Annotated in this window: 98 protein-coding genes, 2 tRNA genes, 1 pseudogene and 1 riboswitch (1 of these 102 only partly in view); of the genes and pseudogenes, 54 read left to right on the top strand and 47 right to left on the bottom strand. The window is 69.2% G+C overall.

Annotation, left to right across the window (positions count from 1 at the left end):
- Positions 1–19 precede the first annotated feature (19 nt).
- Complete coding sequence (locus CFW40_RS18145; protein WP_176956465.1) at positions 20–904, top strand: hypothetical protein; 885 nt, start codon at positions 20–22, stop codon at positions 902–904.
- A gap of 170 nt (positions 905–1074) precedes the next feature.
- Here CFW40_RS18145 and thiC read toward each other — a convergent pair whose 3' ends face one another.
- A complete protein-coding gene (thiC, locus tag CFW40_RS18140) occupies positions 1075–2859 on the bottom strand; it encodes a phosphomethylpyrimidine synthase ThiC (RefSeq protein ID WP_088798886.1) in 1785 nt (594 codons plus the stop codon).
- Positions 2853–3009: riboswitch (TPP riboswitch) on the bottom strand. It overlaps the preceding gene by 7 nt.
- A gap of 21 nt (positions 3010–3030) precedes the next feature.
- Between thiC and CFW40_RS18135 the strand changes: the two genes are divergently transcribed.
- Entirely contained in the window at positions 3031–4479 is a 1449-nt protein-coding gene (locus CFW40_RS18135; protein WP_088798885.1) for a YibE/F family protein, read from the top strand.
- A 202-nt stretch (positions 4480–4681) separates the two neighbouring features.
- On the opposite strand, the gene CFW40_RS18130 is transcribed toward CFW40_RS18135, so the two are convergent.
- From CFW40_RS18130 to CFW40_RS18120, 3 genes are all read right to left on the bottom strand, one after another.
- Positions 4682–5104: an SsgA family sporulation/cell division regulator gene (locus CFW40_RS18130; protein ID WP_088798884.1), complete on the bottom strand. Its 423-nt coding sequence runs from the start codon at positions 5102–5104 to the stop codon at positions 4682–4684.
- A gap of 742 nt (positions 5105–5846) precedes the next feature.
- Positions 5847–6071: a DUF5326 family protein gene (locus tag CFW40_RS18125; protein ID WP_088798883.1), complete on the bottom strand. Its 225-nt coding sequence runs from the start codon at positions 6069–6071 to the stop codon at positions 5847–5849.
- 235 nt (positions 6072–6306) lie between these two features.
- Positions 6307–6624: a cupin domain-containing protein gene (locus CFW40_RS18120; protein ID WP_088798882.1), complete on the bottom strand. Its 318-nt coding sequence runs from the start codon at positions 6622–6624 to the stop codon at positions 6307–6309.
- A gap of 48 nt (positions 6625–6672) precedes the next feature.
- Between CFW40_RS18120 and CFW40_RS18115 the strand changes: the two genes are divergently transcribed.
- The 5 genes from CFW40_RS18115 to CFW40_RS18095 all read left to right on the top strand — a co-directional run bounded on the left by CFW40_RS18115 (position 6673) and on the right by CFW40_RS18095 (position 10558).
- Positions 6673–7050 carry a phage holin family protein gene (locus CFW40_RS18115; protein ID WP_086719046.1) on the top strand — a complete coding sequence of 126 codons (378 nt, stop codon included), beginning with the start codon at positions 6673–6675 and terminating at the stop codon, positions 7048–7050.
- Positions 7051–7053: 3 nt separating this feature from the next.
- Positions 7054–7701, top strand: a complete 648-nt coding sequence (locus CFW40_RS18110; protein WP_088798881.1) for a low molecular weight protein-tyrosine-phosphatase — start codon at positions 7054–7056, stop codon at positions 7699–7701.
- Positions 7698–8825 (top strand): cystathionine gamma-lyase, encoded by a 1128-nt coding sequence (locus tag CFW40_RS18105; protein WP_088798880.1) that lies wholly within the window; start codon positions 7698–7700, stop codon positions 8823–8825. Before CFW40_RS18110 ends, CFW40_RS18105 begins: the two co-directional genes overlap by 4 nt.
- A gap of 308 nt (positions 8826–9133) precedes the next feature.
- Positions 9134–10030 carry a LysR family transcriptional regulator gene (locus tag CFW40_RS18100; RefSeq protein WP_088798879.1) on the top strand — a complete coding sequence of 299 codons (897 nt, stop codon included), beginning with the start codon at positions 9134–9136 and terminating at the stop codon, positions 10028–10030.
- 48 nt (positions 10031–10078) lie between these two features.
- Entirely contained in the window at positions 10079–10558 is a 480-nt protein-coding gene (locus tag CFW40_RS18095; RefSeq protein ID WP_088798878.1) for an NUDIX domain-containing protein, read from the top strand.
- A 37-nt stretch (positions 10559–10595) separates the two neighbouring features.
- Here CFW40_RS18095 and CFW40_RS18090 read toward each other — a convergent pair whose 3' ends face one another.
- The 3 genes from CFW40_RS18090 to CFW40_RS18080 form a co-directional block, all read right to left on the bottom strand.
- Positions 10596–11552 carry a pyridoxamine 5'-phosphate oxidase family protein gene (locus tag CFW40_RS18090; protein WP_088798877.1) on the bottom strand — a complete coding sequence of 319 codons (957 nt, stop codon included), beginning with the start codon at positions 11550–11552 and terminating at the stop codon, positions 10596–10598.
- A 49-nt stretch (positions 11553–11601) separates the two neighbouring features.
- Positions 11602–13572 (bottom strand): globin domain-containing protein, encoded by a 1971-nt coding sequence (locus tag CFW40_RS18085; RefSeq protein WP_088798876.1) that lies wholly within the window; start codon positions 13570–13572, stop codon positions 11602–11604.
- A 451-nt stretch (positions 13573–14023) separates the two neighbouring features.
- Positions 14024–14659 carry an HAD family phosphatase gene (locus CFW40_RS18080; RefSeq protein ID WP_088798875.1) on the bottom strand — a complete coding sequence of 212 codons (636 nt, stop codon included), beginning with the start codon at positions 14657–14659 and terminating at the stop codon, positions 14024–14026.
- Positions 14660–14899: 240 nt separating this feature from the next.
- Between CFW40_RS18080 and CFW40_RS18075 the strand changes: the two genes are divergently transcribed.
- Positions 14900–15244, top strand: coding sequence for a hypothetical protein (locus CFW40_RS18075; RefSeq protein WP_088798874.1), 345 nt, complete (start codon positions 14900–14902; stop codon positions 15242–15244).
- A 52-nt stretch (positions 15245–15296) separates the two neighbouring features.
- On the opposite strand, the gene CFW40_RS18070 is transcribed toward CFW40_RS18075, so the two are convergent.
- Together CFW40_RS18070 and CFW40_RS18065 are read right to left on the bottom strand one after the other, a co-directional pair.
- Positions 15297–15743 carry a heme-binding protein gene (locus tag CFW40_RS18070; RefSeq protein ID WP_088798873.1) on the bottom strand — a complete coding sequence of 149 codons (447 nt, stop codon included), beginning with the start codon at positions 15741–15743 and terminating at the stop codon, positions 15297–15299.
- A 129-nt stretch (positions 15744–15872) separates the two neighbouring features.
- Positions 15873–17093, bottom strand: a complete 1221-nt coding sequence (locus tag CFW40_RS18065; RefSeq protein WP_088798872.1) for an MFS transporter — start codon at positions 17091–17093, stop codon at positions 15873–15875.
- 146 nt (positions 17094–17239) lie between these two features.
- On the opposite strand from CFW40_RS18065, the gene CFW40_RS18060 reads away from it, so the two are divergent.
- The gene (locus tag CFW40_RS18060; protein WP_088798871.1) at positions 17240–17770 is read left to right on the top strand and encodes a MarR family winged helix-turn-helix transcriptional regulator; all 531 of its coding nucleotides are present in this window, start codon (positions 17240–17242) and stop codon (positions 17768–17770) included.
- A 131-nt stretch (positions 17771–17901) separates the two neighbouring features.
- Complete coding sequence (locus CFW40_RS18055) at positions 17902–18354, top strand: GNAT family N-acetyltransferase (RefSeq protein ID WP_088798870.1); 453 nt, start codon at positions 17902–17904, stop codon at positions 18352–18354.
- Between the two features lie 33 nt (positions 18355–18387).
- On the opposite strand, the gene CFW40_RS18050 is transcribed toward CFW40_RS18055, so the two are convergent.
- The 4 genes from CFW40_RS18050 to CFW40_RS18035 form a co-directional block, all read right to left on the bottom strand.
- A complete protein-coding gene (locus CFW40_RS18050; protein WP_088798869.1) occupies positions 18388–19143 on the bottom strand; it encodes a TetR/AcrR family transcriptional regulator in 756 nt (251 codons plus the stop codon).
- A gap of 499 nt (positions 19144–19642) precedes the next feature.
- Positions 19643–20779, bottom strand: coding sequence for an alanine--glyoxylate aminotransferase family protein (locus CFW40_RS18045; protein ID WP_371127194.1), 1137 nt, complete (start codon positions 20777–20779; stop codon positions 19643–19645).
- A gap of 101 nt (positions 20780–20880) precedes the next feature.
- Entirely contained in the window at positions 20881–22329 is a 1449-nt protein-coding gene (locus tag CFW40_RS18040; protein ID WP_088798867.1) for a serine hydrolase, read from the bottom strand.
- A 236-nt stretch (positions 22330–22565) separates the two neighbouring features.
- Positions 22566–23540 carry a GlxA family transcriptional regulator gene (locus tag CFW40_RS18035; protein WP_088798866.1) on the bottom strand — a complete coding sequence of 325 codons (975 nt, stop codon included), beginning with the start codon at positions 23538–23540 and terminating at the stop codon, positions 22566–22568.
- Positions 23541–23685: 145 nt separating this feature from the next.
- Between CFW40_RS18035 and CFW40_RS18030 the strand changes: the two genes are divergently transcribed.
- Positions 23686–24651 (top strand): NADP-dependent oxidoreductase, encoded by a 966-nt coding sequence (locus tag CFW40_RS18030; RefSeq protein WP_088798865.1) that lies wholly within the window; start codon positions 23686–23688, stop codon positions 24649–24651.
- Positions 24652–24849: 198 nt separating this feature from the next.
- Here the strand turns inward: CFW40_RS18030 and CFW40_RS18025 are convergent, their stop codons facing one another.
- The 7 genes from CFW40_RS18025 to dnaB form a co-directional block, all read right to left on the bottom strand.
- Complete coding sequence (locus CFW40_RS18025; protein WP_256331416.1) at positions 24850–25389, bottom strand: GNAT family N-acetyltransferase; 540 nt, start codon at positions 25387–25389, stop codon at positions 24850–24852.
- Between the two features lie 33 nt (positions 25390–25422).
- Positions 25423–28071, bottom strand: a complete 2649-nt coding sequence (locus CFW40_RS18020) for a TniQ family protein (protein WP_088798864.1) — start codon at positions 28069–28071, stop codon at positions 25423–25425.
- A complete protein-coding gene (locus CFW40_RS18015; RefSeq protein ID WP_256331417.1) occupies positions 28068–28958 on the bottom strand; it encodes an AAA family ATPase in 891 nt (296 codons plus the stop codon). The genes CFW40_RS18020 and CFW40_RS18015 overlap by 4 nt, the downstream gene beginning before the upstream one ends.
- A 66-nt stretch (positions 28959–29024) precedes the next feature.
- Positions 29025–29186 (bottom strand): hypothetical protein, encoded by a 162-nt coding sequence (locus CFW40_RS38120; protein WP_256331418.1) that lies wholly within the window; start codon positions 29184–29186, stop codon positions 29025–29027.
- Positions 29183–31312 carry a helix-turn-helix domain-containing protein gene (locus CFW40_RS18010; protein WP_088798863.1) on the bottom strand — a complete coding sequence of 710 codons (2130 nt, stop codon included), beginning with the start codon at positions 31310–31312 and terminating at the stop codon, positions 29183–29185. Before CFW40_RS18010 ends, CFW40_RS38120 begins: the two co-directional genes overlap by 4 nt.
- Positions 31309–31977 carry a TnsA-like heteromeric transposase endonuclease subunit gene (locus CFW40_RS18005; RefSeq protein WP_256331419.1) on the bottom strand — a complete coding sequence of 223 codons (669 nt, stop codon included), beginning with the start codon at positions 31975–31977 and terminating at the stop codon, positions 31309–31311. The genes CFW40_RS18010 and CFW40_RS18005 overlap by 4 nt, the downstream gene beginning before the upstream one ends.
- Positions 31978–32228: 251 nt before the next feature.
- On the bottom strand, positions 32229–33686 hold the full coding sequence (gene dnaB, locus CFW40_RS18000; RefSeq protein WP_176956678.1) for a replicative DNA helicase: 1458 nt from the start codon (positions 33684–33686) through the stop codon (positions 32229–32231).
- Between the two features lie 476 nt (positions 33687–34162).
- On the opposite strand from dnaB, the gene CFW40_RS17995 reads away from it, so the two are divergent.
- Both CFW40_RS17995 and CFW40_RS17990 read left to right on the top strand, forming a co-directional pair.
- Positions 34163–35500: an MATE family efflux transporter gene (locus CFW40_RS17995; RefSeq protein WP_088798861.1), complete on the top strand. Its 1338-nt coding sequence runs from the start codon at positions 34163–34165 to the stop codon at positions 35498–35500.
- 89 nt (positions 35501–35589) lie between these two features.
- Positions 35590–36414, top strand: coding sequence for a serine protease (locus tag CFW40_RS17990; protein ID WP_256331420.1), 825 nt, complete (start codon positions 35590–35592; stop codon positions 36412–36414).
- A gap of 83 nt (positions 36415–36497) precedes the next feature.
- Here CFW40_RS17990 and rplI read toward each other — a convergent pair whose 3' ends face one another.
- From rplI to rpsF, 4 genes are all read right to left on the bottom strand, one after another.
- Positions 36498–36944 carry a 50S ribosomal protein L9 gene (gene rplI / locus CFW40_RS17985; protein WP_088798860.1) on the bottom strand — a complete coding sequence of 149 codons (447 nt, stop codon included), beginning with the start codon at positions 36942–36944 and terminating at the stop codon, positions 36498–36500.
- A gap of 18 nt (positions 36945–36962) precedes the next feature.
- Positions 36963–37199: a 30S ribosomal protein S18 gene (rpsR, locus tag CFW40_RS17980; RefSeq protein ID WP_003978893.1), complete on the bottom strand. Its 237-nt coding sequence runs from the start codon at positions 37197–37199 to the stop codon at positions 36963–36965.
- A 111-nt stretch (positions 37200–37310) separates the two neighbouring features.
- Positions 37311–37901: a single-stranded DNA-binding protein gene (locus CFW40_RS17975; protein WP_088798859.1), complete on the bottom strand. Its 591-nt coding sequence runs from the start codon at positions 37899–37901 to the stop codon at positions 37311–37313.
- 82 nt (positions 37902–37983) lie between these two features.
- The gene (gene rpsF, locus CFW40_RS17970) at positions 37984–38274 is read right to left on the bottom strand and encodes a 30S ribosomal protein S6 (protein ID WP_006604399.1); all 291 of its coding nucleotides are present in this window, start codon (positions 38272–38274) and stop codon (positions 37984–37986) included.
- Between the two features lie 227 nt (positions 38275–38501).
- Here rpsF and CFW40_RS17965 point away from each other — a divergent pair, with 227 nt between their 5' ends.
- From CFW40_RS17965 to CFW40_RS17955, 3 genes are all read left to right on the top strand, one after another.
- Positions 38502–38819 carry a hypothetical protein gene (locus tag CFW40_RS17965; protein WP_088798858.1) on the top strand — a complete coding sequence of 106 codons (318 nt, stop codon included), beginning with the start codon at positions 38502–38504 and terminating at the stop codon, positions 38817–38819.
- Positions 38820–38941: 122 nt separating this feature from the next.
- A complete protein-coding gene (locus CFW40_RS17960) occupies positions 38942–40060 on the top strand; it encodes a peptidoglycan bridge formation glycyltransferase FemA/FemB family protein (protein ID WP_088798857.1) in 1119 nt (372 codons plus the stop codon).
- 64 nt (positions 40061–40124) lie between these two features.
- Entirely contained in the window at positions 40125–41156 is a 1032-nt protein-coding gene (locus CFW40_RS17955; RefSeq protein ID WP_088798856.1) for an alanine racemase, read from the top strand.
- A 101-nt stretch (positions 41157–41257) separates the two neighbouring features.
- On the opposite strand, the gene CFW40_RS17950 is transcribed toward CFW40_RS17955, so the two are convergent.
- Together CFW40_RS17950 and CFW40_RS17945 are read right to left on the bottom strand one after the other, a co-directional pair.
- Positions 41258–42739: a glycosyltransferase family 87 protein gene (locus CFW40_RS17950; RefSeq protein ID WP_088798855.1), complete on the bottom strand. Its 1482-nt coding sequence runs from the start codon at positions 42737–42739 to the stop codon at positions 41258–41260.
- Positions 42740–42860: 121 nt separating this feature from the next.
- The gene (locus CFW40_RS17945) at positions 42861–45521 is read right to left on the bottom strand and encodes a transglycosylase domain-containing protein (RefSeq protein WP_256331421.1); all 2661 of its coding nucleotides are present in this window, start codon (positions 45519–45521) and stop codon (positions 42861–42863) included.
- A gap of 361 nt (positions 45522–45882) precedes the next feature.
- On the opposite strand from CFW40_RS17945, the gene CFW40_RS17940 reads away from it, so the two are divergent.
- The 4 genes from CFW40_RS17940 to CFW40_RS37135 all read left to right on the top strand — a co-directional run bounded on the left by CFW40_RS17940 (position 45883) and on the right by CFW40_RS37135 (position 49725).
- Positions 45883–46563, top strand: a complete 681-nt coding sequence (locus CFW40_RS17940; RefSeq protein WP_088798854.1) for a PadR family transcriptional regulator — start codon at positions 45883–45885, stop codon at positions 46561–46563.
- A 46-nt stretch (positions 46564–46609) separates the two neighbouring features.
- Entirely contained in the window at positions 46610–47692 is a 1083-nt protein-coding gene (locus CFW40_RS17935) for an inositol-3-phosphate synthase (RefSeq protein WP_088798853.1), read from the top strand.
- A gap of 78 nt (positions 47693–47770) precedes the next feature.
- Complete coding sequence (locus CFW40_RS17930; RefSeq protein ID WP_088798852.1) at positions 47771–49030, top strand: MFS transporter; 1260 nt, start codon at positions 47771–47773, stop codon at positions 49028–49030.
- Between the two features lie 110 nt (positions 49031–49140).
- Positions 49141–49725, top strand: coding sequence for a hypothetical protein (locus CFW40_RS37135; protein ID WP_176960232.1), 585 nt, complete (start codon positions 49141–49143; stop codon positions 49723–49725).
- Between the two features lie 106 nt (positions 49726–49831).
- On the opposite strand, the gene CFW40_RS17920 is transcribed toward CFW40_RS37135, so the two are convergent.
- Positions 49832–51307, bottom strand: coding sequence for a CCA tRNA nucleotidyltransferase (locus tag CFW40_RS17920; RefSeq protein ID WP_088798851.1), 1476 nt, complete (start codon positions 51305–51307; stop codon positions 49832–49834).
- 291 nt (positions 51308–51598) lie between these two features.
- Between CFW40_RS17920 and CFW40_RS17915 the strand changes: the two genes are divergently transcribed.
- The 7 genes from CFW40_RS17915 (at position 51599) to trxA (ending at position 61254) form a co-directional block, all read left to right on the top strand.
- Positions 51599–53836 (top strand): DUF6049 family protein, encoded by a 2238-nt coding sequence (locus tag CFW40_RS17915; protein WP_256331770.1) that lies wholly within the window; start codon positions 51599–51601, stop codon positions 53834–53836.
- 46 nt (positions 53837–53882) lie between these two features.
- Positions 53883–56102, top strand: coding sequence for a murein biosynthesis integral membrane protein MurJ (gene murJ / locus CFW40_RS17910; protein ID WP_088798849.1), 2220 nt, complete (start codon positions 53883–53885; stop codon positions 56100–56102).
- Positions 56103–56209: 107 nt separating this feature from the next.
- Complete coding sequence (locus CFW40_RS17905) at positions 56210–57934, top strand: protein kinase family protein (RefSeq protein WP_088798848.1); 1725 nt, start codon at positions 56210–56212, stop codon at positions 57932–57934.
- A 224-nt stretch (positions 57935–58158) separates the two neighbouring features.
- The gene (gene sigM / locus CFW40_RS17900; RefSeq protein WP_088798847.1) at positions 58159–58854 is read left to right on the top strand and encodes an RNA polymerase sigma factor SigM; all 696 of its coding nucleotides are present in this window, start codon (positions 58159–58161) and stop codon (positions 58852–58854) included.
- A 5-nt stretch (positions 58855–58859) separates the two neighbouring features.
- Positions 58860–59795 carry an anti-sigma factor gene (locus CFW40_RS17895; protein WP_088802190.1) on the top strand — a complete coding sequence of 312 codons (936 nt, stop codon included), beginning with the start codon at positions 58860–58862 and terminating at the stop codon, positions 59793–59795.
- Between the two features lie 114 nt (positions 59796–59909).
- The gene (trxB, locus tag CFW40_RS17890) at positions 59910–60881 is read left to right on the top strand and encodes a thioredoxin-disulfide reductase (protein WP_088798846.1); all 972 of its coding nucleotides are present in this window, start codon (positions 59910–59912) and stop codon (positions 60879–60881) included.
- Between the two features lie 46 nt (positions 60882–60927).
- Complete coding sequence (trxA, locus tag CFW40_RS17885; protein WP_030615259.1) at positions 60928–61254, top strand: thioredoxin; 327 nt, start codon at positions 60928–60930, stop codon at positions 61252–61254.
- An 83-nt stretch (positions 61255–61337) separates the two neighbouring features.
- Here the strand turns inward: trxA and CFW40_RS17880 are convergent, their stop codons facing one another.
- From CFW40_RS17880 to rpmH, 9 genes and pseudogenes are all read right to left on the bottom strand, one after another.
- Positions 61338–61955, bottom strand: a complete 618-nt coding sequence (locus CFW40_RS17880; protein ID WP_088798845.1) for a GNAT family N-acetyltransferase — start codon at positions 61953–61955, stop codon at positions 61338–61340.
- Between the two features lie 308 nt (positions 61956–62263).
- Positions 62264–63361, bottom strand: a complete 1098-nt coding sequence (locus CFW40_RS17875) for a ParB/RepB/Spo0J family partition protein (RefSeq protein WP_088798844.1) — start codon at positions 63359–63361, stop codon at positions 62264–62266.
- The gene (locus CFW40_RS17870) at positions 63358–64428 is read right to left on the bottom strand and encodes an AAA family ATPase (RefSeq protein ID WP_088798843.1); all 1071 of its coding nucleotides are present in this window, start codon (positions 64426–64428) and stop codon (positions 63358–63360) included. The genes CFW40_RS17875 and CFW40_RS17870 overlap by 4 nt, the downstream gene beginning before the upstream one ends.
- A gap of 305 nt (positions 64429–64733) precedes the next feature.
- Positions 64734–65459, bottom strand: coding sequence for a 16S rRNA (guanine(527)-N(7))-methyltransferase RsmG (rsmG, locus tag CFW40_RS17865; protein ID WP_088798842.1), 726 nt, complete (start codon positions 65457–65459; stop codon positions 64734–64736).
- 135 nt (positions 65460–65594) lie between these two features.
- The gene (locus tag CFW40_RS17860; protein WP_088798841.1) at positions 65595–66101 is read right to left on the bottom strand and encodes a R3H domain-containing nucleic acid-binding protein; all 507 of its coding nucleotides are present in this window, start codon (positions 66099–66101) and stop codon (positions 65595–65597) included.
- A 14-nt stretch (positions 66102–66115) separates the two neighbouring features.
- On the bottom strand, positions 66116–67258 hold the full coding sequence (yidC, locus tag CFW40_RS17855) for a membrane protein insertase YidC (RefSeq protein WP_088798840.1): 1143 nt from the start codon (positions 67256–67258) through the stop codon (positions 66116–66118).
- 3 nt (positions 67259–67261) lie between these two features.
- Positions 67262–67579, bottom strand: coding sequence for a membrane protein insertion efficiency factor YidD (gene yidD / locus CFW40_RS17850; RefSeq protein WP_006604423.1), 318 nt, complete (start codon positions 67577–67579; stop codon positions 67262–67264).
- 95 nt (positions 67580–67674) lie between these two features.
- Positions 67675–68034, bottom strand: a pseudogene (rnpA, locus tag CFW40_RS17845) (ribonuclease P protein component); the annotation flags it as partial.
- Between the two features lie 24 nt (positions 68035–68058).
- Positions 68059–68196 (bottom strand): 50S ribosomal protein L34, encoded by a 138-nt coding sequence (rpmH, locus tag CFW40_RS17840; protein WP_003949374.1) that lies wholly within the window; start codon positions 68194–68196, stop codon positions 68059–68061.
- Between the two features lie 378 nt (positions 68197–68574).
- Between rpmH and dnaA the strand changes: the two genes are divergently transcribed.
- From dnaA to CFW40_RS17780, 11 genes are all read left to right on the top strand, one after another.
- Positions 68575–70524 (top strand): chromosomal replication initiator protein DnaA, encoded by a 1950-nt coding sequence (dnaA, locus tag CFW40_RS17835; RefSeq protein ID WP_088798838.1) that lies wholly within the window; start codon positions 68575–68577, stop codon positions 70522–70524.
- A 992-nt stretch (positions 70525–71516) separates the two neighbouring features.
- Positions 71517–72647, top strand: a complete 1131-nt coding sequence (gene dnaN / locus CFW40_RS17825; protein WP_088798837.1) for a DNA polymerase III subunit beta — start codon at positions 71517–71519, stop codon at positions 72645–72647.
- Between the two features lie 183 nt (positions 72648–72830).
- Positions 72831–73709: a phosphogluconate dehydrogenase (NAD(+)-dependent, decarboxylating) gene (gene gnd / locus CFW40_RS17820; protein WP_088798836.1), complete on the top strand. Its 879-nt coding sequence runs from the start codon at positions 72831–72833 to the stop codon at positions 73707–73709.
- A gap of 71 nt (positions 73710–73780) precedes the next feature.
- Positions 73781–74971 carry a DNA replication/repair protein RecF gene (gene recF, locus CFW40_RS17815; RefSeq protein ID WP_088798835.1) on the top strand — a complete coding sequence of 397 codons (1191 nt, stop codon included), beginning with the start codon at positions 73781–73783 and terminating at the stop codon, positions 74969–74971.
- Positions 74968–75504 carry a DUF721 domain-containing protein gene (locus CFW40_RS17810; RefSeq protein ID WP_088798834.1) on the top strand — a complete coding sequence of 179 codons (537 nt, stop codon included), beginning with the start codon at positions 74968–74970 and terminating at the stop codon, positions 75502–75504. Before recF ends, CFW40_RS17810 begins: the two co-directional genes overlap by 4 nt.
- Before the next feature lie 322 nt (positions 75505–75826).
- On the top strand, positions 75827–77857 hold the full coding sequence (gyrB, locus tag CFW40_RS17805; protein ID WP_371127288.1) for a DNA topoisomerase (ATP-hydrolyzing) subunit B: 2031 nt from the start codon (positions 75827–75829) through the stop codon (positions 77855–77857).
- Positions 77858–77907: 50 nt separating this feature from the next.
- Positions 77908–80532, top strand: coding sequence for a DNA gyrase subunit A (gene gyrA / locus CFW40_RS17800; protein WP_088798832.1), 2625 nt, complete (start codon positions 77908–77910; stop codon positions 80530–80532).
- Positions 80533–80547: 15 nt separating this feature from the next.
- On the top strand, positions 80548–81231 hold the full coding sequence (locus tag CFW40_RS17795) for a DUF3566 domain-containing protein (RefSeq protein WP_088798831.1): 684 nt from the start codon (positions 80548–80550) through the stop codon (positions 81229–81231).
- Positions 81232–81319: 88 nt separating this feature from the next.
- Positions 81320–81393 (top strand) — tRNA-Ile (locus tag CFW40_RS17790).
- A 190-nt stretch (positions 81394–81583) separates the two neighbouring features.
- Positions 81584–81718: a DLW-39 family protein gene (locus CFW40_RS37555; protein WP_003958712.1), complete on the top strand. Its 135-nt coding sequence runs from the start codon at positions 81584–81586 to the stop codon at positions 81716–81718.
- A 561-nt stretch (positions 81719–82279) separates the two neighbouring features.
- Positions 82280–83770, top strand: a complete 1491-nt coding sequence (locus CFW40_RS17780; RefSeq protein ID WP_088798830.1) for a hypothetical protein — start codon at positions 82280–82282, stop codon at positions 83768–83770.
- 53 nt (positions 83771–83823) lie between these two features.
- Here the strand turns inward: CFW40_RS17780 and CFW40_RS17775 are convergent, their stop codons facing one another.
- Both CFW40_RS17775 and CFW40_RS17770 read right to left on the bottom strand, forming a co-directional pair.
- Entirely contained in the window at positions 83824–85410 is a 1587-nt protein-coding gene (locus tag CFW40_RS17775) for a serine/threonine-protein kinase (RefSeq protein ID WP_088798829.1), read from the bottom strand.
- A 47-nt stretch (positions 85411–85457) separates the two neighbouring features.
- Positions 85458–86006: a DNA-binding protein gene (locus CFW40_RS17770; protein ID WP_086718572.1), complete on the bottom strand. Its 549-nt coding sequence runs from the start codon at positions 86004–86006 to the stop codon at positions 85458–85460.
- A gap of 127 nt (positions 86007–86133) precedes the next feature.
- Between CFW40_RS17770 and CFW40_RS17765 the strand changes: the two genes are divergently transcribed.
- Positions 86134–86206 (top strand) — tRNA-Ala (locus tag CFW40_RS17765).
- Positions 86207–86750: 544 nt separating this feature from the next.
- Here the strand turns inward: CFW40_RS17765 and CFW40_RS17760 are convergent.
- Positions 86751–87407: a response regulator transcription factor gene (locus CFW40_RS17760; RefSeq protein ID WP_176956470.1), complete on the bottom strand. Its 657-nt coding sequence runs from the start codon at positions 87405–87407 to the stop codon at positions 86751–86753.
- A gap of 308 nt (positions 87408–87715) precedes the next feature.
- Here CFW40_RS17760 and CFW40_RS17755 point away from each other — a divergent pair, with 308 nt between their 5' ends.
- The 10 genes from CFW40_RS17755 (at position 87716) to CFW40_RS17715 (ending at position 101280) form a co-directional block, all read left to right on the top strand.
- Positions 87716–88168, top strand: a complete 453-nt coding sequence (locus CFW40_RS17755; RefSeq protein ID WP_088798827.1) for a helix-turn-helix domain-containing protein — start codon at positions 87716–87718, stop codon at positions 88166–88168.
- A gap of 226 nt (positions 88169–88394) precedes the next feature.
- Complete coding sequence (locus tag CFW40_RS17750; RefSeq protein ID WP_093649371.1) at positions 88395–88955, top strand: ImmA/IrrE family metallo-endopeptidase; 561 nt, start codon at positions 88395–88397, stop codon at positions 88953–88955.
- The gene (locus CFW40_RS17745; protein WP_088798825.1) at positions 88952–90151 is read left to right on the top strand and encodes an MAB_1171c family putative transporter; all 1200 of its coding nucleotides are present in this window, start codon (positions 88952–88954) and stop codon (positions 90149–90151) included. Before CFW40_RS17750 ends, CFW40_RS17745 begins: the two co-directional genes overlap by 4 nt.
- 185 nt (positions 90152–90336) lie before the next feature.
- Positions 90337–91554: a S8 family serine peptidase gene (locus tag CFW40_RS17740; RefSeq protein WP_088798824.1), complete on the top strand. Its 1218-nt coding sequence runs from the start codon at positions 90337–90339 to the stop codon at positions 91552–91554.
- A gap of 238 nt (positions 91555–91792) precedes the next feature.
- Positions 91793–92512 (top strand): ABC transporter ATP-binding protein, encoded by a 720-nt coding sequence (locus tag CFW40_RS17735; protein ID WP_256331773.1) that lies wholly within the window; start codon positions 91793–91795, stop codon positions 92510–92512.
- Positions 92513–92515: 3 nt separating this feature from the next.
- A complete protein-coding gene (locus CFW40_RS17730) occupies positions 92516–94438 on the top strand; it encodes an ABC transporter permease (RefSeq protein WP_088798822.1) in 1923 nt (640 codons plus the stop codon).
- A gap of 233 nt (positions 94439–94671) precedes the next feature.
- Positions 94672–97362 (top strand): class III lanthionine synthetase LanKC, encoded by a 2691-nt coding sequence (gene lanKC, locus CFW40_RS17725; RefSeq protein ID WP_088798821.1) that lies wholly within the window; start codon positions 94672–94674, stop codon positions 97360–97362.
- Positions 97363–97507: 145 nt separating this feature from the next.
- Positions 97508–97615, top strand: a complete 108-nt coding sequence (locus CFW40_RS38940; RefSeq protein WP_107440483.1) for a SapB/AmfS family lanthipeptide — start codon at positions 97508–97510, stop codon at positions 97613–97615.
- A 156-nt stretch (positions 97616–97771) separates the two neighbouring features.
- Positions 97772–99511, top strand: a complete 1740-nt coding sequence (locus tag CFW40_RS17720; protein WP_088798820.1) for an ABC transporter ATP-binding protein — start codon at positions 97772–97774, stop codon at positions 99509–99511.
- On the top strand, positions 99508–101280 hold the full coding sequence (locus tag CFW40_RS17715; RefSeq protein WP_088798819.1) for an ABC transporter ATP-binding protein: 1773 nt from the start codon (positions 99508–99510) through the stop codon (positions 101278–101280). The genes CFW40_RS17720 and CFW40_RS17715 overlap by 4 nt, the downstream gene beginning before the upstream one ends.
- A 106-nt stretch (positions 101281–101386) precedes the next feature.
- On the opposite strand, the gene CFW40_RS17710 is transcribed toward CFW40_RS17715, so the two are convergent.
- From CFW40_RS17710 to CFW40_RS17675, 8 genes are all read right to left on the bottom strand, one after another.
- On the bottom strand, positions 101387–102916 hold the full coding sequence (locus CFW40_RS17710) for an MFS transporter (protein ID WP_256331422.1): 1530 nt from the start codon (positions 102914–102916) through the stop codon (positions 101387–101389).
- Complete coding sequence (locus CFW40_RS17705; protein ID WP_088798818.1) at positions 102913–104220, bottom strand: acetyl-CoA carboxylase biotin carboxylase subunit family protein; 1308 nt, start codon at positions 104218–104220, stop codon at positions 102913–102915. The genes CFW40_RS17710 and CFW40_RS17705 overlap by 4 nt, the downstream gene beginning before the upstream one ends.
- Before the next feature lie 41 nt (positions 104221–104261).
- Positions 104262–105023 (bottom strand): PIG-L deacetylase family protein, encoded by a 762-nt coding sequence (locus CFW40_RS17700; RefSeq protein WP_088798817.1) that lies wholly within the window; start codon positions 105021–105023, stop codon positions 104262–104264.
- On the bottom strand, positions 105020–106129 hold the full coding sequence (locus CFW40_RS17695) for a pyridoxal phosphate-dependent aminotransferase (RefSeq protein ID WP_088798816.1): 1110 nt from the start codon (positions 106127–106129) through the stop codon (positions 105020–105022). The genes CFW40_RS17700 and CFW40_RS17695 overlap by 4 nt, the downstream gene beginning before the upstream one ends.
- Positions 106126–107079, bottom strand: a complete 954-nt coding sequence (gene dapF, locus CFW40_RS17690; protein ID WP_218136795.1) for a diaminopimelate epimerase — start codon at positions 107077–107079, stop codon at positions 106126–106128. The genes CFW40_RS17695 and dapF overlap by 4 nt, the downstream gene beginning before the upstream one ends.
- Before the next feature lie 10 nt (positions 107080–107089).
- A complete protein-coding gene (locus CFW40_RS17685; RefSeq protein WP_093492236.1) occupies positions 107090–108160 on the bottom strand; it encodes an iron-containing redox enzyme family protein in 1071 nt (356 codons plus the stop codon).
- 53 nt (positions 108161–108213) lie between these two features.
- The gene (locus tag CFW40_RS17680; protein ID WP_088798814.1) at positions 108214–108906 is read right to left on the bottom strand and encodes a 2OG-Fe dioxygenase family protein; all 693 of its coding nucleotides are present in this window, start codon (positions 108904–108906) and stop codon (positions 108214–108216) included.
- A 167-nt stretch (positions 108907–109073) separates the two neighbouring features.
- Positions 109074–109784, bottom strand: a complete 711-nt coding sequence (locus tag CFW40_RS17675) for an HAD family phosphatase (protein WP_256331423.1) — start codon at positions 109782–109784, stop codon at positions 109074–109076.
- An 804-nt stretch (positions 109785–110588) separates the two neighbouring features.
- Here CFW40_RS17675 and asnB point away from each other — a divergent pair.
- The 5 genes from asnB to CFW40_RS17650 form a co-directional block, all read left to right on the top strand.
- Positions 110589–112787 carry an asparagine synthase (glutamine-hydrolyzing) gene (gene asnB / locus CFW40_RS17670; protein ID WP_088798813.1) on the top strand — a complete coding sequence of 733 codons (2199 nt, stop codon included), beginning with the start codon at positions 110589–110591 and terminating at the stop codon, positions 112785–112787.
- The gene (locus CFW40_RS17665; RefSeq protein WP_218136797.1) at positions 112784–113581 is read left to right on the top strand and encodes a type II CAAX prenyl endopeptidase Rce1 family protein; all 798 of its coding nucleotides are present in this window, start codon (positions 112784–112786) and stop codon (positions 113579–113581) included. Before asnB ends, CFW40_RS17665 begins: the two co-directional genes overlap by 4 nt.
- Positions 113578–114360 carry a hypothetical protein gene (locus tag CFW40_RS17660; protein WP_088798812.1) on the top strand — a complete coding sequence of 261 codons (783 nt, stop codon included), beginning with the start codon at positions 113578–113580 and terminating at the stop codon, positions 114358–114360. Before CFW40_RS17665 ends, CFW40_RS17660 begins: the two co-directional genes overlap by 4 nt.
- On the top strand, positions 114360–114650 hold the full coding sequence (locus CFW40_RS17655; protein WP_088798811.1) for a PqqD family protein: 291 nt from the start codon (positions 114360–114362) through the stop codon (positions 114648–114650). The genes CFW40_RS17660 and CFW40_RS17655 overlap by 1 nt, the downstream gene beginning before the upstream one ends.
- Before the next feature lie 121 nt (positions 114651–114771).
- A protein-coding gene (locus CFW40_RS17650) for a diiron oxygenase (RefSeq protein WP_088798810.1) crosses the window boundary here: on the top strand, positions 114772–115343 show its 5' portion. The gene runs 466 nt beyond the window's last position; 572 of the gene's 1038 nt are visible here — the first part of the coding sequence; its start codon is at positions 114772–114774; the stop codon falls past the right edge of the window.

The raw sequence follows: 115343 nt of genomic DNA, 5'->3' as shown, positions 1-115343 counted from the left end.
GGAGCATCGGGGGATCCACATGAACAGCGCTCCGCACCTGCTGAACGAGGACCGCGCGGAATTTGCGCGGATCCTTGATGAGGCGCTGCGTACCGCCGCATACCGCCCGGACGACTTCACCGCCGCCGCGGGAAATCACCTCAACAACGAGCAGTTGCGCACGATGGCGCTCAGCGCGACCACCGCCATCGCCGCGTGCGCCACGGCCGAATACCAACGCTATGTACAGCTCCGCGCCGAGTGGCGCGCGCCGACGCCCGCGTCGTCCCCCGTCCCGGCGGACGACGGAGAGCAGAGCCTGGCGGCCGACGGGAGACCGGGACCGGCCACCGCCATGGCCCCGGGCGAGGCCGAAACCGCCGGCGCCGGGCTCACCGCCATGGTCGCCGTCCTCGCGCCCGTCCTCGCCGGGATCGCCGCGGTGCTCTTCCTCCTCATCGGTTATGTGCTGCGCGCCATCAGCCCCGACAAGTCCTTGGCGCAGCCACTGATCAACGTCGGCTGGATCTTCGCGGCACTGACCGCCGCGGGGACCCTTGTCGCGATGGCCGGACTCCTCATCACCGCGGTGCGCAACGGCTCGTCCCCCCAGGTCGCCAGAGCCGACGAACTGGGCGAGGCGCTGGACGACGCCCGTGAGGTGTGGCGCCGCGCCCTCCTGGAGCGCGGTGTGCTGCCCTTTCTCCGTGAGGCCCTGGCCGACCCCACGGCCACTCCGGACGACGACCCGGTCCGCTATGTCCCGCGTCGCACCCCACCACCCGAGAGGCGGATCCCCACCCTCGGCTACACCCGCCCCGAGTTCACCAGCCCCGACAGCGGCTCCTCGGGTTCCCGCCCGCGCTACTCCAGCCCGGACTTCACCAGCCCGGATTACGGGGGACCGGACCACCGGACGGATTAGGGGGTGGCGGGCCGGCGCCCTGAGGGGCACCGGAGGGCGCGCATCGCCGCACCGTGGGCAGGCGGAAGGCCCCCGCCTTGCGGTGGGGGCCTTCTTCCAGAGGCGGCCGAAGGAGCGACGTCCGGGGGGCCGAAGGAGCGAGGACCGAGGGAACGCCGTCCGAAGGCGGGCTACTCCGCGAGTGGCAGATATACGCGGTTGCCCGCGGCCGCGAACTCCTTCGACTTCTCGGCCATTCCGGCCTCGGGGTCGATCGCCAGATCACCCCCGTGTTCACGGCGGATGTCCTGGCTGATCTTCATCGAGCAGAACTTCGGGCCGCACATCGAGCAGAAGTGGGCCGTCTTCGCCGGCTCGGCGGGCAGCGTTTCGTCGTGGAAGGCGCGGGCCGTGTCCGGGTCGAGGGCCAGGTTGAACTGGTCCTCCCAGCGGAACTCGAAGCGGGCATCGGAGAGCGCGTCATCCCATTCCTGGGCGCCCGGGTGCCCCTTGGCCAGGTCTGCCGCATGAGCCGCGATCTTGTACGTGATGACGCCGGTCTTGACGTCGTCGCGGTCCGGGAGGCCCAGATGCTCCTTGGGCGTGACGTAGCAGAGCATGGCGGTGCCCCACCACGCGATCATCGCCGCTCCGATACCGGAGGTGATGTGGTCGTAGGCGGGGGCGATATCGGTGGTCAGCGGGCCGAGCGTGTAGAACGGGGCCTCCTCGCAAATCTCCTGCTGGAGGTCGATGTTCTCCTTGATCTTGTGCATCGGGACGTGTCCCGGGCCCTCGATCATCGTCTGCACGCCATGCCGCTTGGCGATGGTGTTCAGCTCACCGAGCGTCCGCAGCTCCGCGAACTGCGCCTCGTCGTTGGCGTCCGCGATGGACCCGGGGCGCAGGCCGTCACCGAGCGAGTAGGTGACGTCGTACGAGGCAAGGATTTCGCAGAGCTCCTCGAAGTGCGTGTAGAGGAACGACTCCTTGTGGTGTGCCAGGCACCAGGCCGCCATGATCGAGCCGCCGCGCGAGACGATGCCGGTCTTACGGCGGGCCGTCAGGGGCACGTAACGGAGCAGCACACCGGCGTGCACCGTCATGTAGTCGACGCCCTGTTCGGCCTGCTCGATGACGGTGTCCTTGTAGATCTCCCAGGTCAGCTCCTCGGCCTTGCCGTCGACCTTCTCCAGCGCCTGGTAGAGGGGCACGGTGCCGATGGGGACGGGGGAGTTGCGCAGCACCCACTCGCGGGTGGTGTGGATATTGCGCCCGGTGGAGAGGTCCATGACCGTGTCGGCGCCCCAGCGAGTCGCCCAGGTCATCTTCTCCACCTCCTCCTCGATGGAGGAAGTGACCGCCGAATTACCGATGTTGGCATTCACCTTCACCAGGAAGTTCTTGCCGATGATCATCGGCTCGATCTCCGGGTGGTTGATGTTCGACGGCAGCACCGCGCGTCCGGCCGCGATCTCGTCGCGGACGAATTCGGGGGTGACGTTCTCACGGAGGGCGACATACTCCATCTCTGCGGTGATCTCGCCGCGCTGCGCATAGGCGAGCTGGGTGACCGCGGCGCCGTCACGGCCGCGACGCGGCTGGCGGGGGCGGCCTGGGAAGACCGCGTCGAGGTTCTTGAGCCCGCCGCGCGGCGAGGTGTGTTTGAGGCCGTCGTCCTCGGGCCGCGGGGGGCGCCCCGCGTACTCCTCGGTGTCGCCGCGGGCGATGATCCAGTTCTCCCGCAGCGGCGCCAGACCACGACGGACGTCGGTATCGATCTGCGGATCGGTGTACGGCCCTGACGTGTCGTAGAGCGTCACGTCCTTGCCGTTGGTGAGGTGCACCCGCCGGACCGGGACCCGAACATCCGGGCGCGATCCGGAGACATAGCCCTTGTGCCAGCCGATCTGCGGCTCACTGCTGCCGCCGGCACCGTTTCCGTTTTCGGGCGTGCGTGCATCCTGCAGAGTCATGAGACCCAACTCCCTACGCCGGCATTACCCGGTAACAGGTTCAGCGGTCGACGCAGCGGATTTCGTCCATGGGCGTTTCACGTGAAACGCCGCCGGGACGAAGGTCAGCGCCCTCTCAGCCCGGTGCTCCGAGCTCCCGCGATTGCAAAGGTGGCACCACGGTAGCGGCCGATGCGCCGGAGTGAACAGGGGGCCCCGAGTTCTTGCAATGATCGGGCGGTGAGCACTCACGAGTCCCGCCACCCTGCCGCCGTGCACTCACACGCGCACGGCCATGGCCCTGCCGCGCCCGTCTCCCGGCATCTGCGCCAGGTCATCGCGGCCGTACTGATCCCCTTTGCCGCCGCGGTGGCGGTCGGTCTGGTCGTGCTCTGGCCAGGCGGCGCGCCTCCCCACAAGCCGTCCGGTGTCGGCTTCGACCAGCCCACGGAGCAGGCCCGAGTCGTCAAAGTGGCGGAGGTGAACTGCGCGGACGTCCATGCCGAGCAGCAGCCCCCCTCTCCGACAGGACAGCCACCGGCCGGGGGAGAGACCAAGGGCAAGCCCTGTCAGCAGGCGACGATCAAGGTCACCACGGGAGAGAACGCCGGACGCACCTTCCAGGCGGTGGTGACGCCGGACGCCCTGCGGCACTACACCACCGGCCAGGAGGTGGTGGTGGCGTACTCCCCCAAGGCGCCGAAGGATTTGCAGTATGCGGTCAGCGATGTCGACCGGACCGTCCCGATGTGGGTACTGGCCGCCCTCTTCGCGTGCGCGGTGGTGATCGTCGGCCGACTGCGTGGAGTACTGGCACTGGTGGCGCTGGCGGCCAGCTTTGTGGTCCTGACGCTGTTCATCCTCCCGGCGATCCTGCAGGGTTCCAACCCGCTGGTGGTGGCAGTGGTCGGGGGAAGCGCGATCATGCTGATCGCGCTGTATCTGTGCCATGGCCTGACGGCCCGTACGTCGGTGGCCGTACTCGGCACGCTCGCCTCGCTGCTGCTGATCGGGCTGCTCGGGTCGGTGTTCATCAACTGGGCGCTGCTGACCGGCAATACGGACGATACGACGGGGCTGGTGCACGGCCTGTACCCCGACATCGAGATCCGCGGCCTGCTGCTCGCCGGGATCATCATCGGGTCGCTGGGTGTGCTCGACGATGTGACGGTGACGCAGACCGCCGCGGTCTGGGAACTCAAGGAGGCCGACCCGTCGGCCGGCTGGCGCAAGCTCTACGGCGCCGCGATGCGGATCGGCCGGGACCACATCGCGTCCGTCGTCAACACCCTTGTGCTGGCCTACGCGGGCGCCGCACTGCCCTTGCTTTTGCTGTTCTCGATCGCACAGAGCAGTGTCGGCACGGTTGCCACGAGCGAAGTGGTCGCGGAGGAGGTCATCCGCACCCTCGTGGGCAGCATCGGGCTGGTTGCCGCAGTGCCGCTGACGACGTTGCTGGCGGCACTGGTGGTCTCGGCGGACCGGAAGGGGCCGGGCACGCCGGGCGGCGACGGCGGGCCCGGAGCCGTCCGGCAATCCGGGGCGGATTCCGGGGCCGTGGTGGGCGCCGGCAAGCCGACGGGCGCCACGGAGAGCCGCACGAGCCGTCGCGGGGGACGCGGCAGGCGCCGTAAGCGGTGACGGGACGCAGGGACGGCTTCCGCCCCCTCCTCGGGCCGGTGCCGCGAGAGGTGCGGATGCGGACGGACTGACGGGCCGGCGGCTGGAGCACGGTGACAGGCAGGCGGCACGGACGGGCGGTACGGACAGGGGGAGGCACCGGGTATGCGGGTGGACCGGCGTACCCGTGGGGCGTCGGCGTGGACGGCGCGACCGGGGCGGGTCAGCCGGCCGGTGCCTCCGTGAGGATCCGGTCCAGTACGGCCTCCAGGGTGTCGCAGACCTCTTCCTTGCCCAGAGGTACGAGCCGGTCCGTACGGTCGAGGAAGGCGACCAGCGGAGCCGCGCTGACCCGGAACAGCGCGCGTTCGGCGCCGACTTGAAGGCTGATGAAGACATCACTGAGGTGCGCGGGGGAGGCCGGCTCGATACGCACATCCCCCTCACCGGACGGCCGGCTCAGCCCGTCCAGCAGTAGCTCTCGACCGAACGCCCAGGTCACGGGCGCGTCGCCGGGCAGATCGAAGGTGAGGCGGACGGCGTACGGATCGGCGCTGGCGAAGTCCAGCTCCACCGGAATCCGGAACGCGAGCTCCTCCGAAACGACGAAGCTCATGATCACTTCTGCCTGAACTGTGTCGGTCATCAACCACTGCCCCGCACTTGATCGGAGATGGCCGGGAAACATCCCCGTGGCCCTATTGGCGCCATCGTCTGCCACGCGCAAGCAGATCACAAGGAGTGAGTTTTCAGATACTGACAGAGAAGGCGAGTGTCGTTAGTGTCGCCTCCGCCATTTTTCGTAGTCGGTCTGTAACGGACCGCAATCGATGCAGTTCGTCCGCAGGCGGGGATCCTCCGACACTGGGGCGACCACCTCGACCTGGGCGGGGAAGGGCACTCGCGCCGTGCCCAGGGCATATTTCCGATGCGCGAAAGCCCGATGATTACCACGCACCGTATCCGCAGGGTGCAGCAATTCGTCCGCAGATCGCACGGAAAGGGCGATATCTACTGGACAGCATGGCGTGCCGACCGCTCTCCGCTTGATACCTCGTCAAACCGTGCGAGCAGATATTGCCCGATCGCGTGTCCGGGTGTGGTGGCACGGAAGCCCGCTTACGACTTCACCTGTGGCCGCAGCCGCGGTGAGCGGCCGCCGGCGTCCCGACATCACCCTCCCGGTGGGACGGCGAAGTAGACGGCGGGGCCGGCCCGGGCGCGCCACGGCCCGCCTTCGCAGACCTGGCGAGCTTCCTGCGGGCGCCCGGCTCCGGGCCGGACGCCCGCAAGGGCAGCAGGCGGATTCGCTGTTCACGATGGCAATACCGCACGCCCGAGTCCGCTCACAGCGGGGCGCGGGCGCCGGCCGACGGGCAGCCTGCCGCTTACCAGTCACTCTTCGACGTGGACGAGGAAGAGCCACTGGCCCTGCGGACGAGGTAGATGACTCCGGCGATCAGGGCTGCCGCTATGAGGACCTTGAACAGCACGCCGATCAGGAAGCCGAGCGCGGTGGTGATCAGTCCGCCGAAGACGACGATCAGAACGACGGGCACCACGACCCAGGTGACCCACCACGGAAGTCCTGCGAATATCCCCTTACCAGCCACTGCTCTGCCCTGCTTTCTGTCTGTCGCGCTGTCGCTGTCCGTACCGCGCCATCCGTCGGCTGTGCCGTTTGCCGCAGTGGTGATGCCGTCCGCGTGCGGCCTGTCTGTTGCCTTGTTGCCTCACACCTTCGGGTTCCCCTGCACCAACGATGCTAGGACGCGTACCGCGGCCGTGGGGGCTTCGCAGCCCTGGCCCTTCCCTGACCCTTCCCCTACGGGTTCCGGGGCCAGGCCCTTAGCTCTCAGGAGGAGAGAAGACCACCATCACCCGGAGATCCTCGCTGATGTGATGGAACTTATGGGGCACCCCGGCCGGCACGTAGACCACACTGCCCCGGGCCACCGACTGGGTCTCTGTCCCGACGGTGATCGCCGCCCGGCCGCTGACCACGAGATACACCTCGTCCTGGGCGTGCGGCTGCTGCGGATCGATGCTGCCGGCGTCCAGTGCGTACAGCCCGACCGACATGTTGCGTTCCCGGAGGAACTGCAGATACGCGCCGTCGTTCGCGGCCCGTTCCGCTTCCAGCTCATCCAGTCTGAAAGCCTTCATGCCGATCGTCCCCTCTGATGATTCAGACTCGTCTGCGACGATCTCACCATGAAGCATTTTCTGGTCAAGACGATCGCCAATGCCGCGGCGCTTGCCGTGGCCATCTGGCTGCTCAAGGACATCACGCTCACCGGTGAGAACACCGGCCGCAAGATACTCACTCTGATCCTGGTCGCGCTGATCTTCGGGCTGGTCAATTTCCTGGTCAAGCCCGTGGTGAAGCTGCTGTCCTTCCCGCTGTTCATCCTCACGCTCGGCCTGATCACACTGGTCGTGAATGCGCTGATGCTGCTGCTGACCTCCTGGCTCGCCGGCAAGGCCGACCTCGCCTTCCATGTGGACGGCTTCTGGACGGCCCTGCTCGGCGGCGTGATCATCTCCATCGTCGCCTGGGCGATGCATGTGATCCTTCCCGACGAGGACTGATCCTTGACCGCCCCCTTCCGTATCTGCTTCGCCTGCACCGGCAACATCTGCCGGTCGCCGATGGCGGAGGCCGTCTTCCGCGCCCGACTCGCGGAAGACGGCCTCGACGGCCTGGTCGAGGTCGACAGCGCGGGGACCGGCGGCTGGCACGAGGGCGAGGGAGCCGATCCGCGCACGGACGCCGTGCTGCGCGCGGGCGGCTATGAACACGTCCACGCTGCCCGGCAATTCCACACCTCCTGGTTCGACCACCTCGACCTGGTCATTGCGCTCGACTCCGGCCACCTGCGCGAGCTGCGCGCCCTGGCCCCGACCGCGCAGGACGCCGCAAAGATCCACCTGCTGCGCTCGTACGGGCCGGGCACGGCGGCGGACACCGTCACGGGACCGCCGCCCGGCCTCGGCACCAGCAACGACCTCGCCACCGCCGACGGCCTCGACGTGCCCGATCCGTACTACGGCGGTATCGCCGGTTTCGAGGAGTGCCTGGAGATGATCGAGGCGGCGAGCGACGGCCTGCTGGTGGCGGTACGGGCCGCGATCATGTCCCGTACGGCGGTCACCGCTCCGGCTCGCGGGTATGCCCCCGGCCGACCCCGGACGCAGGGGCCTCACCAGCAGCATCCGCCGCAGCGAAAGGAGAGCGCATGACCGGCGACGGCACCCGCGCCGTGCGCGCCGGGCTTCCCGAGCCCGAGGCCCATGAGCCCACCCTCCCGGGGCCGGTGTTCGCGGCGCACTATCACCTCCCCGGCGATGCCGTCGGCCCGTACACGTACGGCCGCGACGCCAACCCGACCTGGACCCGTCTGGAACAGGCCATCGGCGAGCTCGAGTCACCGGACGAAAGCACCCATACCGTTGCCTTCGCCTCCGGGATGGCCGCGATCACCGCGGTCCTCTTCTCCCATCTGAGCTCCGGCGACGCCGTGGTGCTCCCCAGCGACGGATACCAACTGCTGCCCGCCGTCCGCACGCGCCTGGAGAGCTACGGAATCGAGGTCCGTACCGCTCCGACCGCACACGACGCACAACTCGACGCGCTGGACGGCGCCCGGCTGCTGTGGATTGAAACGCCCTCCAACCCCGGCCTCGATGTCTGCGACATCCGGCGGCTGGCCGACGAAGCACACCGGCGCGGTGCGCTGGTGGCCGTCGACAACACCCTCGCCACCCCGCTCGGCCAGCGGCCGCTCGACCTCGGCGCGGACTTCTCGGTCGCGAGCGGCACCAAGGCACTGACCGGTCACGGCGACGTCCTGCTGGGGTACGCCAGCACCCGCGATGCCACGCTGGCCGATTCCGTACGACTGTGGCGCAAGACGGTGGGCGCGATCCCCGGCCCGATGGAGAGCTGGCTCGCACATCGTTCGCTGGCCACCCTCGCGCTGCGCGTCCGCCAGCAGTCGGAGGGTGCCCTGGCACTGGCCACGGCGCTGACCGACCGCCCCGAGGTCACCGGCCTGCGCCACCCCGGCCTCCCCTCCGATCCGTCCCACGAGCTCGCCGCCCGGCAGATGCGCCCGGGCCGTTTTGGCTCCGTGGTGTCCTTCGTCCTGCCCGACAAGGCCCACGCGGAGCGGTTCCTGGCCGCACTGGCCCTGGTGGACGATGCGACAAGTTTTGGAGGCGTACGGTCCAGCGCCGAGCGACGGGCCCGCTGGGGCGGCGATGCCGTGCCGGAGGGCTTTATCCGCTTCTCGGTCGGCATCGAGGAGCCGGAGGATCTGGTCGCGGACGTCATCCGGGCGCTGAGCGCGGCCGCACAGAACTGACCGGACGGCCGGTGTGACCCAAAGCCGCGGGACGAGTCGAACAGACAGGGCGCGCCCCGGCCCGAGGTGCGGAAGCGGCATGAAGTAGGCCGGCAGGGCATCCCCCCTCGTCACCCTGCCGGCCTGCGGTTCCCCATGGCCCCGAGTCCACGCGTTTCACGTGAAACCAAATGTTCCACGTGAAACGAACCGCTCGAACAAGGCTAGTTGACTGAGCGTCATTGTCCAATCACGCTAGCGACACAGCCCTATCGACAAATTTATAGTTGGCCCGCGACCAGGCTTCCGAGAGGCGCAGGAGGTACGCGATGGATCTGGCTCTGCTGCGCACCTTCGTCACCGTGCACCGAGCCGGCTCCTTCACTCGCGCCGCGGCATTACTCGGCCTCTCCCAGCCCGCGGTGACCAGCCAGATCCGGGCCCTGGAACGCCAGTTGGGCCGCCCTCTCTTCCTCCGCTGCGCCCGTGGCGTCACCCCCACCACCATCGGCGAGGAACTCGCCCACAAAGTGGCACCGCACCTGGATGCGCTCACCGAGATCACAGAGGCCGGCCTGGACCGTGACTCCGTCACCCGCACTCTCCATCTGGCGGGGCCCCCGGAGTTCCTTTCCGAGCGCGCGCTCCCGGCACTCACCCCGCTGATCGCCCAGGGCCTGTCCATACGGACCGCCTTCGGCCCCGCGGAGGAGCTGCTGACCGGACTGGCGGCCGGCCACCACGATCTGGCCGTCACCACCACCCGACCGCGCGGCGGGCTGCTCACCGCCACCCCGCTCTGCGACGAGGAGCATGTGCTGATCGCGACGCCGCAGTGGGCGGCCGAGCTGGGCGGGAGCGCCGCGCTGCAGGCCGGGGGAGTCCGCGTGCTGGATCCCGTGCCGCTCGTCGAGGTCCACGAAAGCCTGCCGCTGATCGCCCGTTACTGGTCTGCGGTCTTCGACGCCAAGCCCGCCGCCTCCGCCGCCGTGATCGCCGCGGACCTCCGGGCGGTGCTGTCCTGCGTGACGGCCGGTGTGGGGCTCGGGGTGCTGCCGCGCTACCTGTGCGCCGACGCACTGGACAGCGGCGAGGTCGTGGCCCTGCTCGACCCGCCGGTACCCCCGCTGCGGACGTACTTCTTGACCATACGGACCGGGACGCTCGGCCTTCCGCACATAGCCCGAGCACATGAGTGGCTGCTGCGCACCGCTGTCGACTGGTGACCGAGGGGCGTGGGTTTCACCGGGCCGTGACTGCGGCATCTGTCCCCTATGAACGTACGGCCAGTCGTCAAACGCACCGCCCGCGCGATTCTGCTCGACGGCGCGGACCTGGTTCTGATCAAGCGCACCAAGCCGGGCCGAGCCCCGTACTGGATCACTCCGGGCGGTGGCGTGGAGCCCGAGGACGCCACCGTCATCGACGCCCTCCACCGCGAACTGGACGAAGAGCTGGGCGCAAAGATCAAGGACGTGGTGCCGGTCTTCGTCGACACCGTCGAGCACTTCAGCGACGGCGGGGTGGACGGCGTGAAGGTCCAGCACTTCTTCGTCTGCCGGCTCGACTCGATGGACGTCTCCCGCCGGCACGGCCCCGAGGTCGAGGAACCCTGCGGGGAGTACGAGATCGTGCGGGTGCCCTTCACCCGTGTCGGCATCGCCTCCGTCGAGGTCGTGCCGCTGTCACTGCGGCACTACCTCGACGGCAACATCGAGGGCGTGCGGGCGATGCACGCCCCGGATCTGGGCTGAGCGGCATCCCGCACCCCCGCCCGTGCGGCGGGCTGTCTCAGCCGTCGCGCCGGTCGAACCACCCGCGGAACTCCGGATCGTCCTCCGCGGACCGACGGGGCTGGGCGCGGGCGAGCACCCGCTCGACCCGGTCGAGGAACTCCGCGTTCAGCTCCTCCACGAAGTCGTCCCGGCCCGGATCACGGGGCGCGCCCGGGTACGCAGGACCGCCCCGTGCGGCAGCAGGCGCGCCGTCCCCGGGCACCGGATCGCTTCCGTACACCGGTCCGCTTCCGTACACCGGGGCCGCCGCCTGGTACACCGCGTCATCGGTGTCCTCGTGCAGTCCGCCCCGAAGGTGCTCGTGCCCGCGCTCGGCGCGCCGGAAGGGCGGCCGCTGATCTGCCTCCGCCGCCGCGCCGAAGAAGTCGCCGCCCTTGCGCTTGGCGTCATCGGTGCCCCAGGCTCGCGCTCCGCGCTGCTGCGCCGGGACCTTCTGCAGATGCGGAATGTGCTTGGCGCAGTGGATATACGCCTCTTCGACCTCGACGGTCACCCACAGTTGGGCACGCCGGCCGGGGACCGGGTCGACCGGCAGACCCGGGTGCTGCAGCCGCATGTCCTCGTCCATGACGACGCGTGCCCGGCCGTTGACGTGCAAACCGATGCGGTCACGGGTGAAGTCGACCATCAAGATTCCCAGGCGCGGGTTCTCCGAGATGTTGCCGACGGACGCCATGACACCGTTGCCACGGTATTCCGGGTATGCCAGCGTCCGGGCATCGAGCACCTGGATGAACCCCGGCGGCCCGGCCCGGAACGTGGCATCGCACTCGCCGTGCCGGTCAGCCGTGGACAGGAAGAACATCTCCTGCCGGGCCACGAACTCCTGCATACGGACATTGAGATGGTCCAGGACCTGTTCACCGTAGAAACGGTCGGCCCGCTTGGTCGTACCGAGCCGCTGCTGCACCAGATGCTCGCCGTCGCTCCCGGGGCGCTCTTGCCGTGGCATGCCCCACCCCTCCCCTGTCGGACCGAATTCGACCTGTGCTGCCACAACCTCAATCTCCCGCCGGGACCAGCTCTTCCACGGAGTCGTGCCGGATGCGCTCGGTCGGGATGCCGACCCCCACCAAAGCGTCCACACCGCTGCGAATCAACCCTGGCGGCCCGGAAAGATAGGCGTCGTATTCCCGGAAAGGACCGTATTGCCGGACCGCATCGGGCAATTGACCCCTCTCGCTGCTCGTTCCGCCGCGGGCCGCCGGTCCGCTGGCGACGACCGGGCGCACGGAGAGCCACGGATGGGTCTGCTCCAGCTGCAGCATGGTGTCGAGATCGTAGAGGTCGTGATCGCTGCGGGCGCCGTAGAAGACCTCGACGGGGCGCCGGACGCCGTGTTCCGCGACATCCTCGACCAGCGCCTTGATGGGGGCGATACCGGTGCCGCCGCCGACGCACAGCAGACCGCTGCGCTTGCTGTGGTCGACGGTCATCGTGCCGCCGGGAGCGCCGAGCCGGATGACATCGCCGGGGCGGGCGCGGTGGACCATGGCGTTGGAGACCCAGCCGGCCGGGACCGCCTTGACGTGGAAGGAGAGCAGGCCGTCGGAGCGCGGCGCACAAGCGAAGGAGTAGTGCCGCCAGACCCGTGGCCACCAGGGGGTTTCCACACTCGCGTACTGCCCCGCGAGGAACGGGTAGGGCTGGTCCGGACGGACCAGTACCACCGCGATATCAGGCGTCCGCAGCTCGTGCGAGACGACCTCGGCCTGCCACCAGGCGGGCGCCACGGCCTCGTCCTCGGCCGCTGCATCGATCATGATCTGCGAGATCGCGGTGTAGGCCCGTACCCACGCGGCCTGCGTCTCGGGCCCCCAACTGGACGTCGCATAGCGTGCGAGCGCGTTGAGCAGGCATTCGCCGACGGCCGGGTAGTGGTCGGGCTGGGTGCCGTATTTGCGGTGACCGCGCCCGAGGTTCGCCAGGTAGGCCGTGAGCACCTCGGCGTCGTCGACATGCTGGGCGGCGGTGAGCAGCGCCTTGAAGAGCCGGTCGCGCTGGGTGTCCATCGACGCGGGGAACAGCGCCCGCAGATCGGGGTACTGGACGAAGAGCAGCGCGTAGAAGTACGAGGTGACCTTGTCGGCCACGGGCTCGATTTCCGCCATGGTGCGACGGATGAGCAGCGCGTCGGGGGAGGCGGGCGTGGCGGACGAGGCCGAGGCCTGCAGGGCGTCGAGAGAGGGCGCCGGGGCAGGGGCCGCGGGTCGCGTCGTGGGGGTGAAGGCAGGGGGAGCGGCGGGGGCCTGGTGCTGGGCGGCCGGTGCCGCGGCGGGCACGCCACCGGTGGGGGCTCCCGCGGGCGCTCCCGTGGCGCGCGCCGTTTCGTGTACGGGCTCGGGTTCCCGGCCCCGGGCGGGTTCGCGCTCCCGGACCGACTGGCGGTCCATGGGTGGCTCACCGCGCCAGGCGGGCTCGGCCTCGCGGCGTGGCGGGGCGGGAGCCGGCGCGGTGTTTCCTGAAACTGAGCCGCTTCCTGGAACCGCAGTGTTTCCCGGAGCTGTGGTGGTCCCTGGGGCTGCGGTGGACTGCTCGGGATAGGCGGCCGGGAACGGCTGCTCCAGGTAGCCGGCCGGGAAGGGCTGCTCGGGGTAGCCGGCTGCCGCGGACGGCCGGTCCGCTTCGTGTCGCGGCGAGGGTGCCTGCGACGGCTCCGTCTCCCGCTCGCGCGCGGCGGCAGTGCCTACCGGCCGGATCGGATTGACCGGCCGACTGGGTATCTGTTCCCGGTCGTTCCGTTCATCTCTCTCGTTCCACTCATGGCGGTCTCTGCGGTCGCCGTGGTCGGGGTGTTCACTCCGGTCGCCCGGTTCTGCCGGTGCGTCCTGGTTCTGCTGCCGGTCCTGGCTGTTTTGCCGTTCCTGCTGTTCTCCGGAGGACTTCTTCGCCGGTGGAGTGAACCAACCCCAATCGCCACTGCTCCCGCCGGAAGAGCCACTATCGGCCGACGTGGTGGTCGGAGCGTCCATGGTCTGCCTCGCCTCGAACGTCTTTCGGTTGTCTTCGCACTTCCGTGGAACGGAACTGCGCGGAATTCCCCCGTCCTGCCCCGGAATTCTTCATCGACTCAAGCGACTCCGGCAACACCCTCCAAAGCGGACATATCTCACTCCCTTGCGACAATGCGGAGCAGATGCCGCGTCAGCAGCATGCCATCCCCGCTCACCACATCGGACAAATAGCCGGAAGTCCGGGCGTCGAGGGCCGCTTCGCCGCTAGGCTGACGAGCTTTGAGCTCGCCCTTCGCGCACCGCTGGAATCCATGCCTCCGCCAAGTCGGACTCGACCATACCGGCAGCAGTTGAAACCACAAGCCCTGATCTTGGAACACTCCACGCGGCCCTTCCGATAACAGTGATCCTCCCCACAGACGGCGTTTTCCGCGTACACAGTGGACGAAGCCGTCGGAGGGGCTCGGAATTACCGGCCAGTACGCACCAGTTCGTATGCCTCCCGCAGATCACCGCCTGCGTACGCATATGAAGCCAGCCCACTGACATGGTGATCCGCATTCACGGCCACGGACTGCGGAACTGCGGCGAACAGTTCGGCGTCCGACATGGAGTCGCCGTATGCCACGCAGTCGGCCCGGGTCAGCCCGTACTGCACGCAGAGTTCATCGGCAATCCGTACCTTCGCCGCCGGCGAGAGGATGCCGGCCGGCTCCACCGCCGCGCGGATCGGCAACGCGGGCCAGCGGGAACCGTGTGCCGTATCGGCGCCCCAGGCCAGCAGCCGTTCGACGAAGAAGCCCGGCGAGAGAGAAATCACCGCGCACCGTTCGCCGCGCCTTCGGATATCCGCCCAGACTTCCCGGATTCCGGTCAGCCAGGGTGAGCCGTCAAAAGCCGCGGCCACCGTGAGTTCGGTCAACTCGGCGGCCCAGAGGTCACATGCCCGCTGCGCGAACTGCAAGGGAGTCAGTTCACCCGCGACAAATCCGCGTTCCAGCTCGGCGATCTCCCGGTCCAGCCCGAGCTGCCGGGAAATCTCCACGGCGGCCGCGGACCCATGCAGCAGAGTCCCGTCCATGTCGAACAGATGCAGCTTGCTCATGCCCCGGAGCCTAGGAGGCGCGAGGGCGGCTGACGAGAGCGAGAGTCTGGGGGAAGGGCGTTGCGGCCGGGGCCGGCCGCAGGGCCGACGAGCCCGGGAAATTACCGGAACCGTACGATCGGGGCCCCGGAGCGAGTTGTGTCCGGCGCCGTACGTCGCGGGGCGTACTCAAGCCCGCATACGTGCGGATACTCCCGGCGGCAGAGGTACCGCGGGGCGAGCGGCGCCACCGTGGAAGCCATGCAGCAGCTCAGCCGACCCGCCCGCCGGGCCCTCCTCGTCCTTCACATCGCCGTTTCCGTCAGCTGGCTCGGTCTGACCCTCGGATTGCTCGCGCTCGACGTCACCGGTTACACGACCGACTCCCCCGACATGGCCGGCGTCGCCTGCCGGGCCATGAAGCTCTTCGGTGACTGGCTGGTCCTCCCCGTTGCGCTGGTTTCGCTGGTCAGCGGGCTGGTGCTGTCGGTGGGCACCGCCTGGGGGCGCGGCAGCCGACGGCGCGAAGCACAGTCGGCCGTGGCGCGCGCCGGCCGGGCACGAAAGAGCGGCATCACAGGCGCGGGCGTCCGTCAGGTCCTTTGACCACAGGCCCACGGAGACCGAAAGACGCGCCCCGGCCACAGGAGGAGCCTCGTCAGGCGAGGTCGGCCTCCGCTATCGCCTCGGTGACGATCCGGTGGTCCTGCTCGGGGGCACCGCCGCCGAAGCCGAGCGCGCCGATCAGCCGGCCGTCCCGGTGGAGCGGCACACCGCCCGCGAGGAAGAGCAGCGGCCGGTCCAGCGCCGTGGGCAGGGTGTGGAAGAGCCCGTCGGGCCGTACGAGCTCGACCAGGTCAGCGGTCGGGGCGTCCAACTGCAGTGCCGTGTACGCCTTGCGGGTGCTGGTCTCCCCCGAGATCAGCACGGCCGCGTCGTCCCGCCGGAAGCCGAGCAGATGACCGCCCGCATCCAGGACGCTGACGCTGCCCCGCACCCCGATGCCTTCGGCGGCACGAACGGCAGCGTCGATGATGCCCTCGGCATCGCGTGTGGTGAGCGGACGGACGGTGGGGGTGGGCGTAACAGAGGTGGTGGTGCTCATGAGGACTCTTCCTTGGGTGCGTGGTGGTGCTGGGGATGTGTGCTGCGCTGAGGGTGTGTGGCGCTGGGGGTTCGTTGGTCCGGTGATGGCCGTGCGCCGTTGATGCGAAGGTGCGATACGGCGGGATTGTCAGCCGTGCGCCGCTGCTACGGGCTCGTCGGCGGTCGCGTCGGCTCCGCCGGCGGCCACCACGCAGCCACGGCCTGTCTGACGCCGCTCCAGCGCGGTGGCACATATCGCCACGCCCAGCGCCGCGACGGTCATCAGCGCACCGACCCCGTTGGGCGCGGTGTAGCCGAGGCCGGCGGAGATGACGATCCCGCCGAGCCAGGCGGCCAGCGCGTTGCCGAAGTTGAAGGCCGCGATATTGCCGGCCGAGGCGAGGGTGGGCGCCGCGGCCGCCTGGTCCATCACCCGCTTCTGCAGCGGCGGAACGGTGGCGAAGCCGAAGATGCCGATCAGCGCGATGGTGACGATGGCGGCGGTCTTGTCGTGCGCGGTGAAGTGGAAAGCGGCCAGCGACAGTGCCAGACCGGTCATGGACACGAACAGCATCGGCATCATGGCGCGGTCGGTGAAGCGACCGGAGACCAGGTTCCCGCCGACCATGCCGAGGCCGAAGACGGCCGTCAGCCAGACCACGGAGGACGGCGCGAAGCCGGTGACCTCGGTCATCATCGAGGCGAGGTAGGTGACGGCCGCGAAGACACCGCCGAAGCCCAGGATCGTCATCAGCATCGCGAGACCGACCTGCGGGTTGCGGAACACCGCGATTTCGCTGCCCAGCGGAGAGGCCGCCTTCGCCTCCTGCGCCGGGACCAGCTTGGCGATGCCCAGCAGGCCGAGCACACCGAGCGCGGTGATGGCGTAGAAGGTGGTGCGCCAGTCGGACTGCTGGCTGAGCATGGTGCCGGCCGGTACGCCCACGACGTTGGCGATGGTCAGGCCGCTGAACATCAGCGATATGGCGGTGGCCCGCTTCTCGGGCGCGACGAGGTCGGCGGCGACGAGCGCGCCGATGCCGAAGAACGCTCCGTGCGTGAACGCGGCCACGACCCGCCCGGCGAGCATGATCCCGAAGTTGGGCGCGGTGGCCGTGAGCAGGTTGCCCACGATGAACAGGCCCATCAGCAGCATCAGCATTTGCTTACGGGTGAAGCGCGTGCCGACGGCGGTCATCAGGGGCGCTCCGATGACCACGCCGAGCGCATAGACCGTGGTCGCGTATCCGGCGAGGGGAATGGAGACACCAAAACCTGCCGCCATGTCGGGCAGCAGGCCCATGACCGCGAACTCGGTCGTTCCGATCCCAAAGGCACCGATGGCGAGAGCCAGGAGTGCGAGAGGCATGACGGATCCCTTCAAATGATTGCGTCCATCCCTTACAAGCGTAGACAATAATTGCAGACGCGGGTTAATTGCAAGCGCCGCATATTTCGCCAGTGCCCTACCCTGGGGTGGTGCGCCCATGAGGCGCGCCCTTGAGGAGGTCGTCGATGACGCAGCAGACGCGGGAGATACAGGAGCAGCAGGAGGCGGTGGAGAGACCGCAGTCGGCAGCACCGGCCGATCCCGGCTGCCCGCCGGCCCCGGCCCCTGGACTGGCGCAGGGCTGGTGCGCGCTTTCCGCGCTGCACAGCCGCATCGAGTCCCACATCGAGCGCGCCCTGCAGACGCACGGCCTCAGCGTCCGTGAGTTCTCGGTCCTCAATGTGCTCAGCGAGCAGCACGACGGCCCCGGCGGCCATCTGCGGATGCACCAGGTCGCGGACTCCGTCGTCCTCAGCCAGAGCGCCACGACCCGCCTGGTCACGCGACTCGAGGAGCGGGGACTGCTCTCGCGCTACCTGTGCCCGGACGACCGGCGCGGCATCTACACCAATGTGACGCCCGACGGCCTCGCGCTCCTGGTGGAGGCCCGGCCCACCCATGACGGCGCACTTCGTGAAGCCCTCCAGGACGCCGCACAGCGACCCGAGTTGGCACCGCTGGTCACCGCCGTCGAAACGCTCGCACCACAGGAGTGACGCCGAAAGCCCGCTGGAGTGACGCCCAGAGCCCGGAGGGCCGAGGCTGACGGGGCTGACGGGCCGACGGCTGGAGGGGGCGCGGCTGCCTGCCTCCCGCCCCCTCGACCGCACGGCATAAGGTCACGCCCATGAGCGATATCGAGATACGCCGCGCGACCGAGGCCGACCTGCCCGCCATCATCGCGATGCTCGCCGACGACCCCCTGGGCGCCGCCCGCGAATCGCCGGACGACCTGGCTCCCTACCGCGCCGCGTTCGAGGCACTGGCTGCCGACCCGGGGCAGCACCAGATCGTCGCGGTCCGCGAGGGGCGAACGGTCGGCACGCTTCAGCTCACGGTCATCCCCGGCCTGTCCCGGCGCGGCGCCACCCGCGCGATCATCGAGGGGGTACGGGTCCACAGCGACGAGCGCGGCAGCGGCCTCGGCACCCAGCTCATCGAGTGGGCAGTCGCGGAATCCCGCACACTCGGCTGTCAGATGGTCCAGCTCACCTCGGACGCGACCCGCGTCGACGCCCACCGCTTCTATGAGCGCCTCGGCTTCGAGGCCTCCCACCTGGGCTTCAAGCTCCAGCTCTGAGCAGTGCGGCTGCCGATGCGCGGCCTCATCTGATCACGCCTGCTGGGTGCGTCCCCGTGTCCGGTGTGCCTTCTGCCGACAGGCACCACCGCAGTAGCGCGGGGGCCGACCCGTGCGCGCCGCCGCGATCGCCGCGCCGCACACCCCACACCGCGCTTCGTTACGTTTCATGCGCTCCCCCGGAGGTTTCGTTACGGCTGTTACGGTGTGCGGCGGCCGCAGTGCATCGCACATCAGCGCCGTCATCCGGCCCTGTTCCCCCGGCTCAGCGCCGGTTGCCGCCCGGGCCCGCTCCATGGAAAGACAGCCCACCAGCAGGGCCCTGAGATCCGCTATGCCGACGTCCCGCCGTACGGCGCCTGCCTCTTGGGCTCTCCCGAGCAGGACCTCCAGCGCATCGTCGAAGCCCTGGCCGACCCCTGGCGACGGTTCGAAACGGCCCGCGCCGGCGGCTTCCAGTGCGTCACACAACGCCTTGTTCCGTGAAGCGAGCCGCACCACGGAGGAAAGGAAGCGAAAGAACACCGCACCAGGGTCCGGCGCCTCGGCCAAGTCCCTTGCGGTGTCGGTGAAAAGCTCGATCCGCTCCACGATCGTCGCCCTGAAGAGGGCTTCTTTGGAAGGGAAATGGCGGTAGACGGTGCCCGCGCCGACGCCCGCACGGCGCGCGATCTCCCCGAGTGGTACGCCCAACCCCTGTTCCTCGAAAGCGAATCGAGCCGCCTGGAGTACGAGTGCCCTGTTGCGCCGCGCATCCGCACGGGGGCGCGTGACACCACTCTGGATCACCGCCGGACCTCCTGAGAAACGTCGACACCCGGTGCGCTCGTCCCGCCTTTTCAAACGGGTCGCTCGTTCCGATTCTATGAGAGGGTTCCAGCAAGATCGTTCAGGGCCTCAGCGGCGCGGCGGCCGGAGAAACGGAACCGCAGTCGACGTCTGAGCGGACAGGGGCCCTGCCGGCGTCTCGTGTGCCCAGCCGACCCCCGGAGCCTTGGGCACGCCACCGGGCCGCTCCTGACAGGCGTCAGGGCGGATAACCGCCGGCCACGATGCCGCCGGTGCCGGATCCAGGAGAACAACGCCCCTCGACTTCCCCCGCCGTAAACGCTCAACTTCCCTATGAGTAAAGGAGGTTGGGGAACACTGAACCCTCGGGGCGTGCCCCCACGGGCCTGGGTGTTTCACGTGAAACGACGTCGCTTCCGGATACACGTGTGGGGTCGTGTTTCACGTGAAACACGACCCCACCACGACCACGTGCCCTACGGCTGGGCGCAGACTCGCCTCAGTGTGCAGCCACTGCGTCCCACGCGGCGGCCGCCGCCTGCGCCGCGCCCTCGGCAACCACGGACGCACCCAGCGCCCGCAGCCCGCCCGCCAGTGCCGCCAGCGAATCCATGACCGCCGCCCGGTCGGCCGCGCGGCCATAGTGGTTCACCCGGATCATCTCCTTGGCCAGCGCACCCGCCGCTGCCTGCACCGGTACCGCTGCATCCACCGCAAGCGCGGCGGTCACGATCTCCCGGGCGTCCACGCCCTCAGGCGCACGCAGCGTCGTGGCGGCCGGCGCCGCGTCCTCGTCACGGACGACGTAGGGAGCGAGACCGTCCAGCGCCCGCACACCGGCCCTGGTCGCCGCGGCCGCCGCCCGGTGCCGCGTGATGACGGAGTCCAGGCCCTCGGCGTGCAGACGGTCCGTGGCCTGCTCCAGCGCGAGCATCTCCAGTTGCGCCGGGGCGTGCGGCAGTGCCGTGCGTCCACCGTCGATCCAGCGCTCCTTCCAGTCCAGCAGCGAGAGATACGAGCGCCGTGGAGCCTGCTCATTGGCGGCGATCCGCTCCCACGCACGGGCACTGACCGAGACCGCCGACACCCCGGCAGGGCCTGCCATCGCCTTCTGCCCACCGATCACACACAGGTCCACGCCCCATTCATCGGTGAGCAGAGGCTCGGCGCCCACCGACGCCACCGCGTCCAGCATCAGCAGCGCGCCGTGCTCCCGCACCACCCGGCCGAGCTCCGCGACAGGGTTGGTGTTGCCGGTAGCCGCCTCCGCGTGCACCAGGCTCACGAAGTCGATCTCGGGGTGCTCCCGCAACGCTTCCGCCACCTGCCGCGGGTCGACCGCACCCGTGAACGGCGCGGTGACGGTGACCACCTCGGCTCCGCAGGAGCGCAGCCAGCCGCCGAACGTCTCGCCATAGGGTCCGGTGATGATGTTGAGCGCGGTGCTGCCGGGCCGCACCGCCGAGCGGATACAGGCCTCCAGGGGCAGCAGCGCCTCGCCCTGCATCGCCACCACATCGCAGCGGGTGTGCATCAGGGCGGCGACCTTGTCCTCGATCCGCGCGAAGTGAGCAGCGGTAAGCGGGGGCAGGTCGAGCAGATCCGGGGCGGCGGAGTTCGCGGTCGGGTCAGACACGGCAGTCACAGGGCCTTCCAGCGGTAGCGAGCCGACTCGGCGCGGCTCCTGACATCTGGTTCGACTGTACGTCCGCTTCCCGGCCCCCTGCCGTACAGGCCTCACACCCTCCAGCCCTGCGGATCCACCCCACCGGGCACCGTGTCCGACGGCTCGTACGGTCCGCGGGTGAACACGAAGGTCGCGAGATCCAGATGGCTCACCGAGCCGTCCCGCTCCCGCACCACGCGGAGCGTCTCGCCCGCGTAATAGCCGTCCAGCCCCGTCCATGTGCCGTCCCCCTCGGCCCGGAACCGTGAGAGCCGCCCTGTCCCGGACAGCGGCGTGAGCTCCAGCCCGCCCCCGTCCCGCAGCCGCAGGAGGTGCGGGTTCGCGCCCCAGTACCAAGGCCCGGTCAGCGCCAGCAGGTGCGGATCCAGCGGCCCGGGCATCGGGCGCCAGGGCTCGGGGATCCGGGGCTCCAGCTCGCTCACCGCCCCGGCGAGATCGGCGGCGAGGGCCGCGACCGCCGGGCCCGAGGTGCAGTTGGCGAGCACGACCGCGGCAACGTCCTCCTCGGGATCGGTCCACAACGCCGCCAGAAAGCCGGGCATCGAACCGACATGCCCGGCCAGCAGCCGTCCTTCGCGCCGTACGAGCTGAAGGCCCAGTCCATACCCCGCGTCCCATGCGTTCCCCTCCGGCGGTACGGCCGGCCTCCGCATCTCGTCCAGGCTCGCCGCACCGAGCACCCGCTCGTCGCCCCGCAGCAGAAACGCCGCCCACCGGCACAGGTCCTCGGCAGTGGACCACAACTGCCCCGCGGGGCCCATCAAACCGGTGTCCTCGGCCGGCTCCGGCAGCACGGCGTCGGCCCACGGGTGGACCGCCCAGCCGCTCGCGTGCGGGCGCTCCGGCCCCAGCGTCGTGCGTCCCATGTTCAGCGGCTCCAGCACCTCGTTCCGCAGCACCTCGCCCCACGGGGTTCCGCCTCGCAGCCGTTCGACCAGTGCGCCGAGCAGTGCGTAGCCGGGGTTGGAGTAATGGTGGCGCCGTCCGGCGGGGAGCCGGTGCGGCCGCTCACCGAAGAGGTCGGCCGGCTCGGGCCGCAGGGCTCCCGTGGTCCGTTCCCACCATGGCCCCCGCGCCTCGGCCGCCAGTCCCGCACTGTGCGCGAGCAGTTGAGCGATCGTCGCGTCCGGCACCGGAGTCCCGTCCAGATGCCTGCCGACCGGGTCCTCCAGGCACAGCAGCCCCTCGTCCCGCAGCCGCATGACCAGCACGGCGACAAAGGTCTTGGTCAGCGAACCGATCCGGTACTGCACCTCTCCGTGCGGCGCCTCTCCCTCCACCGAGCCCCGGCCGGCCGTCCACACCGTCCGCCCGCCGCGGACGACCGCACCCGTCATGGAGGGTGCGCGCCCCTCGGTCTGCCCGACCGCCAGCCGGTGCAGCAATGCCCGCCGCGTCTGGGGCAACAACTCCGCGAACTCCTCGGGAGCAGCGGCCACCCGCGACAGAGGGCCCGCCGCCCCCGGCGCGTGGAACTGCGTGGACTCTCCGATGGTCATGGCGCTCCTCAACAGCGGATCCGGTTCGGCCGGGCCCCATCCTCGCCGCATCACCGCAGCGCTGCCGCCCCGGTCAGCGCGCCCAGTTCGCTCTGCTCCTCCTCGGGGAGCCACCGCGCGGTACGCGGCCCGCCCCAAACCGGCCCCACCCCTCGACCGGTCCCGTCGGCCGACCGGCCTCACCCGTCGGCCGGGCTCACACGTCAACCACCGTCACCCGGCACGTCCTCAGGCCGTCAGGCAGTCAGCTCCGCCGCGCTCCGGAAGGTCCTCCGGTACGCCTGCGGTGACACCCCCACCGCACCGTGCAGATGCTGACGCAGGGAAGTGCCGGTGCCGAAGCCCGCGTGATGGGCGACGAGGTCGATGGACCAGTCCGTGGTCTCCAGCAGATGCCGGGCGCGTTCGACACGCTGCACGGCGAGCCACTGACCTGGGCTCATACCGACCTCGTCACGGAACCGCCGGGTGAGGGTGCGCACGCTGACCCGGGCGTGCGAGGCGAGGGCGTTCAGCGTGAGCGGCTCGCCAAGACGCTCCAGAGCCCATGCGCGGGTGGCCGCGGTACCGCCCGCCGAGGGGCCGGGGACGGGCAGCCGGATGAACTGGGCCTGACCACCGTCCCGCCAGGGCGGCACCACACACAAACGGGCCACTTCGTTGGCGACGGCGCTGCCGTGGTCACGGCGCACGAGATGCACACACAGGTCCACCCCGGCGGCGGCACCGGCAGAAGTGAGGACATCACCGTCATCGACGAAGAGCACATTGGGGTCGACACGGACCGTCGTGAACAGGCGTTGCAGCTGTTCGGCCTCCCGCCAGTGCGTCGTGGCCGGCCGGTGATCGAGCAACCCGGCAGCGGCCAGCACGAACGCACCGGTACAGATCGCCACCATCCGGGTGCCGGGCCGTACGTGCTCCAGCACCTTGCGCAGTTCGTCGGGCAGCCGGCCGTCCTCGACGATCGAGCCCAGCGCGTGGGACGGCGGGATGACGACGGTGTCCACGCTCGCGAGCACGGAGGCGTCCTCGGCGACCGCGATGTCGTAGTCGGCCTGCGCGCTGACCGGGCGTCCGTCCGGACTGCAGGTGACCACGGAGTAGAGGGGCTTGCCGTCGGGGCTGTGCGCGGCGCCGAAGATCCGCGCGGGGATCCCGAGTTCGAAGGGGACGACACCGTCCAGGGCGAGCACACCGACGCGATGCATGACCCGATTCTTTCAAACGTTGGCCATCTGGACACCGCCGGGGCCCCGCCCGCCACGGAAAGCTGGCAGCACCCCGGGAAACGCGGCCGCCCAGCGGCGCGGAACGCCCGTCATCGCCGTAGGCACCAGTACCAAGGAGACCCCCATGTCCGAGACCCGGACCCCGCAGATGCGTGCCGTCAGCCAGGACACCGCCGGTGGCCCCGACGTCCTCAAGATGATCACCACCGACCGTCCGGTACCCGGCCCGACGGAGGTCCTGGTCCGGGTGCACGCCGCGGGCGTCAACCCGACCGACTGGAAGAGCCGCGCCCAGGGCGAATTCCTCAGCGGCGCCAAGACCCCCTTCACCCTGGGCTTCGATGTCTCCGGCCTGGTCGAGGCGGTCGGGCTCGGCGTGACCGTGTTCGCGCCGGGCGACAAGGTCTTCGGCATGCCCCGCTTCCCGCACCCCGCCGGGGCCTACGCGGAGTACGTCACCGCCCCGGCGCGCCACTTCGCCCCCCTCCCGGCGAGCCTGGATCACCTCCAGGGCGCCGCCCTGCCGCTGGCGTCGCTGACTGCCTGGCAGGCCCTGGTCGACACCGCGCACGTCCAGCCCGGCGCGCGGGTGCTGGTCCACGCCGCGGCGGGCGGAGTTGGCCACCTGGCCGTGCAGATCGCCAAGTCCCGCGGCGCATACGTCATCGGCACCGCCCGGCAGGCCAAGCACGACTTCCTACGCGGCCTGGGCGCCGATGAACTCGTCGACTACACCCAGCAGGACTTCGCGGAGACGGTGCGCGACATCGACATCGTGCTCGACACCATCGGCGGCGACTACGGCGCCCGCTCGCTGCGCACCCTGCGCCCCGGCGGCACGCTGGTGTCGATCCTGCCGCTGGACGGCTCCTTCCCGGCCGCGCAGGCACGCGAGGCAGGCATCCGCGCGGGGTTCCTGCTCGTCGAGCCCGACCAGGCCGGACTGCGCGCCGTCGCCGACCTGGTGAACAGCGGAAAGCTGCAGGTCAACGTCGACACCGTGCTGCCTCTCGAGGAGGCCGCACAGGCGCACACCCTCGGTGAGACCGGCCGCACCACCGGAAAGATCGTCCTGTCCGTCGCGCCCTGACGGCGGTCAACCGTTGGCGTCCGTCATGTGCCGTGCGGCGCCGCGCACGCTGTAGAATCTCGCGGCTCATGGCATAGCACGATGCTGTGACCTGCGATGTCTCCCGGTGTCTCACGCCGTTGGCCAGGGCTTCCGTCTCACGGTCGTGTCATTTCCTCGGGTGTCGACCGCAGCTGGGCGGGCAGCGCCCCGCATCGCTCACTGAACGATGCGGAGGCCCTGGCGATCAACTGAATACATCGCTTGGGGTGCATCAAACTCCACGAAGCTGTCGATATGGCGCATGCCGATGGCTTCAAGGAGGCGGCACGAACGGACGTTGGCCTCTTGAGTGACCGCGATGACCGATGGGTTGTCCGAGGGGACGTTCCCCAAGGCCCACTCAACGACACCGGCCACGGCTTCACGGGCGTATCCCCGGCCCCAGTGTTCGGGCAGGAGCCCATAGGACACCTCCCTCCGGTCGTCGAATCGAGATGCTTGATCGATCAGCACGGAGCCAACGACGGTCATGTCCTGTCGGGTGGTCACGGCGAACGCGTTGGGGAGGTTCGCGAAATGCTGCTGGTAGGCGGGAAGCTTGTCTTCTGCAACGGGCCCACCAAGGAAGCGCCGGACCTCGGAGTCAGTCCAGAGCCGGGTGAATTCCTTCACGTCGGTGGATTCGGCGGGACGCAGTAGGAGCCTGGCCGTGCTGATGGTGGTGGGCCAAGGGTTCGTGGCAGGCATCGACGACATGACCTGAGCATCGCAGTACGACCCAACGTCCGCTCACCGTTGTCTCATTTCCTCAGCCGGCACCTTCTGGGCGGCTGAGGTGACGCGTTTCCCGAATCGGGTCAGTTTCATGGCCGTGCCTCGTTCGGCTCGTTCGAAGAGGGGCTGTCCGAGGTCCGCTTCGAGGCGGTTGATCTGGACTACCAGGGTGGATTGGTGGATGCCGAGGGCTCGGGCTGCTTCGGTGAGGGTGGGGTAGGGCCGGGCTGCCAGGAAGCGGGAGAGCCGCTTCCGCGCGTATGGGCCGGTGAGGGCTTTGCGGAGGATGACGGGGAGAGCCTCGGCTTCGTCGGCGGTGCGGAGGGCGGTGTGGTGGCTGGCTCCGCCGCGTGGCCGGAGGGGGATGTTGTAGGTGTGGGCCCAGCGGGCCATGTTCGCGGTGCTCATGCCGGTTTCGCGGGCGAGGTCCGGCAGAGTTCGGCGGCGGTGGACGTACTGCTCGATGAGCCAGGCCCGTTCGATGGTGCCGCGACGCTTGTAGTCCTGAGGACCCTCGCGGAGTGGGATGCCGTACTCCTTGGCGAGGTCGGTCAAGACTCTGCGGGAGAAGCCGGTGAGGGAGGCGATCTGCTGGAGGGATCGGTGTTCGTCGAGGTAGAGCTGGGTGAAGCGCTCTTCCGGGATGGCTTGCCGAGCTTGCTGTCGGATGCGGCCGGTGGCTCTGGCGGTGTTCTTCGTCAGCGGGGGTGGGGGTGCTGGGTGCTCGTCAAGGACGTGCCGAACGGCCTCGACGGTCGTGCCCAGGACCTGGGCTGCGTGCTGAATGGGGTGCTTGCGCTGTCGGACGAGCTGGTGCAGGCGGGGTAGGTCGACGTGCGCCGGGTCGGGTCCGGGAAGGGTGAGTCCGGCTAGCAGGGCGGTGGGAGGTTGCCAAGTCACGGGCTCGTCGTGGATGTGGTGTGAGGCCAGGAATTCGAGGGCTTCCTGCTGGAGGGCGAGCGCGAGTTCGGGGGTCTGAAGCGCGGTGAACCGCAAGGACGTTGCCCGGAACTCTGCGCTGTCGAGCCCGCCCAGGTCGTCGGGGACGGACTCGGCAGGCAGGCCGCTGAGGCGTCGGAAGAGCTGGCTGCGGGCGATGCGTTCGCGCCGTCCGGTCCCCGGCGGCGTTCCGGTGCGGCGGCAGATCTCCAGCCAACGGTCATGGGGAAGCAGGGCGGTGTAGTCCAGTCGTCGGCGCCGGCCGTAGTCGATGGGGGTGTCGTCGGTGTCGAGGTGGCCGGCGAGCCGGTCCAGGGCGGAGACAATGTCCGGCCACTGCGGAAGGTCGTCGAGTTCCTGGAGGAGGCGTGAGGTCTCGATGCCGTCCACGACGTCGCCGGCCAGTCCGGCGGCCTGGTCCAGGGAGGTGCGGCTGTCGGGGATCAGCAGCAGGGCAGCGAGGACGGGTGCCAGGGCCCGTGCATGGATTCCTTCGGGCGGTGTGAGCCGGACCGTCCAGGATGGCCAGAACATCGTGGGGATCTTGCTGGCTCGCTCCTCAATGTCCCGCGTGGTCCTTGTCGGCCGGCGGGGAGTCTCGGTCGTGATGCGGTAGCGCAGGTGCTCGCTGGGGCGGAAGGAAGGAGCAAGGGCAGCCAGGTGCACCGACTGCAGCACTGGGCTGATGCCCCGGCCCCAGTCGTCGATGCTGGTCGCCGAGATTTGCGTGAGTTCCTCGCGTACTGCTTCCAGCAGACCCCGCAGGGCCTCGCCGGCCGGGTGGATTCCTGGCTGTTCCAGGATGCCCAGGGCCATGGTGACCGCGACGGCGGCATCCACGGCTCGCGGCGGGGCCATGAACCCCGGGCGGTCCGCCGCCTGTTCGGTGTGCGGGGAGACCTGATCGGTGGCGAGGTGCGCTTCTGCGATGTCGGCCGGTATCTGTTCGGCGGGCAGGTCGCTCAGGACGCGGATGCCGAGGGCCCGGATGTCGGCCAGCACCGCCGGTGCCGACTGGGGAACAGCCCGGTAGGGGCCGAAGGCCACCGTTGCCCTGTCGATGATCTCCATCACCCGGTCCTGCGCCATGAGAACCGGATGGCCAGGAGGCAGGCGAAGCGTCGACGCGCGGGTCAGATCGGCGCCGCAGCCAGCCGTAACCGGACCGCCGGGGCGGATCGGCGGATTGCCGCAGAGTTCAGGCCGGGGAACGGACCGCCCGGAGCAGGGCCGCTGCCGTGGGACCCGTCCGCAGTACGGGCAGCGGTCCGCCAGCAGGCGGCGGTGCTGGGTGCAGGCGAAGGAGAAGCCGAGCCTCCAGGACAGCTGCCAGCGTCCGCCGCTGGAGTGGAGGCAGTCCGGGCAGAACCGGGATCCCCGCCCGCGTCCCCATAGGACATGCCGTGTCACAGCCCGGCCTTCGGAACTCAGCTGCAGGGCCCGTCCGTCATAGTGCGCCAGGGTCATGGCAGTGACCGCCTCCGGGACCGTGCCGGTGGCGTGCGCGACGGCGGCGGTCAACCGCTCGTCGAGGTAGATCGTCCAGTCCGCTGGGATGCCACGGAACTGGTTTCCGGCCCGCTGCCGGACCGGGAATCCGAAGTGCAGTAGAACATCACCGAGCGTAGTGTCCATCCGTCTGGCCGTCGCCTCCAGCCAGGAGTCCAGGGCCTCGCCGGGCAGTGGCGGCAGCCGGATCGGCAGGGTGCGGGCCGGCGCTCTCATGCGGCTCGTCGGCCCCGGGACCTCGGACGGCTGGTCAGCCGCTTCTTCTCCAGCGCGGCTTGAAGTTCGAGGCGGGCTGCCTCGGACGCCTCGTCGTTCTTCACCCGGTCCATCAGCTCCTGGTCCAGCCGTTCGGCGCCGGTGCGGACCGCCCGCTGGCAGCCGCGGTTGATCAGCGTCATCAGCGAACCGATGTGTCCGGTGCTGCGGGCGAAGAGGTAGTCCGACAGGTCGTCCGCGAGCATGCCGGGGTGCTTGTCGGTGAGCACGACGCGCTGTTCGAGGGCCAGCAGCATCTGCCGCCATTCCCGTCGCCCGACCTCCGCGTCGATGGTGAACGGACGCAGTCCCAGGCGGGTGGTGCGACGGCCGGTCTGGGCCAGAGCGGTGTCGCGCCCGTTCGTTCCCTCGCCGAACAGGCCCTTCTCCGCGAGCTCGACCCCCACCATCAGCAACGTCACCGGGAACTCGTTGGCGATCCACTTCAGGTGATTGCTCACCTCGATGCCGCTCTTCTGTCCCCATTTCAAAAAGTGCAGATCGTCCAGAACCACCAGTCGGACATCGCAGGACAACACGCAGTCCAGCACCCGCCGTCCGAACTGGGCGGTGGTGCCCCGCCCCTGTCCGGGGTGGCCGAAGAACTCCAGCATGGCTCGGTTGAGGTCCTTCATCCCGGTGTTCCCGGTCAGCCCGACCCGGCAGACGGGAATCCGCTCGTGCCCCTGGCTCGTGAACGGGCCCGACTCCTCGATCTCACGCTGGTGGAAGTCGCGGGCGAAGGCAAGCACCGAGGTCGTCTTGCCCAGCCCCGGGAACGCGTCGACGGCCACCGCCCCCTTGGCCTTGTCACCGTCCTGCTCGTTGCTGTCGACGATGTCCCACAAGTCCTCGTGGAGCTCTGCCAGTTGTGGTGTCTTGACCGGTCCGATGTTCGCGTGCCACTTCCGGCGCTACCGGTCGTAGTCCGCCCTCGCCTGCGTGGCCAGGGACTTCAGCTGCTTGCGGGTCAGCAGATCGGGCCGGCTGCGGCGGGGGCTCTCAGCGAACGCCTTGAAGTCCTCCTTCCGCGACAGGGCGAGATCTTCCGGCTCCGGAACGCTGCTGTCATTCACACGTCCTCCAGAGCATCGGCGTAGAAGTCGTTCTCTTCGGCGAGGTCCTCCAGATCGGCCTCGTCGTCGTCCCCCGTCTCCGTCACCACGTCGGGCTCCCGCGGTTCTGCGGTCTCCTCGTCCTGGCCAAGGGCCTTGCGTACGGACGGAAGCGAGACGACCGACTCCGCCTCACTCTCCGGAAGTTCGATGGCGGCCTGCTCGCGCGAGAGCCGCAGGGCCATGCGCCGCTCGGCAATCGTGGTGCCCAGCCCGAGGTTCCACCGCTGAAGCAAGTCGGCGACGGCCAGCCGGTCGTCGGGAAAGCGATACTTCGAGGCGGCCAGCTGCCGGGCGAATGTCAACGCGTCCTCGCTCAGCGGCATCTCAACCGACGGCGCGTGCTCCCAGGTCAGGGTGTGCCATTCGCGAGTTGTGGGGTTGCGAAAGTAGATCTTGGTGATGTCGTCGGGGTCCACTTGGAACGGCCAGCCGTTCTTGACTGGACTGTCGTAGGGGCTACGGATGCCCGGCTCGGGCAAGCCGGGGCCGCTGTAGCGGCGGCGGCCGATCTCGACCCCGTAGTGCTGGACCGTGCGCCACTTCGTCTGCAGGAACTCAAAGGCCAGGTCCCGGTCGCGGGGTGCTTCGATATAACCCGCCCGCGCCATGCCGTGCTCGAACATCTTCGCCGGGGACATCCGCAGACCCGGCAGGCCCGGATCGACCAGGCTGGAGTGAGGCCTGCAGTGATAGACCGACGCAGTCCACTCCCGGATGATCGCCTCAAGCTCGTCGAGGAAGAAGAACGCGTCGTCCTCCGGGTTCTCGCCCCGCGAGTGGATGTCGGGCCCCTTGTAGCCGGGCAGCACCTGAAGCAGCCCTTCCCGCAGGGTCCGGAAATAGCGCTCCACCGGGCCCTTGTCGCGGCCCGTTCGTAGCCTCGCTGGCTGAATCGAGATGCCCATCCGGCGGCAGACGCTGGTCAGATGCTCCGAGACGTAGACCTTGCCGTGGTCGACGACCAGCGTCTCGGGGACCAGGGGCGGCGAGGCCAGGCCCGGTCCGGTGGTGCCCTCGACGTCGACCAGGACGGTGCGGGGGATGCCGTGCTCGGGCCAGACCGCGTGCCGCGGCCAATCCCGCCCCGCCGGCCTCGGCCGAAACGACTGGAAAAGCACCGCGCTGACGTCCACCGCCTTCGTCGAGACCGGCGTGAGCCGGATCCCCGTGATGCACCGGGTGTACCAATCCATCCCGACACTCAATTCGGCCTGCACCCACTTCAGCGTCAGCGGGTCGAACGCGAAGACGTCCAGCCGGGTGGAGTCCATCAGCAGGTACTCGCCCGGCCGCGTCGGCCGCAGCTTGCCGTACTGACCCTCCGGCCGACCGACGATATCCCGGTTGCGCTTCGTACTCAGCCGGAACAGCGGATGTCGTCGCTCCAGCTCCTCCAGCAGCCGAAACGCCGTTGCCCGACTCGGCTGCGGCACCACCCCCTCACCGAACCGCGCAATCACCCGAGCCCGGGTCCGCTCGATCACCATCGTCCGCGACGGCCGCGACTGGTCGGTGTGCTCGACCATCACCTCCATCGCGGTCTCCACCCATCGGTCATCGACCGCGATCCGCGAATTCCGCGTCGGCCCCTTCCTGGGAGCGAGTCCAGCCTCCCCATGCTCCCGGAACTCGGCGATCCATCGTTTCAAGGTCCGTAGACCCACGCCGAGTTCAGCGATCTTCGCCGCGTATCTGGCCTCCAAGGGCTTCTCCGGCGAGTACTCGGAGCGAGGTTCCTCGTCGCGTGCGAGTTCGAGGCTGCCGGACCGATAACCCGTCAGCACTTCGCGGACGTGCTCAGCTCGTTCCAGGACCTTCCGCTTCTCCGCCACGTCGAGCTGCCCGAGAACCACTGAGGCGATCTCACCCTCGTCGTCCGCCGACGGTCCCGGGCCGTCAGGACTGATCGCAGCACGGTCGGAGAACAGCAGTTCCTTGAGTGACAACCGCAGAAGCCGCCCATGACCATCCTTCAAAACCACCTCGTTGCCCGCCGTGGTCGCTGCCATCTCCACCACCTCGACGGACTCCCCGTCGTAGCGGAAGCGCGTACCAACTCCAACCCGAGCCCCCGCCCTGCTCACGCTGCCCTCCTCAGAATGCGTGAAGGGCCGAGTGGCCGGTTGAGATCGGTGACAAGAGCCTGCGTCCAGAGCAAATGATGGACGGCGGCGCGCACTTGCGGCTCCGGATGATTCGGCAGGCACCCCGCGACTTGCTCCAGAAGAAGCCCGTCGAGATCCACGTCTCGGAGCTCTTCCAGAACCTGGGCTCTGAACAGCCAGTCTCTGCGGTAACCCGCCAGGAACCGAATGTTCTCCAGCTCCACGGCCGGAGGCTCGCTCCAGACCTCGTACTTCCACCCCCGCGATTCCACCGCCCGCCGGGTCCAGCCGAAGGTGAATGCCACCTCAGGCTTGGACAACCGGTGCAACGGCTTGACGTCAACGACCACCGGCACCTTCCCGGTGAGCAGGAGATAGTCCGGGATATGCCGACGCGCCTTCCCCTCAAGCACCGTCTTCAGAAGGAAAGGCTGGGCCACGATGCCGCGTACGGACGGATCGAAGTCGGCGAAGAGCAAGCGCGACAGTTCCAATCGCGACTCGTAGATCACGTGGTCGCGCATCGTCGCCGACCAGTAGGTACCCGAGTAATGCTTCTGGCCCCTGTGCCAGCGGAACGTCCGCCACGGATGAGCCGACTGCAGAAGCTCGACAGGCGCCGTACCCCAGTCTCGGTCCTCCACCAGAGGACCACGCCTCCGCCGGAGACTCACCGTCGCAGCGACACTGTCCATCGCGCACCCCCAGCCCACGGGCGCTGGCCCGCGCAGCCAAGGGTGTCAGCCGAACTTCAACGCGCGGTACGAGCCGGAACCCACTCACCCGAAAGGGTGAACGCCCCGACCGGCGAGTCTCACAACGGCGGCATAAGTGCCATCGATGTGCCATCGGAGATGAGATTGTGCCGCGAAATCTGAGACCCTACACGCGCCACTCACGTCTGCGCCATGTCCACGAAGCGCGAGTAGTGACCCTGGAACGCGACCGTGATCGTCGCCGTGGGGCCGTTACGGTGCTTCGCCACGATCAGGTCGGCCTCGCCGGCCCGCGGGGACTCCTTCTCGTAGGCGTCCTCGCGGTGCAGCAGGATGACCATGTCGGCGTCCTGCTCGATCGAACCGGATTCACGCAGGTCGGAGACCATCGGCTTCTTGTCCGTGCGCTGCTCGGGACCACGGTTCAGCTGCGAGAGCGCGATCACCGGGAGCTCCAGCTCCTTCGCCAGCAGCTTGAGGTTCCGGGACATGTCCGAGACCTCCTGCTGGCGGCTCTCGGCGCGCTTCGAGCCGCCGGACTGCATCAGCTGGAGGTAGTCGATGACCACCAGCTTCAGTTCGTTGCGCTGCTTGAGCCGGCGGCACTTGGCACGGATCTCCATCATCGACAGGTTCGGCGAATCGTCGATGTACAGCGGCGCGGCGGAGACATCCGGCATCCGGCGCGCCAGCCGTGTCCAGTCCTCGTCCGTCATGCTGCCGGAGCGCATGTGGTGCAGCGCGACCCGCGCCTCGGCGGACAGCAGACGCATCGCGATCTCGTTGCGTCCCATTTCCAGCGAGAAGATCACGCTCGGCAGGTTGCTCTTGATCGAGCAGGCCCGCGCGAAGTCCAGCGCCAGGGTCGACTTACCCATGGCGGGACGGGCCGCGATCACGATCATCTGGCCGGGGTGCAGGCCGTTCGTCAGGGCATCCAGGTCGGTGAAGCCCGTCGGCACGCCCGTCATCTGGCCCTGGCGCGAACCGATCGCCTCGATCTCGTCGAGGGCGCCCTCCATGATGTCGCCGAGCGGAAGGTAGTCCTCACTGGTCCGCTGCTCGGTGACGGCGTAGATCTCCGCCTGGGCGCTGTTGACGATCTCGTCGACGTCGCCGTCCGCGGCGTATCCCATCTGCGTGATGCGGGTGCCGGCCTCGACCAGCCGGCGCAGCACCGCACGCTCATGGACGATCTCGGCGTAGTACTCGGCGTTCGCGGCGGTCGGTACGGACTGGACGAGCGTGTGCAGATACGAGGCACCGCCGACCCGCGCAATCTCGCCGCGCTTGGTCAGCTCCGCGGCGATGGTGATCGGGTCGGCAGGCTCGCCCTTGGCATACAGGTCGAGGATCGCCTGGTAGACCAGCTCATGGGCGGGTCGGTAGAAGTCCTCGCCCTTGAGGACCTCGACGACATCCGCGATCGCGTCCTTGGACAGCAGCATGCCGCCGAGCACGGACTGCTCGGCATCCAGGTCCTGTGGGGGGACACGCTCGAAACCGCCTGCCCAGGAGCCGCCGTCGTCGTCGCGTTCCTGGCGGTCGCCGCGGCCGCGTCCCTTGCCCTCGCCCCGCCGGGAGCGGGCGGCCGGCAGCAGGTCGCTGGGACCGGAGTCCGCCCAGGGGTCTTCCATGGGCTCGGGAATGCTCACCCCGGCACCTCCTCCCGTCCGCGGCGCGGACCTTGCTGTGCTGTTCTTTCTTACGGCACAGCTCTGACAATCGAGACGCCCGACTCCGGTTACGGCGCGTCGAGTTCGGACGATTTCTCAAGCCGGAACAGGCGGCGGGTGCCGGACCACGGTAGGCCCGTGGGCACCGTCCGCCAATCTGGTTATCCACAGGCCATGTGGATGACTGGCCTACAGCTGTGGAGAAGTCCCCGGATCCTGTGCACGGCACGGGGGAAACTTCTGTGGACAAGCACACAATCACCCTGCCCACACCCTCCTGACCTGCAGATTTCTCATCCATAGGCTGTGGGGAAGAAAAACTTCCCCATGCGGCTCAAGATCACGACAAACGGCACAGGGGAGGCAACTCCCCACAGCGGAAAGTAAGGACTGCAATAGGTTTGCATCTCTTACCTGTGGACGATTACCTTGGGCGCATGACCCAGGCTCCCGCGACACCGCGGCGCACCGACCGTCGCCATGACCGCGAGATCATCGCCCTCGCCCTGCCCGCCTTCGGCTCACTGGTCGCGGAACCTCTCTTCGTCATGGTCGACAGCGCCGTCATCGGCCACCTCGGCACTCCCCAGCTCGCCGGCCTGGGCGTCGCCGCCGCCCTGCTCACCACCGCCGTCTCCGTCTTCGTCTTCCTCGCCTACGCGACCACCGCGGCGGTCGCCCGCAGGGTCGGCGCCGGCGATCTTCCCGCCGCCATCCGCCAGGGCATGGACGGCATCTGGCTCGCCCTGCTGCTCGGCGCCGCCGTCATCGTGGCCGTCCTGCCCACGGCCCCCTGGCTCGTGGAGGCCTTCGGGGCCTCCGCCACCGCTGCCCCGTACGCGACGGCGTACCTGCGCATCAGCGCCCTCGGCATCCCCGCGATGCTCGTCGTGCTGGCCGCCACCGGCGTGCTCCGCGGGCTCCAGGACACCCGGACCCCGCTCTACGTCGCCATCGGCGGCTTCTCCGTCAACGCCGCGCTCAACGTCTGCCTGGTCTACGGCGCCGGGCTCGGCATCGCGGGCTCCGCCTGGGGCACGGTCATCGCCCAGTGCGGCATGGCCGCGGTCTACCTCACCGTGGTCATCCGCGGTGCCCGACGACACTGCGCCTCGCTGCGCCCCGACGCCGTGGGCATCCGCGCCTCGGCCCAGGCAGGGGTCCCGCTGCTGGTCCGTACGCTTTCGCTGCGCGCTGTGCTGATGATCGCCACCGCCGTTGCCGCCCGGCTCGGCGATGCCGAGGTCGCCGCGCATCAGATCGTGCTCACGCTGTGGTCCCTGCTGGCCTTCGCGCTGGACGCCATCGCCATCGCCGGGCAGGCCATCATAGGCCGCTACCTCGGCGCGGGGGACCGCGACGGCGCCCGCGCCGCCTGCCGCCGGATGGTCCAGTGGGGCATCGCGGCCGGACTGGTACTCGGTGTGCTGGTCGCGCTCGCCCGCCCCGCGTTCATCCCCCTGTTCACCTCGGACCCCGCCGTGCAGGGCCCCTTGCTGAGCACGCTCCTGGTCGTGGCCGTGACACAACCGGTGTCCGGCATCGTCTTCATCCTCGACGGCGTCCTGATGGGCGCGGGGGACGGCCCGTATCTCGCCTGGGCCATGGTGGTGACGCTGGCGCTGTTCGCTCCGGCCGCGCTGGCCGTGCCCGCTCTGGGCGGCGGACTGGTGGCGCTGTGGTGGGCCATGGCGCTGATGATGACCGTCCGCATGCTGACTCTGTGGCTGCGTACCCGCTCGGGCCGGTGGATTGTGACAGGAGCCTCGCGCTGAACCATCTCCCGCAGCACGTAGTGCATGTCAATAATGACCGTGTGCGCTCGCTTGCCGGTAGGTCCGTGGTGCCCCTGACGCTCGTCGTCATGGTGGCTGCTGTTGTGGTGGGCTACGCCTCGGAAGGGGAGGGCGACAGGAGCAGCAGCCGTGTCAGCGGTCACAGCAGCTTCGGCAAGTCCGGCGAGGCCGACCGAGATCCCCAGGATCAGGATCCCGCCGCCACGGCCCCGGCCGAGGACGGCAATGCCTACACTCCACGCCGCACCGAGCAGAACGCCCGGGTCGGCGTGGTCTTCGAGAAGGACGACTCCGGAGACCACTTCTGTACGGCGAGCGTGGTGCAGAGCCCGGGCCGGAACATGCTCATCACCGCGGCACACTGCGCCTTTGACGCGGACGCCGGGACCACGGTGAACGATCTCGTCTTCGCCCCCGACTACCGCGACCGCGATGAGCCCACCGGCCTCTGGAAGGTCAAGAAGGTGATCGTCGACGACCGCTGGGTCAAGTCGCAGGACGAGGATCTGGATGTTGCCTTCCTCGTGCTCGACAAGAAGAACGGCAAGCAGATCCAGGACGTCCTGGGCGGCAACACCCTCGGCATCGACCGTGGCTTCGACAACGAGGTCAAGATCACCGGCTATCCGACCAGCCGGGACACCCCGATCTCCTGCCAGAACCGCACCACGAAGTACAGCGACACCCAGATGCGCATCCAGTGCACCGACTTCGAGGGCGGGACGAGCGGCAGTCCCTGGCTGGCCGACTACGACCCCAAGAGCCATACCGGCACGGTCATCGGTGTTCTCGGCGGCCACGAAGGCGGTGGCGACGAAGACGATGTCTCCTACGCCGCGTACTTCGACGACGATGTCGCCGAGCTCTACCGGCGCGCTCAGAACGAGGACTGACCTCCGGCTGCCGGCGCCCCGGACACGGCGAAGGGCCGCACCCCGTTGGTGACGGGATGCGGCCCTTCGGCGTGGTGCGGAAACTACGCGGCGACGACCTCGACGCCGAGCTTCGCCACGACCTCGGCGTGCAGACGCACGGAGATCTGGTGGGCGCCCAGGGTCTTGATCGGCGAGCCGAGCTCGACACGACGCTTGTCGACGTCCGGACCACCGGCAGCCTTGATCGCCGAGGCGACATCGGCCGGGGTGACGGAGCCGAACAGGCGGCCCGCGTCGCCGGCGCGAACGGCCAGCTTCACGTTGACGCCCTCGAGCCGGCCCTTGATCTCGTTGGCCTGCTCGATCGTGGCGATCTCGCGGATCTTGCGACCGCGGCGGATCTGCTCGACGTCCTTCTCGCCACCCTTGGTCCAGCGGATCGCGAAACCACGCGGGACCAGGTAGTTACGGGCGTACCCGTCGCGGACGTCAACGACGTCGCCGGCGGTGCCGAGGCCGGAGACCTCGTGGGTGAGGATGATCTTCATGATTCGGTCACCCTTCCCTTATCGCGCGGTGGACGTGTAGGGCAGCAGCGCCATCTCACGGCTGTTCTTCACGGCCGTGGCGACGTCACGCTGGTGCTGAGTGCAGTTGCCGGTGACCCGGCGGGCACGGATCTTGCCGCGGTCGGAGATGAACTTCCGCAGCAGGTTCGTGTCCTTGTAGTCGACGTAGGAGATCTTCTCCTTGCAGAACACGCAAACCTTCTTCTTAGGCTTGCGAGCAGGCGGCTTCGCCATTGTCTCTCTCCAATGAGTTCAAGAAGTTTGTGCTGACGCCCTCAAGGTCCCTGGCCGCCTCACGGCGCTGTTTCACGTGAAACAGCGCGGAGTCGGACCGGCTGTACGGACCTAGAAGGGCGGCTCGTCCGAGTAGCCACCGCCGGAGCTGCCGCCCCAGCCACCGCCGCCACCCTGCTGACCGCCGCCGGCCGGGCCGTTGGTCGCCCACGGGTCGTCGGCGGGAGCACCGCCGCCACCCTGCTGGCCGCCGCCGGGGCCGCCGCCCCAGCCGCCGCCACCCTGGCCACCGCCCTGCTGGCCGCCGCCGAAGCCGCCGCCGCCCTGGCCACCGCGACCACTGGTCTTGGTGATCTTGGCCGTGGCGTTCTTCAGGCTCGCGCCGACTTCCTCGACGTCGAGCTCGTAGACCGTGCGCTTCACGCCCTCGCGGTCCTCGTACGACCGCTGCTTGAGGCGGCCCTGGACGACCACGCGGGTACCCCGCGTCAGGGACTCGGCGACGTTCTCCGCCGCCTGACGCCACACCGAGCAGGTCAGGAACAGGCTCTCGCCGTCCTTCCACTCATTGGTCTGACGGTCGAACGTGCGGGGAGTGGACGCGACGCGGAACTTCGCGACCGCCGCACCGGACGGGGTGAAGCGCAGCTCGGGGTCGTCGACAAGATTGCCGACGACCGTGATGACGGTCTCGCCTGCCATTAGGGGAACCTCTCGGCGGGTGTGCTGCTGGCTGCTGGTGTTGCTGCTACTCGGACCCGGTTACCGCTGGACGCTTGCGCGCTCAGTGGGTCTCGGGACGAAGGACCTTGGTCCGGAGGACCGACTCGTTCAGGTTCATCTGACGGTCGAGCTCCTTGACGACCGCAGGCTCGGCCTGCAGGTCGATGACCGAGTAGATGCCCTCGGGCTTCTTCTTGATCTCGTAAGAGAGACGACGACGGCCCCAGGTGTCGACCTTCTCGACCTTTCCGTTGCCCTCACGGACGACGGAGAGGAAGTTCTCGATCAGCGGGGAGACAGCGCGCTCCTCGAGATCGGGGTCGAGGATGACCATCACCTCGTAGTGACGCATGTAGAACCCACCTCCTTTGGACTCAGCGGCCACGGTCGTTCCGTGGCAGGAGGGTCGTATGCGTTCCGCACCGAGCCCGTCCGGTCATCCGGACAGACATAGGCGCAGACCGTACAGAGTACCTGCCTGAAGCCTTCCGGTTGAAATCCGCCCGCTCCACCCCTCAATCTGGAACACAAGGGTGTGAGCGGCGTTACAGTGCGCCGCCCTGTCATCGGAGGTGCCGCATGGCACAGGCAGCACGGACCCAGCGCAGTCTGCTCTCGCTTCTCAACAGCGACGGCAAAGAGCATCCCGTCGAGAACACCATCGCCATTGTGACCGTGGTCCTCGGCGCGATCGCCATCTTCACCACGCTCTCTCCCAGCCTGCACCTGGTCAGCTCCTGGGTCGGCCTGATCGGAATCGGCACCGGCCTGTGGGGACAGTTCATCTCGTCGACGACGGGCGAACGCTTCCTGTTGATCATCGGCCTCGGGGCGGCGGCCGTCGGCTTCTACCTCGGGCTGGCGCACGGCGGCCTCTTCGGCGGCGTGATCGGCTAGCCGATACGGCATACGGGGCTCCGCCCCGTATGGCCCAGACGGGGCGCTCCGCGGTCACAGTAGGCTTCGGCGCGAGAGCCGGAGCCCCACCAAGGGGACACACCTGCCGAGGAGCGCCCCGCATGAGCCTGACCCTGAGGACCATCAGCCGAGAGCAGCATCTGGCATATATCCAGAGTCTGCCCGCGGCCAGCCACATGCAGGTTCCTGCCTGGGCGGACGTCAAGGCCGAATGGCGTTCGGAGAGTCTGGGCTGGTTCGACGCGAGCGGCGCGCTGGTCGGCGCGGGTCTGGTGCTCTACCGCCAGCTGCCCAAGATCAAGCGCTACCTCGCCTATCTCCCCGAGGGCCCGGTCATCAACTGGTTCTCACCGAACCTCGAGGACTGGCTGCAGCCGATGCTCAGCCACCTCAAGCAGAAGGGCGCCTTCTCCGTGAAGATGGGCCCGCCGGTGATCATCCGCCGCTGGGACTCCGCCGCGATCAAGTCCGGTATCCAGAACCCGGACGTCAAGCGGCTGCGGGACGTCGAGGCCACCCACATCGAGCCCCGCGCCTTCGAGGTCGCCGACCGGCTGCGGCGCATGGGCTGGCAGCAGGGCGAGGACGGCGGCGCCGGCTTCGGCGACGTGCAGCCGCGTTATGTCTTCCAGGTGCCGCTGGCCAACCGCTCGCTGGAGGACATCCACAAGGGCTTCAACCAGCTGTGGCGCCGCAACATCAAGAAGGCCGAAAAGGCCGGCGTCGAGGTCGTCCAGGGCAGCTACGAGGAGCTGGCCGAATGGCAGCGGCTCTACGAGATCACCGCGGAGCGTGACCACTTCCGCCCGCGGCCGCTGGGCTACTTCCAGCGCATGTGGACGGCCCTCAACTCCGAGGACCCCAACCGCATGCGGCTCTACTTCGCCCGCCACGAGGGCGAGAATGTCGCAGCGGCCACGATGCTGATCGTCGGAGGCCACGTCTGGTACTCCTACGGCGCCTCCGCCAACCACAAGCGCGAGGTCCGGCCCTCGAACGCGATGCAGTGGAAGATGCTCCAGGACTCCTACGCGCTCGGCGCTTCGGTCTACGACCTCCGCGGCATCAGCGACTCGCTGGACGAGAACGACCATCTCTTCGGTCTGATCCAGTTCAAGGTCGGCACGGGTGGGCAGGCAGCGGAGTACCTCGGCGAGTGGGACTTCCCGCTCAACAAGCTGCTGCACAAGGCGCTCGACATGTATATGTCGCGCCGCTGACGCTTCACCGCACCGTCCGTACTCCTGACACACCCCAGCCACGAGAAAGGTTCCGGGCCCGGCCATGGCGCTCACCCTCTACGTCGACACCGCGCGCTGGCGGGCGCATCAGCAGAGCGTTCTCCAGCAGTTCCCCGGGCTGGTCCCGGTCTGCAAAGGCAACGGTTACGGCTTCGGCCATGAACGTCTCGCCGACGAGGCGACCCGCCTGGGCGCCGACATCCTCGCGGTCGGCACGACCTACGAAGCGGCCCGTATCAAGGACTTCTTCAGCGGCGACCTGCTCGTCCTGACCCCGTTCCGCCACGGTGAGGAGCCGGTGCCGCTGCCCGACCGGGCGATCCGGTCGGTCTCCTCGGTCGAGGGCGTGGGTGGCCTGGTCGGCGCCCGGGTCGTCATCGAGGTCATGAGCAGCATGAAGCGCCATGGCGTCAAGCCGGAGGATCTGCCGAAGCTTGCCGCGGCCATCGAGGACATCCGGCTCGAGGGCTTCGCGTTGCACCTCCCGCTGGACCGTGCCGACGGTTCCGACGCGGTCGAGGAGGTCATCGGCTGGATGGACCGGCTCCGCAATGCCCGCCTCCCGCTGCACACCATGTTCGTCAGCCACCTCAAGGCCGATGAACTCGCCCGTCTCCAGCAGCAGTTCCCCCAGACACGGTTCCGCGCGCGGATCGGAACGCGGCTGTGGCTCGGCGACCACGAGGCCACCGAGTACCGCGGCTCGGTGCTCGATGTCACCAAGGTCGCCAAGGGCGAGCGCTTTGGCTACCGCCAGCAGAAGGCGGCCTCCGACGGCTACCTGGTCGTGGTGGCCGGCGGCACCTCGCACGGCGTCGGCCTGGAGTCGCCCAAGGCGCTGCACGGCGTGATGCCGCGTGCCAAGGGCGTGGCCCGGGCCGGCTTGGCCACCGTCAACCGCAATCTCGCGCCGTATGTGTGGGCCGGGAAGCAGCGCTGGTTCGCGGAGCCGCCGCACATGCAGGTGTCGATCCTGTTCGTGCCGGGCGACGCACCGCAGCCGCAGGTCGGAGAGGAACTGGTGGCTCATCTGCGGCACACCACCACGCAGTTCGACCGCCTTGTGGACCGCTGATCCGGTAGCGCCCGGCTCGGACCGCAACACACGCCAAGGGCCCGGTGCCGCAGACCTTCTCTGCGGCACCGGGCCCGGTGCATGGACGGCCCGGTGCGGCCTTACTCCCGTACGGCGCCCCAGCTCACCTGTGGAGCTCCCTCGAACTGCACCGCGTGCCGGGGACGGTGGTGGGCCCGGCCGAGCACGAACACATCGGGGCTGCGGTCCAGGACGCCGCCCGACGGATCGTCGTCCCCGTCCCTGCGGACCACATCGCGCTCCGGCAGCAGAATGTCCCGGACGACCACGGCACACAGGTAGAGGGTTCCCAGGAGGTGCAGCACGATGGCCAGCTGGTAGCCCTCGAGCGGCAGGCCTTGGTGCTTGTCTTCGTTGCCTGTGTAGGCGAGGTACGTCCAGATCCCCAGGAAGTACATGACCTCGCAGGCCTGCCAGATCAGGAAGTCCCGCCAGCGCGGCCGGGCCAGCACGGCGAGCGGGGTCAGCCACAGGACGTACTGCGGCGAGTAGACCTTGTTGGTGAGGATGAACAGCGCGACGACAAGGAACGCCAGCTGTGCGAAGCGTGGCCGGCGCGGCGCATACAGGGTCAGCAGGCCGATGGCGCCACAGCCCAGGATCATCAGCAGCGTGGCATAGGTATTGGCGTTCTCCAGGGGGTTACCGGTCCGCTGCGAGATCAGGAGCCAGAGCGAACCGAAGTCGATGGGCCGCTGCTGGCTGAACGTGTAGAACTTTGCCCAGCCCTCCCGGATATGGAATCCCGCACCATCATGCGTGATCATCACCGGCAGGTTCACCACCAGCCAGGATGCGACGGCGCCGGCCACCGCCCGCCCGTACGCACGCCAGGCTCCCGCACGCCAGCACAGCGCCAGCAGCGGACCGAGCAACAGCACGGGATACAGCTTCGCCGCGGTGGCCAGCCCAATGAGGACACCGGCCGCGAGCGGGCGGCTGCGTGACCACATCAGCATCCCTGCGGCGGTCAGGGCGATCGCCAGCAGATCCCAGTTGATGGTCGCGGTGAGGGCAGCAGCCGGCGCCAGGGCGACCAGGAGGCCGTCCCAGGGGCGTTGCCGGTGGGTGCGGGTCACGCACACCGCGACGACAGCGGCGCAAACCATCAACATGCCGGCATTGACCAGCCAGTAGAGCTGTTCGCGGTACTGGATACCCCCGCTGTGCGGGGTCATCCAGGAGGCGATCTCCATGAAGGCGCCGGTGAGCACGGGGTACTCGAGGTACTCCATGTCGCCGGGCAACCGGTCGAAATACGGGAGCAGCCCGTCCGCGAAGCCCCGCCCCGCATAGAGATGGGGAATATCGGAGTAGCAGGCGTGGACGTACTGGCTGGTGGCGCCGAAGAACCAGCCCCCGTTGTAGCAGGGCAGCTTCTGCACCATGCCCAGCGCGAACATGCCGATGGCGACGAGCGCGATGACTCGTACCGGCGTCAGCCGGCTGGTCCCGAGCAGTGCGCGCCGGCCGATCGGTCCGCCGATCAGCTCGCTGCCGGCCGCCGCCACCTCATCCCGCCTCGTCGGCCGTACCGGCTCGTCCCGTCGCACGCTCGTCATGGCCCCATCCTGCCGTACGACCCTGTGCAGAAGACGGCGAAGCCCCCGCCCGGCGTGAGCCGTGCGGGGGCTTTATGGCTCCACGTTTCACGTGAAACAGCGTTTCACGTGAAACGGTCGGTCAGCCGCTGGGACCGCCGAAGAGGCCTCCACCACCGTTCGCGTCCGTCGGGTCGGGTGTCGGACTCGTGCCTCCGGTGTCACCGCCCGGTCCACCAGGTCCGCCCGGTCCTCCGCCGTTGGCCCCGCCGTTACCGGCTCCGCCGCTGTTCTTGCAGTTGATGTCCCACGGAGAACAGGTATCCGTCGGGCTCGGACTGGGACTGTCCGACGGCGAAGCGGAGTCACTGGGAGTCCCCGACGGAGTCTGCGAGGGCGTGTCCGACGGCGTGGGCGTCGGCGTCGGAGTGGGCATCCCGGCCTCGTCCACCCGTCGCCCGATGGGCGTGGCGGCCGGGAACGGCTCGCCTGTGACGCCCTTCATCGCCTGCAACATGTACTCGGTCCACACCTCGGTGGGCAGGGCACCACCGTGGATCGAGTCGAAGCCACCGACGCCGTTCATGGACAGCTGACGCGGATTCTGCGCGTCCTCACGGAACATGGAGACGGCCGTCGAAAGCTGCTTGGTGTAGCCGACGAACCAGGCCGACTTGTTCTCGTCGGTGGTGCCGGTCTTGCCCGCCGCCGGCATGTTCAGCCGCTTGGCCAGCTTTCCCGTGCCGTTCTGGATGACGTTCTCCAGCACCTTGGTCACGTTGTTGGCGATGTTGGAACTCATCGCCGTCTCCTGCTTGGGCTTGTCGAAGCCCGGCAGGTCTTCACCCTCGAACGTCACCTTGGTCACCGAATACGGCTCCACCTTCTGCCCCGACTGGGCGAAGGTCGCGTAGGCATCGGCCATACGAATCGCGCTCGGAGTGGAGGTGCCCAGCGCAAAGGACGGGTTCAGATTCTTGTCGAAGCTGGCCGGTGCGATGCCCGCAGCCTGGGCCATGTCCCGGACCCTCTTCATCCCGACGTCCATGCCGAGCTGTACGAAGGGAGTGTTGACGGACTGCTCCATCGCCTTGGTCAAGGGGATGTAACCCCAGGGATGGTTGCTCTCGTTCTCCTGATAGAAGGGCGAGTTGTCCCGCTTCGTCACGAAGCTGCCGTCGGCGTTTTTCACCTTCAGGTGGTCATCGCCGTTGTAACGGCTGTCCGGTGAGATCGGACCATTACTCCTGGCCGTTCCGTACTTCATCCCCGCGGCGAGCACGAACGGCTTCCAGGTCGAGCCGACCGGCACGCCGAAGGTGTCGGCGTTGTTGCTGAAGTGCCCCTTGTCGTAGCCCTCACCGCCATACAGGGCGACGATCTTGCCGTCTCCCGGCACCACGGAGGCCCCGCCGAACTGGACATATTTGTCCTTGGCGCGCTTCTTGGGATCGATATAGCGCTTGTTGACCTTCTTGACCGCACTCTCGAGCGCATTGGTCTTCTTCGCGTCGAAGGTCGTCCGGATCGTGTAGCCACCCTTGTCGAACTGGGCCTCGCTGAGACCCGCGTGCTTCAGCACGTACTTCTTCGCGGTGTCCATCATGTAGCCGATCTGGCCGCTCTTGCTGGCCACCGGCTTCGGCAGGTGTGGCGTGGGGAAATGACCGCGGTACTTGTCCCGCTGCGTCTTCGACAGGAGGTGGTTCTCGACCTCGCGGTCGAGGATCCAGGACCACCGGGCCTTGGCACGCGCGGTGTTTGCTGCCCGCGTGGCTCCCGGGCTGGTGCCGCCCGCGGGGTCATACAGGTCCGCACCCTTGAGCACGGTGGCCAGGAAGGCGCTCTGGTTCGCGTTGAGCTTGGCGGCGTCCACTCCGTAGTACGCCTGAGCCGCTGCCTGGATTCCGTAGGCCCCGCGACCGTAGTAGCTGGTGTTCAGGTACCCCTGAAGGATCTCGTTCTTGTTCTTCGACCAGCCGACCTTGATCGCAATGAACAGTTCCTTGAACTTGCGGTCAAGCGTCTGCTGCTGACTCAGCATCGCGTTCTTCACGTACTGCTGGGTAATGGTCGAGCCGCCCTGGGTCTCGCCACCCTTGGCCATGTTGAACACCGCACGCGCGATGCCCATCGGGTCGACGCCCGAGTCCGTCCGGAACGAGGCGTTCTCCGCGGCGATCGCCGCATTCTGCATCGACGACGGGATCTCGGTGATGTTGACGTTCTGCCGGTTCGTCTCACCGTCGCGCGCCATGACCTTGCCATTGGCCCAGAGGTAGACATTGTTCTGCGACTTCGCTGCCAGGCTCTCGTCAGGAACCTGCACCAGAGCCAGCGCGACGCCGGAGGCACCCACGATCAGCCCTATGAAACCGACGCACAGGGTGGCGACCTGTTTCCAGGAGGGAACGAAGCGCCGCCACCCGACACGGTTGGCACGCGGGTAGTCGATCAGACGCTTCTTCGCAGGCTTCCCACTACCGCGTCCGCGGCCTCCATCGGGGCCATCTCCCCCGCCACCGCGCCGGCCTCCGCCGCCGCGGCCCGCGGCGCCGCCACCGGCGGCCGCCACGGAGGTATCAGTCGCCCGCCGGCGGCCGCCGCGCTGGGCAGCTCTGCGGGCTTCGGCGCGCCCTCCTTGCCCCGGCTCATGACCGGTCGGCGCGGAGTGGGAGGCAGGATCGGCAGCGGAGCCACGCGGAGAGGCGGCACGGCGCCCCGGTGGCTGCTGTGCGGCGCGTCGGGCCGCGGCACGTCCGCCACTCTGCGGCTGTGGCGGTTTGCGACGGTGCTCGCTCATGGAACGAATACTCCTCGGGCAGGCGCGCTATCTCGTCGCCTGAAGGCGGCAATTGTCTTCAGGTCCCCCCGATGCACAGCTCGCTCCTGAGGCGCGAGCCGCACTACACCGAGGATGGGGACGCCAGATATCGGCCCACGGTTCCCGGCAGTCTGCATGCCGCACAGACTACGCACGGCCAAAACCTGCCCAGTGTTGAAATTCACTCCAAATCAGTCAGGTTGATGAGAACGATTCGGTGATGTGATGCCGTTCACCGTCCCCCCGCTTGTTCAGCCCGGGGGACCGCTCTATCGTCTGGATGTATCGGGTCGATACATCAGCACGACATAAAGAACGCACAGGACCTGGGAGGCGGAGGATGAGCAGACGTTCCGGCATCCTTGAGTTCGCCGTCCTCGGCCTGCTCCGCGAGTCCCCGATGCACGGCTATGAGCTGCGGAAACGGCTCAACACCTCGCTCGGGGTCTTCCGCGCGTTCAGCTACGGCACCCTCTACCCCTGCCTCAAGGCGCTGGTCGCGAGCGGCTGGCTCATCGAGGAGACGGAGGGCGCTGCGGAGGGCGTTCCGGCCGCGGCGTTGACAGGGCGCCGGGCCAAGATCGTCTACCGATTGACCCCAGCGGGCAAAGAACACTTCGAGGAGCTGCTCGCCCACTCCGGACCAGACGCATGGGAGGACGAGCACTTCGGCGTCCGCTTCGCATTCTTCGGCCAGACATCTCGGGACGTAAGGATGCGGGTGCTGGAAGGCCGCCGTAGCCGGCTGGAGGAGCGCCTCGAGAAGATGCGCACCTCCCTGGCCAGGTCTCGCGAGCGGCTGGACGACTACACCCTCGAGTTGCAGCGGCACGGCATGGAATCCGTGGAGCGCGAAGTCCGCTGGCTGAACGAGCTCATCGAGAGTGAGCGCGCCGGACGTGACCAGCGCGCACCAGGTCCCGCAGCACAGGACCGGAAGAACCAGTCAGGCGATACGGGCGGCCTGCCCCGGCACCGGGGTGCTTCCCGGCCGGATCCGTCCGATGACACCACCACATGAGGCTCTGCTGTGCAGGTCCTCATCGAGAACACAGGGAGCAACCGGAATGGGTTCGGTTCGCGTAGCCATCGTCGGCGTGGGCAACTGCGCCGCCTCGCTGGTACAGGGCGTCGAGTACTACAAGGACGCCGACCCGAAGAGCCGCGTGCCCGGCCTCATGCACGTGCAGTTCGGCGACTACCACGTGCGTGACATCGAGTTCGTGGCGGCCTTTGACGTCGATGCCAAGAAGGTCGGGCTCGACCTCGCGGATGCCATCGGCGCCAGCGAGAACAACACCATCAAGATCTGCGACGTGCCCAACGCGGACGTGACGGTCCAGCGCGGCCACACCCACGACGGCCTGGGCAAGTACTACCGCCAGACCATCGAGGAGTCCACCGAGGCCCCGGTCGACGTCGTCCAGGTCCTCAAGGACAAGCAGGTCGACGTACTGGTCTGCTACCTCCCGGTTGGCTCCGAGGACGCCGCGAAGTACTACGCCCAGTGCGCCCTCGACGCCAAGGTCGCGTTCGTCAACGCCCTCCCGGTCTTCATCGCCGGCACCAAGGAGTGGGCGGACAAGTTCACCGAGGCCGGTGTCCCGATCGTCGGTGACGACATCAAGTCGCAGGTGGGCGCCACGATCACGCACCGCGTGATGGCCAAGCTCTTCGAGGACCGGGGCGTCATCCTGGACCGCACGATGCAGCTGAACGTCGGCGGCAACATGGACTTCAAGAACATGCTCGAGCGCGAGCGCCTGGAGTCCAAGAAGATCTCCAAGACCCAGGCCGTCACCTCCCAGATCCGGGACCGTGAACTGGGCGAGGACAACGTCCACATCGGCCCCTCGGACTACGTGGCCTGGCTGGACGACCGCAAGTGGGCCTACGTCCGCCTCGAGGGCCGCGCCTTCGGTGATGTCCCGCTGAACCTGGAGTACAAGCTCGAGGTCTGGGACTCCCCGAACTCCGCGGGTGTCATCATCGACGCCCTGCGCGCCGCCAAGATCGCCAAGGACCGGGGCGTCGGCGGCCCGATCCTCTCCGCTTCCTCGTACTTCATGAAGTCCCCGCCGGTGCAGTACTTCGACGACGAGGCGCGGGAGAACGTCGAGAAGTTCATCAACGGCGAAGTCGAGCGCTGAGACGCCCGAGGCACCTCGCCTGTGCAGGCCCCCGGGTATTCCACCCGGGGGCCTGCGGGCTGTGTGAGGCTGTGCCTCATGCATGCTGTGCGCGACCTCCGCGTATTACTCCGGCTACGCGACTTCCGTTCGCTCCTTGCCGCACGGCTCCTTTCCCAGGCGGCCGACGGGGTGTTCCAGGTCGCGCTCGCCGCCTTCGTCGTCTTCTCGCCCGAGAAACAGACCTCCCCCGCCGCCATCGCCTCCGCCATGGCGATCCTGCTGCTCCCCTACTCCCTCCTCGGGCCGTTCACCGGGGTACTGCTCGACCGCTGGCGGCGGCGTCAGGTCCTGCTGTACGGCAATCTGCTGCGCACGGTGCTGGCGATGGCAACGGCGGCGCTGATCGCGTCACAAGCCCCCGACTGGCTCTTCTACGCCTCGGCCCTGTTCGTGACCGCCGTCAACCGCTTCGTCCTGGCGGGGCTCTCGGCCGCGCTCCCGCGAGTGGTCGACGGTGAAGAGCAGCTGCTCATGGCCAACTCCCTGGCCCCCACGGCCGGAACGCTCGCCGCCACCGCCGGCGGCGGGCTCGCGTTCGCCCTCCGGCTGGCCGGCTCGGATGTGGACGCGTATGTCGTGCTGCTCGCCGCCTCCCTCTACCTCTGCTCGGCTCTCACCGCCCTGCGCATGGCACCGCAATTGCTCGGCCCCGATGCCGCACGCCTCCAGCCTCACCTGCGCGAGGCCCTGTTGAGCACCCTGCGGGGACTTGCGGACGGGCTGCGCCATCTCGCCGAGCGGCGCGCTCCGGCACGGGCGCTGACCGCGATGACCCTGATCCGCTTCTGTTACGGAGCCCTGACGGTCACGGTGCTGATGCTGTGCCGGTACTCCTGGTCCCGCACCGAAGCGGAGGGCTTGGCCCTGCTCGGGATCACGGTCGGGGTGTCAGGGGCAGGCTTCTTCGCGGCCGCTGTGATCACGCCCTGGGCCGTCGCGCGGCTCACCGCGTTCGGCTGGATCGCCTGCTGTGCCGCCATGGGCGCCGTGCTGCTGCCGTCTCTCGGGCTGTTCTTCCTGCCGGGTCCGATGCTGGCCGCCGCGTTCCTGCTCGGCCTCGGCACCCAAGGGACCAAGATCGCCACCGACACCATCGTCCAGTCGACGGTCGACGACGGCTTCCGCGGCCGGATCTTCGCCATTTACGACGTTCTCTTCAATGCCGCCTTCGTCGGCGCCGCCGCGGTCGCCGCCCTCATGCTGCCGCCGGACGGACGCTCCATCGCACTGCTCGGCGTGGTGACCGTCCTCTACGCGGTGGTCACCGCGGCGTTGGCCCGCTTCGTGCGCAGCTGAGCACACATCCGTCACCCCGAGATGATCAGGGCTCTGCGGCGAGACCTCCGGACCGGATACCTTACGGACGTCCTACAGCAGCCTGTACACATCAATATCGGGGGAGATCCATGACGACGCCGCCTCAGAGCCAGCAGCCATACGGCCAGGCACCGTACGCACAGCCGTACGGGCAACAGCCCTACGGACAGAACCCGTATCCGCAGGCACCGTCGGCACCCCAGGCCCCCTACGGCCAGCCCCAGGGCGGATACGCCTACCCCCAGCAGCCACAGGCTCCGTACGGACAGCCTCAGCCTGGATACCCCGCGCCGCCCCAGCAACCCTTCATGCAAGGCGGTGCACCCGTACCACCGCCGCAACCCGCCAAGCGCCGTTCCCCCAAGTCGATCCTGAGGGGCATCGGAGCCGTCCTCGGTCTGGTCTTCCTCGCAGTCGCCTGGATCAGCAGCATGGACGACGCGAGCAGCGCCGAGGTCGGCGACTGCGTGAAGAAGTCCAGCAGTTCGCTCGACGATGGCCTTTCGGTGGTGGATTGCGGCACCTCGGAGGCCCAGTACAAGGTGACCGCGGTTCACGATGACACCTCGGACCCGTCCGTGTGCCCGGCAAATCAGTCCGCTTACACCAAGAACGTGCACCGACGCAGGGGATCCGACACTCACATGGTGCTCTGCCTGACCTCGGCGAAGTAGCGCACGGCAAGCACCTGGGATGCGTCATGGGGCGGTGTTTCACGTGAAACACCGCCCCATGTTTCACGTGAAACATAAGGTTCGCGGCCCCGTTTCACGTGAAACGTCAGCCCTGGGTGGCCCACCACTCCTTCAGAGCGGCGATCGCCTCGTCCCGCTCCATCGGCCCGCGCTCCAGCCGGAGCTCCAGCATCTGCTTGTAGGCCTTGCCGACCTCGGGCCCCGGACGGATGCCCAGAATCTGCATGATGTCGTTGCCGTCCAGGTCCGGGCGGATCGCCTCCAGCTCTTCCTGCTCCTGCAGCCGGGCAATGCGCTCCTCAAGCCCGTCGTAGGCGCGCGACAGGGCACCGGCCTTGCGCTTGTTGCGAGTGGTGCAGTCCGACCGGGTCAGCTTGTGGAGCCGCTTCAGCTGCGGACCGGCGTCGCGTACATACCGCCGGACGGCGGAGTCCGTCCACTCGCCCGTCCCGTAACCGTGGAACCGCAGATGCAGCTCCACCAGACGCGAGACGTCCTTGACCATGTCGTTGGAGTACTTCAGGGCGGTCATCCGCTTCTTGGTCATCTTCGCGCCCACCACCTCGTGGTGGTGGAAGGAGACCCGACCGTCCTTTTCGAAGCGCCGTGTCCTGGGCTTGCCGATGTCGTGCAGGAGGGCCGCCAGCCGCAGCACAAGATCGGGGCCGTCCTCCTCGAGGTCGATCGCCTGCTCCAGGACCGTCAGCGAGTGCTCGTAGACGTCCTTGTGACGGTGATGCTCGTCACTTTCCAGCCGCAGCGCGGGCAGCTCGGGCAAGACCTGGTCGGCCAGGCCCGTCTCGACGAGCAGTCGCAAGCCCTCGCGGGGGTGTGCCGACAGGATCAGCTTGTTCAGCTCGTCCCGTACGCGCTCCGCGGAGACGATCTCGATGCGGTCCGACATCGCCTTCATCGCGGCGACGACCTCCGGGGCCACCGCGAAGTCCAGCTGAGCGGCGAAGCGGGCCGCGCGCATCATCCGCAGCGGGTCATCGGAGAAGGACTCCTCGGGCGTCCCCGGCGTGCGCAGCACACGCGCGGCCAGGTCCTCCAGACCGTCGTGCGGATCGACGAACTCCTTCTGCGGCAGCAGCACCGCCATGGCGTTCACCGTGAAGTCCCGACGCACCAGGTCTTGCTCGATGGAGTCGCCGTACGACACCTCGGGCTTGCGGGAGGTGCGGTCGTACGCCTCGGACCGGTAGGTGGTGACCTCGATGTCGAACGATTCCTTCTTGCAGCCGACCGTCCCGAAGGCGATGCCGACCTCCCAGACCGCGTCCGCCCACGGCCGGACGATCTTCAGAACGTCCTCAGGGCGGGCATCGGTGGTGAAGTCGAGGTCATTGCCGAGCCGGCCCAGCAGCGCATCCCGGACCGAGCCGCCGACCAGGGCAAGTGTGAACCCGGCCTCCTGGAAGCGGCGGGCCAGATCATCCGCGACGGGGGACACCCTCAGCAGCTCGCTCACAGCGCGCCGCTGCACATGGTTCAGCGCGTTCGTCGACAGCGGGGTCCGCTCGGCGGTCGGGGCGGGGAGGTCATTGTTGGCGTTCGGCACAACAAAACAGGGTACGTGGCCGCGCAGTGCAAAGCGTCACGTAATAAAGGGGACAGGCTGGGCCCCGATCAAGGGAACCGGCTGGGCACACGGCCTCTGCATCGAGATCATGTGGAGCAGTCCCTGGCACGCCGTCGCTGCGCGCCTCGTTACCATTCGTGGACGCACATTCCGAACGACCACTGACGACGACGAGGGACGGGCGAGCGCGTGGCCGAGGCGGCAGGGTTCCAGCGGACTGAACGGCCGCGTGGTCGATGGCTGCGAAGGACCGTGACACTGCTCACTGGGATGCTCCTTCTCGTGGGGCTGCTCCAGATTCCGCACGCTTCCTCCGCCCAGGCGGCCCCGACCGGCTCCCGCACGGTCGACGTCACCATCGACTCGATGTCCCCGTCCGCTCCCTCCAAGAGCGACACGGTCACCGTCTCCGGCACGCTGACCAATGACGGCCGCAGCACGATCACGGATGCGCATGTCGGAATGCACCGTGGATCCGCGCTCGGCGGCCGTAGCTCCATCGAGAGCGCTTCCCGCCGAACCGGCTATCTGCCGGGCACGGACGGTGAGGAGATCAAGGGGCACACCGAGAAGATCGGCAAGCTGGAACCCGGCGCCAGCCGTTCCTTCAGCCTCAGCGTGCCGGCCAAGGACCTCAACCTCGGCGATAACGGTGTGTACCAGCTCGGCATCTCTCTGTCAGGGCGCTCCCCGTCCGCACCCTCAGGGCAGGTCCTCGGCTTCGACCGGACGTTCCTGCCCTGGCAGACAGGCGGAATCGGGAAGAAGACGCAGCTCACCTACATGTGGCCGCTGATCTCCCGCACCCACCTCACCGCCGAGACCGACGCCGATGCCCAGCAGACGCCGGTCTTCCGCAACGACGACCTCGCTGCCGAGCTCGCACCCGGGGGCCGGCTGCAGCAGATGGTCGCGCTCGGCAAGAACCTCCCGGTGACCTTCGTCATCGATCCCGACCTCCTCGCGACCGTCGACGCCATGACCAAGTCGTACCGGGTGAACGGCCCGGACGGCCCCATGGGCAAGAACCAGGCGGTCGCCAAGCAGTGGCTGCACGACCTCGAAGAAGCGGTCAAGTCGCACCAGGTCGTCGCGCTGCCCTTTGCCGATCCCGATCTGGCCTCGCTCGCTCACCACGGCAAGAGCGTGCCCAGCGCGCTCAGTCACCTCGGCCCGGCCACCGACCTTGCCGACAAGACCGTGGACACGATCCTCGGCGTCAAGCCGCGCACGGACTTCGCCTGGCCCGTCGACGGCGCGATCGACTCGTCCATCGTGGATGTCGCGACCTCGGCCGGCGCGCACAACGTGATCACTCGCAGCGACAGCCTGCGGGACGCCGACAGGCTGTCCTACACCCCGACGGCGGCCCGCCCCATCGGCGGCGGCAATACCGCCGTCGTGGCGGACGCGCAGCTCTCACGGGCCTTCGAGGGCGACATGTCGAAGGCCGGAAACTCCGCCCACGCGGTCCAGGACTTCCTCGCACAGACCCAGATGATCAGCCTTGAGGACCCGGGCCGGCAGCGCAGCATCGTCGTCGCGCCGCAGCGCATGCCGTCGGTCAGCCAGGCCCACGCCATGGCCGGCGCACTGCGGAGCCTGGACGAGTCCGGCAGCTGGACCCAGTCGCTGAACCTCGGCGGCGCGGCCAAGGCCAAGCCGGACCGCGCGGCAACCCGCCATGTGCCGAGTGGCGCCGCCTACCCGTCCTCGCTGCGTCGGCAGGAGCTCCCCGTCAACGCCTTCCGGCAGGTCCAGGGCACCCAGTCCGCCCTGGACGAGTTCCAGGTGATCCTGGCGCAGCCGGAGCGCGTGGTGACCCCGTTCGGCAACGCGATGATGCGGGAGATGTCGACGGAGTGGCGGGGCGATGCCACCGGCGCCACCACGTACCGGCACTCCGTACGCAGCTACCTCGACGGTCTGACCAAGAAGGTCCACCTGATCCAGAAGTCGGGGGCCACGCTCTCCGGGCGCAGCGCCACGATTCCGGTGACGGTGCAGAACAACCTGGTCCAAGGCGTCAAGGACATGACGCTGAAGCTGTCCTCGTCCCAGCCCAACCGTCTGGACGCGGGGAAGTCGCAGCAGATCACGGTGGACGGCGGGCACAGCCAGTCGTTCAAGTTCGACACCACGGCGAACGCCAATGGCCGGGCATGGGTGACCGCCCAGCTCTACACGGCGGACGGGAAGCCCTACGGTGAGCCGATGATGTTCCAGGTGAACGTCACGGAGATCACCGCAACGGTGATGCTCGTCATCGCGGGCGGCGTGCTGCTGCTCGTCCTCGCCGGTGTGCGGATCTACCTCCAGCGCAAGCGGGCGGCCGCCCGGCGGACCGAGGACGGGTCCGACGGTGACGAGCCCGATGACGGCGCCGGCACGGACGACGACAACGGCGGCACCGATGGCGACGAGCCGGAGCAGCCGAGTGACCCCACGCCGGACACCGGATCGGAAAGCTCCGACCCGTCCGGCTCAGGTGAGAAGGTGGACCGTTGATAGATGGCGGGGCCGGATGGCCGGCGACGGATGAGGTGGGGCAGCGATGAATGCGCCGTACGACGGTGACCGGGGCCGGGGCGCCAACGGCGACTCCACGGGACCGGTGCCTCCGACGCCCCCGCCGCCCGCGGAGCAGGACCCGTACGCCCAGGACCCCTATGTCCAGGACGCCTACCGCAACGACCCGCACCGCGCCCAGGACCCGACGGCCCAGGATCCGGTGACCGAGGCGCTTTACGACCGCGCCGCACACCCCCCGCCGCCGCCCGGGCAGCCCACGCATCCGCTCTACCAGCAGCCTGCCGCGGGCAGCCACCCGCCCGACCCGCAGCTGTGGGCCACGCCCCCGGCACCCGAGCCGCAGGGCCCGACCCGGAATCTGCCGTACGGCGATGCCGCGGCGACGACGCAGTTCGTGGGTGTGGACGACCTGATCACCCAGGCCGCCGACGGGCGTCCGGAGCCCGACGCCTTCGCCCATCTCTTCCGGGACCAGCAGTCCTACGAGCCCCAGCACTCCGCTCCCGCGACGGCCGGCCCCTCGGCGCCCGCGGCGCCCGGACCGGAAGCCGTGCCGCAGCAGACCGCACCGGAGCCGGCACCCGTGGCGGCGGCCGGCAAGCCCTCCGGCGGCCGTGCCTCCGGCCTGTTCAAGTCCAGCGCGGTGATGGCCGCCGGCACGATGGTGTCGCGTCTCACCGGCTTCGTCCGCTCGGCACTGATCGTCGCGGCCCTCGGCGGTGCGGTGCTCGGTGACTCCTGGCAGGTCGCCTACCAGCTCCCGACGATGATCTTCATCCTGACCATCGGCGGCGGTCTCAACTCCGTCTTCGTCCCGCAGCTGGTGCGCGCGATGAAGGAGGACGAGGACGGCGGCGAGGCCTACGCGAACCGGTTGCTGACGCTGGTCATCGTGGTACTCGGCGTGCTCACGGTCCTGGCGGTCGTGGCGGCGCCGCTGCTGGTGAAACTGGTTTCCTTCGACATCTCCCGTGACCCGGCGGCCAACGAAGTCGCCGTCGCGTTCACCCGCTACTGCGTACCCACGATCTTCTTCATGGGTCTGCACGTCGTCATGGGACAGATCCTCAACGCCCGCGGCCGCTTCGGCGCGATGATGTGGACCCCCGTCCTCAACAACATCGTCATGATCGCGACCTTCGGCCTGTTCATCTGGGTCTACGGCACGGCGAAGACCTCGCACATCGGCGTCACCACCATCCCCGACGAGGGCATCCGGCTCCTGGGGATCGGCACCCTCCTCGGGCTCGTCGTCCAGGCCCTGGCGATGATCCCTTACCTGCGCGACGCCGAATTCAAGCTCCGGCTGCGCTTCGACTGGCGCGGCCACGGCCTGGGCAAGGCCGCCAAGCTCGCCAAGTGGACCGTGCTGTTCGTGCTCGCCAACCAGGCGGGCGTCCTCGTCGTCACCCAGCTCTCCACCTGGGCCGGCAACACCGCCAACGACCAGGGGCACCCGGGCACCGGCTTCATCTCGTACGCCAGCGCACAGCTGATCTGGAACATGCCGCAGGCGATCATCACCGTCTCCGTCATGGCGGCGCTGCTGCCGCGGCTGGCACGGTCCGCACACGACGGTGACACCGGCGCCGTCCGGGACGACATGTCGCAGGGCCTGCGCACCTCCGCCGTCGCGATCGTGCCGATCTCGTTCGGCTTCCTCTCCCTCGGCATTCCGCTGTGCACGCTGGTCTACGGCTCGTCCGGCGCCGGCGTCCCGATGGGCTACATGCTGATGGCCTTCGGTGTGGGGCTGATCCCGTTCTCGGTGCAGTACGTCGTCCTGCGCGCCTTCTATGCGTACGAGGACACCCGCACGCCCTTCTACAACACGGTGATCGTCGCGGCCGTCAACGCCGCGGCCTCCGGCCTGTGCTTCCTGGTCCTGCCCGCCCGCTGGGCCGTGGTCGGCATGGCGGCCTCCTACGGCCTGGCGTACATCATCGGCGTGGGTGTGGCCTGGCGCCGGCTGAGCAAGCGTATGGACGGTGATCTCGACACCGCTCATGTCGTGCGGACCTATGCACGGCTGGCGGGCGCCAGCATCCCGGCCACGATTATCTCGGGCGCCGCGGTGTACGGGATCATGCAGGCGCTGGGCACCGGTGTCCTCGGGTCGCTGGCCGCTCTGATCGTCGGTGCCGCCGCACTTCTGGCCGTGTTCTACGTGGCTGCACGCAAAATGCGCATCGAGGAACTGAACGCCCTGGTCGGCATGGTCCGGTCGAAGCTTGGGCGTTGATTGAGCACAACCATCGACTGCCACCGTGTGTCGTGCATAGTGGCGGACTGTGGGCACAATTGTCTTGGCTCATTGAGCCTGCAACGGATGGGGAGGCAGGAACGACGGTGGCGGAACGGAGCACGGCTGCCGTCGACGTGGCTGACACGAGCGGTGAAGAACCGCTGACCGCCAAGGCGGGTAAGGCCACGGACGACGGTGCTAAGGCCGAGAAGGTATCCGGCAGGGAAAAGGACGCCGAGGGCACCGACGAGGAGCGTGCCGCGGCGATCGAAGCCCAGCCACCGGAACTGCACAGCGGCCACAAGCTTGCCAGACGCTACCGCCTCGAGGAGTGCGTCACCCGTCTGGACGGATTCAGCAGCTGGCGTGCGGTGGACGAGAAGCTGCGCCGCGCCGTCGGCGTGCACATCCTGCCGGCCGACCACCCCCGGGCCCGGCCGGTGCTGTCCGCCGCCCGTTCCTCGGCGCTGCTGGGTGACCCCCGGTTCGTCCAGGTCCTGGACGCCGTCGAGGAGAACGACCTCGTCTACGTGGTCCATGAGTGGCTGCCGGACGCCACCGAGCTCACCACGGTGCTCGCGAACGGACCGCTGGAGCCGCACGACGCCTACCAGCTCGTCAGCCAGGTCTCCCAGGCCATGGCCGCCGCGCACCGCGAGGGCCTGTCCCATCTGCGGATCACCCCCGGCTCGGTGCTGCGCACGGAGTCCGGGCAGTACCGCATCCGTGGGCTGGCCGTCATGGCGGCGCTGCGCGGTATCACCTGCGAGCACCCGCAGCGCACGGACACCGAGGCGATCGGGGCGCTGCTCTACTCCGCGCTGACCCAGCGCTGGCCGTACGAGAACGACGCCCACGGCCTCACCGGCCTGCCCAAGGGCGTCGGGCTGATCGCCCCCGACCAGGTGCGCGCCGGTGTGCACCGCGGGCTGTCAGAGCTCGCCATGCGCGCGTTGATCAACGATGGAGCCACGGCTTCCCGCCAGGAGCAGCCGTGCACCACCCCTGAGGAGCTGGCCAAGGCTGTAGCGGCCATGCCGCGTATCCGGCCTCCGGAGACCGCCTTCGCCACGCCTCCGCCGTATCAGCGCACGGGATACCAGCAGGGCAACTACCGGCAGCCGTCGGCTCGCCCTGCTCAGGCGAGCCATGCGACCCAGCCGGTCGCTTCTCCGCCGCCTCCGCTGCAGAGCCGCACCGGCCGGGCGCTGAAGTGGTCCGTCTCCGCGCTGCTGATCGCGGCGCTGGGGCTGGGCAGCTGGCAGCTGGCGGACACTCTGTTGAAGCGCGAGAAGGACCGGGACGATCCGGCCAACTCGCAGCCGAGCAGTGGCGGCGCTGCCAAGAAACCCCAGGGCAAGCCGATCAAGATCGTGGAGGCGGGGGAGTACTACCCCGACGGCCAGCCGCAGCACGCCAATCAGGCGCAGGACACGATCGACGGGAACCCCAGCACCTACTGGGGCAGCAAGGGCTACCGCGAAGGCCCTGACCTGAACCCGGCCTTCAAGAAGGGCGTCGGTCTCGTCTACGACCTCGGCTCGAAACAGCAGATAAGCGGCGCATCGATCGGCCTTCACTACACCGGCAATCACACGACCGTGACGCTCTATGCCGCCGATTCACTCTCCTCTTCGCAGCCGCTCAGCTCCATGCGCCGGCTCGGAACGAGCCAGACGTCGGGCTCGTCCGCCAAGGTCAAGCTCAAGCACCCGGCAAAGGCCCGCTACGTCGTGGTGTGGATCACCGCGATGCCGTACGCGCCGGGTGACGGGTACAGCAGCGCCGGGTACCGGCAAGGTGTGACAGAGGTGTCCTTCACCAGCTGAGCGGAGTGAAGGACGGCACGACTGTCCAGGACACTGCGAGGGGCTCCGGTCCGGTTTTCCGGCCGGAGCCCCACACTCTTGGGCGCTGCTCGTGCGGACCGTCCATGTCAGGGCGGAGCAAATCGGCCACCCGCCTGCACACCACCGCCTTTCGACAGCATTTACATTCCTGACCTGGCGGGCTTCAATTGGACCGAGATCAGGCAGCTACGGCCGGGGGGCCCGTGTCCACCGAGAGCGACAAGGCTTCGATACCAAGCGACGCCGATCTCCTTGCCCTGCACGTGAAGGGCGACCCCGATGCCTTCGGGGAGATAGTCCGCCGCCATCGCGACCGGCTCTGGGCGGTGGCACTGCGCACCCTCGGTGATCGCGAAGAGGCTGCGGACGCCGTGCAGGACGCCCTGGTCTCCGCTTATCGCGCGGCCCACACCTTCCGCGGGCAGTCCGCCGTGACGACCTGGCTGCACCGCATCACGGTCAACGCCTGCCTGGACCGGGCGCGTAAGGCCGCTTCGCGGCGTACCTCGCCCGTTGCCGAGACCGAGCGGCTGGAGCAGCTTCTCGAACCCCAGGAATCCGCCGCGGCACCCGCTGAGCGCCAGGACCTGCACCGTGAGTTGCTCAGTGCTCTGCGCACGCTCCCCGAGGAACAGCGCGCAGCGCTCGTCCTCGTCGACATGCAGGGCTACCCCGTCGCGGAAGCCGCGGCGATCCTCGACATCCCTACCGGCACGGTGAAAAGCCGCTGTGCACGAGGCCGCGCTCGGCTCCTCCCCTTGGTCACCCATCTGCGCGCCGACAACGGGGATAGCAAACCCACGAGTGGGGGAAGGAACCGGGCGCAGGGGACATCCGTCCCACCGACGGCAGGACCGAACGACACAGGTGCCGTGAAGGGCGGAGGTGGGCGAGCGTGACGTCGATGACCGGCACGGATGAGCACCCCACAGGTGAGCACCCGGAAGTCTCCGAGCTCTCTGACCTCACGGACGGGCTGCTGTCCCCCTCTCGCAGCGCAGATGTGCGCCATCATCTCGCCGGCTGCCCGTTGTGTGATGACGTCTATGCGTCGTTGGAAGAGATCCGGGCACTGCTCGGCACCCTTCCCGGCCCGACCCGTATGCCGGCCGACGTGGCCGGCCGTATCGATGCCGCCCTTGCCGCCGAGGCACTGCTGGACGCCAGCACGCCTGCCGCCGCGGCTCATGTTTCACGTGAAACAGCCACCACCCCCGTCATGGTTTCACGTGAAACCGACAATGAGCCTCCCCACCGTGTCGGGGCGTCCACCCGGCCTGCCGGGCGTCCCAAGGGAGCCTCCGGGCCAGGTCGACAGTCGCCCGGCGGCCGTTCGCCTCGTTCGCGGCGCTGGCCCCGGATTCTGCTCAGCACCGCAGCAGCCGCGGCGGTCTTCAGCTTCGGTGGCCTGCTCATCCAGAACGCCGCTGTCGACGGCTCCCAGGCTGGCCACCATGGCCGGGCCACCGCCGCCCCCGAGAAAACCACAGAGGCAGCAGGCCTGACCGCCGCCACTCTTGGTTCGCATGTACACGACCTGCTGGCGTCAAAGGGCTCGCACAAGTCCCCGGACATCGGCACGCGCACCGCTCCCGAGTCGACGCTGCGCGGCGGCGCCGACACCGTTCCGTCGTGTGTCCGTCTGGGCACCGGGCGGACGGAGGTACCGATTGCGTCCAGCCACACCCGGTACCAGGGCAAGGACGCCTACCTCGTGGTGCTGCCCGATCCGACCGACGCACAGCGCGTCTCCGCCTTTGTCGTCAGTTCCTCCTGCGTCTCTGCCGCGCCACCGGCTCCCGGAAAGATTCTGCTGTCTCACTCATACCAGCGAGACTGAACGGCGAGCAGTGCGCTGTGACACTCCGGGAATGCTCGCCCCGTAGGATCCGTTGGGTGGGGTGAGAGTTCCGAGAGCCCCAGCAAGCAGTCGGCAGAGACAAGGAAGACACCCGTGAGCGACGTCCGCAACGTGATCATCATTGGCTCCGGGCCCGCGGGCTACACCGCAGCGCTCTACACCGCCCGCGCGTCCCTGAAGCCGCTGGTCTTCGAAGGTGCCGTCACCGCCGGAGGCGCGCTGATGAACACCACTGACGTGGAGAACTTCCCCGGTTTCCGCGACGGCATCATGGGGCCGGACCTGATGGACAACATGCGCGCCCAGGCGGAGCGCTTCGGCGCCGAGCTGGTGCCGGACGACATCGTCTCGGTCGACCTCTCCGAGGAGATCAAGACCGTCACGGACACCGCCGGCAACGTGCACCGGGCGAAGACCGTGATCGTCAGCACCGGCTCCCAGCACCGCAAGCTCGGCCTTCCCCGTGAGGACGAGCTGTCCGGCCGTGGCGTCTCCTGGTGCGCCACCTGCGACGGGTTCTTCTTCAAGGACCAGGACATCGCCGTCATCGGTGGCGGCGACACCGCGATGGAGGAGGCCACCTTCCTCTCCCGCTTCGCCAAGTCGGTCACGGTCGTCCACCGCCGCGACACCCTGCGGGCCAGCAAGGCGATGCAGGAGCGTGCCTTCGCGGACCCGAAGATCAAGTTCGTATGGGACAGCGACGTCGCCGAGATCCACGGTGAGAGCAAGCTCTCGGGTCTGACACTGCGCAACCGTAAGACCGGCGAGACCTCCGAGCTCCCCGTCACCGGCCTCTTCATCGCGATCGGCCACGACCCGCGGACCGAGCTGTTCAAGGGGCAGCTGAAGCTCGACGACGAGGGCTACCTCAAGGTCGATGCGCCCAGCACGCGGACCAACCTACCGGGCGTCTTCGGTGCCGGCGATGTCGTCGACCACACCTACCGCCAGGCGATCACCGCGGCCGGTACGGGCTGCTCCGCCGCCCTCGACGCCGAGCGGTTCCTCGCGGCGCTGTCGGACAGCGAGGCGCCCGAGCCGGACAAGACCGCGTCCGTCTGATCCGCGCACCCAGCTTTCCCACCACCCACCCAGTAAGGAGATTGCCATGGCCGGCGCCACGGTGACCGTCACGGACGACAACTTCGAAGAGGTCGTTCTCAAGAGCGACAAGCCTGTCCTTGTGGACTTCTGGGCCACCTGGTGCGGCCCGTGCCGCCAGGTCGCCCCGTCCCTGGAGGCAATTGCCGCCGAGCACGACGAGATCGTCATCGCCAAGCTGAACACCGACGAGAACCCGGCCACCACCGCCAAGTACGGCGTCATGTCGATCCCGACCATGAACGTCTACCAGGGCGGCGAGGTCGTGAAGACCATCGTCGGTGCCAAGCCGAAGGCGGCGATCGAGCGCGACCTGGCGGACTACCTCGCCTGAGTCACGCCACTCCGTTTCACGGGAAACGGGCCTGCCCCACCAAGGGGCGGGCCCGTTCTCTGTTTCACGGGAAACCGCACGCCCTACAACGGTCGCAGGGCCGGTTCCTTCTGCACGGCTCCCAGCAAGCGGTCGAGAGCCAGCTCGACATCTTCCTTCCACGAGAGCGTGGTCCGCAGCTCGAGGCGCAGCCGAGGGAAGCGGGGATGGGGCCGTACGGTCTTGAAGCCGACCGCGAGGAGGTGATGGGCGGGCAGCACACACGCCGGCTCGCTCCAGCGGGCATCGCCAAAGGCCTCGATGGCTTTGAAGCCGCGCTGGATGAGGTCCTTGGCGACCGTCTGGACCATCACGCGCCCCAGCCCCTGACCTTGGTATCCAGGGATCAACCAGGCCGTCAGCAACTGCACCGCGTCCGGTGAGACCGGGCTGGTGGGGAAGGCCGTGGAGCGCGGCACATACGCCGGCGGGGCGTACATCACGAATCCGACGGGCACCTCGTCGACATAGACCACCCGCCCGCAGGACCCCCACTCCAGCAGTACTGCCGAGATCCAGGCTTCCTTCTCCAGCTCCGGGCGTCCCGCTTTTACCGCGGCCTCGCCGCTGACGGGGTCGAGCTCCCAGAAGACACAGGAGCGGCAGCGCTTGGGAAGGTCCGGAAGGTTGTCCAACGTGAGCGGTACGAGCCGACGGCCCATGGAACCAGGTCCTCGCTTCCCTCGCCTGCCGCACCACGAAGCGCCGTCAGCGCCGCCTGCTCTCTGAGCAGACCACCAACGAATCCTCCGACAGCTGCGAGGCCGAACCCCGCTGCCAACAGTCCGGTGCGGCTCACCGATTGCATGGCCCTCTCCTCGGTGTGAGGTCTCTCCGCATGGATGCGTGCCATACCCGAACGCATCGTATCCACCCTTTACGGGCACGGGTACCGCAAGAGAGCAAAGGGCGGACCGTGTTCCGGTATGCACTCCGGAACACGGCCCGCCCAGGAGCCGAGAGCATCAGCTCACTCTTCGTCGTCGCTCTCCTCGGCCAGCGACTGGCCCAGGACGCGCCCCTCACCAGGGGCGAGCGTGCCGAGGATGCGCTCCAGATCATCCATCGAGGCGAACTCGACGACGATCTTTCCCTTCTTCTGCCCCAGGTCGACCTTCACCCGAGTCTCGAAGCGATCGGACAGCCGGGAGGCCAGACCCGTCAGCGCGGGAGACACCCGGGTGCCCGCACGGGGACCCTTGGCCTTGTTCGCGCTCTTGGGGGTCGACCCCATCAGCGTGACGATCTCCTCGACGGAACGGACCGACAGTCCCTCCGCCACGATGCGGCGCGCGAGGTGGTCCTGCTCTTCCGAGTCCTCGACGGAGAGCAGGGCGCGGGCATGTCCTGCGGAGAGCACACCGGCAGCGAGCCGCTTCTGCACGGACGGCGAGAGCTTCAGCAGCCGCAGCGTGTTGGAGACCTGTGGGCGCGAACGCCCGATCCGGTCGGCCAGCTCGTCATGCGTGCACTTGAAGTCCTTCAGCAGCTGGTCATAAGCGGCTGCTTCTTCCAGCGGGTTGAGCTGCGCCCGGTGGAGGTTCTCCAGAAGGGCATCGAGGAGCAGCTTCTCGTCGTCCGTGGCCCGCACGATCGCGGGAATCTTCTCCAGACCGGCCTCACGGCATGCCCGCCAGCGGCGCTCACCCATGATGAGCTCATAGCGCCCCGGTCCCGTCTGACGGACCACCACCGGCTGGAGCAGACCCACCTCCTTGATGGAGGTGACCAGCTCGGCAAGGGCGTCCTCGTCGAAGACCTCACGCGGCTGGCGCGGGTTCGGCTTGATCGCGCCCAGTGGCACCTCGGCGAAGTGTGCGCCTGCCACTTCCGAGACGCTGGCCGACGATGCCTCCGACCCTGCCGATGTCTCCGTTTCACGTGAAACACCGTGCGTCGGCAGCGACGTCACCTTGGCTGCCGCTACTCCTCGTTCCGGGGCCAAGACCGGTGCGGACGACGATGACGCCGCTCCCTGCCCCGTAGTCCCGGCATGGTCCGTGCTCTGCGGTGCCGCGGGGATCAGCGCACCGAGCCCACGGCCCAGGCCTCTACGTCGTTCGCTCACTGAGTCCCCTCCGAGATGCTGTGCTGTGCTTCATAGTTGACGCTGAGGCCCTGGCCCCCGGTGTGCGGGACCCCACGCAACGCGATCTCTCGGGCTGCTTCGAGATAGGAAAGCGAGCCACTGGATCCCGGGTCATAGGTGAGCACCGTCTGCCCATAGCTGGGTGCCTCGGAGATGCGCACCGAGCGGGGAATGCTGGTACGGAGCACCTCGTGGCCGAAGTGACTGCGCACTTCATCGGCGACCTGGGAGGCCAGCCGGGTGCGGCCGTCGTACATGGTGAGCAGGATCGTCGAGACATGGAGCTTGGGGTTGAGATGCCCCCGCACCAGATCAACGTTCCGGAGCAGCTGGCCCAGCCCCTCCAGCGCGTAATACTCGCACTGGATCGGGATCAGTACCTCGGCGCCGGCCACCAGAGCGTTGACCGTCAGCAGGCCGAGCGAGGGCGGGCAGTCGATGAAGATGTAGTCCAGGGGCTGTTCATACGCCTTGATCGCCCGGTCGAGGCGGCTCTCACGGGCCACCAGGGAGACCAGCTCGATCTCCGCACCGGCCAGGTCGATCGTGGCGGGCGCGCAGAACAAGCCCTCCACATCCACGACCGGCTGTACAACGTCGGAGAGTGGCTTGCTCTCCACGAGTACGTCGTAGATGGAGGGCACTTCGGAGTGGTGGTCGATGCCCAGCGCCGTTGACGCATTGCCCTGGGGGTCGAGGTCGATCACCAGAACCCGGGCACCGTGCAGAGCCAAGGAGGCCGCCAGGTTCACGGTGGTCGTGGTCTTGCCGACCCCGCCCTTCTGGTTGGCAACCACCATGACCCGAGTCTGTTCAGGCCGGGGCAGCCCCTCACCCGCGCGGCCGAGTGCCTCCACCGCCAGCTGAGCTGCACGACCGATCGGGGTGTCGTCCATCGGGGGCGGCGTTTCACGTGAAACGTCGTCCCCGAACGACTCGCTACGGGGACCGGGGACCGGATCGGTCATCGGTCCCGCGATGTTGGCGTCGGACCGCAAGGATTCACTCTCCTCGACATCAGGCTCGCAATGTTCAGAGCCTGCCATGCTTTCGGTGTCGCGAACCAGTGAGGTCCGTTCTCCTGTGGACGAATCCAGTTCTGTGGATACTTCGCTGACCCTTGTGGGTCTACGGTCGCGGGGCGCGGCGGCCGCACGACCACGGTCGATGATCCCTTGCAGTAGAGAACGACGTTTCACGTGAAACACGATGCCAGCGTCACGCCTGAATCAGCCGCGACACTCCGCCTTGTGTCGTTTTGGTGGCATTGAGGGCTTTTGCCGTTTCCTCTCCTCACGGAACGGCACCCCCTGGCACCCCTGCCGATCTGTGACGATTCGGCACCAGGGCGTCAGCGCCGGCGACCCCTCGATGCCCGGCCCACCCGAGCCGCCTTGGCCCGCTTGGCCGCAAAGCGCACACCGCCGGGACTCTCGCCCACCTCGACCCGTACGACGGTCGACGGCGGATCCACGATGCCCTCGCCGACGTGCACCACCGAGGTCTCCACGACGCCCAGCTTGCTCAGCGCCGCCCGGGCTCCCTTGAGCTCCTCCTCCGCGGCATCGCCCTTGAGCGCCAGCATCTCGCCGTAAGGACGCAGCAGCGGAACCCCCCAGCCGGCCAGCCGGTCGAGCGGGGCGACGGCACGCGCCGTCACCACATGCACCTGGGGCAGCTTCCCCATCACCTCTTCGGCCCGCCCGCGCACGACCGTGACATGGTCAAGCCCCAGCAACTCGACGACTTCCTGAAGGAAGTTCGTACGCCGCAGCAACGGCTCCAGCAGCGTGATCTTCAAATCCGGGCGCACCAGAGCCAGCGGGATACCGGGCAACCCGGCCCCCGAGCCCACATCGCAGACCGAGACGCCCTCGGGCACGACCTCGGAGAGCACCGCGCAGTTCAACAGGTGCCGCTCCCACAACCGCGGCACCTCACGCGGGCCGATGAGCCCACGCTTCACCCCGGCGTCGGCGAGCAGTTCGCCGTACCGCACGGCCTCCGCAAAGCGCTCGCCGAAAACCTCCTCCGCCGCCTTCGGCGCAGGAGGGAGCTCCGCTGCTGCCTCCGTCACGGGAACCGCCCTTCCTCTGGACTGCTTTTTCTGCCGGGAACCCGGGTTACGCCCCCGGGATAACACAGAACGCTGACAACTTTTGGCCCCGCCTGCGAGCAGACGGGGCCAAAGAAAAACGGGAGCGCTGAGCGGTCAGGCCGGGAGAACAACCACTCGGCGCTGCGGCTCCTCGCCCTCGGACTCGCTGCGGAGCCCGGCCGCCGCCACCGCGTCGTGGACGACCTTGCGCTCGAACGGCGTCATGGGGTCGAGCTTCACCGGCTCACCGGTGCCCTTGACCTCTTCCGCGGCCTTCGCACCGATCTCCGCGAGCTCCTCGCGCTTACGCGCCCGGAAGCCGGCGATGTCCAGCATCAGACGGCTGCGGTCACCGGTTTCACGGTGCACGGCCAGCCGGGTCAGCTCCTGCAGGGCCTCCAGCACCTCACCGTCGCGGCCCACCAGCTTCTGCAGGTCACGGCTGGTCGAGTCACTGATGATCGATACAGCGGCGCGGTCGGCCTCGACATCCATGTCGATGTCACCGTCGAGGTCGGCGATGTCCAGCAGACCCTCGAGGTAGTCGGCCGCGATCTCGCCTTCCTGCTCCAGGCGGGTCAGGGTGTCGGTGCCCTTGGTGGCAGGGGTCGTGTCCGTCACGAAAGGACTCCTTCTTACTTCTTGGACGGGTGCTTGGGGCGCTGCTGGCCCTTGCGCTGACCGGACTTGGTGGTGCGGGACCCGGAGGCGCCGCCCTTCTCCTTGCCCTCCTGCGCGTCCTTCTTCTCCAGCGACTGCTTCTTCGCAGCACCCTGTCCGGCGCCCGTACCACCCGAAACGGATCCGGCACGCGTACGGTTCTGCGCACCGCCGACCGGTGCGGCGCCGCCGGTCTGCCGCTTGGACTTCGTCTGGCGCTTGGGCTGCTGGCGGTTCTGGCGCGCCTCCTCGGCGGCCTGCTTCGCCTCGACGACGGCCGGGTCCTCGACGATCTTGCCGGCGGCACGCAGCCGCTCCTGGCGCTCCGCGAAGGCCTTGCTGCCCGGGGTCGGGTTACGACGGATGACGAACATCTGCTGGCCCATGGTCCACACGTTGGTGGTCAGCCAGTAGACGAGAACACCGACGGGGAAGTTGATGCCGAAGACGGCGAACATGACGGGGAAGACGTACATCAGCATCTTCTGCTGCTGCATGAACGGCGTCTTCACCGTGAGGTCGACGTTCTTGGTCATCAGCTGGCGCTGCGTGTAGAACTGCGACGCCGACATCAGGACGATCATGATGATCGTAACCACGCGGACGTCGACCACGGAAGCACCGAGGCTCTGGATCTTCTCCGCGCTGTCCATGAACTTCGCCGCCAGCGGCGCACCGAAGATGTGCGCCTTCTGCGCGCTCTCCAGCAGCGGCTGGTCGATGACGCCGACCGTCTTGTTCTGCGCGATGTGGCTCAGGACCTGGTACAGCGAGATGAAGAACGGCGACTGGGCCAGAATCGGGAGACAGCTCGAGAGCGGGTTGGTGCCCGTCTCCTTGTAGAGCTTCATCATCTCTTCGGACTGGCGCTGCTTGTCGTTCTTGTAGCGCTCCTGGATCGCCTTCATCTTCGGCTGGAGCGCCTGCATGTTCCGCGTCGACTTGATCTGCTTCACGAAGAGCGGGATCAGGCAGATACGGATCAGCACCACCAGCGAGACGATGGACAGACCCCACGCCGCGCCACTGTTCTTGTCAAAGATGAGGCTGTAGAACGAGTGGAACTGGACGATGATCCAGGAAACAGCGATATAGAGGGGACCGAGGATCGTGTCCACGAATCAGGCTCCTTGGGCGTTGGGCTGAGTCTCGGGCTGGGCGACAGGCTCAGGGACGGTGGGCCCGCCCAGGCGGCTCCTCAGCCGCTGATGCCAAACCGGACGCTTCCGGGGAGGGACGTGGTCGACGCCACCGAGCGACCACGGATTGCATCGCAGGATGCGCCAGGCTGTCAGCGCAGTCCCTTTCACCGCACCGTGCCGGTCGATGGCCGTGTAGCCATAGTGCGAGCACGACGGGTAGTACTTGCAGACCGGTCCCAGCAAGGGGCTGATGGTCCACTGGTAGATCTTGATCAAAAGCAGCAGCGGGTACTTCACTGTGCGCTCCCTCCCGGGTCCCGTCCGGGGTTCCGGGGGCCCGCGGCGGAGCCGCCGCCGGTCACGGCCCCCGGGGGATGGCAGCCTTTCGGCACCCCTCCCAGCAGCCGCTCAAGTGCGGCATCCAGGTCGCGGGCCAGTTGGTCGTGTTCCGCATCACCCGCACAGGGCAGGGCCCGTACGACAACCAGGCTACCGGCGGGCAGCCGGTCCAGCCGGTCGCGCATCAGATGCCGAAGCCTGCGCTGGACCTTGTTGCGCACGACGGCGTTGCCCACTGCCTTGCTCACGACGAAACCCGCACGTGCCGGGGGAACACTCTCCCCCGACCCGTGCGGGTCCGTTGCACCGCTGCGGAAATGAACGACAAGGAGCGGGCGCCCGGCCCTGCGTCCCCGGCGTACCGCGGCCGCGAAGTCCTCGCGCCGCCTCAGCCGATTCTCGGTAGGCAGCACGTCATGGACCTAGGTTCAGGCTGCTCAGGCCGACAGGCGGGCGCGACCCTTGCCACGGCGGGACGCGAGAATCGCGCGGCCGGCGCGGGTCCGCATGCGCAGACGGAAGCCGTGGGTCTTCGCGCGGCGGCGGTTGTTCGGCTGGAAGGTGCGCTTGCTCACTCGGGGGCTCCAGGAATGCTTGTTGTCTCGCGAGAGACAGATGTGGGGCGTCGACTGGCTGTCACCGTGCGCCCACGAGTAGCTCGCAACGCCTAAGTGCACCGCTACACGATCACTCGAGCGTGATCTTTGCCCATCGGAGGCAGGCGGCAGCAGCCATCGACAACTCGACCTGGTCACGGTACGCGCGGCTACGCCATCCGGTCAAACCGGCTCCTCGGCGGCCCCGACCGGCCTCTTGTCAGGACACACTATGCACAGCCTGTGGACAACAACTTGAATCCCCAGGCCCGCCCTGACTACCGTGGCTGAACTCCGATTCCTTCCCGCCCGTCCTGAGAATCACACATTCGTGGGACTGCTGAGAGAGCGTGCCCCGTGGCTGATGTACCTGCCGATCTTGCCGCAGTGTGGCCGCGCGTGCTCGACCATCTCCTTCGCGCGGAGGCCGACGGCCTCAAGCCCAAGGACCAGGACTGGCTCAAGCGCACCCAGCCGCTGGCGCTGGTTGCCGACACCGCGCTGCTCGCCGTCCCCAATGAGTTCGCCAAGGGTGTGCTGGAAGGCCGGCTGGCGCCGCTGATCGGGGAGGCTCTGAGCCATGAGTGCGGCCGCCCGATCCGGATCGCGATCACCGTGGACGACTCCTCCGAGGAGCCCCCGGCATCGCCCGCGCCCCCGCACCAGTCGCCGCAGCACCAGTCCCCCCAGCACCCGTCGTCGCCTCAGCAGCACACCCCGCACTCTCAGCCGTCGCATCAGGCGCAGCAGCAACACGATGCCTACGACGGCTACGAAGCGCGGCACGACAACCGTCACGAGAGCCGTCACGACAACCGGCAGGGCTACGGGCACCAGGGCGAGGACCTGCCCGGCGTGCGCCCCGCCTATCCGGACTACCCACAGCCGCGGCACGAGCCCGGCGGCTGGCCGCAGCACTCCTCCGGTATGGCCGGCGGCCCCGGCCCGCGCGAGGACTACGGCTGGCAGCAGCACCTGGGCGGCTACCCCGAGCGCGACCCCTACGCCTCCCCTTCGTCCCATGTATCGCAGCATCAGCAGCGGCAGAACGACTACCGCGGGCAGGCGCCCGACCGCAGCGGGCCGCCGCAGCACTCCGACGCCCGCTCCCCTTACGACCAGCCGCGCCGCGACCTCTCCGAGCACCAGCCCGGCGGGCACAACGGCCGCTCGGGCGCTCCCGGCTCCGGCCCCGGCGCCGTGCTTCCCGCGCCCAGCGGTGCGCCCAGCCCGCTCGCCGCGCAGCCCGCACCGGCGACCGGCCCCGGCGAGCCGACCGCGCGGCTGAACCCGAAGTACCTCTTCGACACCTTCGTCATCGGTGCCTCGAACCGCTTTGCGCACGCCGCCGCGGTCGCCGTCGCCGAGGCGCCGGCCAAGGCGTACAACCCGCTGTTCATCTACGGGGAGTCCGGTCTCGGCAAGACCCATCTGCTGCATGCCATCGGGCACTACGCGCGCAGCCTGTACCCCGGCACCCGCGTGCGGTACGTGAGCTCGGAGGAGTTCACCAACGAGTTCATCAACTCCATCCGCGACGGCAAGGCGGACGCGTTCCGCAAGCGCTACCGCGACATGGACATCCTGCTGGTCGACGACATCCAGTTCCTGGCGAGCAAGGAGTCGACGCAGGAGGAGTTCTTCCACACCTTCAATACGCTGCACAACGCGAACAAGCAGATCGTGCTCTCCAGTGACCGGCCGCCCAAGCAGCTGGTCACCCTGGAGGACCGGCTGCGCAACCGCTTCGAATGGGGTCTGATCACCGACGTCCAGCCGCCCGAGCTGGAGACCCGGATCGCGATCCTGCGCAAGAAGGCGGTCCAGGAGCAGCTGAACGCGCCCCCGGAGGTGCTGGAGTTCATCGCGTCCCGGATCTCGCGCAACATCCGTGAGCTGGAGGGCGCGCTCATCCGGGTCACCGCGTTCGCCTCGCTCAACCGGCAGCCGGTGGACCTGGGGCTGACCGAGATCGTGCTGAAGGACCTGATCCCCGGGGGCGAGGACGCCGCGCCGGAGATCACCGCGACCGCGATCATGGCCTCGACGGCCGACTACTTCGGGCTGACCATCGACGACCTGTGCGGCTCGTCACGCAGCCGGGTGCTGGTGACCGCCCGCCAGATCGCCATGTATCTGTGCCGCGAGCTGACCGATCTCTCCCTGCCGAAGATCGGCGCGCAGTTCGGCGGCCGGGACCATACGACCGTGATGCACGCCGACCGCAAGATCCGCGCGCTGATGGCCGAGCGGCGCTCGATCTACAACCAGGTCACCGAGCTGACCAACCGCATCAAGAACGGCTGAGGGCGGCCACGCTGCCACCGGCCACCGCAGGACGTCCCAGGGCGCTCCGGACCCGTTCCGGCAGCGCCCTTCGTCGTACGGGGCCGGCCGTGCGGCGAAGCCCGCGCCTCCCCAGAGGCCGAGTGCTCCCCAGAGGCCGAGTGCTCCCCACAAAGACGCTCCCGACCCGGCTCCCGGCCCCCTGTGGCCCCTCCTCCGGTCCGCCCCGCCGCCGTCCCAAACCTGTGGAGCGCGCCTGCTGTGTTCGATTCCGCGGCCGGTCACGGCTTCTCTCCACAGATTGGGCAAGAATCTTCCGTCCACATCCTGGGGAGGGGAAAGTTATCCCTGTGGGATCCACAGGCCGGTGTTCTGACGGGGCATCGGAGGAGGTCAGCCGCGTGTGGATTTGTGGCCAACCTTCCTCCACAGGGTGTGGACAGTGGATTCGTCCACAGGGAAGGCCGCGTCTTGTCCACCGCCCGCCCACAGGCAAGCCGCTGTTGTCCCCAACGATCACCGGCTTCTCCACATCGCTGTCCACTGTTCGGCAACACAACACCCGCCCTCACCGGGCCGAGTGAAAGCGGTCACACCAAGGTGAGGGATTGGGCTGTGGGGAACGGGGGTAAAGCTGGGGATGGCGCTGGGGAGAAGTGCCCGTCCCCTGTGCATCGGGTGTGCAGAACTTCCGGCGGTCCACAGAGCCACCGGCTTTTCCACGGCCGCCACCCACAGGGGCAGTGGACAAAAAATCCGCGTTGACCTGCGCAAAAGCAGTTGTCCACGGTTTCCACAGCCCCTACTACTACGACCACGGATATCTACCGGGGAACTCGTTCGGAAACGGGGCCTGTGCACAAGTTGGCCGCCGAGCGTCCGGCACCGGTCGAGCCGACTTGACCCCGAGCCGCACCGACTGTCGGTGGCGTGCGTCAGACTGGTCTCCGGCAACCCAGCCGACGACGAAGGCCAGCAGGGCGAGAGCCAGCAACAGCAGGAGGCGGTTTCCGGTGAAGATCCGGGTGGAGCGCGATGTACTCGCGGAGGCAGTGGCCTGGGCGGCCAAGAGCCTCCCGGCCCGTCCGCCGGTGCCCGTCCTCGCGGGCCTGCTGCTGAAGGCGGAGGAAGGCGCGCTGAGCCTCTCCGGCTTCGACTACGAGGTCTCCGCACGGGTCTCGGTGGAAGCAGAGGTGGAAGAGGAGGGCACGGTCCTCGTCTCCGGCCGGCTGCTCGCCGACATCTGCCGTGCGCTCCCCAACCGCCCGGTGGAGATTTCCACCGACGGTGTACGGGTGACCGTCGTCTGCGGCTCCTCGCGCTTCACCCTCCACACACTGCCTGTGGAGGAGTACCCGTCCCTGCCGACGATGCCCACCGCCACCGGCACCGTCCCCGGTGAGGTCTTCGCCGCGGCCGCCGCCCAGGTCGCCATCGCCGCCGGCCGTGACGACACCCTTCCGGTGCTCACCGGCGTACGGATCGAGATCGAGGGCGACACCGTCACCCTGGCCTCCACCGACCGCTACCGCTTCGCCGTGCGTGAGTTCCTGTGGAAGCCGGAGAGCCCGGACGCCTCCGCGGTCGCGCTGGTCCCCGCCAAGACGCTGCTGGACACCGCCAAGTCCCTGAGCAGCGGCGACACCGTCACGCTCGCGCTGTCCGGCTCCGGCCAGGGCGAGGGCCTGATCGGTTTCGAGGGCGCCGGACGGCGGACGACGACGCGTCTGCTGGAAGGCGACCTGCCGAAGTACCGCACCCTCTTCCCGACCGAGTTCAATTCGGTCGCCGTGATCGAGACCGCCCCGTTCGTCGAGGCCGTCAAGCGTGTGGCACTGGTGGCCGAGCGGAACACCCCGGTCCGGCTGAGCTTCGAGCAGGGCGTGCTGATCCTGGAGGCCGGCTCCAGCGACGATGCACAGGCTGTGGAGCGGGTGGACGCCGACCTGGAGGGCGACGACATCTCGATCGCCTTCAACCCGGGCTTCCTCCTGGAGGGCCTGTCGGCCATCGACTCCCCGGTGGCGCAGCTGTCCTTCACGACCTCGACCAAGCCCGCGCTGCTGAGCGGCCGGCCGGCCAAGGACGCCGAGGCGGACGACGCGTACAAGTACCTGATCATGCCGGTGCGGCTCTCGGGCTGACGGCCGGAGCGCAGGGGTGACGGCTGTCCGGCGGACACCGGACGGCGCCCCGGCCGCGCGCCGTGCGGCGACCGGCTGAAGGGCCCCTGATGAGCGGCTGAGCCCACAGGTGTGCGCGGACCTGCGGGCGTAGGCTCGGACCCGGGTACGAACAGCAACGACTACGTGCAAAGAGGGTCTCGGATGGAGCTCGGTCTCGTCGGTCTCGGCAAGATGGGCGGCAATATGCGCGAGCGCATTCGCCGCGCCGGCCACACCGTCATCGGATACGACCGCAACCCCGACGTGGCGGATGTCAACAGCCTTCAGGGGCTGGTGGACAAGCTCAAGGGGCCGCGGGTGGTCTGGGTCATGGTGCCGGCCGGTGCCGCCACCCAGTCCACGATCGACGAGCTGGCCGAGCTGCTGTCGCCGGGCGACATCGTCGTGGACGGCGGCAACTCCCGCTGGACCGACGACGAGAAGCACGCCGAGGAGCTGAAGGCCAAGGGCATCGGCTTCGTCGACTGCGGTGTCTCCGGCGGCGTCTGGGGTCTGGAGAACGGCTATGCGCTGATGTACGGCGGCGACAAGGACGATGTCGCCAAGGTGCAGCCGATCTTCGATGCCCTCAAGCCCGAGGGCGAGTTCGGCTCGGTACACGCCGGCAAGGTCGGCGCCGGCCACTTCGCGAAGATGGTCCACAACGGCATCGAGTACGCCATGATGCAGGCCTTCGCCGAGGGCTGGGAGCTGCTGGAGAAGGTCGACTCCGTCACGGACGTGCGCGAGATCTTCCGCTCGTGGCAGGAGGGGACGGTCATCCGTTCCTGGCTGCTCGACCTGGCCGTCAACGCCCTCGACGACGACGAGCACCTGGAGAAGCTGCGCGGCTACGCCGCCGACTCCGGTGAGGGCCGCTGGACGGTCGAGGCCGCGATCGACAACGCCGTGCCGCTGCCCGCGATCACGGCCTCGCTCTTCGCGCGCTTCGCCTCCCGCCAGGACGACTCCCCGCAGATGAAGATGATCGCCGCGCTGCGCAACCAGTTCGGTGGCCACGCGGTCGAGAACAAGAAGTAGCAAGCAGCAACAAGAAGCAGTAACCACCGCAGTAACCGGTGGCAACCGCCGGGGGAGGTCGGCGCTCAGTCATGCACATCACGCATCTGTCCCTCGCCGACTTCCGCTCGTACGCCCGGGTCGAGGTTCCGCTCGACCCGGGCGTCACGGCTTTCGTGGGCCCCAACGGCCAGGGCAAGACCAATCTGGTCGAAGCGGTCGGCTATCTGGCGACGCTCGGCAGCCACCGGGTCTCCTCGGATGCCCCGCTGGTGCGGATGGGCGCCGAGCGGGCGGTCGTCCGGGCCGCGGTCGTCCAGGGCGAGCGGCAGCAGCTGGTCGAGCTGGAGCTCAACCCGGGCAAGGCCAACCGCGCCAGGATCAACAGGTCGTCCCAGGTCAGGCCGCGGGATGTGCTGGGGATCGTCCGGACGGTGCTGTTCGCGCCGGAGGACCTGGCGCTGGTCAAGGGCGATCCGGGCGAGCGGCGGCGGTTCCTGGACGAGCTGATCACCGCGCGGTCGCCGCGGATGGCCGGGGTGCGCTCGGACTACGACCGCGTCCTCAAGCAGCGCAACACCCTGTTGAAGACCGCGGCGCTGGCGCGCAGGCACGGCGGGCGGCAGATGGATCTGTCGACGCTGGACGTGTGGGACCAGCATCTGGCCCGCGCGGGCGCCGAGCTGCTGGCGCAGCGGCTCGATCTGATCGCCGCGCTGCAGCCGCTCGCGGACAAGGCCTATCAACAGCTGGCGCCGGGCGGCGGACCGCTGGCGCTGGAGTACCGCGGCTCGGCGGGCGAGGCGATGGCCGCCGCCGGGACCCGCGAGGAGCTGTACGGCGTGCTGCTGGCGGCGCTCGGCGAGGCCCGTAAGGGAGAGATCGAGCGCGGGGTGACGCTGGTCGGCCCGCACCGCGACGATCTGGTGCTCAAGCTGGGTCAGCTCCCGGCGAAGGGGTACGCCAGCCATGGCGAGTCGTGGTCGTACGCGCTGGCGCTGCGGCTGGCCTCGTACGACCTGCTGCGGGCCGAGAGTCCGATGGGCGGGCCCGGAGGGCCCTCGGACGGGGGCGGTGGCGGGCGACGGGCGGGCGAGCCGGTGCTGGTGCTCGACGACGTCTTCGCCGAGCTGGACGCGCGGCGCCGCGAGCGGCTGGCGGAGCTGGTGGCCCCGGGCGAGCAGGTGCTGGTGACGGCCGCGGTGGACGACGATGTGCCGGGCGCGCTGGCCGGGGCGCGCTATGCGGTGTCCGGCGGCACCGCGGAGAAGGTGACCCCGTGAGCGAGGAGCAGCCCGGCCCGCCCCAGCCTTCCCCTGAGCTCTCCGGTGTGGATCTGGCCCGGCAGGCGCTGGTCGCCGCCAAGGAGCAGGCGCGGGCGCGGGGCGCGGCCGCGCAGCAGAAGAAGCAGGCCCGGCGCGGGGGACTGCGCTCCGGCGCGCGGGCGGACGGCCGCGATCCGCTGCCGCTCGGTGCGGCGATCAACCGGCTGATCACGGAACGCGGCTGGGAGACCCCGGCCGCGGTCGGCGGGGTGATGGGGCGCTGGCCGCAGCTGGTCGGGCCCGAGGTGGCGCAGCACTGCGAGCCGCAGAAGTACGACGAGGACGCCCGGGTCCTGACCGTCCAGTGCGATTCGACGGCCTGGGCGACGCAGCTGCGGCTGCTGGCCCCGACGCTGGTGGCCCGCCTCAACGAGGACCTGGGCCACGGCACCGTAAAGGTCATCAAGGTGCTCGGTCCCGGGGGTCCCGCGCGCCGGTACGGATCGCTGCGGGCACCGGGCAGCAAGGGCCCCGGCGACACCTACGGCTGACCCCTGTGACCCCCCTCTACGGGTGAGGCGGATGAGACTCCGCTCACGGTAGCCGCCGGTTGACAGTCCGAAGCGCTGAGTGCCCGTGTGAGCGTCCTGGGGCCCCTTCTCGAATATGGGGAGTCGGCGGACGCCAGTTCAGGGCGGCACATGACGACTCAGGTACCTGCAAACCCCCATGAGTGTCGGCGCTACCGGTAGACTGGTGCCAATTCCGCCCACTCGCGGAACATGTCGAACGACGCAGCCCCGCCCGCCTGTCTTCCCAGGGGTGATCCCCGCAGGCGCGGAAGGGCTCGTGCTGTGCCAGAAAGGGCGCTTCGTGGCCGACTCCGGCGACCTCAACGAGAACAAGACGGCTTCTACTGAAGAGGGGGTTCCTGCCGGCGCCATGGGCGACTCCGCGGTGGAGAAGTCGTACGACGCCAGTGCGATCACCGTCCTCGAAGGCCTGGACGCGGTCCGTAAGCGCCCTGGCATGTACATCGGCTCGACAGGTGAGCGCGGTCTGCACCACCTCGTGCAGGAGGTCGTCGACAACTCCGTCGACGAGGCGCTGGCGGGGCACGCCGACACCATCGAGGTCACGATCCTGGCCGACGGCGGTGTCCGCGTCGTCGACAACGGCCGCGGTATCCCGGTCGGCATCGTGCCGTCGGAGAACAAGCCGGCCGTCGAGGTCGTGATGACGGTGCTGCACGCCGGCGGTAAGTTCGGCGGCGGCGGCTACGCGGTCTCCGGTGGTCTGCACGGCGTGGGTGTCTCCGTCGTGAACGCGCTGTCGCAGCGAGTGGCGGTCGAGGTCCGCACGGACGGCTACCGCTGGACGCAGGAGTACAAGCTCGGCGTCCCGACCGCGCCGCTGGCCAAGCACGAGCCGACCGACGACTCCGGCACCTCGGTGACGTTCTGGGCCGACGGCGACATCTTCGAGACGACGACGTACAGCTTCGAGACGCTGTCGCGGCGCTTCCAGGAGATGGCGTTCCTCAACAAGGGTCTGACGATCGCGCTGACCGACGAGCGCCCGGACCACGTGGACGAGGAGGGCAAGCCGCTCTCGGTGCGGTACCACTACGAGGGCGGCATCGTCGACTTCGTGACGTACCTCAACTCGCGCAAGGGCGAGCTGGTGCACCCGACGGTGATCTCGGTGGACGCCGAGGACAAGGAGCGGCAGCTCTCGGTCGAGCTGGCGATGCAGTGGAACACCCAGTACAGCGAGGGTGTCTACAGCTTCGCGAACATCATCCACACCCACGAGGGCGGCACCCACGAAGAGGGCTTCCGCGCCGCGCTGACCGGTCTGATCAACCGTTACGCGCGCGACAAGAAGCTGCTGCGCGAGAAGGACGACAACCTCACGGGTGAGGACATCCGCGAGGGTCTGACGGCGATCATCTCGGTCAAGCTCGCCGAGCCGCAGTTCGAGGGCCAGACCAAGACCAAGCTGGGCAACACCGAGGTGAAGACCTTCGTCCAGAAGGTGGTCCACGAACACCTCAACGACTGGCTGGACCGCAACCCCAACGAGGCCGCGGACATCATCCGCAAGGGCATCCAGGCCGCGACCGCGCGTGTGGCCGCCCGCAAGGCGCGCGATCTGACCCGCCGCAAGGGCCTGCTGGAGACGGCGTCGCTGCCGGGCAAGCTGAGCGACTGCCAGTCCAACGACCCCGAGAAGTGCGAAATCTTCATCGTCGAGGGTGACTCCGCCGGTGGCTCGGCCAAGTCCGGCCGCAACCCGGAGTACCAGGCGATCCTGCCGATCCGAGGCAAGATCCTCAACGTCGAGAAGGCCAGGGTCGACAAGATCCTGCAGAACAACGAGGTCCAGGCGCTGATCTCGGCGTTCGGCACGGGCGTGCACGAGGACTTCGACATCGACAAGCTCCGCTATCACAAGATCATCCTGATGGCGGACGCCGACGTCGACGGTCAGCACATCAACACCCTGCTGCTCACCTTCCTCTTCCGCTTCATGCGGCCGCTGGTCGAGGCGGGGCACGTCTACCTCTCCCGCCCGCCGCTGTACAAGATCAAGTGGGGCCGGGACGACTTCGAGTACGCCTACTCCGACGCGGAGCGGGACGCGCTGATCGAGATCGGCAAGCAGAACGGCAAGCGGATCCGCGAGGACTCGATCCAGCGGTTCAAGGGTCTCGGCGAGATGAACGCCGAGGAGCTGCGGATCACGACCATGGACACCGACCACCGGGTCCTCGGTCAGGTCTCGCTGGACGACGCGGCCCGTGCGGACGACCTGTTCTCCGTGCTGATGGGCGAGGACGTCGAGGCGCGCCGCTCGTTCATCCAGCGCAACGCCAAGGACGTCCGCTTCCTCGACATCTGAGCCCTGTCGGCCCGAACAACAGCCGCAGCTCGAAAGGACTTTGAACCACCATGGCCGACGAGAACCCCCCTGTGACCCCGGACGGCGTGACCGCCGAGGGCGCGCCCGCCGCCATCGAAGGCGTCGGAATGCGTGTCGAGCCCGTCGGGCTCGAGACGGAGATGCAGCGCTCCTACCTCGACTACGCGATGTCCGTCATCGTCTCGCGTGCGCTGCCCGATGTGCGGGACGGCCTCAAGCCGGTGCACCGCCGCGTGCTGTACGCGATGTACGACGGCGGCTACCGCCCCGAGAAGGGCTTCTACAAGTGCGCCCGCGTCGTGGGCGACGTCATGGGTACGTACCACCCGCACGGCGACTCCTCGATCTATGACGCCCTGGTGCGTCTGGCGCAGCCCTGGTCGATGCGGATGCCGCTGGTGGACTCCAACGGCAACTTCGGCTCCCCGGGCAACGACCCGGCCGCGGCCATGCGGTACACCGAGTGCAAGATGAAGTCGCTGTCCATGGAGATGCTCCGGGACATCGACGAGGAGACCGTCGATTTCCAGGACAACTACGACGGCCGTAACCAGGAGCCGACGGTCCTGCCGGCGCGCTTCCCCAACCTGCTGATCAACGGCTCGGCCGGTATCGCGGTCGGCATGGCGACGAACATCCCGCCGCACAACCTGCGCGAGGTCGCGGCCGGTGCCCAGTGGGCGCTGGAGCACCCCGAGGCCTCCAGCGAGGAGCTGCTGGACGCGCTGATCGAGCGCATCAAGGGTCCCGACTTCCCCACCGGCGCACTGGTCGTGGGCCGCAAGGGCATCGAGGAGGCCTACCGCACGGGCCGCGGCTCGATCACCATGCGTGCCGTGGTGGCGGTCGAGGAGATCCAGAACCGCCAGTGCCTGGTGGTCACCGAGCTGCCCTACCAGGTCAACCCGGACAACCTCGCGCAGAAGATCGCCGACCTGGTGAAGGACGGCAAGATCGGCGGCATCGCGGACGTCCGCGACGAGACCTCCTCGCGTACGGGCCAGCGCCTGGTCATCGTCCTCAAGCGGGACGCGGTCGCCAAGGTCGTCCTCAACAACCTCTACAAGCACACCGATCTGCAGACCAACTTCGGCGCGAACATGCTGGCGCTGGTCGACGGGGTGCCGCGCACGCTCTCGCTGGACGCGTTCATCCGCAACTGGGTCACGCACCAGATCGAGGTCATCGTCCGGCGGACGAAGTTCCGGCTCCGCAAGGCCGAGGAGCGGGCGCACATCCTGCGCGGTCTGCTCAAGGCGCTGGACGCGATCGACGAGGTCATCGCGCTGATCCGGCGCAGTGAGACGGTCGAGGTGGCGCGCGAGGGCCTGATGGGCCTGCTGACCATCGACGAGATCCAGGCGAACGCGATCCTGGAGATGCAGCTGCGCCGGCTGGCCGCCCTGGAGCGCCAGAAGATCACCGCCGAGCACGACGAGCTGCAGCGCAAGATCAACGAGTACAACGCGATCCTGGCCTCCCCGGAGCGGCAGCGCCAGATCATCAGCGAGGAACTGGCCGCGATCGTCGACAAGTTCGGCGACGACCGGCGCTCCAAGCTGGTGCCCTTCGAGGGCGACATGTCCATCGAGGACCTGATCGCCGAGGAGGACATCGTCGTCACGATCACCCGTGGCGGCTATGTGAAGCGGACGAAGACCGACGACTACCGCTCGCAGAAGCGCGGCGGCAAGGGCGTGCGGGGCACGAAGCTCAAGGAAGACGACATCGTCGACCACTTCTTCGTCTCCACCACCCACCACTGGCTGCTGTTCTTCACGAACAAGGGCCGGGTCTACCGCGCCAAGGCGTACGAACTCCCCGACGCGGGACGCGACGCCAGGGGGCAGCATGTGGCCAACCTGCTCGCCTTCCAGCCGGACGAGCAGATCGCGCAGATCCTGGCGATCCGCGACTACGAGGCCATGCCGTACCTGGTGCTCGCCACCAAAGCCGGCCTGGTGAAGAAGACGCCGCTCAAGGACTACGACTCGCCGCGTTCCGGCGGTGTCATCGCGATCAACCTGCGCGAGCAGGAGGACGGCACGGACGACGAGCTGATCGGCGCCGAGCTGGTCTCGGAGAACGACGACCTGCTGCTGATCAGCAAGAAGGCCCAGTCGATCCGGTTCACCGCGACGGACGAGGCGCTGCGCCCGATGGGCCGGGCCACCTCCGGCGTGAAGGGCATGAGCTTCCGCGAGGACGACGAACTGCTCTCGATGAACGTGGTCCGCGCGGGTACGTTCGTCTTCACCGCCACGGACGGCGGCTACGCCAAGCGCACCGCGGTCGACGAGTACCGCGTCCAGGGCCGCGGCGGCCTCGGGATCAAGGCCGCCAAGATCGTGGAGGACCGGGGTTCGCTGGTCGGAGCGCTGGTCGTCGAGGAGAGTGACGAGATCCTTGCGGTGACGCTCGGCGGTGGCGTGATCCGTACGCGGGTCAGCGGGGTGCGGGAGACCGGCCGTGACACCATGGGCGTCCAACTGATCAACCTGGGCAAGCGTGATGCCGTCGTCGGCATCGCATGGAACGCCGAGGCCGGTCGTGAAGCCGAAGAGGTCGACGGGGGCGAGGCGCCCGACGAGGCCGACGCGGCGGAGGAGACCGTGCCCACGGAGGCCGAGGGCGAGCAGCCCCCGGCGGAGTAGCACGAGGAGTAGGTCGTGAGTGGAGCCACGGGCGCTGCGGCGGGTGGATCGGGAGCGAAGAAGGACTCCCCGTCCGGACCCGCAACCGTGACGGAGGACAGCGCCCGTGGCTCTGCCGTTTCTGACACCGGCCCCCGAGACGAGGGCTCACACCAAGGGGGACCCGTGACCGATACCCGTCAGCCGCAACCGCAGCCCCAGGGGCGCGCCCCCGAGGGCGGCTCCCAGCAGCCGTACCAGCCGCCTCAGGCGTACCCCACCGGCGGTGGGCAGGACGGCGGCGGGCAGGCGGTGCGCCGCCCGCGTACGGGCGCCGGCACGGTCCCCCGCACCCGCAAGGCCCGGCTGCGGGTGGCCCGCGCCGATCCGTGGTCGGTCATGAAGGTCAGCTTCCTGCTCTCCATCGCGCTGGGCATCTGCACGGTCGTGGCGGCCGCCGTGCTGTGGATGGTCATGAACGCGATGGGCGTCTTCTCCGCGGTCGGCGGGACGCTCAGCGAGGCCACCGGCTCCGGCGACGGTGCCGGCTTCGATCTGCAGTCGTTCCTGTCGCTGCCGCGGGTGGTGCTGTTCACCTCGGTCATCGCGGTGATCGACGTGGTGCTGGCGACCGCGCTGGGCACGCTCGGGGCCTTCATCTACAACCTGTCGGCGGGCTTCGTCGGCGGGGTGGAGCTCACCCTCGCCGAGGATGAGTGACCCCCGCACGGGAGGGCGTTCGGGGGGCTCCCGGAACCGATTTTGGGAACGCCTCTGAAGTGCGCTAATCTTTCGTTGCAGCGAGCGCGCGGCTATAGCTCAGACGGTTAGAGCGCTTCCCTGATAAGGAAGAGGCCCCAGGTTCAAGTCCTGGTAGCCGCACCGCACCGATCGGCCCGGCCGGGGAACTCCCCGGCCGGGCCGATTCGTTGTACGGAGGCGGAAGTTGGCTCGCGGCAGCGGCCTCGGACGAGGTGTTGCCGACCGCGGGCTAGGTAACCAATCGGTATCGGCCGGTGTGTATCATCGGCCGACATAGGTCCCCTACGTCAACGAAAGACGAGGTCGCGCGGTGAAGAAGCTTCTCCTGGTCGCACTGGCCGCCATCGGCGGGCTCCTCGTGTACCGCCAGATCCAGGCGGATCGCGCCGAGCAGGATCTGTGGACGGAGGCGACCGACTCCGTGCCCGCAGGTTCGGGTGTCTGAGACCCCCCACAGCACAGCAGCACAGGTTCGTACGAGCCCCGATTGCCCCTGGGTGATCGGGGTTTCGTGCGTCCTGGGGCGGGTGCGGGAAGTCTGGCAGGTGCGGCGTGTGCGGCGTGTGCGGCGTGTGGGGCGTGCGGGGTGTGCGGGGTGTTCTGCGGTGGGGGTGGTGGCTGCCGCGGGGTGGCTGGATGTCGTTGTCGGAGCGGGACGGCACTCCCCTTGGATTCGCTAAAGCACACCATTTGCTTGCAGAAGCAAAGATTCCGAGGGTTGGTGCCGCGCGGTGGCCGAGGGTGCGGATGTTTCACGTGGAACATCCGTTGAAGGGGGACGTCACGCCGGTGTGGTCGTGGCCGGACCGACGCTCCCGGGGCGATTCCCCGGCCTCCGCGTACGGCACGCGGGGCGGCGGTGGAAGATGACTCACAGGACGTGTGATGGCCGTCGCGGTCGGCGTGGGGGCGTGCTGCTGCCGGCCGGTCTCGCGGCGGCCTGTGGACGAGTCTGCGGGAAGCCGCGGGCCGGCGCCGGGAATTCCGATCCGATGAGGGGTGGCTCGTGGTGACGGGGCGCACGACGAACAGGGGCATAGCCGTACTGGCGGCGCTCGCCGTGGTGGTGATCCTTCCGGGGGCGGTGGGTGTGGCCTCGGCCGAGACCGTCCCGGGTTACCGGACGGGGGACGGCGCCACGGCGATCAAGGGCAGCACCAGTACCGCGGATGCCCCGCAGCTCAAGCCCGGACTGCACACCGACTCCATCAAGCGCGGTGAGAAGAAGTACTACGCCGTCTCCCTGGACGACAGGACCAGCGCCTACTTCTCTGCCGTCGCGGCGCCCCGGCCCGGGACCAAGGTCGCGGACTACGGCGACAGACTGACCGTCAATGTCCAGGCCAGCGACGGCACGACCTGCGACACGGGCGCCCATCCGTCCTTCCACGGCGGCGGGATGGCCTATCCGATCGCCGACTACGCCACCCGTCGTATCGGCGCCGACCGCACGGGGTGTCAGAAGGCCGGCCCGTACTACCTGGTGATCACCCGCGAGGGGTCGGCGAAGTCCGGCTCCGACGCCTGGCCGCTCGAACTGGACTACCTCGACGAGCCGCCGCTCAAGGGCACCACGCCCGCCCGGCCGGGCCAGGGCAGTTGGAGCACCGTCACGCCCGCCCCGCGCACGGACACCACCAAGCGCAGCGCCAAGGGAGGCACCGGCTTCAACGACGCGGGCTCGGTCGACTCCGGGGTATGGAAGGACCGGATCAGGCCGGGCGAGACCCGCTTCTACCGCGTACCGGTGGACTGGGGACAGCGGCTCAACCTGAGCGCGGAGCTGCCGAACGCGCCCTCCGGCTCCTCCGGTTTCCTCGCCCGGATGCTCGGGCTGGGGGTCTACAACCCGGCGCGTGGTGCGGTCGACGACCTCTCCTTCGTCGCGTACACCGGGAAACCGGTCGCCGCGAAGGAGTTCACCGCGCCGGTGGCGTACGGCAACCGCTTCCAGCCGGTCGGCCCGGTCAGCGCGATGCGGTTCGCCGGCTGGTACTACCTCGAGGTCAGCCTGCACCCCGACGCCGCGCGGTTCTTCCCCAAGGGCGCGGAACTCACCCTCCGGGTGGATGTCCGCGGCGCCGCCAAGGCCGGGCCCGGCTACGCCGAGCCGACCGGCACCTTCTCCGTCACGTCCGGAGACCGTGAGTCGGCGCGGAAGGGTCAGACCGCACAGCAGGCGGCGAAGAGCGGCACCCTGATGACGGTGGCCTACACGGGGATCGGCACGGGGGTGGTGCTGCTGCTGGGACTGGGCGCGTGGACGCTGGTGGCGCGAAGGTCAACGGCCGGTGCACCGGCCGCGGCGGTCGGCCCTGGTGGCCCGGCCGGTCCCGGTGGCCCGCTCGGGCAGCCCGCACTGCCGGGTCAGCCGGGTCAGCCGGGACAGTCGTCACAGCCGTCACCACCAGGACAGCCGGGACAGCCGGGTCAGCCGACACAGACGACCCAACAGGCGCAGCAGAATACGCAGTTCGGGCCTCCACGGGGCTGGTAACGGGGGTTTCAGGGGCCGGCGGGCCCCCGCCGCCACCGGTCCGCGGCGTGGTCTCAGGCGGCCGCCAGGGCCCACACGCCGACCGCGATGCACAGCAGCGCCACGACCAGCACCGGGATCGCGACCTTCGGGGGCGGTCCCGGTTTCCGGTACGGGACGGGAGGCATGGTGGCCGGCCCGGCGACGGGGGTGCCGCCCGGGGGCGGTCCGGGGACCGGGTGAGGGCCCGCCGTATAGGGGCGGGTCGCGGAGTGTCCGTGGTGGACGGCGGCCGTGGGCCGGTACACGGGCGCCGGGGGCGGCGTCAGGGGCAGCCCGCCGGAGGCCGTGCCGGGGCCGGTCGCAGCGCCCTGGCCGGTCGGCGCGCCCTGGCCGGTCGGGACGCCGTGGCCGGCAGCAGGACCGCCGTGGCCGGTGGAGGCCGAGGTGTGGCCGGTGGCAGGGCCGCCGTGGCCGGTGGGCGCGGTGCTCTGGCCGGCGGACGTCATGCCGTGCCCGGTGGACGTCTCACCGTGCCCCATGGGGGTCTCACCGAAGCCGCTGGGCCTCTCGCCGTGCCCCGTGGGCGGGCCGCCCGGCACCGGCAGCGGAGTCGGCGTCGGCGTCGGTGTCGGTGTCGGTGTCGGTGCCGGAGTCTGCGGGGTGCTCGGCTCCGGCGGGGCGATATGGAAGCTTCCGGTGTCCGACATGGACACCTGCGCGGCGGCCGTGGTGCCCGCGGTGGCACCGGCCGTCGCGGGCCCGTCGGCCTCCCCGGTCCGCAGCGGCCCGTCCGCCCCGAAGCCGGCCGGGAGCGGGCCGATGTGGTCGAAGACCTCGACGACCTCGTCCTCGAGCGTCGCGTCGGGCAGCAGCTCCGCCGTCGAGAGGACCGCCTTACGCGCCCCCGTGGCCGTCCTGAACCGGGATTCCGGGTCGGGGTGCACCAGGGACGCCAGCACCTGCCACAGCGGCTCCGGTACCCCCTCGGGCGCGTTCGGGATCCCGTGCCGGCCGAAGTGCCGGCCCAGGGCGTCGGCGTCCGGCTTGGTGCCGGTGATCAGATAGAGCGCGACCAGGCCGACCGCGAACAGGTCGGCGGGGAAGTCCGGTTCGGCGCCCTGCAGTTGCTCCGGGGCGAAGTATCCGGGCGTCCCGACCACGAGGTTGGCCTCGGTCAGCCGCGGCTCACCCTTGCGCATCGCGATGCCGAAGTCCGACAGCCGCAGATGCGGGCGGCCGGTGCCGGTGGCCTCCAGAAGGACGTTCGCCGGCTTGATGTCACGGTGCACCACTCCTTCCGCGTGCACCGCGGCCAGCCCGGCCAGCAGCTGGTCCAGGAGCAGGCAGACGAACCGCGGCGGCAGCGGGCCGTAGTCCCCGATCAGATGCGCCAGCGAGCCGCCGTTCACCAGATCCATGGTGAACAGCACCTTGTCGTCGTCCGCGGCCCAGCTCGCCGGGGCCAGCACATGCGGATGGTCGATCCGCAGTGCCTGTTCGCGGACGAAGCGCAGCAGGGTGTGCGCGTCGCTTTGCTGCAACACCTTGGCGGCAACGTAGCGGCGGCGCCGGGCGTCCCAGGCGCGCCAGACCGCGCCCACCCCACCCCGTCCGATCGGGTCGATCAGCTCATACCGACCGGCGAAGACCTCACCCATTGCGCCCCGTCCGCTTCTGAACTCGCAACGTCCCCAGTGGCTGGTGGCTAACTCTGGTGCGCCTCGTAGTGGGCGACCGCGTCCGCGGTACGACCGGCACCGTAGACCCGGAGGAACTCTGCCAGTTCGGGGTGAGCGGGGGCGAGGGTGTTCGCCGCATCGATGATGTCCCCGGCGTCGGAGACCGACCGCAGCAGCGACTGGATCTCCCGCACCACGCGCCGGACCGTGGTCGCCCCCGTCGACGACGTCTGCTGTGCGGTGTTGTTGAGCACCGAACCCCCCGCCGTCTTCTTGATCTCTTCCATGCGGTCGGTGGCCTCGGCGGCGCTGACGCTGCCGTCGGCGACCTGGCCGGCCAGATCCTGCAGCGCCTGCACCCGCTGCACCACGGCCGGGTTGCCTATCTTCGCGCGCTGCCCGCTCATCAGCTGCGAGAGCATCGGTGCCGACAGGCCGAGCACCGCGGCGAGCCGGGCCTGGTTGAGGCCGAGATCGTCGATGAGACGACGGAACAGCGCTCCCAGCGGCTCCCCGTACCAACTGCGCTGGAGTTCCCGGGCCCGCGCGGTGGCTTCCTGCTGTGCTGTGTCCATACCGTCTCCCCTGTCTCCCCGGTCGCTTCGCTGCCGCGAATCTCGCGAAGCATCCTACGGAGAGCGACGGTGTGCGGCGATACCCGGTCGGGAAAGCGGTCGGACACCAGGTACCCTGGTGCGCGAAGGGGCCTTAGCTCAGTTGGTAGAGCGCTGTCTTTGCATGGCAGATGTCAGGGGTTCGACTCCCCTAGGCTCCACTCGGTAAATGCCCTCTGAACTGCGAGAACGCGGTTTCAGGGGGCATTTTTCGTGCCCATCATGTGCCCCCTGGAAGGCGTGCCTGGGTCCATCTGAGGCGTGGGAACCCTTGAGACTCAAGGGTTCCCACGATCTCGCCCCCCGGTGGACCGGCTTTCACAGACGGGCAGGACGCTACCGCGTGATCCAGCACTGGACGCGCCCCAGCTGCCGGCGCTGACGGGGAACCGCGAGGTCGCGGCGCTGATCCACCGGGCGTATTTCGATCCGGAGACCTGGCTGTGGGCGCCGGCGCTGTCCAGCCTGGAAGCGGACGCGGAGCATCCGGGGATCGCCGAGCACCTCGGGCGGGCACGACACGGCCCCCGGCGCTTGACGAACGTCATCGGAACCGAGGTACCAGGTCCCTGGATCAGGACACGTGCCAGGGTGAGGACCAGTGGGTTCAAAATCCACCGCTACCGCTTTCCACACTCATCTGCTCTGCAGAAGCGTAGGGAAGAGGAGCGTTCGCTTGCCTCGAAGAGACCGGGATGAGGCGAGTCAGAGCCAGCCTCGGGCACGGGCGATCCGGACCGCGTCCAGGCGGTTCCTGGCGCCGGTTTTCTGCACAGCGGACAGCAGGTGGTTGCGTACGGTCCCGACGGACAGGTGCAGGTGGCCCGCCGACTCCTCGGGGCTCTCGCCCTCGGCCGCCAGACCGAGGAGCTCCGACTCCCGCGGGGTCAGCGGGTTCGCCGTCCTGGCGCTGCTCATGACGGCGACATCGGCGCCCACGATGCGCTGGCCGCGGCTCAGGCGCCTGATCGCCTCGACGAGTTCGTCGGCAGAGGCATCGTCGGAGATCACCCCCGCCACATTGGCCTCCAGGGCGCGCTGCGTGCCGCCTGATGAGAGCGCTCCCATGACCAGCAGGATTGCGCTCGCGCCGAAGGCCTCACGCGCGTTGCGGAGCTTCTCGAAAGCGGATCTGCTGCCGTCGGCGAGGCAGAGGACCACCACATGGGGGCGCAGCCGCCTGCCGGCCGGAACGGAGGCGACGTCCTCCCCGTCCCCAAGCACCCGGATGCCCGCCCGGCAGGAGACCATGGCAGCGATGCCGCTGCGTGTGAGGGCCCCTTGGGCGAGGATCAGTACATCGATGGTGTCCGGTTCGGTACCGGCCAGACCACTGCCGGGCAGCCGGGCCGCAGTCGGCAATGAGGATCTCGCCTCGTACCCCGCGCCGCCGTGTCGGCTTGCTGCTCTTTGCGCGATGCTCATGAGATTCTCTCCCCCCAAACTAGAGAAAGTCAGGCACATGCACAGCCAGGGACCGCGCCGGGCACTGCCGCGCCCTCACGCCCGTCGACCGTTGACTGATCGACTCCCGAGCGCGGCAACAGAGTTGATGCAATCAGCAGGACGCTAAGCCGCCCGTCCACACGCGTCAACTCATGTAATTGAGACAGCGCAACGACGTGCACACGGGTGTGCCACTACATTGAAGCGGGGGACGGAGGCGTTACGTGGCTGATGTAGAGGACGTCGGTGAGCGTTCGTTCGCCGCCAAGTTGAACCACCTTTTCGAGACAGTCGTGCCGGTGGGGCGTGGCCCTTTCCGTACGGAAGAAGTCGCACGTGCCATCTCCTCGGGCAGCGTGTCCATCTCCGGCAGCTACATATGGCTGCTCCGCAAGGGGCAGCGCGACAACCCCACCCTCAAACACGTCGAGGCGCTCGCGCGGTTCTTCGGAGTGCCGCCTGCCTACTTCTTCGATGACCGTACGACCCAAGCGGTCGACGGCGAACTGGAGTTGATGGTCGCGTTGCGGTCCGCCGGTGTGCAGCATGTGGCGCTGCGGGCAGCCGGACTTTCCCCCAGGAGCCTGCGGAGCATCAAGGAGATCATCGAACACGCCCGCGAACTGGAGGGGCTCCCGGGGACGGCACACCACGAGGAGCACTCGCACGACAGTTGACGGTCACTTCAGCCATCATCCACGACAGCTGACGGTCACTTCGGGTCATCGTCTTCGAGCGGGAGCCGTTGGCGCCGGTTACGATCCCGGGGCTCAATTACTTGTGAGTCAGTGACTTTCACGGGCTTGGAGGGCGAATGCCGCAAGTGCGGATCCAGGAGCTATCTCTCCACAGAGGAGCCCGCCGGGACTTCCCTGCGGGCGAGAGCAGTCGGCGGCTGTAACGGTGTCTGGCTTATCCCTGTTGTCCCGCTGGTGGGCCGACCGCAGGAGGTTCAGGCGGCTGCACCGTGCGTCCGAAGAGCTCCTTGACCGCCTGGACCTGCCCACCGGGAGCAGCGTTGCCGCGCTCATCGACCGGCTGAGCCGTCGGCGCAACCGCCCCATTCACGTGATCCCCGCGGCTCTCGGCGCAGGCGAGCCGTGCGGGATATGGCTGGCGACGGACAGTGCCGACATCATCGTCGTCGAGGCCGACATCACGCCGTTCCATCAGGACCACATCATCGCGCACGAGTTGGCGCACGTGCTGTGCGCCCACTCCGACTCGTCGAAGCCCGACCCGGAAGGCATGGCGCTGCTCTTCCCTCACCTTGACGTCCAGCGCGTCATCGAGGTCATGGGCCGGTCCGCCTATTCCACCGAGGACGAACAAGCGGCGGAAATCGTCGCCTCGCTGATACTGGAGCGGGTCACCCGCCCTCCGAGGGAATCCACATGGGCGGTGCCCTCCGGTGACGCCGCCACCGTCGCGCGGATCGACCAGTCACTGAGGCTGCCGGAGTGAACGGTGTGAAGGGTGTGGTCTTTCCCCTCTGCACCGCGATATGCCTGCTGGTTCTGCTCTACAAGGTGCGAGACATCCGCGTCCATCGCAACGATCGGGCGCTCTTGGCCCTGCTCATGGCGTTCTCCTGCACGGCGGTGTCCTTCGCGCTGTCCACCCCGTCCGTGTCGGCGGCCGTGGACGCCCGCACCGGAATTCCCAATCTGGGCGCGCTCGGCATCCACCTCTTCGGCGGAGTGGCGTCCAGCGCGGCCACCCTCATCGCGATCGCCTACTGGGTGCATCCGCCTGACGTGGCCCGCCGCAAGGCTATCCGGGCGCTGGTGAGCAGTGGGCTGTGCGCTGCCGTCATGCTGACGATGTGGTTCGTCGACGACCCGGCGGGTGCCGGGCGGGCCCCCCACTATCTGCTCCAGCAGGCGCACCGGGCGCCCGGCGCCGTGTACCTGCTGGTGTATGTGACCGCCTTCGGCTCTGGGATGGTCGAGATCATCCGGCTGTGCCGGCGCTTCGGCCGCGTGGCGGGGCGTCAGTGGCTGCGCCGGGGCCTGTACACCACCGGGATCGGTGCGGCTGCGTACCTCGTCTACTGCATCCATCGCGCATCCGCAGTGCCGGCCGTGCAGTTAGGCCTCGATCCGCGGCGCTGGGAACTGCTCACACCGCTGGTCAGCGGCATCGGGATTGCCTTCCTCGCGGTGGGACTGACCATGCCCTCGTGGGGGCCGGCCGCCTCTGAATGGCACCGCAAGGTGCGCAACTACATCCACTACCAGCGGCTGCACGCGCTGTGGCGCGCCGTTACCGAGGCGCATCCGCACGTCGTCCTGGAACCGCAGCACCCCTCCCCGCTCTTCCGCGCCATGCCCGGGAACATCGATTACCGCCTCTACCGCGAGGTCATCGAGATCCAGGACGGGCTCCTTGCCCTGCGGCCCTACATGGATTCGGAGATCACTGCGCGCGCCCGGCACAGCGCCCGGCAGGAGGGCCTGTCGGGGGCGGCCCTCCAGGCGGTGGTGCAGGCCACAGCGGTGCGTCAGGCCCTGCGGGCCAGGCACGCGGGCCCCGGGCTGAGCACCGGGGAGGGACTGCCCGCCGTGGAGCCGTACGTGCGCGGGAGCGGCGACTACGGTGCGGAAGTGGCCTGGCTGCTGAGCGTGGCCCGGGCCTTTTCGAACCTCCCCTCCCACTGAAGGAGTTCTTCGTGAAACACCGCACGCTTGGCACCCACGGACCGCGGGTGCCATCCGTAGGGATCGGCTGCAGGGGGTGTTCAACTCCGCATGGATAACCCACGATTGTGGTGCCGAGCCGTGCTCGGGCCGCCCGGCGGATCGATCCTGTAGTGACAGGACACGTCCGGTGAGGGGACAGCGGCATGGGGTTCCGCGGAAGGACCGTGCGCGGCGGCGGTACGTGGCGGCGCATCTGTGGTCTGCTCGTCGTGGGGGGCCTGCTCCTTCCGGGCATCGGTGCGGCCTCGGCCGACACCGTCGGCCGCGCGCGGACCGCCGATGCCGTTGGTGGGCGCGAGCCCTCGATAGCTGTGCCCTACCGTGTGGCCGAGCTGTGGCGGCAAGGGATCACGGGCCGCGGCACCACGGTCGCGGTGCTCGTGTCGTACGGGGACCCGGGCCTGGAGCGGTTCATGAGGGACTACGACGCGCAGTACGGGTTGCCTGCCGCCGACATCCGGCGGGTCGAACCGTTGGGAAAGCCGCCGTCTTGCACCTCACCCGGCGTCGACACGGAGAGCTGTCAGGCCTGGGCCTCGGAGACCCGGCTCGATGTCGCCATGGTCCACTCGTTGGCCCCGCAGGCTCGCATCGTGGTCGCCGCCTCGCCCGTGGACGAGACGCAGGGCGAGAGCGGCATGCCCGAGATGATGCGGGTCCTGGACCACCTCACGCGGCACCGCCTGGCGGACGTGGTGTCCATGAGTTTCGGCTCCGTCGAGCAGAACTTCGCCGACTCCGCGTCCGTGCTCGCCTACGGCGCCACGTTCGACCGGGCACGCGCGGTGGGCACGACCCTGGTCGCCTCCTCGGGGGACCTGGGGGCTAGCGGCCCACTGCGCGACCATCCCGACCGGCATTACCCCCGGCGCGTAGTGGCCTGGCCCGCGTCCGACCCCCGGGTTACCGCGGTCGGCGGGTCCTTGCTGCATGTCGATCCGCAGGGCCACCGCACTTCTCCCGACACGCTGTGGCCCAAGTCGGGGGCCGGGCACTCGTCACTGTTCGCGCGCCCGGCATGGCAACGCACGGCCACGGCCGGTGACACGACCCCCGGCCGTTCGGTTCCGGACATCGTGATGCAGGGGTCGGCCGGCACCTCCCAGTCGGCCCCGCTCTTCGCTGGTGTCCTCGCCCTAGCGGCGCAGCTGCACCAGGGGGCGCTGGGCGACATCAACCCCGCCCTCTACCGGCTGTGCGCGGCAAGGCCCACCGCCGGGATCGTCGACGTCACCGAGGGCGCCAACACCTACGCCGAGGTTCACGGGTTCACCGCACGCCCGGGCTTCGACACGGCCAGCGGCTGGGGCACGGTCGACGTGCCCCGGTTCGTCCGAGCCCTGGCGCGAGCCGTGACCTGAACCGACCGGTGGACCGCCCCCCGCCCCTCGCCCGGCATGACCGCGTGACGGCGGCCGTGTTATTACGGGCGGGTCTTGTGCGGGTGGCCGTCGGTCACCGGGCCCCACGTACTGATAGCGAGAGAGAGCGCACGTGAGCGAGCACGCAGGCGCCGGAGCCGGCCATCGCTTAGGCCGGCCCGCCCATTTCCGGCCACAAGGCGGCGCCCAACCGCCACCCGCAGAGCGCCCCTGGGCGGTGCGCCTGGACGGCGTGCGCAAGGTGCACGGAAGCGGCAGGTCCGCGGTGACGGCCCTCGACGGGGTCACCACGCAACTGGCGTACGGAACGTTCACCGCCGTGATGGGACCCTCCGGCTCGGGCAAGAGCACCTTCCTGCACTGCGCGTCGGGCCTGGACCGCCCCGACAGCGGCACCATCGAGATCGGTGGCCGGGATCTGGGCCCGTTGGGCGAGCGGGAGCTGACCTTGCTCAGGCGAGAGCGGATCGGCTTCGTCTTCCAGGGATTCAATCTGCTGCCCGCGCTGACCGCCGAGCAAAACATCACGCTTCCGGCGCGGCTGGCCGGCCGGAGAGTTCGGCTCGACCGGGCCTGGCTGGAGTGGCTACTCGGCTACACCGGGCTCACCGAGCGGCGTGGACACCGGCCGGCCGAACTCTCCGGAGGCCAGCAGCAGCGGGTGGCCATCGCCCGCGCACTCATCACCCACCCCGAGGTGGTCTTCGCTGACGAGCCCACCGGCGCCCTGGACACCAACTCGGCCCGCACGGTCCTCGAACTGCTCCGCGGTCTCGTGGACGACGTCAGCCAGACGGTCCTGATGGTCACCCACGACCCGGTGGCCGCGTCGTACGCCGACGCCGTCCTGATCCTGGCGGACGGCACGGTCACCGAGGTCCTGCACGGGGCATCCGCCGGCACCATCGCCGAGCACATGGCGCGACTGGGGGCCTGACCCATGCTGTTCCTCCTGGCGTGGTGGTCCATCCGCGCCCGCAAGGTCTCGTTCGCCGGATCCTTTGTGGCCATGCTCTGCGCGCAGACCTTGATCACGGCCTGTGCGGTGCTGCTCGATGCCGGCCACCGGGCCGTGCCGGGGCAGGGTGGCGGGGACGTGGTGTCTTTCGTCGTGCCCTTCGGCTTTATCTGTCTGTTCGTCATGGCCTTCGCGGTCTCGGGCGCCTTCGCCCTGTCCGTCCAGCAGCGGACCAGGGAGGTCGCCCTGCTGAGGGCCGTCGCCGCGACCCCCGGTCAAGTCCGTCGGCTCGTCGCCTACGAGGCGCTGGTCGTGACCGCCGTCGCCGCCGTCCCCGGCTGCGGGCTCGGCCTGCTCCTCGCCGTGGGACTGCGCGCCTGGCTGGTGGCCCAGGGCCTGATCCTCAGCGCCCTCCCCCTCGACTTCGGCCCGGTGAGCATCCTGATCGCCGTGCTGATCTGCTGGGTGACCGCTCAGGCCTCGGTGTGGAGCAGCGGCCGGCGGGCCTCTCGGGTGCGCGCCGTCCAGGCGCTGGGCGAGGCCTCGGCCCCGCGCCGCCGGGTGGGCGTGGCCCGCACCTTCCTGGGGCTCGCGGTCCTGACCGGGGGTATCTGGGGGCTCGTGTCGATCAGGAGTGCGGAGATCTCCCACGCGGCGAACACGGCCGGGGTCATGGTCCTGGTGCTGATGTCCGCCGTCGGGCTGCTCGCTCCCTGGGTCGGCAAGCTGGCCGGCGCTGTGTTCGGGCTCCTCTGCCAGGTCCTGTTCCCGGCGCTGGGTCTGCTGGTGAAGACCAACCTCAGCGCGGGCCACCGGCGGCTCGGTGCCGCCGCCACGCCGCTCGCCCTCACCGTCGCGTTCGCCGCTGTGGCCCTGTTCGTACCGCAGATGAAGTGGCACGAGCAGGCGCAGCAGGACCGGCAGCGCATGGTGGCCGACCGGATCGTGCAGGGCGCCGGCAGCGGACTTCCGGCCTTGGCCGCGTCAACGATCCGCGGCGCGGCGGGGGCCCGTACCACGATTGCCACCACGGGCTCCTATGTGACGGTTGTCGCCGACCCCGAGTCCGAGCAACAGGGCCCCGGCGGCATCGCGCAGATCGTCTCGGACGGACCGCTGGACGAGGTCCTCGACCTGGGCGTCGTCCAGGGCCGCATCGGCGGGCTGGGCGCGCGGGACGTCGCGCTGAGCGAGGACCTGGCCCGGCGTGCCCACGTCCGGGCGGGCGACGAGGTGCGCGTCACCCTGGAGGACAACCGGGTGGCGAAGGTCAGGGTCGCCGCCGTGTATAGCCGCTCCCGCGGCTTCGGCGAAGCCGTACTGCCCCAGCGTCTCGCGGCCGGGCACTTGTACGACAGGCCGCTGCTGCTGGACGCCGTGTACGTACGCGCCCAGCCCGGCCGGGAGCAGCAGTTGGACGACAGCCTCGCGACACTGCACCGGGCCAAGTCATCCTGGCGGGTACTGGACCGCGATGCCTACCGGGCCGAGGCCCTCCGGCGCCAGGACGCCTCCATGACCGCCACCTATCTGCTCCTCGTGGTGGTGACGGTCTTCACCTCGATCTCGGTCGTGAACACCCTGGTGATGACCACGATGGAACGCTCCGGAGAGTTCGCGCTTCTGCGTCTCGTGGGCGCCACCCGCAGACAGGTCGCCCGCATGATGCGCCTGGAGAACGCGGTGATCGTGCTGACCGCGCTCCTGGTCGGATCGCTGGTCGCGGGGGCCGTTCTCGCAATGTTCAGCCAGGTACTGACCGGCTCGCCACGCCCGCGCCTCGAGGGCGCCACGCTCGCTCTCATCCTGGGCGGCGCGGGCGTCCTTGCCCTTGCCACCGGTGTGTCCACCACGCGTATCGCCCTGCGCCAGCGCCCGTCCGCCGCGCTGCGCGGAGCCGAGTAACGGGCGGGGTGGGGCAGGCTTGACACGGCCGGGGCCCTCGGGCCGAGCGTGAGATCCGTTCGGCCCGACGGCCTTTACGCTGATCGGAAATCCCCCTCCGCGACAGATCCATGAACCGGGCCGCTCCCCTCATGTGAAATCCATGTGTGCAACCATGAGGAACACACTTGTTCGACATTTCTCGTTGGCCGAAGATATACCTGTCGGTGAAATGCCGGGAGATCCCAGGAGGAATGGTGGACAAGCGCTACGACGTCTACTGTCTGGCAGACCGCTATTTCTACGACCTGTCGGATCGGAAGGCGACCGCCGGCGAGCTCGCCAAGCTCGCGTTCGCCGCGGATTCCATTGAACTCCCTCCTGGATGGACCAAGTTCGCCAAGGAGGACTGGACTGTCTGCAAGCCGCCCGAGCAGCGGCTTCCGATGCAGGGATGGAAGATCCACGTCTCGGCGACAGGCGCGAACGCGGATGCCGTCCTGGAATCCGTGTACCGCTACTGCGTACCACGCGATATATCATTCAAATATCTTTCCGGGCGCCACGTGCTGAAGAATCGGAATCTCAAGTACTCCGACCGCGGGTCCAGCGGAAAATTCATCACCGTCTACCCGCTGGACGAACAGATTCTGCGGACCACTCTTGAAGAACTCGGCAAGGAGCTCGACGGCCAGGAAGGGCCGTACATCCTGAGCGATTTACGCTGGGGAAACGGTCCTTTATATGTGCGTTACGGCGCGTTCATCGAGCGGCACTGCATATCGGAGACGGGCGCACTCGTCGGCGCCATCGAGGACGACCACGGAAACCTGGTGCCCGACCGTCGCGACCCGGTCTTCCACGTCCCGGCGTGGGTCACCGTGCCGGAGTTCTTCGCCCCCCATGTCGAGGCGCGCAAAGGCGGCACCACGAACGACATCGCCTACACCGTCGAACGCGCCGTGCACTTCTCCAACGCGGGCGGCCTGTACGAGGCCCGGCACCGGGAGAGCGGCCGCAAGGTGATCCTCAAGGAGGCCCGGCCCCATGCCGGGCTGACCATGGATTCGGCGGACGCGGTGCACCGGTTGTGCCACGAACGGGACATCCTGGAGCGGCTCAAGGGCATCACGGGCGTACCCGAACTCATCGACTACTTCGAGTGGGGCGGCCACCACTTCCTCGTGCAGGAGTTCGTCGAGGGGGAGACGCTCAGCAGGACCTTCGCCCTGCGCTACCCGCTCAACGAGCGGGAGACCGACCCCGCCGAAGCGGCGCGTTACACCGAGTGGGCCCTGGAGGTGTCACGGCAGACCGAGGCCATCGTCGCCGAGATCCACGAGCGTGGCATTGTCTTCGGAGACCTGCATCCCTTCAACATCCTGGTGGGGGAGGACGGCAGAGTCTCGCTGATCGACTACGAAGTGGCATCGGACGCCGAGGCGGGGGTGAAGCCCAGCCTGGTAAACCCCGCGTTCGCGGCGCCGGCCGACCGCACTGGATTCGACCATGACCACTACGCGCTCGGCTGCTTGCGGCTTTCGCTGTTCATGCCGCTCACCACCTTGCTCCGGCATGACTTCGGGAAGGCACACCACTTCGTCGAGTACATCCGGCAAGTGTTCCCGCTGCCCCCGGGGTATCTCGACGAGGCTGTCGAAAGGATCACCGGGACCAGCCCGACGCCCATCTTGCGTCGTCGCCCGGAGACCGCGCTGGACCGGGTACCGCGGGTCACCGCCGACCCCGAGCAGTGGCCGCGGCTGCGGGACGCGCTCGGCCGGGCCATCCTGTGCAGCGCGACCCCCTCTCGCGACGACCGGCTGTTTCCCGGTGACATCGAGCAGTTCCACACCGGGGCTCTGAACCTTCAGCACGGGGCCGCCGGAGTGCTTCTCGCGCTCCTCGACGCCGGGGTCGCCTTCCCGCACGAATACCGCAGCTGGCTCGCACGACGCGCCCTGACGCCACGCCCGCAGGACCGGCTCGGTCTGTACGACGGCATGCACGGGGTGGCCCACGCCCTGCTGAGGCTCGGCGACGAGGACACCGCACGCGAACTGCTCGCCGTGTGCCTCAAGGAGCAGTGGGAGATGCTCGGCAGCGACCTCAAAGGCGGTCTGGCCGGCATCGGGCTCAACCTCCTGGCGTTCAGCCAGAAAACGGGCGACACCGAGTACCTGCGCGCTGCCGAGCTCATCTCCGACCGGCTGGGCACGGCCGACTCCGTCGCCACCACCAGCGGGGGCGCGCACCCCTACGCCGGGCTGATGCGTGGCTCTTGTGGCCCCGCCCTCTTCTTCCTTCGCCTGTACGAGAGGACCGGCGACCGCGAGTACCTGCGGCTGTCCCGCACCGCCATCGAACAGGACCTGCGCCGCTGCGTCACACGCGAGAACGGGATGATGCACGTGAACGAGGGATGGCGGACCATGCCGTACCTCGCGACCGGCAGCGTCGGCATCGGTCTCGTCCTGGACCAGTACCTCCGGCACGACACGGACGAACGCCTGGTCACCGCCTCGGACGCGATCGCATGCGCCGCCTCGTCCCAGTTCTACGTGCAGTCCGACCTGTTCAACGGGCGGGCCGGAATCATCCTGTACCTCGCCGAACGCGCCAGGACGCGCCCCAGCGAGGCAAGTCGTGCCGATCTCGACCGCCAGCTCGGCCTCCTCAACCTGCACGCCCTGTCCTACGGGGGCGGCCTCGCCTTCCCCGGCGAAATGCTCATGCGGCTGTCCATGGACCTGTCGACCGGCAACGCCGGCGTACTCACCGCCCTCGCGGTGGCCCTGGGCCGGGAACACCCCGGACTCCCTCTGCTGTCCACCGCCCGCCCCAGCGGCACCCCCAAGACTTCCCACCCGGACCACGGGCGGGGCAGCACGGACCGATCCACGAAGGGAGGTGAACCCGATGGTGCTCGACCTTCAGGGACTTGAGCTGCCCGAGGGCGACGAGATGGCGCCCATGAGCGGCGTCAGCAACCAGTGCAGCAACTCCAGCTACATCTTCTGCTGACCCTGAGTCGGCCCACGGCCGTACGTGCCGTGACGACGAGAGACGGACCGAGGGGAGGGAAAACTCATGGCGCTCCTCGACCTTCAGGGGCTTGAGCTGCCGGACACGTCCGCGCAGCCGCTGGGCAGCTCGAACAGTGCGACCTGTTCCAGCCACAGCTGGGTGTTCTGCTGAGGCTGATCGAGATGTCCATCCGGGTGAACGGCGGCCCACTGTGACCGTCGCCCGAACTTCCGGCAGCGCCTCGGGGAGCCAAGTCCCCCCGGGGCGCTGGCAACATCAGGGGCCGGCGCACGGCCCCTGTGATCCACACGAGCGAGGTGGAGACCAGTGGCGGGTGGTGCGGGAACACGACTGCTGCGCACCGCGGCGCGCACCCAGGCCGCCGGCGCGGCTGTGCTCGTCGCCACCGGGTGTGTGAGCGCCGCCGCCCAGCTCGCCCTGCCGGCCGTGCTGGGCAAGGCGGTCGACGCACTCGTCGGAGGCATCGGCTTCGGCCGGTGGCTGGCGGCCTGCCTGGCCCTGGTGGTCGTCTACGTGGCGTTCGAGGCGTACAGCGACTACCGGGCCGGCGCTGTGCAGGCGCGCTCCGCGCTCTTCTTCCGACGGACGACCACCGGCCGACTCGTGGGCGCGGGCCCGCGCCCACGGACCGACGGAGGGCCGGGCGGCTTCGCGGCCTGCATCCTGGAAAGCGCGGCCGCGGCCGCGATGGGGACCAACGCGGCGGTGTGGCTGGCGCTTTCCCTGCTTCCTGCGCTGGTGAGCCTGTTCATGCTGTGGCGGACGGACGTGTGGATCGGGCTCGTCTTCAGCTGCGGCCTACCCGTCGTCGCTTGGTGCATCAGGTCGTTCGCCGTCGACAGCTCGCTTCTGGTCACCCGCTACTTGGAGGAGCAGAACAGGGTGTCGAGCCGGCTCGCAGAGGCGCTCGGCGGCGCCCGCACCATCGCCGCGTCCCACACCCTGGAGCGCGAAGTGGCCCGTGTGGTGGAGCCGCTGCCGCGGCTCCGCCGCAGCGGGGACGCCCTCTGGCGGCTCCAGGCCAAGGTCACCGCGCAAAGCAACGTGCTCTTCCCCCTCCTGCACATCGCCGTCGTCGCCACCGCCGGGCTCGAACTCGGCCGCGGCCGCATCTCCTCCGGGCAACTGCTGGCTGCGTCGGAGTACACGGCCATGGGCACCGGCCTCGGCATGACCGTGCTATTCGTCAACCAGCTCGCCCGGGCCCGCTCCGGAGCGGGCCAGCTGGAGACGTACACGGCGCTGCCGACCATGGAGTACGGCACAGCGGAACTGCCCGGGCCGGCCCCCGCCACGGGCCTGGGCGTCGAGCTCAGGGATGTGACCCTGCGGCGTGCCGGGCGCACCGTCCTGTCGGGCGTCGACATCGCCGTGCCGCCCGGAGGGACGGTGGCCCTCGTCGGGCGGTCGGGCTCGGGAAAGTCCACGGTGGCAGCGCTCATGGGCCGCCTCTTCGACCCCGACCGTGGCACCGTGCTTCTCGGCGGTGTGCCCGCGCGGACGCTGTCCAGGGCGGTGCTTCGGCACTCGGTTGTCTTCGCCTTCGAGCGGCCCGAGCTGATCGGTGACGACATCGCGGACACCATCGCGGCCGGTGCGCCGAACACCACGCTGGACGACGTGGTCCGCGCCGCCGGGCTCGCCCGCGCCGCGTCCTTCATCGAGAAGATGCCGGACGGATACCGCACCGGCGTCGAGTCCGTGGTCCTGTCGGGCGGTGAGATGCAACGGCTCGGCCTGGCCCGGGCCTTCATACGGCCCGCCCAGCTCGTGCTGCTCGATGACGCCACATCGAGCTTGGACATGGCGACGGAGTACGAGATCGACCGGGCGCTGGCCGCCGGCACCTCGGGTGCGACGCGGGTGCTCGTCGCTCACCGGGCGTCCAGCGCGGCCCGTGCCGACACGGTGGTCTGGCTCGACGCCGGGAAGGTGCGCGCAACCGGAACACACTGCGAACTGTGGGAGCTGCCTGGCTACCGGGCGATATTCCAGGAACAGACCGAGCCCCGCACACCCCTCGACCCGGAGGGAGCGGCCCGATGAGACCCGCCGGAAGCCGCACTGCCGGGCAGTACCTGCGGCAGAGGCTGCGCGGCGACCGCCGCACACTGATCCGCGTCCTTGTATGGACGGGCGTGGAGTCCCTGCCCGCCTTCGCGGCCGGGCACGCCGTGGCCCTGGCTGTCGACCGCGGGTTTCTGGCCGGCGCACCACTGGTGGGAGTCGGGTGGTTGGCCCTGCTCGCCGCGGTCTCGGCCGTGGGTGCGTTCGGGGCCCGCGGAGCGCTCCTGAGCACCGCGGCCGTCGTCGAGCCACTGCGGGACGCACTGGTGACCCGCACGGTAGAGGCCACGCTGCGGCACGCGCTGACCGGCGGCCGCATGGAGCAGGACCGGTCAGGCGTCGCACGGCTCACCCGCCAGGTCGAGATCGTGCGGGAAGCGGCGGGCAGCCTGCTGGCGGTGGTGTGCCGCTTTGCCTTCTCCTTCGTCGGCGTGTGCGTCGGCACCCTCACGCTGGAGCCGACGGCCGCCCTGCTGGTCTTCGCCCCCGTGGCCGTCGGCGTCGGCTGTTACCTGGTGTCCCTGCGCGGGGTGGTACGCGCCGAGATGCGCAGCACCCTGGCGACCGAGTCCCTCGCACACGAGGCCTGGCGGCTCGCTGCGGGACTGCGGGACATTACCGCGTACGGCCTGGAGGAATCGGCTCTGCTGCGGTTCGACGACGTGGCGAAGGAGAACGCGCGCGCGGAGATCGCGCTCGCCCGCCTGACCGCGCTGCGCACCCTCGCCCTCGGGATGGGCGGCTGGGTGCCGCTGGTCCTGGTCCTGCTGTGGGCCCGGTGGGGCGCCCAGGGCATGAGCGCGGGCACGGTCCTGGGGGTACTGACATACCTCGCGCAGAACCTGCGCCCTGCGGTGCAGACCCTGGTCCAGGGCGTGGGCACAACCGGCATAAGGCTGTTCGTCACGCTCGGCCGGCTGCTGGACGACCTCGGTCCGCGGCCGGACGGCGCCGGACCTGCGCCCACACCGGCCGTCCCCACCTCCGCGTCCTCCACCAGGGCCGGGAACGGAGCCGCCGGGGTCGAGGTGGTCCTGGAGTCGGTGTCCTTCTCCTATCCGGGCGGCGCGAACGACATCCTCAGCGGCATCGACCTGCGCGTGGCATCCGGCGAGCACCTCGCGGTCGTGGGCCCCAGCGGCATCGGCAAGTCGACACTGGCCTCCCTGGTGGCCGGCACCCACGGACCCACCCGCGGCCGGGTCCTCCTCGACGGCGTCGACCTCACCTCGCTCACGCCCGCCCGGCAGGGCGCGCTGCGGGCCTATCTACCTCAAGAGGCATACGTCTTCACGGGGACGCTCCGGGAGAACCTCGGTTACCTGGCAGACGGCCCGGCGGACGACCGCCGGATGGACCGTGCGGTCACGGAGTTCGGCCTGGCGGACCTGGTGTCCACGACCGGTGGCTACGACGGTCTCGTGGACCCCGGCGCACTCTCCGCCGGCCAGCGCCAGCTGATCGCCCTGGCACGCGCCTACCTGTCGCCGGCCCGGTTGATCGTGCTCGACGAGGCGACGTGCCATATGGACCCAGTGACCGAGAGCCGCGCCGAGGAGGCGATGCGGGAACGCCCCGGCACCCTGGTCGTCATCGCCCACCGGATGAGCTCGGCCCGGACCGCGGACCGGGTGATGGTGCTGGACGGCGGGGCCCCGCGGATCGGGAGCCATCACCGGATGCTCGTGGAGTCCGATCTCTACCGCGATCTCGTCGGGCTGTGGTCTGCGAAGAGCGCCACCCCCTGAGGTGACGGAAACCGCGGATCTGACGAACCCGGGGGCGATCGGGGCTTCAATGTTCAGAGGCGAGTGGTATCAGGGAAACCGCCCGCATTTCGTGCCCTCGGGCCCGTCAGTCGAGCACCGGGAAGCGGCGCGGGGCCAGGAGGAGTGCGAGGACGGCGAGGGCCGCGGCCGCCGCGGCGCCGACGTAGACCCAGTCGACCGCCGTGGCGAGGGCGTCGCGCAGTGGTCCCGCGGCGGCGCCGGAGGTGGCGGAGGAGACCGCATCGAGGGGGCTGCCCCCGGTGGACGGGAGGGCGGAAGGGGTCTGCTGCAGACGGGAGTTGAGGATCGCGTTGGCCAGGGCGCCGAAGACGGCGGCGCCGATGCTGGAGCCGAGCTGGCGGCAGAAGAGGAGCGAGGCCGTCGCCGTACCGCGTTCCGAGACGGGCACCGTCGACTGGACCCCGACGAGCAGGGGCAGCTGGGTGATGCCGAGGCAGGCGCCGAGGGCCAGCGAGATGAGGGCGGGGTACCAGGGGCTGTGGGTGCCGGAGAGGGCCGGGAAGGCCAGCAGGACGGGGCAGGCGACGGCCATGCCGGTCATCGCCGACTGGCGGAATCCGATGCGCCGGTAGACGTGCTGGCTGAAGGCCGCCGAGATCGGCCAGGCCACCGACATGACGGCCAGCACGAAGCCCGCCCGCAGGGGATCGAGGCCGAGCACGGACTGGGCGTAGGTGGGGAGGAAGACGGTCGGGGCGATGGTCATCACGCCGAGCGCCCCCATGGCCAGATTGGCGGCGGCGATGGTGCGGCGGCGCCACACCCAGCCCGGGAGGACCGGATCGGCCGCGCGCCGCTCCACCACGACCGTCACGGCCAGCAGGGCGGCGCCGGTGCCGAAGAGGGTGAGGGACGGCGCGGAGAGCCAGGGCCAGGCGTGTCCGCCCTGGACGATGGCGGTCAGCAGGGCGCAGCCGGTGAGGAAGAGGGCCAGTGCGCCGGCCCAGTCGGCACGCAGGCGCCCGGCGGCGCGCTTGCGGGGCGGCTCGCTCAGGCGGCGGGCCAGCAGGACGAGCGAGACCAGGCCGACCGGGACGTTGAGCAGGAAGATGAGGCGCCAGTCGGTCCAGGTGGTGATCAGGCCGCCGACGGCGGGGCCGAGAACGGCGGCGCCGGCCCACACCGAGGAGATGGCGGCCTGGATGCGCGGGCGTTCCTCCAGGGGGTACAGGTCGGCGGCGAGGGTCTGGACGGTGCTCTGGATCGCGCCTCCGCCGAAACCCTGGACGATGCGGAAGACGATCAGCGCGGCCATGTTCCAGGAGGCCGCGCACAGCGCGGAGCCCGCCAGGAAGAGCGTGATGCCGAACAGCAGGACCGGCTTGCGCCCCAGGGTGTCGCTGAGCTTGCCGTAGACCGGCAGGGACACCGTGCCGGCGAGCAGATAGCCGGAGAAGAGCCAGGAGAAGTACGAGAACCCGCCGAGGTCGGCGACGATCCGCGGAACGGCCGTGGCCACCACCGCGCTGTCCAGCGCCGCCAGCGCCATCGCCATCATCAGGGCGAGGACGAGGGCACGGCGGCCGGGCGGTGCGGCCGGACGCTCCGCCGTCCGCCGCGGGTCGGCGGTGCCGGGCCCTCCGGGGCGGCTCACGCTGCGCTCCCCGGGTGCTCCGGGCCGCCGGGGTGGTAGCTGCCGGTCATCAGCGGGACGCCGAGCAGTGGTTCCAGCCGGCTCAGCAGGTCCTCGGAGGTCCGCTCGACGGCCGTCGGGTCGGTGTCCTGGACGATGAACCGGGCCAGCGCCTGGCCCCGGGCCACGTCGCTGCCGGGGCCGGTGCGGTACTCGCCGAAGCCGATCACCTCCTTGACGCGGGGGTGCCCGTCCAGAGGCGCCAGGGTCGCGTCGGGGCCGAGCCGGCCGGCCTCGCGGGGGAGGACGACGCGGACCGCGGTGCAGCCGGCCCGGAAGGGCGGCGCGGCGACGTCGTCGGCCCCGGCGAGGATGTCCAGCAGCGCGGCGTAGACCTCCTGCCCGGTGGCGTGGCGGTAGGCGGCGGGCAGGCCGCCGCCCATGACCCGGGGGTTGAACTCGACCAGGACGGGCCCCCGTGCGGTGACCATGATCTCCAGGTGGAAGACGCCGATGTCGGCGCCGATCGCCCGGCAGACCCGGCGGGCGTACTCCCAGCACGCGGTGGCCTGCTGCGCTTCCAGGCCGGCCGGGATGAAGGACCCCAGGGCGGTGACCCCGTCGCCCGCCCAGCGGTAGCGGCCGCTGATGCACAGCGGGAAGAACCGGCCGTCGCGGGCGCCGATCTCCACCGACACCAGCTCCCCCACCAGGAACTCCTCGATGAGGACGCCGCGCCGGAACTGGCCGCGCCAGTCCTCGGGAACCGCGTCGAGGCCGCGCTGCAGCCGCTGCCAGGCCGACCTCGCCTCGGCCGCGTCGTGGACGACACAGGCGAGCAGCCCGGCCGCCCCGGACGGTGGCTTGAACACCACGGGATAGCCGATGTGCTCCGCCGCCGCCAGTGCCGCCTCCTCGTCGGTGGCGGTCGCGAAGTGTGCCGAGGCCAGGCCCGCGGCCCGCAGCGCCGCCCGGGTGCGGTCCTTGCGCCGGGCGGTGAGCACCGCCTGTGGCGAGGTGCCCCGCAGCCCCAGTGCGCGGCAGGCCGCAGCCACCGCCTCGGCGGACATCTCGTGCTGCGTGGTGACGAAGTCGATGGGGTGTGCGGCGTGGCACTCGGCCAGCGCCGCGGTCACCACGTCGTGGTCGGTGGTGACCAGCCCGTCGACGAGGTGGTCCACGGACGAGACCAGGGCCAGGTTGGCGTCGGTGAGCGGGTACTGGGTGTGTGCGGACTGCAGATAGGTGACCCGGTGTCCCGCGCTCTTGGCCAGCCTGATGGCCTGCAGGGCAGGGGGGTTGGAGTCGACGAAGGCCAGGTGCATGCCATTCCCGGTGGGGCTGAGGGGGCGGAGGGCGCGGGCGGTCAGCGGTAGTGGGTGACGCCGTCCTTGACGCGGTAGGCGTCGCGCTCGAAGAGCTGGAAGGCGACCGCGTCGCGGTCGCCGAAGAGGGCGCCGGCCCTGGCCATGTTGCGCCGCAGGAATCCCCGGGCGTAGCTCTCCGGGTCCTCGTCGGTGAGCGCTTCCAGGTAGGCCCGGTGCTGGAGCACCGCCTCGACGGCACGGTCCTCGGCGCCCGTGACCTCCACGGCGTGCGTGGGGTACGGGGAGCCGGCGACGCCCATCCACTGCACGCCTTCCCAGGGGTCGAGGCCGTCCTCGGTGAAGACATAGCGGTTGCCGGCGTCGACGACGGCGTCCAGCGCGGCCCGGCCGACGACCCGGTGGTCCGAGGTGTTCCAGGAGACGCCGCGCCAGTGCTCGTGGTGGTTGACCGTGAGCACCACTTCCGGCCGGTGGCGGCGGATGGCGGTGGCGAACTCCCGGCGCAGCGCCAGCGAGTCGGTGATCAGCCCGTCCGGGTGGTCCAGGAAGTCCACCGAGGTCACCCCGGCGACCGCCGAGCTCGCGCGCTGCTCCCTTTCCCGCAGCGGCTTGGCCGTCTGAGGGTCGCAGCCGTCGATGCCCGCCTCACCGCGGCTGGCCAGGACGTAGGCGATCTCCTTGCCGCTGTCGGTCCAGGTGATCACCGCCGGGCCCATGGCGTACTCGATGTCGTCGGGGTGCGCCACCAGTGCCAGCCCGCGCGACCAGTCGGTGGGCATCTCCTTGAGCTGTGCCGTCATCGTTGCTCCCTGCTCTCGGCGTGGGTGCCGCTCCCGGCGGCGGTGGGGTGGCCGGCCAGTACGGCGTCGATCCGCCGCAGGCCCTCGGCCAGGACGTCCGGCTCCCGGGCGAAGGTGAGGCGGAGGCCGTGCTCGGTGCCGAACACCTCGGCCGGCATCAGCAGCACCCGCTCCCGGCGCAGTACCTCGCGGCAGAATTCCAGCGAGGACGGCAGACCGGGGGTGTGCAGCCAGGCGTACGGGGTGCCCTCCGGCTGCCACATCCGCAGTGTGCCGCGGTGCCGGGCGAGCCAGCGCTCCAGCGTCTGTTGGCCGTCGGTGATCAGCTGCCGGTAGCGCCGCACGTGCTCCTCGCGGCGCTCCAGGATGCCGGTGGCCAGCTGTTCCAGGACCACCGAGTTGGTGACGGTGGTGAAGTGCTTGTACTGCATGGCCGCGTCCACGACCTCGGGCGGGCCGCACATCCAGCCGACGCGCAGGCCCGGGACCCCGTAGACCTTGGAGACGCTGGAGACGGAGACAGCTCTCTCGTACGCCCCGACCCAGGAGTCGGTGCCGAGGTCGGCGACGTACTCCTCGTCGAGGATCAGATGGCCGCCGTGCCCGCGCAGCGCCTCGGCCAGTTCCTTGATGCCGTCGGCGGTGACCTTCCGGCCGGTCGGATTGCAGGGCGAGTTGAGCACCACGGCTTTCGTGCGCGGGCCGATCCTGCGCAGCGCCTCGGCGATGTCCGGGCGGCCGTCGGCGGTGGTGCCCACGGCGTCCACCCGGCATCCGGCCCGGGACAGCACCGGCTGTGCCTGCTGCCAGCCGGGGGTGAAGATCACCGCGTGGTCGCCCGCGGACAGCAGGGTGCGGTAGAGGAGGTAGAGCGCTTCCTGCCCGCCGTGGGTGATGCCTATGTGGGACGGATCGCGGCCGTAGAGGCCGGCCACGAGGTGGCGCAGCGGGGCGGTGCCCCGGTTGTTGCCGTAGTCGAGGAGGCAGTCGGCGGGCAGGGGGTGGTCGGACAGGCGGCTGCCACCCACATAGCTGTCGCCGAGGTCGATGTCGTAGTGGCCGTGGGCCTCGTCGAAGTACCACTGGCGCATGGTGATCTCGGTCATGAGGCCAGCCTCCTGCGGAATGCCGGGGCCCACCGGCCGGCCACGACGGCCCGGACCGGGCCGGTCAGGGTGACCTCGCCGGCGTCGGAGATGCCGACGGAGAGGTGCCCGCCGGGCATCTCGACGGTGACCTCGGGGCCGGTCAGCCCGAGGGCATGGGCGGCGACGGCCGCCGCACAGGCGCTGCTGCCCGAGGCGAGCGTGTAGCCGGCGCCCCGTTCATAGGCCTCGATGCGGATGCGGTCGGCGGCGCGCACCTCCATGAGCTGGACGTTGATGCGCCCGGGGAAGCGTGCGTGGCCGGCGAGCTCGGGGCCCAGGCGCCGGGCCAGCTCCTCGGTGACCTCGGTGCCGTCCAGCGGGAGGACGCAGTGCGGGTTGCCCAGGAAGACACAGGTGGCCGTCCATTCGCGCGCCGCCGCGGGCAGGGTTTCGCGCAGCATCTCCCGGCGCGGACCGGTGGCACCGATCAGCTCGCTGTCCAGGGACGCCTGCCCCATGGAGACGCGGACGGGTGCCCCGTCCCCGGGGCGGCCACCGCCAAGGGAGGCGGCGTTCGGTGCGTCCGGGCCGGGGGCCGGGTCCACCAGCTGCACGGTGACCGGCCCGGCCAGGGTGCGGACGGTGAACTCCGGCTCCCCGGTCCAGCCGTGGTCGCGGAGGTAACGGCCGAAGATGCGCAGCCCGTTGCCGCTCTTCTCGCACTCGGTGCCGTCGGAGTTGAAGGTGCGCAGCCCGAATCCGTGTTCTTCGGGGAGCGGGCCGTAGAGCACTCCGTCGGCGCCGGGACCGTAGTGGCGGTCGCAGATCAGCCGGATGTTCTCCGGTGTCGGCGCCACCTGGCCGGCGACCGGAGCGATCACCAAGTAGTCGTTGCCCAGGGCCTCGTACTTCACGAAGTCATGGCCGTCCGCCATGTCGTGGCGAGGGGGCGGCAAGGGGTGCGGCACGTTCTCCCCCTCAGGCCTGCGCGCCGACCGCGACGGGGGACCGGCCCCGCATGCGCCGCAGCAGTTCGTCGAGGTAGTCCTGCGAGGTGTTGAGCCTGATCATGGCGCCCAGGGCGATGTCCCGGCCGGTCAGGGGGTCGCCGTCCACCAGCGGTGCCACGACGTTCTTGAACCAGCCGGAGGCGTGGCCGGCGTCGATGCCGATGTGCAGGTCGTGGTAGGTGATGCCGACTTCGTGCAGACCGAGTCTGCGCCAGGTGTCGACCACGCAGCGGAAGCGGCGGGGCGCCAGGTACTCCGTCACGCCGAAGTAGCCCACGGCCTTGTAGTAGTGCCGGCGGGCGAGACCGAGGCAGGCGGAGAGGTTTCCGCAGATTCCGGCCTCCAGCATGAAGCTGTCCCGGATGAAGGCCGGGTCGGCGCCGATGGACTCCAGGGCCTGGGAGAAGAGGCTGGTGTGGACCAGCTCGGCGTCGCCGTTGCCCATCTCGTCCCAGTAGTTGGCGGCTATCTCCATCTTCTCGCCACCGGTGCGGCCCATCTGCATCGAGGCGAGGATGTCGTCGAAGCGCGGGTCGAGGCTGGTCTCCTGGGCGAGCAGCAGCCGCAGGTCCTCCCGGGTGCCCCGCTGCTCGATGTGCTCGTGGTAGAGCGGGTGCCGGCCGGCCGGGTGGTCGTTGACGAGGTTCTTCAGCCAGCGGACGTACTCCGTGCCGGACCGGGGGTAGCCGGTGACGGTCTCCTCGTCGATGCGGGCGGTTTCCTCGCCCAGCATGGCCGCTTCCAGGATCGCGGCCACATCGCGCAGCAGGGGCGCGCGTTCGTGGTCGACCTCGCCGATGACCACGCCGGAGAAGTCCCGGTCGTAGATGAGGGCGAGCAGTTCGTGCATTTCGGCGAGCGCGGTGCGGTCCTTGCCGGCGTAGGCGCGCCCGGTGAGTTCCTTGCAGGCGGCGGCCAGTGCGCCGCGGAAGGCGTAGTTCTCGGTCAGCAGGGTCAGTTCGCCGGCGGTACAGGACTCCAGGGCGCGCACCGCGGACAGCGGACCCTCGGCGAGCCGGGTTTTCCAGTCTTCAGACATGCGGAATCAGCACAATCTTCTCGGTGTGGGCGGTGGGGAAGTGGCGGCCGGGCTCAGCCGGCGTCCTCGGACAGGGCGGAGGAGTCGTGCTCGTCGCCGTACCACTTGTGCTGCCAGCGCGAGAAGGCGACGATCACGATGTCCCGGTGTCCGGGCCCCTCGCCGTCCGCCACGACGTCGGTCACGTCGTGGGCGATGGCCTTGTCGTCGAGGAGTACGGCCTGGCCCGCCTGGAGCGTCCCGGCCCAGAAGGGCTCGTCGGCGCCGGGCTTCCACAGCCGGGTCTCGCCGCCGCCCACGTTCTTCCGGCGCAGGACGGCGATCATCACGAACTCGTGGCCGTCGTGGTGCACGCCCTCGGGCGTCAGCGGCCCGGGGCGGCCGGCCTCGGCCCGGGTGCGGTTCTGGTGCACATTGATCTGCCAGTCCTCGCGGCGGTCGAGGCCGATGCCGTCGATTCCGCAGGAGATCAGTCCGGTGAAGTCGGCCTTGAGGGGTTCGTAGGTCCGGCGAATGCCGCCGGCGGCCTTGTTGAACTTCTTGTACGCCGTGTAGTCCCGGTGCGGCAGCAGCGCGAAGTTCCAGGCGTCGCCCTCGCCGGGGGACAGCCGGTACTGCGAGAAGCGTTTGAAGCGCGTGCCGTTGCCCATGTAGTCGTCGACCGGAAGGTCGTCGTAGCTGTCCAGGAGTTCCGTGGGTACGGCGGGCAGATCGAAAACGGTGAATCCCTGGGTGCCGATCGGCATGGAGTGCTCCTTTGTGAGGAGGAGGGAGTCCTTGTGGGTGGTCCGTACTCGGTGTGCGTGGGCTGTGCTCGGTGTGGGTGGACGAGCACTGCCCGGCTGGATGCGTCCGGACAGCGCTTCTCTGCGGGGGCGGACGGTTGGTGACGGGTGGTCAGGAAGTCTGGGGGTCAGTCGGCGGCGTGGGCGCCCGCCGGCCGCAGGGCACGGGACCACGCCTGGAGTTCGGGGTCGGCCAGGGAGCCCAGCAGCCAGTCGTGGTCCAGCTCCTGGCCGGCCAGCGAGGGCACGGTGACCAGGTGGAGCCCCGCGGCGCGGGCCGCGCGGATGCCCGTGTTGGAGTCCTCGAAGGCGACGCAGGAACCGGGGTCGGCGCCGAGCGCCCGGCAGGCGGTGAGGTACAGGTCGGGCGCGGGTTTGGGAGCCGCCACCTCGTCGGCCGCGAACGACAGTGGCAGCAGCTCGGCCAGGCCGGAGCTCCCCAGCGCGGTGTCCAGCAGCGACCGGGGGCTGTTGCTGGCGACCGCGACGGGCAGCCGTTCGGCACAGGCCCGGACCAGGTCAGCGGCCCCGGGCAGCGCGGCCACTCCGTCGGCCAGCTCCCGGCGCACGCCCTCCAGCAGCTCGGCGGAGAGCAGCGCACCTTCGCCGGGACGCCCGAAGTAATCGGCCATCACCTCGCCGACGCCCTCCACCGTCTTGCCGATGACAAGCTGCTTTTCGGCCAGGCCGAATTCGCGCCCGTGCGCGCGAAAGAGCGCGCTTTCCGCGCGTGACCAGCAGGTTTCGGTGTCCAAAAGAAGGCCGTCGCAGTCGAATACGATGGCTTCGAGCTCGGTGGGCAGCGGAAAAACGGCCGAACGAGCCTGGATGCTGGCCAAAATTCCTCCATGTGGTGCCGGCCTGGGGTGGCGCTCTACCAGTTTTCGAGCATGGGACAGCCGGTGATGGCCGAAAGCAAGCCACCACTCGCAGCATGGGGAAAGCGGAATCAGTGATTCCCACGGAAAAGCGGAATCACGGTCTCCTGATGAATCCCCCCGTGCAGCGGTCCCCGGCATCGGGACGCGCGAACGGAGGCCGTTCGCGCGGCCGTTGGGGACACTCACCGCCCGGTCTGCGGGCATGAAGCCGCAATGAACTCCGGGCAGTTGATGTCGCTAACTCAAGCCAGAGTATCCCGTTTTGGGAAAGGAATGCTGTGTGGCGTGCGTCACAATCTCTGGTGATTGACATAACTAAGCAAGATCCGCTGTTCTGATTAGGCAAACGCCGGAAGTCGGGAATCCAACCAGTTTTCAAAACTGATGTTGTCCGGGGGGCTTGAGTCCGTAAGGGCAAAAAGCGTGGTGCTTTCGGGCACCCCGTTGGTCCGCAAGGGCAATTCGGGATCACTGGATCCCGGGGGGATATCCGCAAGATCCCGTAGGGGGGTGAATCACCATGCGTAAGTACACCAAGCCGGAGGCCAAGAAGGTCAACCAGGGCACCGTTCTGGGCTCCGTGGTCTGAACCACGGCGGTCTGAACCGCAAAGGCGCCACACCTCAAGGTTGTGCCTTGAGGTGTGGCCCCTTCCCCGGTGCCGACCGTCCTTCTCCTTCACTTCCGTGGGAGTTGCGCCGCTTCACGCGGCGTTTCCGCCTTGTGGCGGAGGAATCAGCACATGAATCGAGCGAGGTAACGATGTGTGGTCTGAGCGGAATCGCTCGCGTGGACGGAAGAGCGCTGACCGGCGCCGCGGACTCCCAGCTCCAGCGAATGGTTCAGGCCATAGCCCACCGGGGCCCCGACGGTGAGGCCTACTACCGTTCGGGCCCGCTCGGATTCGGCTTCGTACGGTTGTCGCTGGTGGATGTGGCCGGCGGTGACCAGCCGCTGCGGACCGAGGACGACGACCTGGTCCTGATCGCCAATGGCGAGATCTACAACCACGAGGAGCTGGCCGCCACGCTCCCGAGCGGCACGCGGTTGCGCACCCGCTCGGACTGCGAGGTGCTGCTCCACCTCTACCGCCGCGACGGGCTGCGCTTCCTGGACGAGGTGCGCGGGATGTTCTCCCTCGCGCTCTACGACCGCACGCGGGGCCGGCTGCTGCTGGCCCGTGACCGCTTCGGCATCAAGCCGGTCTTCTACCACCAGAACGCCGAGCGGGTCGTCTTCGGCTCGGAGGTCAAGGCGCTCTTCGAGGACCCCGACTGCCCCCGTGAGCTGGACTGGGAGCGCGCGCTGCGCGACCAGGCCATGACGCGTGCGCCGGCGTTCGACGAGAGCCCGGCCCACTCGTGGTTCAAGGGCGTCGAGCTCGCCCCGGCCGGCTGTGTGGTCTCCTTCGACCTGCGCTCCGGTGAGCGCTCGACCCACCGCTACTGGTCGTTCCCCGAGTTCGACCCCGCCGACGGGGCGTCCGAGGAAGAGCTGGTGCGCCGCTACGGCGAGCTGCTGTCCTCCGCGGTGGCCGACTGCGAGATGGCGGACGTCGAGATCGGCCTTTTCCTCAGCGGTGGTATCGACTCCGCCGCGGTGGCCGCACTGGCCTCCGGCAAGCCTCAGACCTTCACCGCGCTGAACGGCTCCACCCTCGCCAATGGCGACTCCGAGTGGGGGCACCGTACGGCCAGAAACCTCGGACTGACGAATCATCAGATCCTTTTCCGCACCGATTCCGTCCCCGGTGTGGAGGAGTGGAAGCGGTTCCTGTGGCTGATGCAGACGCCGCTGGCCGGTCCCGAGGCGTTCTACAAGCACGAGATGTATCGCTACGTCCGCGACCGGACGCCGCATATCAAAGCCATGCTTCTGGGCGGCGGGGCCGATGAATTCAACGGCGGTTACTCCAAGGGCATCGCGGGCGGCGGTGAATGGCCCGATTTCCTGGACAACCTGGACCGTATGGCGGTCCGCCGGGACCAGTACCGCAGCCCCGAACTGGGTGCCTGGTGGGACGTCCCCGGCCTGCCGCTGGTCAAGTCCTCGGTGCTGCGCGAAGCCGCCGGCCGCCCGGCGCACGAGCCGTACGAGGCGCTGTTCCGCTGGAAGTACCGCGATGTGCAGCAGTACAACTGCTGGCACGAGGACCGGTCGGCGGCCGGCAACGGCATCGAGGCCCGGGTGCCGTTCCTGGACCACCGCCTCATCGAGCTGGTGGCCGCGGTCCCCGGGGCGCTGCGCCCCCGTCTGATCTGGGACAAGCAGATTCTGCGGCGTTCCCTGGTCGGCCACCTGCCCGACGAGCTGGTGCACCGCCCCAAGGGCCCCTTCTTCTACGGGGAAGGCGTCCGGCACACCTACCGCGCCTTCGGCGCCATGCTCGCCCAGGACGGCGGCCGGCTGCTGGAGGAGGCGCTGAGCGGACCCGGCGCCCGGGAGTTCCTGGACGCGGACAACCTGCGGGCCACGCTGCGGCAGCTGCAGGCCAACCCCTCCTCCGGACACGTGGAGTTCCTGCTCTCGGCGGTCAACCTCGGCCTGCTGGAGCAGATGGCGGCCTCGCTGCCCGCCCCGCACGTCCAGGTCGCCAAGGCACCCGTGCCGCAGTCGGTCCCGGTGAACGACTGGGACACCGACGCGGAGAAGATCGAGGCGGAGGTCGTACGGCGGCCCCCCGTCGACCCGCGGACCCGTGCGGCGGTCGCGGACAACGTGCTGCTGCTCAAGGACCCCGCCGAGCCGTCGGTGTGGTACCTGACCATCGACGGCGAGATCGAGTACGTCCTCGACGAGGACGAGCTGCCCGAGTGGCCCGCCGTGCTGCGGGCGCTGGACGGCGAGCGCACGATCGGCGAGGTCCTGGACGGGCTCGGACACAGCCTGGAGACCGTGCACGAAGAGCTCGCCGACGCCATCGACCTGGGGATCGTGGTGACCGCGGAGGCTGCGCCATGACCACGGCTGCCGGCCGGGCGGTGCACGACGAGAGCCGGCAACGCCGCTCCGCCGCCACCTTCGCACCGGTCGGCTGGCGGCCCGAACCCCGGCAACTGATGGCCGCCGCCACGGTGGCGGCCTTTGCCGTTGGGCTGTGGACCGTGGGCTCGGCCCCCCTGCGGGTGGTGGCCGTCCTGCTGGTGGCCGAAGCCGTGCTGATGGGCCTGCCCTGGCGGGTGCCGCGGGGCGGGCGCAGCGGCGCGAGCATCTGGGCGGAGACGCTGGCCGGTCTGGTGGCTCCGCTGGGCGCGCTGGTGCTCACCGCGTGCACGGCGCCCCAGTGGCTCACCCGGTCCGGCCAGTGGTGGTGGTTCGCCGTGGCGCTCGCCGTCGGCGCCGGGCTGGTCGTGCTGAGCGGGCTGCGTCCGGCCGGGCTGTTCACCGGCGAGCTCGCCTTCGTCCTGGGGCCCACCCCGCGCTCCCACGGCAGCGCCCGCGCCTTCGCGGGAGCGGTGGGTGCCGTCGGGGAGGAGATCCTCTTCCGCGCCCCCGTCCTGATGGTGGCGGACCCGGCGCTGCTGGGACTGCTGGCGGCGACGGCCTTCGTGGCGCAGCACCACATCCAGCCGGGCGCCAACCGGCGCGGCACGGTCCGCTCCACGGCGGTGGAGATCGCCGGGGCGGTGGCGCTGCTCGCCCTGACCCTGGCCTCGCAGTCGGTCTATCCGGCCCTGCTCGCTCACCTCGTCAACAACATCCCTCAGATCGTCATCGAACTACAGCGCGAGAACGAGGACAGGAGCTGGTCGTGAAACCGGACTTGGACGGGTGCCTGGACGCACTGAGGCGCAAGGGCCTGGCCCCCGACGACCCGGTCGCCGTCGTGGTGGTCGGCTCGGTCACCCGGGGCTGGGCACACGCCGCGAGCGACTTCGACCTCTACGTCCTCACAGGCGCCCCCTGCCGGATGCCCGGCGCCCGGACGGTGGCGGTGCCGCTCCACCCGGACTCCGTCACCTCGGTGGACTTCACCGACGGCGGCCGGCGGTACGAGGTCACGTACTGGACCGACGCCCAGGTCGGCCAGATGCTGGAGAAGGTCACCTGGGACGCCTTTGACTCCGATGAGTCCTCGCTGCGCATCCTCACCTCGAACGAGGAGCTGTTCCTGGAGCGCCTGTCCGGCGGGGTGGCACTGACCGGCGCGGACTGGCTCAAGCGGCGCGCGGAGCAGCTGCATGACTCCGCCTACCGGGCGTTCGTTGCGACCCGCTCGCTGTCCGAGGCGGACGGCAAGGTCGAGCAGGCGCTGGGCATGCTGGAGACCGGGGACACCCACAGCGCCGTTCTGGCCGCCAAGGTCGCCTTCCAGCAGGCCACCGACGCCCTCCTGGACAGCCATGGCGTCTACGGCACGCACACGCCCAAGTGGCGGGCCCGCCGGGTGCAGGACGCCCGTCTCGACGCCTTGCCCTTCGAGCGGTACTGGGCCCTGGAGACCATGGCCGACTTCGATCCGCAGCGCCCCGAGGAGTGGGTGCGCCGGACCGTCGAGTTCTGCAAGGACCTGTCCCTGGAGGTCGAGATCTGATGGCAGCACCTCATCCCTTCGGTCCCGAAGCGGTGCCGCGGCGCAGCATGTCCGCCCGGATGCGCAAGTTCCGCGGCAAGCTCATCGTCGCCAACGGCCCGCATGCCGTGGAGCTCGACGAGATCGGGACGTTCGTGTTCAAGCGGGTCGACGGCCAGGCCACCGTCCAGGGCATCGCCGAGCAGCTTGCCGCCGAGTACGACGTCTCCGTGCAGGTGGCCGCCGAGGACATCGGCGAACTGCTCGCCGACCTCGCCGGCAGCGGCGTGGTGGAAGCGACCGCACCGTGACCGTCATCGGTCCGGCGGGCGCGGCCCCGGGCCAGTCGCCGCTGCCCGTGGCGCAGCGGCGGGCCCGGTGCCGTGCCGGGTGTGCGTAGGTCCGGACCGTAGTGGCGAAGGGAGATCTCATATGTGCGGAACCGCGGGCATGTTCGTGGGCTGTGCGGCGCTGACCCAGTGCCCCAAGCAGCTGCTGTTGCACCGGGTGGCCGCCGACGACGCCCCCGAGCCGCGCTCGGCTCCCGGTGACTACCGCAGCCCGTTCCGCAACTGGCACGAGCGGGCCGCCGTGCGGCAGTCACCGCGCCGGACCCTGCGCGAGGACGAGTCCGGCCGCCACTACTTCCCGCCGGATCTCGTCCCCATCACCCAGCACCCGCTGGTGAAGGAGCTGCCCGCGGCGGTCCACGAGGAATTACTCGTCCAACACCTCTACCGCTACCTGGACTTCACGGCACGGCTGGAGTCCCTGGTGGTCAACCGGACGGTGCTGTCCATCGCGCAGGGCTCCGTCGGCGTGGAACTCCCGGACGAGATGCGGTTCGACGCGTACAAGATCTACTGCGACGAGGCGTACCACACGCTGTTCTCCATCGACCTGGCGCGACAGGTGGAGCAGCGGACCCAGATCGCGCCGCGGCTGCCGCGGCAGCCGTTCTTCCTGGACCGGCTCCACCGGCTCCTCGACGAACTCCCGCCCGC

Origin of the sequence: Streptomyces sp. 2114.4 (genome assembly GCF_900187385.1) — a bacterium.
GTDB lineage: Bacteria > Actinomycetota > Actinomycetes > Streptomycetales > Streptomycetaceae > Streptomyces > Streptomyces mooreae.
This window is presented reverse-complemented; position numbering and strand designations above follow the sequence as displayed.

What these genes read in the sequence shown, in the direction of transcription:
- CFW40_RS18145 (WP_176956465.1), top strand. Translation starts at nt 20, where the DNA reads ATGAACAGCGCTCCGCACCTGCTGAACGAGGACCGCGCGGAATTTGCG.
- thiC (WP_088798886.1), bottom strand. Translation starts at nt 2,859, where the DNA reads ATGACTCTGCAGGATGCACGCACGCCCGAAAACGGAAACGGTGCCGGC.
- CFW40_RS18135 (WP_088798885.1), top strand. Translation starts at nt 3,031, where the DNA reads ATGCGCCGGAGTGAACAGGGGGCCCCGAGTTCTTGCAATGATCGGGCG.
- CFW40_RS18130 (WP_088798884.1), bottom strand. Translation starts at nt 5,104, where the DNA reads ATGACCGACACAGTTCAGGCAGAAGTGATCATGAGCTTCGTCGTTTCG.
- CFW40_RS18120 (WP_088798882.1), bottom strand. Translation starts at nt 6,624, where the DNA reads ATGAAGGCTTTCAGACTGGATGAGCTGGAAGCGGAACGGGCCGCGAAC.
- CFW40_RS18115 (WP_086719046.1), top strand. Translation starts at nt 6,673, where the DNA reads ATGAAGCATTTTCTGGTCAAGACGATCGCCAATGCCGCGGCGCTTGCC.
- CFW40_RS18105 (WP_088798880.1), top strand. Translation starts at nt 7,698, where the DNA reads ATGACCGGCGACGGCACCCGCGCCGTGCGCGCCGGGCTTCCCGAGCCC.
- CFW40_RS18100 (WP_088798879.1), top strand. Translation starts at nt 9,134, where the DNA reads ATGGATCTGGCTCTGCTGCGCACCTTCGTCACCGTGCACCGAGCCGGC.
- CFW40_RS18095 (WP_088798878.1), top strand. Translation starts at nt 10,079, where the DNA reads ATGAACGTACGGCCAGTCGTCAAACGCACCGCCCGCGCGATTCTGCTC.
- CFW40_RS18090 (WP_088798877.1), bottom strand. Translation starts at nt 11,552, where the DNA reads ATGCCACGGCAAGAGCGCCCCGGGAGCGACGGCGAGCATCTGGTGCAG.
- CFW40_RS18085 (WP_088798876.1), bottom strand. Translation starts at nt 13,572, where the DNA reads ATGGACGCTCCGACCACCACGTCGGCCGATAGTGGCTCTTCCGGCGGG.
- CFW40_RS18080 (WP_088798875.1), bottom strand. Translation starts at nt 14,659, where the DNA reads ATGAGCAAGCTGCATCTGTTCGACATGGACGGGACTCTGCTGCATGGG.
- CFW40_RS18075 (WP_088798874.1), top strand. Translation starts at nt 14,900, where the DNA reads ATGCAGCAGCTCAGCCGACCCGCCCGCCGGGCCCTCCTCGTCCTTCAC.
- CFW40_RS18070 (WP_088798873.1), bottom strand. Translation starts at nt 15,743, where the DNA reads ATGAGCACCACCACCTCTGTTACGCCCACCCCCACCGTCCGTCCGCTC.
- CFW40_RS18065 (WP_088798872.1), bottom strand. Translation starts at nt 17,093, where the DNA reads ATGCCTCTCGCACTCCTGGCTCTCGCCATCGGTGCCTTTGGGATCGGA.
- CFW40_RS18060 (WP_088798871.1), top strand. Translation starts at nt 17,240, where the DNA reads ATGACGCAGCAGACGCGGGAGATACAGGAGCAGCAGGAGGCGGTGGAG.
- CFW40_RS18055 (WP_088798870.1), top strand. Translation starts at nt 17,902, where the DNA reads ATGAGCGATATCGAGATACGCCGCGCGACCGAGGCCGACCTGCCCGCC.
- CFW40_RS18040 (WP_088798867.1), bottom strand. Translation starts at nt 22,329, where the DNA reads ATGACCATCGGAGAGTCCACGCAGTTCCACGCGCCGGGGGCGGCGGGC.
- CFW40_RS18035 (WP_088798866.1), bottom strand. Translation starts at nt 23,540, where the DNA reads ATGCATCGCGTCGGTGTGCTCGCCCTGGACGGTGTCGTCCCCTTCGAA.
- CFW40_RS18030 (WP_088798865.1), top strand. Translation starts at nt 23,686, where the DNA reads ATGTCCGAGACCCGGACCCCGCAGATGCGTGCCGTCAGCCAGGACACC.
- CFW40_RS18025 (WP_256331416.1), bottom strand. Translation starts at nt 25,389, where the DNA reads ATGTCGTCGATGCCTGCCACGAACCCTTGGCCCACCACCATCAGCACG.
- CFW40_RS18020 (WP_088798864.1), bottom strand. Translation starts at nt 28,071, where the DNA reads ATGAGAGCGCCGGCCCGCACCCTGCCGATCCGGCTGCCGCCACTGCCC.
- dnaB (WP_176956678.1), bottom strand. Translation starts at nt 33,686, where the DNA reads ATGGAAGACCCCTGGGCGGACTCCGGTCCCAGCGACCTGCTGCCGGCC.
- CFW40_RS17995 (WP_088798861.1), top strand. Translation starts at nt 34,163, where the DNA reads ATGACCCAGGCTCCCGCGACACCGCGGCGCACCGACCGTCGCCATGAC.
- CFW40_RS17990 (WP_256331420.1), top strand. Translation starts at nt 35,590, where the DNA reads ATGGTGGCTGCTGTTGTGGTGGGCTACGCCTCGGAAGGGGAGGGCGAC.
- rplI (WP_088798860.1), bottom strand. Translation starts at nt 36,944, where the DNA reads ATGAAGATCATCCTCACCCACGAGGTCTCCGGCCTCGGCACCGCCGGC.
- rpsR (WP_003978893.1), bottom strand. Translation starts at nt 37,199, where the DNA reads ATGGCGAAGCCGCCTGCTCGCAAGCCTAAGAAGAAGGTTTGCGTGTTC.
- CFW40_RS17975 (WP_088798859.1), bottom strand. Translation starts at nt 37,901, where the DNA reads ATGGCAGGCGAGACCGTCATCACGGTCGTCGGCAATCTTGTCGACGAC.
- rpsF (WP_006604399.1), bottom strand. Translation starts at nt 38,274, where the DNA reads ATGCGTCACTACGAGGTGATGGTCATCCTCGACCCCGATCTCGAGGAG.
- CFW40_RS17965 (WP_088798858.1), top strand. Translation starts at nt 38,502, where the DNA reads ATGGCACAGGCAGCACGGACCCAGCGCAGTCTGCTCTCGCTTCTCAAC.
- CFW40_RS17960 (WP_088798857.1), top strand. Translation starts at nt 38,942, where the DNA reads ATGAGCCTGACCCTGAGGACCATCAGCCGAGAGCAGCATCTGGCATAT.
- CFW40_RS17955 (WP_088798856.1), top strand. Translation starts at nt 40,125, where the DNA reads ATGGCGCTCACCCTCTACGTCGACACCGCGCGCTGGCGGGCGCATCAG.
- CFW40_RS17950 (WP_088798855.1), bottom strand. Translation starts at nt 42,739, where the DNA reads ATGACGAGCGTGCGACGGGACGAGCCGGTACGGCCGACGAGGCGGGAT.
- CFW40_RS17945 (WP_256331421.1), bottom strand. Translation starts at nt 45,521, where the DNA reads ATGAGCGAGCACCGTCGCAAACCGCCACAGCCGCAGAGTGGCGGACGT.
- CFW40_RS17940 (WP_088798854.1), top strand. Translation starts at nt 45,883, where the DNA reads ATGAGCAGACGTTCCGGCATCCTTGAGTTCGCCGTCCTCGGCCTGCTC.
- CFW40_RS17935 (WP_088798853.1), top strand. Translation starts at nt 46,610, where the DNA reads ATGGGTTCGGTTCGCGTAGCCATCGTCGGCGTGGGCAACTGCGCCGCC.
- CFW40_RS17930 (WP_088798852.1), top strand. Translation starts at nt 47,771, where the DNA reads ATGCATGCTGTGCGCGACCTCCGCGTATTACTCCGGCTACGCGACTTC.
- CFW40_RS37135 (WP_176960232.1), top strand. Translation starts at nt 49,141, where the DNA reads ATGACGACGCCGCCTCAGAGCCAGCAGCCATACGGCCAGGCACCGTAC.
- CFW40_RS17915 (WP_256331770.1), top strand. Translation starts at nt 51,599, where the DNA reads ATGCTCCTTCTCGTGGGGCTGCTCCAGATTCCGCACGCTTCCTCCGCC.
- murJ (WP_088798849.1), top strand. Translation starts at nt 53,883, where the DNA reads ATGAATGCGCCGTACGACGGTGACCGGGGCCGGGGCGCCAACGGCGAC.
- CFW40_RS17895 (WP_088802190.1), top strand. Translation starts at nt 58,860, where the DNA reads ATGACCGGCACGGATGAGCACCCCACAGGTGAGCACCCGGAAGTCTCC.
- trxA (WP_030615259.1), top strand. Translation starts at nt 60,928, where the DNA reads ATGGCCGGCGCCACGGTGACCGTCACGGACGACAACTTCGAAGAGGTC.
- CFW40_RS17880 (WP_088798845.1), bottom strand. Translation starts at nt 61,955, where the DNA reads ATGGGCCGTCGGCTCGTACCGCTCACGTTGGACAACCTTCCGGACCTT.
- CFW40_RS17870 (WP_088798843.1), bottom strand. Translation starts at nt 64,428, where the DNA reads ATGGCAGGCTCTGAACATTGCGAGCCTGATGTCGAGGAGAGTGAATCC.
- gnd (WP_088798836.1), top strand. Translation starts at nt 72,831, where the DNA reads ATGGAGCTCGGTCTCGTCGGTCTCGGCAAGATGGGCGGCAATATGCGC.
- recF (WP_088798835.1), top strand. Translation starts at nt 73,781, where the DNA reads ATGCACATCACGCATCTGTCCCTCGCCGACTTCCGCTCGTACGCCCGG.
- gyrA (WP_088798832.1), top strand. Translation starts at nt 77,908, where the DNA reads ATGGCCGACGAGAACCCCCCTGTGACCCCGGACGGCGTGACCGCCGAG.
- CFW40_RS17775 (WP_088798829.1), bottom strand. Translation starts at nt 85,410, where the DNA reads ATGGGTGAGGTCTTCGCCGGTCGGTATGAGCTGATCGACCCGATCGGA.
- CFW40_RS17770 (WP_086718572.1), bottom strand. Translation starts at nt 86,006, where the DNA reads ATGGACACAGCACAGCAGGAAGCCACCGCGCGGGCCCGGGAACTCCAG.
- CFW40_RS17740 (WP_088798824.1), top strand. Translation starts at nt 90,337, where the DNA reads ATGGGGTTCCGCGGAAGGACCGTGCGCGGCGGCGGTACGTGGCGGCGC.
- CFW40_RS17730 (WP_088798822.1), top strand. Translation starts at nt 92,516, where the DNA reads ATGCTGTTCCTCCTGGCGTGGTGGTCCATCCGCGCCCGCAAGGTCTCG.
- lanKC (WP_088798821.1), top strand. Translation starts at nt 94,672, where the DNA reads ATGGTGGACAAGCGCTACGACGTCTACTGTCTGGCAGACCGCTATTTC.
- CFW40_RS38940 (WP_107440483.1), top strand. Translation starts at nt 97,508, where the DNA reads ATGGCGCTCCTCGACCTTCAGGGGCTTGAGCTGCCGGACACGTCCGCG.
- CFW40_RS17715 (WP_088798819.1), top strand. Translation starts at nt 99,508, where the DNA reads ATGAGACCCGCCGGAAGCCGCACTGCCGGGCAGTACCTGCGGCAGAGG.
- CFW40_RS17705 (WP_088798818.1), bottom strand. Translation starts at nt 104,220, where the DNA reads ATGCACCTGGCCTTCGTCGACTCCAACCCCCCTGCCCTGCAGGCCATC.
- CFW40_RS17700 (WP_088798817.1), bottom strand. Translation starts at nt 105,023, where the DNA reads ATGACGGCACAGCTCAAGGAGATGCCCACCGACTGGTCGCGCGGGCTG.
- CFW40_RS17695 (WP_088798816.1), bottom strand. Translation starts at nt 106,129, where the DNA reads ATGACCGAGATCACCATGCGCCAGTGGTACTTCGACGAGGCCCACGGC.
- CFW40_RS17685 (WP_093492236.1), bottom strand. Translation starts at nt 108,160, where the DNA reads ATGTCTGAAGACTGGAAAACCCGGCTCGCCGAGGGTCCGCTGTCCGCG.
- CFW40_RS17680 (WP_088798814.1), bottom strand. Translation starts at nt 108,906, where the DNA reads ATGCCGATCGGCACCCAGGGATTCACCGTTTTCGATCTGCCCGCCGTA.
- asnB (WP_088798813.1), top strand. Translation starts at nt 110,589, where the DNA reads ATGTGTGGTCTGAGCGGAATCGCTCGCGTGGACGGAAGAGCGCTGACC.
- CFW40_RS17665 (WP_218136797.1), top strand. Translation starts at nt 112,784, where the DNA reads ATGACCACGGCTGCCGGCCGGGCGGTGCACGACGAGAGCCGGCAACGC.
- CFW40_RS17655 (WP_088798811.1), top strand. Translation starts at nt 114,360, where the DNA reads ATGGCAGCACCTCATCCCTTCGGTCCCGAAGCGGTGCCGCGGCGCAGC.